At 40.2% G+C, this 87,199-nt stretch carries 80 protein-coding genes, 9 tRNA genes, 2 rRNA genes, 3 pseudogenes and 1 riboswitch (2 of these 95 running past the window's edge); of the genes and pseudogenes, 34 read left to right on the plus strand and 60 right to left on the minus strand.

Translation table 11 applies throughout. The features are described from left to right. From ACT3S9_RS11375 to ACT3S9_RS11400, 6 genes are all read right to left on the minus strand, one after another. Nucleotides 1-10, minus strand: partial view of a sodium:solute symporter gene (locus tag ACT3S9_RS11375; protein WP_441834834.1) — the start only. Its footprint begins 1,583 nt before the window's first position; the window shows 10 of its 1,593 coding nt (coding positions 1-10); the start codon lies at nucleotides 8-10; its stop codon lies beyond the left edge, outside the window. A gap of 110 nt (nucleotides 11-120) precedes the next feature. Further along, nucleotides 121-876: a L,D-transpeptidase family protein gene (locus ACT3S9_RS11380; protein WP_441834833.1), complete on the minus strand. Its 756-nt coding sequence runs from the start codon at nucleotides 874-876 to the stop codon at nucleotides 121-123. After that, complete coding sequence (locus ACT3S9_RS11385; protein ID WP_441834832.1) at nucleotides 873-1,985, minus strand: dipeptide epimerase; 1,113 nt, start codon at nucleotides 1,983-1,985, stop codon at nucleotides 873-875. Before ACT3S9_RS11385 ends, ACT3S9_RS11380 begins: the two co-directional genes overlap by 4 nt. Nucleotides 1,986-1,994: 9 nt before the next feature. Next, a complete protein-coding gene (locus tag ACT3S9_RS11390) occupies nucleotides 1,995-3,377 on the minus strand; it encodes an NlpC/P60 family protein (protein ID WP_441834831.1) in 1,383 nt (460 codons plus the stop codon). Nucleotides 3,378-3,612: 235 nt separating this feature from the next. After that, complete coding sequence (locus ACT3S9_RS11395) at nucleotides 3,613-3,750, minus strand: hypothetical protein (RefSeq protein WP_441834830.1); 138 nt, start codon at nucleotides 3,748-3,750, stop codon at nucleotides 3,613-3,615. 149 nt (nucleotides 3,751-3,899) lie between these two features. After that, nucleotides 3,900-4,031 carry a hypothetical protein gene (locus tag ACT3S9_RS11400; protein WP_444750948.1) on the minus strand — a complete coding sequence of 44 codons (132 nt, stop codon included), beginning with the start codon at nucleotides 4,029-4,031 and terminating at the stop codon, nucleotides 3,900-3,902. A 493-nt stretch (nucleotides 4,032-4,524) separates the two neighbouring features. Here ACT3S9_RS11400 and ACT3S9_RS11405 point away from each other — a divergent pair, with 493 nt between their 5' ends. Continuing rightward, on the plus strand, nucleotides 4,525-6,546 hold the full coding sequence (locus ACT3S9_RS11405; protein ID WP_441834828.1) for a TonB-dependent receptor: 2,022 nt from the start codon (nucleotides 4,525-4,527) through the stop codon (nucleotides 6,544-6,546). 477 nt (nucleotides 6,547-7,023) lie between these two features. Here the strand turns inward: ACT3S9_RS11405 and ACT3S9_RS11410 are convergent. The 4 genes from ACT3S9_RS11410 to ACT3S9_RS11425 all read right to left on the minus strand — a co-directional run bounded on the left by ACT3S9_RS11410 (nucleotide 7,024) and on the right by ACT3S9_RS11425 (nucleotide 7,514). After that, nucleotides 7,024-7,100, minus strand: a tRNA-Arg gene (locus tag ACT3S9_RS11410). A gap of 87 nt (nucleotides 7,101-7,187) precedes the next feature. Continuing rightward, nucleotides 7,188-7,264, minus strand: a tRNA-Arg gene (locus ACT3S9_RS11415). A 43-nt stretch (nucleotides 7,265-7,307) separates the two neighbouring features. Beyond that, nucleotides 7,308-7,384: transfer RNA gene (locus ACT3S9_RS11420), tRNA-Arg, on the minus strand. Nucleotides 7,385-7,421: 37 nt separating this feature from the next. Beyond that, nucleotides 7,422-7,514: transfer RNA gene (locus ACT3S9_RS11425), tRNA-Ser, on the minus strand. 35 nt (nucleotides 7,515-7,549) lie between these two features. Between ACT3S9_RS11425 and ACT3S9_RS11430 the strand changes: the two genes are divergently transcribed. Continuing rightward, nucleotides 7,550-7,861 (plus strand): hypothetical protein, encoded by a 312-nt coding sequence (locus tag ACT3S9_RS11430; protein WP_441835623.1) that lies wholly within the window; start codon nucleotides 7,550-7,552, stop codon nucleotides 7,859-7,861. A gap of 57 nt (nucleotides 7,862-7,918) precedes the next feature. Here the strand turns inward: ACT3S9_RS11430 and lysS are convergent, their stop codons facing one another. The 5 genes from lysS to xerD form a co-directional block, all read right to left on the minus strand. Then, on the minus strand, nucleotides 7,919-9,454 hold the full coding sequence (gene lysS, locus ACT3S9_RS11435) for a lysine--tRNA ligase (RefSeq protein WP_441835613.1): 1,536 nt from the start codon (nucleotides 9,452-9,454) through the stop codon (nucleotides 7,919-7,921). A 25-nt stretch (nucleotides 9,455-9,479) separates the two neighbouring features. Continuing rightward, nucleotides 9,480-10,578 (minus strand): peptide chain release factor 2 gene (prfB, locus tag ACT3S9_RS11440; protein WP_441835614.1). Its coding sequence is split into 2 segments (ribosomal slippage): nucleotides 9,480-10,502 and nucleotides 10,504-10,578, totalling 1,098 coding nucleotides; the frame shifts between segments, so codons are not numbered across the junction. A gap of 174 nt (nucleotides 10,579-10,752) precedes the next feature. Further along, nucleotides 10,753-12,474 carry a single-stranded-DNA-specific exonuclease RecJ gene (gene recJ, locus ACT3S9_RS11445; protein ID WP_441835615.1) on the minus strand — a complete coding sequence of 574 codons (1,722 nt, stop codon included), beginning with the start codon at nucleotides 12,472-12,474 and terminating at the stop codon, nucleotides 10,753-10,755. Nucleotides 12,475-12,546: 72 nt separating this feature from the next. Further along, entirely contained in the window at nucleotides 12,547-13,275 is a 729-nt protein-coding gene (dsbC, locus tag ACT3S9_RS11450) for a bifunctional protein-disulfide isomerase/oxidoreductase DsbC (RefSeq protein WP_441835616.1), read from the minus strand. A 61-nt stretch (nucleotides 13,276-13,336) separates the two neighbouring features. Continuing rightward, nucleotides 13,337-14,263: a site-specific tyrosine recombinase XerD gene (gene xerD, locus ACT3S9_RS11455; RefSeq protein WP_441835617.1), complete on the minus strand. Its 927-nt coding sequence runs from the start codon at nucleotides 14,261-14,263 to the stop codon at nucleotides 13,337-13,339. Nucleotides 14,264-14,355: 92 nt separating this feature from the next. Here xerD and fldB point away from each other — a divergent pair, with 92 nt between their 5' ends. Beyond that, complete coding sequence (gene fldB / locus ACT3S9_RS11460) at nucleotides 14,356-14,877, plus strand: flavodoxin FldB (RefSeq protein WP_441835622.1); 522 nt, start codon at nucleotides 14,356-14,358, stop codon at nucleotides 14,875-14,877. Nucleotides 14,878-14,919: 42 nt separating this feature from the next. Here the strand turns inward: fldB and ACT3S9_RS11465 are convergent, their stop codons facing one another. From ACT3S9_RS11465 to ACT3S9_RS11505, 9 genes are all read right to left on the minus strand, one after another. Beyond that, nucleotides 14,920-15,387: a DUF2147 domain-containing protein gene (locus ACT3S9_RS11465; protein WP_441835618.1), complete on the minus strand. Its 468-nt coding sequence runs from the start codon at nucleotides 15,385-15,387 to the stop codon at nucleotides 14,920-14,922. Between the two features lie 82 nt (nucleotides 15,388-15,469). Beyond that, a complete protein-coding gene (locus tag ACT3S9_RS11470) occupies nucleotides 15,470-18,553 on the minus strand; it encodes an efflux RND transporter permease subunit (RefSeq protein ID WP_441835619.1) in 3,084 nt (1,027 codons plus the stop codon). Then, nucleotides 18,550-19,854, minus strand: coding sequence for an efflux RND transporter periplasmic adaptor subunit (locus tag ACT3S9_RS11475; RefSeq protein WP_441835620.1), 1,305 nt, complete (start codon nucleotides 19,852-19,854; stop codon nucleotides 18,550-18,552). The genes ACT3S9_RS11470 and ACT3S9_RS11475 overlap by 4 nt, the downstream gene beginning before the upstream one ends. After that, on the minus strand, nucleotides 19,851-21,254 hold the full coding sequence (locus ACT3S9_RS11480) for a TolC family protein (RefSeq protein ID WP_441835621.1): 1,404 nt from the start codon (nucleotides 21,252-21,254) through the stop codon (nucleotides 19,851-19,853). The genes ACT3S9_RS11475 and ACT3S9_RS11480 overlap by 4 nt, the downstream gene beginning before the upstream one ends. 273 nt (nucleotides 21,255-21,527) lie before the next feature. Next, nucleotides 21,528-21,603, minus strand: a tRNA-Thr gene (locus ACT3S9_RS11485). Nucleotides 21,604-21,664: 61 nt separating this feature from the next. Continuing rightward, nucleotides 21,665-21,740 (minus strand) — tRNA-Phe (locus ACT3S9_RS11490). Nucleotides 21,741-21,793: 53 nt separating this feature from the next. Beyond that, nucleotides 21,794-21,869, minus strand: a tRNA-Phe gene (locus ACT3S9_RS11495). A gap of 53 nt (nucleotides 21,870-21,922) precedes the next feature. Continuing rightward, nucleotides 21,923-21,998, minus strand: a tRNA-Phe gene (locus ACT3S9_RS11500). A 53-nt stretch (nucleotides 21,999-22,051) separates the two neighbouring features. Then, nucleotides 22,052-22,127: transfer RNA gene (locus tag ACT3S9_RS11505), tRNA-Thr, on the minus strand. 385 nt (nucleotides 22,128-22,512) lie between these two features. Between ACT3S9_RS11505 and ACT3S9_RS11510 the strand changes: the two are divergent. From ACT3S9_RS11510 to ACT3S9_RS11525, 4 genes and pseudogenes are all read left to right on the plus strand, one after another. Beyond that, nucleotides 22,513-24,606 (plus strand): annotated as a pseudogene (locus tag ACT3S9_RS11510) (ATP-binding protein); the annotation flags it as partial. Nucleotides 24,607-24,686: 80 nt separating this feature from the next. Beyond that, nucleotides 24,687-25,823, plus strand: a complete 1,137-nt coding sequence (locus ACT3S9_RS11515; protein WP_008466968.1) for an ISAs1 family transposase — start codon at nucleotides 24,687-24,689, stop codon at nucleotides 25,821-25,823. Nucleotides 25,824-25,827: 4 nt separating this feature from the next. Further along, nucleotides 25,828-26,529, plus strand: a pseudogene (locus ACT3S9_RS11520) (response regulator); the annotation flags it as partial. Between the two features lie 92 nt (nucleotides 26,530-26,621). Next, entirely contained in the window at nucleotides 26,622-27,506 is an 885-nt protein-coding gene (locus ACT3S9_RS11525; RefSeq protein WP_444750949.1) for an IS982 family transposase, read from the plus strand. An 80-nt stretch (nucleotides 27,507-27,586) separates the two neighbouring features. Here ACT3S9_RS11525 and ACT3S9_RS11530 read toward each other — a convergent pair whose 3' ends face one another. Next, nucleotides 27,587-27,859, minus strand: a complete 273-nt coding sequence (locus ACT3S9_RS11530) for an oxidative damage protection protein (RefSeq protein ID WP_441834616.1) — start codon at nucleotides 27,857-27,859, stop codon at nucleotides 27,587-27,589. Nucleotides 27,860-27,920: 61 nt separating this feature from the next. Then, nucleotides 27,921-28,970, minus strand: a complete 1,050-nt coding sequence (mutY, locus tag ACT3S9_RS11535; protein ID WP_441834615.1) for an A/G-specific adenine glycosylase — start codon at nucleotides 28,968-28,970, stop codon at nucleotides 27,921-27,923. Between the two features lie 302 nt (nucleotides 28,971-29,272). Between mutY and trmB the strand changes: the two genes are divergently transcribed. The 4 genes from trmB (at nucleotide 29,273) to arcA (ending at nucleotide 32,875) form a co-directional block, all read left to right on the plus strand. Then, entirely contained in the window at nucleotides 29,273-29,998 is a 726-nt protein-coding gene (trmB, locus tag ACT3S9_RS11540) for a tRNA (guanosine(46)-N7)-methyltransferase TrmB (protein ID WP_441834614.1), read from the plus strand. A gap of 45 nt (nucleotides 29,999-30,043) precedes the next feature. After that, nucleotides 30,044-31,075 (plus strand): methyltransferase, encoded by a 1,032-nt coding sequence (locus tag ACT3S9_RS11545; protein ID WP_441834613.1) that lies wholly within the window; start codon nucleotides 30,044-30,046, stop codon nucleotides 31,073-31,075. A 168-nt stretch (nucleotides 31,076-31,243) separates the two neighbouring features. Further along, nucleotides 31,244-31,501 (plus strand): hypothetical protein, encoded by a 258-nt coding sequence (locus ACT3S9_RS11550; RefSeq protein WP_441834612.1) that lies wholly within the window; start codon nucleotides 31,244-31,246, stop codon nucleotides 31,499-31,501. Between the two features lie 657 nt (nucleotides 31,502-32,158). Further along, entirely contained in the window at nucleotides 32,159-32,875 is a 717-nt protein-coding gene (gene arcA / locus ACT3S9_RS11555; protein ID WP_441834611.1) for a two-component system response regulator ArcA, read from the plus strand. 18 nt (nucleotides 32,876-32,893) lie between these two features. On the opposite strand, the gene arcB is transcribed toward arcA, so the two are convergent. Further along, the gene (gene arcB / locus ACT3S9_RS11560; RefSeq protein ID WP_441834610.1) at nucleotides 32,894-35,218 is read right to left on the minus strand and encodes an aerobic respiration two-component sensor histidine kinase ArcB; all 2,325 of its coding nucleotides are present in this window, start codon (nucleotides 35,216-35,218) and stop codon (nucleotides 32,894-32,896) included. 255 nt (nucleotides 35,219-35,473) lie between these two features. Here arcB and folE2 point away from each other — a divergent pair, with 255 nt between their 5' ends. From folE2 to mtnN, 3 genes and pseudogenes are all read left to right on the plus strand, one after another. Next, complete coding sequence (gene folE2, locus ACT3S9_RS11565; RefSeq protein ID WP_441834609.1) at nucleotides 35,474-36,394, plus strand: GTP cyclohydrolase FolE2; 921 nt, start codon at nucleotides 35,474-35,476, stop codon at nucleotides 36,392-36,394. Between the two features lie 206 nt (nucleotides 36,395-36,600). Beyond that, nucleotides 36,601-36,678 (plus strand): annotated as a pseudogene (locus tag ACT3S9_RS11570) (DUF2726 domain-containing protein); the annotation flags it as partial. Between the two features lie 103 nt (nucleotides 36,679-36,781). After that, a complete protein-coding gene (gene mtnN / locus ACT3S9_RS11575; RefSeq protein ID WP_441834608.1) occupies nucleotides 36,782-37,489 on the plus strand; it encodes a 5'-methylthioadenosine/S-adenosylhomocysteine nucleosidase in 708 nt (235 codons plus the stop codon). A gap of 700 nt (nucleotides 37,490-38,189) precedes the next feature. Here the strand turns inward: mtnN and tyrS are convergent. Further along, the gene (gene tyrS, locus ACT3S9_RS11580; protein WP_441834607.1) at nucleotides 38,190-39,389 is read right to left on the minus strand and encodes a tyrosine--tRNA ligase; all 1,200 of its coding nucleotides are present in this window, start codon (nucleotides 39,387-39,389) and stop codon (nucleotides 38,190-38,192) included. A gap of 149 nt (nucleotides 39,390-39,538) precedes the next feature. Between tyrS and ACT3S9_RS11585 the strand changes: the two genes are divergently transcribed. Beyond that, nucleotides 39,539-40,852, plus strand: a complete 1,314-nt coding sequence (locus ACT3S9_RS11585; protein WP_441834606.1) for a peptidoglycan DD-metalloendopeptidase family protein — start codon at nucleotides 39,539-39,541, stop codon at nucleotides 40,850-40,852. Between the two features lie 803 nt (nucleotides 40,853-41,655). Here ACT3S9_RS11585 and ACT3S9_RS11590 read toward each other — a convergent pair. From ACT3S9_RS11590 to ACT3S9_RS11600, 3 genes are read right to left on the minus strand one after another with little or no spacing between them, the layout of a single operon-like run. Next, nucleotides 41,656-42,786 carry a sodium ion-translocating decarboxylase subunit beta gene (locus ACT3S9_RS11590; protein ID WP_441834605.1) on the minus strand — a complete coding sequence of 377 codons (1,131 nt, stop codon included), beginning with the start codon at nucleotides 42,784-42,786 and terminating at the stop codon, nucleotides 41,656-41,658. A gap of 11 nt (nucleotides 42,787-42,797) precedes the next feature. Further along, the gene (gene oadA, locus ACT3S9_RS11595; protein ID WP_441834604.1) at nucleotides 42,798-44,576 is read right to left on the minus strand and encodes a sodium-extruding oxaloacetate decarboxylase subunit alpha; all 1,779 of its coding nucleotides are present in this window, start codon (nucleotides 44,574-44,576) and stop codon (nucleotides 42,798-42,800) included. 16 nt (nucleotides 44,577-44,592) lie between these two features. Then, a complete protein-coding gene (locus ACT3S9_RS11600; RefSeq protein WP_441834603.1) occupies nucleotides 44,593-44,832 on the minus strand; it encodes an OadG family protein in 240 nt (79 codons plus the stop codon). A 535-nt stretch (nucleotides 44,833-45,367) separates the two neighbouring features. Between ACT3S9_RS11600 and ACT3S9_RS11605 the strand changes: the two genes are divergently transcribed. Continuing rightward, nucleotides 45,368-45,538, plus strand: a complete 171-nt coding sequence (locus ACT3S9_RS11605) for a DUF1328 domain-containing protein (protein WP_069188181.1) — start codon at nucleotides 45,368-45,370, stop codon at nucleotides 45,536-45,538. 49 nt (nucleotides 45,539-45,587) lie between these two features. Next, on the plus strand, nucleotides 45,588-45,779 hold the full coding sequence (locus ACT3S9_RS11610; RefSeq protein WP_441834602.1) for a hypothetical protein: 192 nt from the start codon (nucleotides 45,588-45,590) through the stop codon (nucleotides 45,777-45,779). 79 nt (nucleotides 45,780-45,858) lie between these two features. Here the strand turns inward: ACT3S9_RS11610 and pdxJ are convergent, their stop codons facing one another. The 10 genes from pdxJ to rpoE all read right to left on the minus strand — a co-directional run bounded on the left by pdxJ (nucleotide 45,859) and on the right by rpoE (nucleotide 54,342). Beyond that, complete coding sequence (gene pdxJ, locus ACT3S9_RS11615) at nucleotides 45,859-46,590, minus strand: pyridoxine 5'-phosphate synthase (protein ID WP_441834601.1); 732 nt, start codon at nucleotides 46,588-46,590, stop codon at nucleotides 45,859-45,861. A gap of 19 nt (nucleotides 46,591-46,609) precedes the next feature. Then, entirely contained in the window at nucleotides 46,610-47,299 is a 690-nt protein-coding gene (recO, locus tag ACT3S9_RS11620; protein WP_441834600.1) for a DNA repair protein RecO, read from the minus strand. Nucleotides 47,300-47,316: 17 nt separating this feature from the next. Next, the gene (era, locus tag ACT3S9_RS11625; RefSeq protein WP_441834599.1) at nucleotides 47,317-48,249 is read right to left on the minus strand and encodes a GTPase Era; all 933 of its coding nucleotides are present in this window, start codon (nucleotides 48,247-48,249) and stop codon (nucleotides 47,317-47,319) included. Further along, complete coding sequence (rnc, locus tag ACT3S9_RS11630) at nucleotides 48,239-48,916, minus strand: ribonuclease III (protein WP_441834598.1); 678 nt, start codon at nucleotides 48,914-48,916, stop codon at nucleotides 48,239-48,241. The genes era and rnc overlap by 11 nt, the downstream gene beginning before the upstream one ends. Nucleotides 48,917-48,918: 2 nt before the next feature. Then, nucleotides 48,919-49,854 (minus strand): signal peptidase I, encoded by a 936-nt coding sequence (gene lepB, locus ACT3S9_RS11635; RefSeq protein WP_441834597.1) that lies wholly within the window; start codon nucleotides 49,852-49,854, stop codon nucleotides 48,919-48,921. A gap of 25 nt (nucleotides 49,855-49,879) precedes the next feature. Then, a complete protein-coding gene (gene lepA, locus ACT3S9_RS11640) occupies nucleotides 49,880-51,667 on the minus strand; it encodes a translation elongation factor 4 (RefSeq protein WP_444750950.1) in 1,788 nt (595 codons plus the stop codon). A gap of 67 nt (nucleotides 51,668-51,734) precedes the next feature. Beyond that, nucleotides 51,735-52,184: a SoxR reducing system RseC family protein gene (locus ACT3S9_RS11645; RefSeq protein ID WP_441834595.1), complete on the minus strand. Its 450-nt coding sequence runs from the start codon at nucleotides 52,182-52,184 to the stop codon at nucleotides 51,735-51,737. A 5-nt stretch (nucleotides 52,185-52,189) separates the two neighbouring features. Then, nucleotides 52,190-53,143 (minus strand): MucB/RseB C-terminal domain-containing protein, encoded by a 954-nt coding sequence (locus tag ACT3S9_RS11650; RefSeq protein WP_441834594.1) that lies wholly within the window; start codon nucleotides 53,141-53,143, stop codon nucleotides 52,190-52,192. Between the two features lie 4 nt (nucleotides 53,144-53,147). Further along, on the minus strand, nucleotides 53,148-53,759 hold the full coding sequence (locus tag ACT3S9_RS11655) for a sigma-E factor negative regulatory protein (RefSeq protein ID WP_441834593.1): 612 nt from the start codon (nucleotides 53,757-53,759) through the stop codon (nucleotides 53,148-53,150). 1 nt (nucleotide 53,760) lies between these two features. Next, the gene (rpoE, locus tag ACT3S9_RS11660) at nucleotides 53,761-54,342 is read right to left on the minus strand and encodes an RNA polymerase sigma factor RpoE (RefSeq protein ID WP_441834592.1); all 582 of its coding nucleotides are present in this window, start codon (nucleotides 54,340-54,342) and stop codon (nucleotides 53,761-53,763) included. Between the two features lie 233 nt (nucleotides 54,343-54,575). On the opposite strand from rpoE, the gene nadB reads away from it, so the two are divergent. Continuing rightward, on the plus strand, nucleotides 54,576-56,195 hold the full coding sequence (nadB, locus tag ACT3S9_RS11665) for an L-aspartate oxidase (protein WP_441834591.1): 1,620 nt from the start codon (nucleotides 54,576-54,578) through the stop codon (nucleotides 56,193-56,195). 43 nt (nucleotides 56,196-56,238) lie between these two features. On the opposite strand, the gene ACT3S9_RS11670 is transcribed toward nadB, so the two are convergent. Both ACT3S9_RS11670 and ACT3S9_RS11675 read right to left on the minus strand, forming a co-directional pair. Next, nucleotides 56,239-56,637: a hypothetical protein gene (locus ACT3S9_RS11670; protein ID WP_441834590.1), complete on the minus strand. Its 399-nt coding sequence runs from the start codon at nucleotides 56,635-56,637 to the stop codon at nucleotides 56,239-56,241. Next, nucleotides 56,630-56,881 (minus strand): FAD assembly factor SdhE, encoded by a 252-nt coding sequence (locus tag ACT3S9_RS11675; RefSeq protein WP_441834589.1) that lies wholly within the window; start codon nucleotides 56,879-56,881, stop codon nucleotides 56,630-56,632. The genes ACT3S9_RS11670 and ACT3S9_RS11675 overlap by 8 nt, the downstream gene beginning before the upstream one ends. Before the next feature lie 167 nt (nucleotides 56,882-57,048). On the opposite strand from ACT3S9_RS11675, the gene ygfZ reads away from it, so the two are divergent. Both ygfZ and ACT3S9_RS11685 read left to right on the plus strand, forming a co-directional pair. After that, entirely contained in the window at nucleotides 57,049-57,957 is a 909-nt protein-coding gene (gene ygfZ / locus ACT3S9_RS11680) for a CAF17-like 4Fe-4S cluster assembly/insertion protein YgfZ (protein ID WP_441834588.1), read from the plus strand. A 12-nt stretch (nucleotides 57,958-57,969) separates the two neighbouring features. Beyond that, nucleotides 57,970-58,455: an FKBP-type peptidyl-prolyl cis-trans isomerase gene (locus tag ACT3S9_RS11685; RefSeq protein ID WP_441834587.1), complete on the plus strand. Its 486-nt coding sequence runs from the start codon at nucleotides 57,970-57,972 to the stop codon at nucleotides 58,453-58,455. Nucleotides 58,456-58,504: 49 nt separating this feature from the next. Here the strand turns inward: ACT3S9_RS11685 and ACT3S9_RS11690 are convergent, their stop codons facing one another. Next, complete coding sequence (locus ACT3S9_RS11690) at nucleotides 58,505-58,987, minus strand: hypothetical protein (protein ID WP_441834586.1); 483 nt, start codon at nucleotides 58,985-58,987, stop codon at nucleotides 58,505-58,507. Between the two features lie 335 nt (nucleotides 58,988-59,322). On the opposite strand from ACT3S9_RS11690, the gene ACT3S9_RS11695 reads away from it, so the two are divergent. After that, nucleotides 59,323-60,408, plus strand: a complete 1,086-nt coding sequence (locus ACT3S9_RS11695) for an IS110 family transposase (protein WP_444750951.1) — start codon at nucleotides 59,323-59,325, stop codon at nucleotides 60,406-60,408. 163 nt (nucleotides 60,409-60,571) lie between these two features. On the opposite strand, the gene ACT3S9_RS11700 is transcribed toward ACT3S9_RS11695, so the two are convergent. Further along, nucleotides 60,572-61,354: a DUF481 domain-containing protein gene (locus ACT3S9_RS11700; RefSeq protein ID WP_441835221.1), complete on the minus strand. Its 783-nt coding sequence runs from the start codon at nucleotides 61,352-61,354 to the stop codon at nucleotides 60,572-60,574. 88 nt (nucleotides 61,355-61,442) lie between these two features. Next, nucleotides 61,443-61,763, minus strand: a complete 321-nt coding sequence (locus ACT3S9_RS11705) for an HI1450 family dsDNA-mimic protein (protein WP_441835220.1) — start codon at nucleotides 61,761-61,763, stop codon at nucleotides 61,443-61,445. 225 nt (nucleotides 61,764-61,988) lie between these two features. On the opposite strand from ACT3S9_RS11705, the gene ACT3S9_RS11710 reads away from it, so the two are divergent. From ACT3S9_RS11710 to ACT3S9_RS11750, 9 genes are all read left to right on the plus strand, one after another. Next, a complete protein-coding gene (locus ACT3S9_RS11710) occupies nucleotides 61,989-62,957 on the plus strand; it encodes an IS30 family transposase (protein ID WP_086959932.1) in 969 nt (322 codons plus the stop codon). A gap of 508 nt (nucleotides 62,958-63,465) precedes the next feature. Further along, nucleotides 63,466-64,257, plus strand: coding sequence for a crotonase/enoyl-CoA hydratase family protein (locus ACT3S9_RS11715; RefSeq protein ID WP_441835219.1), 792 nt, complete (start codon nucleotides 63,466-63,468; stop codon nucleotides 64,255-64,257). A gap of 2 nt (nucleotides 64,258-64,259) precedes the next feature. Then, on the plus strand, nucleotides 64,260-64,613 hold the full coding sequence (locus tag ACT3S9_RS11720; RefSeq protein WP_441835218.1) for a CidA/LrgA family protein: 354 nt from the start codon (nucleotides 64,260-64,262) through the stop codon (nucleotides 64,611-64,613). Continuing rightward, nucleotides 64,606-65,316 carry an LrgB family protein gene (locus ACT3S9_RS11725; protein WP_441835217.1) on the plus strand — a complete coding sequence of 237 codons (711 nt, stop codon included), beginning with the start codon at nucleotides 64,606-64,608 and terminating at the stop codon, nucleotides 65,314-65,316. Before ACT3S9_RS11720 ends, ACT3S9_RS11725 begins: the two co-directional genes overlap by 8 nt. A 42-nt stretch (nucleotides 65,317-65,358) precedes the next feature. Next, nucleotides 65,359-66,195, plus strand: a complete 837-nt coding sequence (locus ACT3S9_RS11730) for a mechanosensitive ion channel family protein (RefSeq protein WP_441835216.1) — start codon at nucleotides 65,359-65,361, stop codon at nucleotides 66,193-66,195. 44 nt (nucleotides 66,196-66,239) lie between these two features. Further along, complete coding sequence (locus ACT3S9_RS11735; protein WP_441835215.1) at nucleotides 66,240-67,340, plus strand: hypothetical protein; 1,101 nt, start codon at nucleotides 66,240-66,242, stop codon at nucleotides 67,338-67,340. Continuing rightward, entirely contained in the window at nucleotides 67,337-67,591 is a 255-nt protein-coding gene (locus ACT3S9_RS11740; protein WP_444750952.1) for a hypothetical protein, read from the plus strand. The genes ACT3S9_RS11735 and ACT3S9_RS11740 overlap by 4 nt, the downstream gene beginning before the upstream one ends. Before the next feature lie 73 nt (nucleotides 67,592-67,664). Then, nucleotides 67,665-68,633: an IS30 family transposase gene (locus ACT3S9_RS11745; RefSeq protein ID WP_086959932.1), complete on the plus strand. Its 969-nt coding sequence runs from the start codon at nucleotides 67,665-67,667 to the stop codon at nucleotides 68,631-68,633. Between the two features lie 75 nt (nucleotides 68,634-68,708). Next, complete coding sequence (locus ACT3S9_RS11750; RefSeq protein WP_441835213.1) at nucleotides 68,709-69,125, plus strand: hypothetical protein; 417 nt, start codon at nucleotides 68,709-68,711, stop codon at nucleotides 69,123-69,125. Nucleotides 69,126-69,132: 7 nt separating this feature from the next. Here the strand turns inward: ACT3S9_RS11750 and ACT3S9_RS11755 are convergent, their stop codons facing one another. Further along, the gene (locus ACT3S9_RS11755) at nucleotides 69,133-69,837 is read right to left on the minus strand and encodes a tRNA1(Val) (adenine(37)-N6)-methyltransferase (RefSeq protein ID WP_441835212.1); all 705 of its coding nucleotides are present in this window, start codon (nucleotides 69,835-69,837) and stop codon (nucleotides 69,133-69,135) included. Nucleotides 69,838-69,913: 76 nt separating this feature from the next. On the opposite strand from ACT3S9_RS11755, the gene srmB reads away from it, so the two are divergent. Continuing rightward, nucleotides 69,914-71,146: an ATP-dependent RNA helicase SrmB gene (srmB, locus tag ACT3S9_RS11760; RefSeq protein WP_064666361.1), complete on the plus strand. Its 1,233-nt coding sequence runs from the start codon at nucleotides 69,914-69,916 to the stop codon at nucleotides 71,144-71,146. 355 nt (nucleotides 71,147-71,501) lie between these two features. Beyond that, nucleotides 71,502-71,825, plus strand: a complete 324-nt coding sequence (locus ACT3S9_RS11765) for a BON domain-containing protein (protein ID WP_441835211.1) — start codon at nucleotides 71,502-71,504, stop codon at nucleotides 71,823-71,825. A 184-nt stretch (nucleotides 71,826-72,009) separates the two neighbouring features. On the opposite strand, the gene ACT3S9_RS11770 is transcribed toward ACT3S9_RS11765, so the two are convergent. The 5 genes from ACT3S9_RS11770 to yaaA all read right to left on the minus strand — a co-directional run bounded on the left by ACT3S9_RS11770 (nucleotide 72,010) and on the right by yaaA (nucleotide 77,005). Next, nucleotides 72,010-74,010, minus strand: a complete 2,001-nt coding sequence (locus tag ACT3S9_RS11770; protein WP_441835210.1) for an alpha-amylase — start codon at nucleotides 74,008-74,010, stop codon at nucleotides 72,010-72,012. Nucleotides 74,011-74,216: 206 nt separating this feature from the next. Beyond that, nucleotides 74,217-74,411 carry a DUF1289 domain-containing protein gene (locus ACT3S9_RS11775; RefSeq protein WP_192542595.1) on the minus strand — a complete coding sequence of 65 codons (195 nt, stop codon included), beginning with the start codon at nucleotides 74,409-74,411 and terminating at the stop codon, nucleotides 74,217-74,219. A 101-nt stretch (nucleotides 74,412-74,512) separates the two neighbouring features. Next, complete coding sequence (locus ACT3S9_RS11780; protein ID WP_192542594.1) at nucleotides 74,513-74,992, minus strand: DUF2059 domain-containing protein; 480 nt, start codon at nucleotides 74,990-74,992, stop codon at nucleotides 74,513-74,515. A gap of 209 nt (nucleotides 74,993-75,201) precedes the next feature. After that, entirely contained in the window at nucleotides 75,202-76,116 is a 915-nt protein-coding gene (locus tag ACT3S9_RS11785; protein WP_192542593.1) for a mechanosensitive ion channel family protein, read from the minus strand. Between the two features lie 109 nt (nucleotides 76,117-76,225). Further along, a complete protein-coding gene (gene yaaA, locus ACT3S9_RS11790) occupies nucleotides 76,226-77,005 on the minus strand; it encodes a peroxide stress protein YaaA (protein WP_441835209.1) in 780 nt (259 codons plus the stop codon). A gap of 251 nt (nucleotides 77,006-77,256) precedes the next feature. Here yaaA and tal point away from each other — a divergent pair, with 251 nt between their 5' ends. Beyond that, complete coding sequence (tal, locus tag ACT3S9_RS11795) at nucleotides 77,257-78,207, plus strand: transaldolase (RefSeq protein ID WP_064666355.1); 951 nt, start codon at nucleotides 77,257-77,259, stop codon at nucleotides 78,205-78,207. A gap of 196 nt (nucleotides 78,208-78,403) precedes the next feature. Next, entirely contained in the window at nucleotides 78,404-78,592 is a 189-nt protein-coding gene (locus ACT3S9_RS11800; protein WP_441835208.1) for a DUF3545 family protein, read from the plus strand. A 98-nt stretch (nucleotides 78,593-78,690) separates the two neighbouring features. Here the strand turns inward: ACT3S9_RS11800 and ung are convergent, their stop codons facing one another. From ung to ACT3S9_RS11840, 8 genes are all read right to left on the minus strand, one after another. Next, on the minus strand, nucleotides 78,691-79,353 hold the full coding sequence (gene ung, locus ACT3S9_RS11805) for a uracil-DNA glycosylase (RefSeq protein ID WP_441835207.1): 663 nt from the start codon (nucleotides 79,351-79,353) through the stop codon (nucleotides 78,691-78,693). After that, the gene (locus ACT3S9_RS11810; protein ID WP_441835206.1) at nucleotides 79,346-80,200 is read right to left on the minus strand and encodes a cobalamin-binding protein; all 855 of its coding nucleotides are present in this window, start codon (nucleotides 80,198-80,200) and stop codon (nucleotides 79,346-79,348) included. Before ACT3S9_RS11810 ends, ung begins: the two co-directional genes overlap by 8 nt. Beyond that, the gene (gene cobO, locus ACT3S9_RS11815; RefSeq protein ID WP_441835205.1) at nucleotides 80,200-80,799 is read right to left on the minus strand and encodes a cob(I)yrinic acid a,c-diamide adenosyltransferase; all 600 of its coding nucleotides are present in this window, start codon (nucleotides 80,797-80,799) and stop codon (nucleotides 80,200-80,202) included. Before cobO ends, ACT3S9_RS11810 begins: the two co-directional genes overlap by 1 nt. Beyond that, entirely contained in the window at nucleotides 80,792-82,285 is a 1,494-nt protein-coding gene (locus ACT3S9_RS11820; protein ID WP_441835204.1) for a cobyric acid synthase, read from the minus strand. The genes cobO and ACT3S9_RS11820 overlap by 8 nt, the downstream gene beginning before the upstream one ends. 80 nt (nucleotides 82,286-82,365) lie before the next feature. Further along, entirely contained in the window at nucleotides 82,366-83,385 is a 1,020-nt protein-coding gene (locus tag ACT3S9_RS11825; protein ID WP_441835203.1) for a FecCD family ABC transporter permease, read from the minus strand. Beyond that, a complete protein-coding gene (locus ACT3S9_RS11830; protein ID WP_441835202.1) occupies nucleotides 83,369-84,190 on the minus strand; it encodes an ABC transporter ATP-binding protein in 822 nt (273 codons plus the stop codon). The genes ACT3S9_RS11825 and ACT3S9_RS11830 overlap by 17 nt, the downstream gene beginning before the upstream one ends. Nucleotides 84,191-84,271: 81 nt before the next feature. Then, a riboswitch (cobalamin riboswitch) is annotated at nucleotides 84,272-84,410 on the minus strand. Nucleotides 84,411-84,739: 329 nt separating this feature from the next. Continuing rightward, nucleotides 84,740-84,854, minus strand: a 5S ribosomal RNA gene (rrf, locus tag ACT3S9_RS11835). A 142-nt stretch (nucleotides 84,855-84,996) separates the two neighbouring features. Continuing rightward, nucleotides 84,997-87,199 (minus strand): 23S ribosomal RNA (locus ACT3S9_RS11840); it runs 684 nt beyond the window's last position.

Below are 87,199 nucleotides of genomic sequence, written 5' to 3' on the forward strand. Positions count from 1 at the left end.
GTACGCTCATTATTTATCCTAATAGAGAATCGCTAAAGGAATATATTATTCCATTAAAACAACAAAAAGAAAACTGTTATATTTTTTAATTTTAAAACAGTTATATTAATAAGGCGCTACCTAAAGTCTAGGTAGCTGCCAAGTGGTTTGTTTTTGCTGATATTGACTTTTCGTTAGGCTAACTAATAACGGTTTTTTAGCTTCATCTAACCAAGCTAGTAGTGCGTCCATATTTTTCTCATCCATTGCAGTGCAACCAGCGGTTGGCTTAGATTCAGCACGCCATAAGTGCATAAAAATACAACTGCCGGCGCCATTTATATTTTCGCTATTGTGCTTAACCACAATACCTTTCTTATAAAGATTGTCTTGGCTATAAATATCACGGCGCATCCATTCAGACGAACCTTCTACGGCTTTTTCACCAACGACTGATTTATCAACTAATTGGTTATAAAATGGCGAGCCTTGAACATCAATACAATAGTCATCGGCGCTCATACCTTGGTAAGTCATGTTAGTTTGTAATGAGTCTAAATAACCAAAGGCTGTACCAAGCTCAAAAATACCCGCTGGCGCTTTACCGTCGCCTTCTTGTTTTTGCTGGCCTATTTGCTTAGGATGTAAACCAATACCCCACGCTAACCCCGTGCGTCCAAGTACTACTTGGTGTGCATCTCCAAGCTGTTGCCAGCTATTATTCTTAAGTTCAAAACGATACAACGTGCCGTCAATGGCTTCGTTGTCTTTTGCGACCACCACCACTAACTGTTTATGGCTATTATCAATAACAGCTGTTTTAGCTGATATGTCATCATTTGTAGCACTACAACCTACAACCGCAAAGGTCGTGATTATTGCAAGCGTCTTTTTCATAAAGGCCATACTCCATCGTCAATTGCGATTAAACCATCAATATGGCTTATACCAAGCCCAGGGGCATCACTTAAGGTGATATCTGGGCCATTAAATACCACGCCACCTTGTACTGGATCGTACTTGCCAAGGGCTGGACCGTCTAAATCTATTTTATTAATTTGCTGTGCTTTTGCTGAAGCTAAATGCGCGGCACCCGCAACAGCAATACTACCTTCAAGCATGCAGCCAATCATACAATCAGCTTGATACTGTGCGGTTATATTCGCAATTTCTATAGCGCGACTTAAACCGCCTGTTTTCATCACTTTAATATTAATAATATCAACCGCATTTTGTTCTAACAGCTGAATAACTTGATTAGGCGAAAAAGCACTCTCATCAGCCATAATTGGCGTATTTACTCGTTCAGTAATATACTTTAAGCCTTTAAAATCATCACTTTTCACAGGTTGCTCAACAAGCTCAAGCTGCACATTTTGATTTTCAAGTTGCTGTAAGGCAAATACCGTTTCTTTTGCTTGCCAGCCTTGATTAACATCAAGGCGTATTTGCGTTTTATTACCAAAGCCTTGGTAAATTTTTGCTACTCGCTCAATATCTTGCTGTAAATTATTGCCGATTTTCACTTTAAGAATGTCAAAACCTTGCTCAACTGCAAGTTGACAGTCTGCGAGCATTTTATCAATATTATCGACACTAATAGTAATGTCGGTGCGTAAATTTTTCGCGCCGCCACCTAGTAACTTATAAAGTGGCGCATTATAAAGTTTGCCCCATAAGTCATAAACTGCCAGTTCAAGAGCCGCTTTAGCACTCGTGTTACCTACTACGGTTGACTGGATAATTTGGCATAATTGACTAAGGTTCTCTACTTCCATACCTAGCAGCTTAGGCGCAATAAATTGCTTAATAACCCCAATCATACCTTGGTGCGTATCGCCGGTGATCACCGGCGTTGATGCCGCAGAGCCATAGCCAACTTCACCGTGGTCAGTTTCTATAATAACGACTAAGTCTTCAATAAAACTTACTTCACGTAACGCTGTTTTGAAAGGCGTTACTAATGGCACTTTTAATTTAGCAAAGCGAACTGCAGTAATTTTCATAATCAGGCCTTAGCGAATACGTTTAATGTTGTAAGTACGGTCGAGGTAGCTCGTTTTTTGCGATAGACGCAGTGGCAACAACGGCGTTACAGACACTCCGTTTAGCGAGCTTGAATAAAAGCTACCATCGGCTTTATTGTAGCCAAGTCCTTTTACATCATGGATAACGTAAGGCTGACCGTCTTGCTCACCTAAATACATCATTACGTGGCCGGGGATATAAATTAAGTCACCCACTTGCATGGTATCTATCACTTCACGCTTTTGCTGCTCGGTGCTTTGCTTGTCAAAACGATGGTTTATACCATATTCACCGCCTCCCTGCTGGCCTGAATTACGCGGCATTAATAAACCAAAACTTTTATAAACTTCGCCTACAAAACCAGTACAGTCACGACCGTTGTAATCGTGCCCCCAACCATAACGCTCACCTAAAAACTTAAAGCCTTGCTTAACTAAGTTTTCTTGAGTATAAGGCAGGTATCCTTTACTTACATCGCTGCTGCGACTAATGAGCGCTGGTTTTATCTCAAGCTGCCCTTTAGCGTTACGGGTAGGTAATTGCACCACGTAGTTAGCATAGGTATTTTGACCATTTAATAAGTTTGGCACTTTATCTGCGGGCATTAACGGTAAACGTACTCCCATATCAAGTTGCACTTGCGATACTGTTTTATCATCGGGTACATAAGCAGTATAGACTTTTGCACCAGTGACCAGTAAGAAGTTATCGTCTTCTTTAAAATCTTTGATGGTGGCTTTATCGCTATAAGCAACGTCTTGTTCAGGCACCCAAGCTAAGTAATTATAAGCGCGAACTAATAGCCATTTTTTATCTGCGCTTTGGTGTAACACCGCCATGGTATCGCCTGGGAATAAACCACTTTCTTGAAAGCGATCTAAATCTTCATCAAGACCACTATTGAGCACGCGATCCATTGTTGGAAAAGTACGCAGTTCGGTGCGTTTAACGGCAACAGCAAATTTAACTGGGTTGTTATCAGCGACCTCGTCTACATTAAGGTTTGCAGTATATTTAGCAAAGTCTTTGTCTGTTAATTGTTTGCCGTTAGGGTAAAAACGAGTACTTTTTGGCACTGAACTTATACTAAAAATTTTCTCTTTTAATTTAGCGCCCGATAATGACGTAACATAGTCAAGCGGATCAACAATATGTTTGTTGTCACTAATTAGCTTTTCATTAAAACCACTAATTTGCGCTTGGCTCATAATTGCCTTAGCACTTACTTTTTCGGTTAACCAGTGTTCACTATTAAGTTGAGATTGCTGAACACCAATAACATCAGACTGCCACTGTCCGGCGCTCACATTTGTAGAAGCGCAGACCATACTTGCTAATGAAATAGAGAGGGCAATAAAAGAATATCGCATAAAAGAGTTCCTCGTTAATTTTAATGCTTGTTGTTTGTTGCTTATCAGTTCTTGCTAGTTAAGTCGTACTAACAATTTAATTTAGTAAATGCTTGTTGAAGTTAGCCTGCATTAGCATACCCGCAGCCGACAAGTTTTGCTCAGTGGCTCGGTACTGTATTTGCACCGCCGGTGTAAACTCGTGTCCACCTTGGATATTTGGTAAATAAATAGTGCCCGTATTACCATCTTTGTTTTAGAGCGAGTTTTCACTTGGCCCCCAACCTATTTTTTGCCATACGCGCCGCTTACCGTCAGTCAACGAATCAAGCACTTGCTTTTCAAAGCGCATATCATTTAGCGCAAGGGCCTTTGCTAGTGCATTAGTGTTCATCTGGCTGTCCCTTGCATCATGCCACCCTCTTGATGATTATCCGTATGGTCAGTGCCATTAAACAGTACATCAATATCACTGGCGTGCAAGTATAGATGACCTGTAAGCGACTCACGTTGATGACTCGCTAACTGCTTTAATCTGTCACCTTAGAATAACCCAGTTAAATACTTACGCCCTACTTCATTTAGAAAATAACTGACAATAGCATTAGAGTTACCATCCGCTCGGCCAAATACTTCATAACTATTAATGCTAGAAACCAAGCCAGCAATTAGCATTGTGCCTGTTAACACACTTTACCTATCGGAATATCACAATGTTACCAGTAAGCACCTATACGCTGCTGCCAATTTAAGCCGACTATAATCAACTTCACTCGCTGTTTTATACTTCCCAACAACTTTATTATTAGCTACTTGGTGATCTGCAAGTGATAAATTATTCACATTACTGGATAACACAGGAGCTGCCAACATCACTTGCTTATAAAAGTTTGTGACTTCAACTATTTATCTTCTACTTTTTCAGTATCTACACTTTAACAACTACTTCCTAGTAACACACTGCTTAATACTGCAAGTACGGAGATAAATTTAGTTTATAATGACAACACAATTAAAATTCCTCGCCCTTTTAAATCTTGGAATATTTTATTTAAAATAACACATTCTACATATAGAGCAAATTTTTTGCATCTAAATCACTCAATGACTCGTATTAACAATTATGCTATCTATGTAAAATTAATAATATTAATATAAGGATGTGATAATGCGAAGTTTCTTAATAATATCGGGGTGCTTATTCAGCTCCAGCGCAGCATTGGCCAATATAGAAAAGGTGACCGTATATGGTCATCGAACTGGTTTGATAGGTGATGCCATCAGTGCATCAAGCGGTATTATCGGCCAAGGTGAAATTGAAGAGCGTCCGATGTTACGTAGCTCTGAGATGTTAGAGCTGATACCCGGTATGGCCGTAACTCAACACAGTGGTTCAGGTAAGGCGAACCAATATTTTATTCGCGGTTTTAACCTTGATCACGGCACTGACTTTGCTACCAGTATTGATGGTATGCCAATCAATATGCGCAGCCATGGCCATGGACACGGTCAAGGCTACACAGATTTAAACTTCATCATTCCCGAAGCAATCTCCACAATTAACTACCAAAAAGGCGCGTATGATGCCAACCAAGGGGATTTTTCAACAGCGGGTAGTGCCGAATTCCACTTAATAGACAGCCTTACTCATCAGCAAGTTAATTTAGCTGTTGGTGAAGATGGTTACCGCCGTGCTGTAATGCTCGGCAGTGCAAGCGTTGGTGAAGGTAAGTTGATTGGTGCCGCTGAGTGGCATGGTTACGATGGACCTTGGCAAGATATAAACGAAGATGTAGATAAAAAAAATGCCATGTTACGTTATGTAGGTAGTGCCCTTGGTGGTGACTTATCAATTACAGCTCTTGCTTATGACAATAGCTGGAATTCGGCCGATCAAATTCCACAAAGAGCTGTAGATCAAGATATTATTACTGAACTTGGTTCATTAGATAAAACCGTCGGCGGTAGCTCTAGCCGTTATAGTCTATCTGCAAACTGGCAAGGCCAACACGTAAAAGCCAGTGCCTATGTTATTGATTATGACATGGACTTATACTCTAATTTTTCTTATTTTTTAAATGATCCCGTTAATGGCGACCAATTTAGACAACGCGACAGTCGAACTATTTCAGGCGGTGAACTGAGCTATCAGTTTGCCCAGCAGCAGTGGATTGTGCCAGTGCAAAATACTGCCGGTGTAGAAATTCGCCGAGACGATATTGATCAAGTTGGCTTATATAATACACAAGCGCGCATGCTACTAAGTACGGTAAGAGAAGACGCTATCGTTGAAACCAGTTATTCTGCTTTTTGGCAATCTCAACTCACACTCAGTGAACGCTTAGAGGCAACCGTCGGCGTACGTTACGATTATTTTGATGCCGATGTTAATAGTAATAATACACTTAACTCCGGCAACGCCGATGATGACTTAGTCAGCTTTAAAGGTAGCTTAAATTACACCTTTACAGATAACTTAGCCGCTTACGCTAACTGGGGTCAGTCGTTCCACTCGAATGACGCACGCGGCGCAACCATTACGCAAGATCCTGTCAGTTTAGATGTGGCTGAAAAAGTTGACTTACTAGTACAAAGTAATGGCGCTGAATTAGGCTTACGCTACTTTGACCAAAATAAATTTAATATATCTGCGGCCTTATGGTGGCTCACATTGGACTCGGAGTTACTGTTTGTAGGTGATGCTGGTAACACCGAAGCGAGTGACGCATCAGAACGTTACGGTCTTGAGCTAAGCGCTTACTATTGGCTAAGTGACACGCTAAGCCTAGATGCTGAGGCCTCATTTACCCATTCACGATTAGATATCACAGATGAAAACGACCGTATAGAAGGTGCCGTGCCCGTAGTTGCAAGTACCGGCGTAAATTGGCATATCACCGAGCAATGGCAAAGTTCATTACGCGTACGCCACATAGGTAAACGCACACTGACTGATGATGGCGAGCAACGCTCAGAGCCCTTAACGGTAGTAAATGGCTTAGTTAGCTATCAACAAACACACTGGAAGGTCGGTTTAGAGTTGTTAAACATGTTTGATAGTAACGATCACGATATTGACTACTATTATGCATCTCGTTTAACGGGTGAGCCAAGCGAAGGCGTTGAAGATAATCATTTTCACCCTATCGAGCCACGTACTATTAGACTCAACTTAAGCTTACTTTTCTAACTATGATTTTATAAAGACTTGAATCAAAATAATCCTGAGCCGTATGTTTATACCCCTCGTATAAATATACGGCTCAGGAGTTTAGTCATCGACTATCTCAAACTTATATTTCTGTTTTGGTTGCTCTCACCTTTTCGATTTAACGAATAAAGCTACCTGGTAATTCACGCCATAGCACAAACAGTTTATTTTTTATTAGTGGTTTACTATTTGGTTTAAGCGTAGGATTTTAATCAATAGGTTATCGTTTCAACGCTGACGTGTCTCGCTGGGTGTAATTTACTCAGCAAAGTGCTACTTACCATACTGCCATTCGAGACATTTAGCGCAATCTTGACCGAGGAAATCCGCTTTGGTTATATTACCTTAGTGGCAAGTAATGGATTTTCGTGGCTACAGCCAGCTCTTAAAAAATAGACGTTAATAAATTTTAGGCATAAAAAAACCGACTTAATGTCGGTTACTTTAAATAGAAAGTGGTGGGCGCAGGAGGATTCGAACCTCCGACCGCCTGGTTCGTAGCCAGGTACTCTATCCAGCTGAGCTATGCGCCCACATTCTATTTAATTTTAATGTCTTAACAGACATTCTACTATAAATAACTCGCTTTACTTATTTATACTCTAAGAAGGAGTCAAAAGTGGTGGGCGCAGGAGGATTCGAACCTCCGACCGCCTGGTTCGTAGCCAGGTACTCTATCCAGCTGAGCTATGCGCCCACTTTTTATTTCTTATTTATACTCTAAACGAGTTTGTAAAGGATGGTGGGCGCAGGAGGATTCGAACCTCCGACCGCCTGGTTCGTAGCCAGGTACTCTATCCAGCTGAGCTATGCGCCCATTCTTTACTTTACAAGACAACCATTTATAAAATAAATGGCGGAGAAGGAGGGATTCGAACCCTCGATAGAGCTACAAACCCTATACTCCCTTAGCAGGGGAGCGCCTTCGGCCACTCGGCCACCTCTCCGTCTTGTGGGGCGTATAATAAAGATTTCAGAAAATATGTCAAACACTTTTGTTGTTAAAAGTGTTTGTCTGGTTACAGAATACACATTACAGCTAAAAAAACATCATTCATGTACAGCAATCACACAAATTCCTGCTTTTTTAGTGATTGTTCCATACCGAGTATCGACACTAAATGCTCATCACACTGAGCTAATTATTGATCTTGATAACCCAGTTGTTGAAACTCAACTATACAAGCTCGGTAATAAGCTTGACGCTCTTGCTCAGTTATACCTTCATTTGATAAAAACTCTAAAGACTGAGATAGCAGTATCAAATAACAGCCCCCGTATTGAGTTAAGATAATTTAGATATAAAAACGCCGCTATAAAGCGGCGTTTAATTATTGTATAAAAAGTAGTATTAGTCAGCTTGTGGACGCATATGCGGGAACAAGATCACATCTTTAATTGTTGGTGAATCAGTAAATAGCATTACTAGGCGGTCAATACCAATACCTTCACCCGCAGTAGGAGGTAAGCCGTACTCAAGTGCGCGTATATAGTCTTCGTCGTAATGCATTGCCTCAATATCACCTGCGTCTTTCTCTTCTACTTGGCGAGTAAAGCGCTCAGCTTGATCTTGTGCATCGTTAAGCTCAGAGAAGCCATTAGCAAGTTCACGACCACCAACAAAAAACTCAAAACGGTCAGTAATAAATGGGTTGTCATCGTTACGACGTGCAAGTGGCGACACTTCCCACGGGTAGCCTGTTATAAATGTAGGTTGGATAAGCATGTGCTCAGCCGTCTCTTCAAATATTTCACATAAGAACTTACCTGGGCCCCATACACAATTTTCAGGAATCTTAACGTGCACTTGTTTAGCATACGCTTTTAATTCGTCAAAGTGATTTTCTGGGTCGTTGAATACGGCCGCGTCAAATTCAGGGTTATATTTTAAGATAGCGTCAGCCATACTTAAACGTGTAAACGGTTGGCCAAAGTCGTACTCTACTGAATCAATTACTTCGCCATTTTCGTCTTTTGTTGTATTAACAACAATTGGGCTGCCCAATACGTTAGTTGCAACAGTACGTAGCATGTCTTCGGTGATATTCATCAGGTCAATGTAATCAGCGTATGCTTGGTAGAACTCAATCATAGTGAATTCTGGGTTGTGACGCGTTGATAACCCTTCATTGCGGAAGTTACGGTTAATTTCAAATACGCGGTCAAAGCCACCTACCACTAAACGCTTTAAGTAAAGCTCAGGCGCTATACGTAGGTACATGTCAATATCAAGTGCGTTATGGTGAGTCACAAACGGGCGCGCCGTTGCGCCACCTGGGATCACTTGTAGCATTGGCGTTTCTACTTCCATAAAGTCACGCTCAGATAAAAAGCGACGAATGCCTTCAACCACTTGTGAACGAATACGGAATGTTTCGCGCGTTGCTTCGTTAGTTATCAAATCAACGTAGCGTTGGCGGTACTTAGTTTCTTGATCAGATAAGCCATGAAACTTCTCTGGTAATGGCCGTAGTGACTTAGTAAGTAGTTCATACTCAGTCATCTCTACGTATAAATCACCTTTACCTGATTTATTAAGTGCGCCTTTTACACCAATAATATCGCCAATATCTAGTTGACCATATTTTGCTTTCAAGTCTTTTTGCACATCTTTAGATGCATAAGCTTGTACGCGACCTTTCATGTCTTGAATTGCCATAAAAGGACCACGCTTAGCAAGAATACGTCCAGCAATTGATACAACATGCTGAAGTTCCACTAGTTCTTCTTTGCTCTTATCACCAAACTCAGCTTGCAAGTCAGTCGTAAAATGTTCACGACGGAATTGGTTTGGATGACCGTTGGCTGGGCAATTTTCGCGGATTGCGTCTAATTTGCCACGACGCTCAGCGATTAACTTGTTTTCGTCTTGGATTTGATCAGTCATTTTTAGCTCTTTTTTAGCTTGGTGGTTAGAGACCAGATTTTAAGCTGGCTTCAATAAATTTATCTAAGTTACCGTCAAGTACCGATTGGGTATTGCGGTTTTCAACGCCGGTGCGTAAGTCTTTAACGCGTGCATCATCAAGTACGTAAGAACGAATTTGACTCCCCCAACCGATGTCAGACTTGGCATCTTCTTGGGTTTGCTTCTCAGCATTTTGCTGCTGTACCTCAAGCTCAAATAATTTTGCTTTTAGCTGCTTCATCGCTTGGGCTTTATTTTTATGCTGTGAACGCTCGTTCTGACACTGCACCACAGTATTGGTGGGCACATGAGTAATACGAACCGCTGACTCGGTGGTATTTACGTGCTGGCCACCCGCGCCTGATGCACGGTATACGTCGATGCGTAAATCTGACGGGTTTATGTCAATTTCAATATTATCATCAACTTCAGGATAAACGAATGCAGAAGCAAAAGAAGTATGGCGACGACCACTTGAGTCAAACGGGCTTTTTCGTACTAAACGATGCACACCCGTTTCGGTACGCAACCAGCCGTAAGCGTATTCACCAATAAAGCGCACTGTTGCCCCTTTAATACCTGCAACATCACCATCGGTTGCTTCTACCAGCTCAACTTTAAGGCCTTTTGCTTCACCCCAGCGTAAATACATACGTAGCAGCATGTTACACCAGTCTTGTGCTTCTGTACCGCCGGAACCTGATTGTAAATCAAGATAAGCATCGTTTGAGTCATGAGGTCCTGAGAACATTCGGCGAAACTCTAAGCCTTCAAGTTGTTCGTTTAAATCACTTAGCTCACTTTGAGTCTCATTAAAGGTATCGATATCTTCTGCTTCTATAGCAAGCTCAAGTAAACCTTCAACGTCATCAGTACCTGCAACAAGATTATCGATTGTTTCTACAACTGCCTCTAATGCGGATTTTTCACGGCCAAGAGCTTGTGCGCGTTCTGGCTCACTCCATACGGCTGAATCTTCTAGTTCGGCGTTAACTTCTTCTAAGCGCTCTTGTTTATGAGCGTAGTCAAAGGTACCCCCGAAGTAGCTCAGTACGTTCGCGAATTTCCTTGATTTGATTAATCACAGGATTCACTTCAAACATCTACGTTACTCCAAAATAGCCTATTTATTCGTTTATTTATTCGGTAAGTACCCAATAAATTTCTTTAATAATAACTTTATTATCTTTAAATATTACCTTTAGATAATAAAATGCCCGATTTTAACAAAAAACCGCGCGCTTTATTAGTATTTTATACACTCAACAGTGATATTTTTAAGAGCTCTTTTGCAGTTCACGTACAATTAGCTGCAACGTAAACTTCCCTCTAAATTCATTTATATCGAGCTGATAAGCCACATGCGCAAAGCGCACTTCGATATCTGGCCACGCTTTTATATCAACGCCAAATGCAATGGCATCAACTAGACGTCCAGACTGATGCTTAAGAATCAGTTTTAAATGCTTTTCACCTACAATACGCTGCTGAATAACTTCAAAAGTATGTTCAAACACCGGCTCTGGAAATTGCTGTCCCCACGGGCCAGCTTGTTTGAGTAAATTAGCAAACTCCATGCTAAAGCAATCATTGGGAAGTTCACCATCGCTGAGCAAAATACATAGCTTATGTTCTTCACTCAATTGCTCGCTTACAGCGCGTTCAAATTCACGCTTAAACTCACTAAAGTGTTGCTCATTAATGCTCAACCCTGCGGCCATAGCGTGGCCACCAAATTTACTAATTAAATGCGGATGTACCGTATTTAATCGCTCAAGTAAGTCGCGCATGTGTAACCCTTCAATTGAACGACATGAGCCTTTAACTTCACCGTTATCACCACCTGCAAAAATAACCGTGGGCCGATGGTATTTTTCTTTTAAACGTCCAGCTAAAATACCAATAACACCTTGATGCCAATCATCTTGATATAAGCAAACTGCATCGGGCAAAGAGTCAGCTGAAAATGCTAAACGGTCAAGTACCGCTTGCGCCTCTGTTTGCATACCCTGCTCTATTGCACGGCGCTCAACATTTAGGCTATCAAGCTCTCCTGCAATGCGCCTTGCTTGGTTTATATCTGTTGCCAGTAAACAGGCTATACCTAAACTCATGTCGTCTAGCCGCCCCGCTGCATTTAACCGTGGCGCTAATGAAAAGCCAAAATCACTGGCACTTAATCGCGATGCATTACGGTTAGCTACCTCAATTAACGCTGTTATGCCAGGGCGGGTTTTACCACTTCGAATTCGAGCTAAGCCTTGGTGTACTAATGTACGATTATTAGCATCCAGCGCCACTACATCAGCCACAGTACCAAGAGCAACTATATCAAGCAGTTCAGCTAAATTCGGGGCTGGTTTTTCACTAAAGTAACCTAAATCACGCAGTGCACTTCGAAGAGCGATTAATAAATAAAATGCGACCCCGACCCCCGCAATTGATTTTGATGGAAACGCGCAGTCATACCGGTTTGGATTTACTATGGCATCTGCGTTTGGCAGTTGCTCGCCTTGTAAGTGATGATCGGTAACCAACACTTTAATACCCGCGGATTTTACAATATCAATACCCGCAACGCACGAAATGCCGTTATCAACGGTGATCACTAAATCAGGCGCTATAGTAACAATTTGCTTAGCTAATGCAGGGCTTAAACCATACCCTAAACTAAACCTGTCCGGGATCAGATAATCTATATGAGTAAAGCCAAACATACTCAGACCTTGCATCAATGTTGCGGTGCTGGTTGCACCATCTGCATCAAAGTCTCCAACAATCAATATATTACTTTGTGATTGTAATGCTGCTAATAATAACGTTGTTGCTTTATCCATATCTTTAAAAAGCTTAAAGTCATGTAAGGTGGCGGCGCTATTATCCAGCTCATCAGCATGGTTTACTTGGCGAGTAGCATAAATCTGTTTTATAACCGGATGTAAATACTCAGGTAAGTGAGAATCATCAACGTATGGACGAGCTTGAATCAATTTTTCCATGCTGGGGTAATGTACTTTTAAGTTATTAAAAACAAAAAAAGGCCTTGCGGCCTTTTTATACGCTTTATAAAGTTATGAAGGTTTATTAGCTTCAAGCGCAGCAACTAATGCTGCAGCCGGTTGGTATCCTGGGATCATAGTGCCATCTTCTAAAATAATCGCGGGAGTGCCACTAATTCCAAAACTCTGCCCTAGCTGATAATGTTCAGCCACCGGCGCATGACAACCTGCAATGACTTTAGTATCAGCACCTGACTTGGCTTCAGTAAGCGCTTCTTGCTGATCTTTAGCACACCACACATTCATTAAATCAGCATAACCCGAACCTTGTAATCCACCTCGAGGAAAAGCCAAATACTTAACGGTAACGCCCGCATCAAGTAAATCGTCTAATTCACGGTGTAATTTTCGGCAGTAACCGCAACTAATATCTGTAAATACGGTGATACTGTGTTTTTCGTTTTTAGCTTTATACACAATCATTGAATCTTCGTAATCAGCTAGGCCTTCTTGACGCACACCATTTAATGCTTGTTCAGTAAGGTTGTTACGATTATTCAAATCAATCAATGTGCCTTGCATTAAGTATTGGCCATCTGGGCTTGCATAAAGCACGCCTTTATCGGTGATCAATTCTTTCAACCCCGCCACTGGACTTGGATTAACTTGCTTTACAGTTACACCCAACTCTGCAAATTTGGTACTAATTGCCTCACTTATATCAGAAGCTGCATTAATACCATTGGCAAACACACTTAAACTGGTACCTAACATAGCACCGGCTAACACTAACTTTTTCATAAATTTCTCTTATATCCTGCTATTTTTTAACTACTGAGACCGCTCAAGTCAGAAAAATTCTTTAAGCGCGCGGATGATGTTGCTGATGTACTGATTTTAATCGTTCATTAGCCACATGGGTATAAATTTGTGTGGTCGATAAGTCGCTATGCCCTAACATCATCTGTACGACTCGAAGGTCAGCACCATGATTAAGTAAATGTGTTGCAAACGCATGACGCAATGTATGCGGCGATAAAGGCGATTCCACTTGTGCCAAAATAGCATAGTGTTTAATACGATGCCAAAAGGTTTGTCGGGTCATACCGACGCCCCGCTTAGAGGGAAACACAAAATCTGTTGCATGCTTTATCATTTCTGCGCGGCCGGTTTTTAAAAACAGTTCAAGCCAATGCATAGACTCTTCGCCAAGGGGGACCAAACGCTCTTTATTACCTTTACCTTTAACAAATACCACACCTTGGCGCAGGTTTATTTGTTCCATCCTAAGCCCTACAAGCTCACTGACACGCAAACCTGTGGCATAAAGAAGCTCTAACATCGCTTTGTCGCGCAGTCCCATAGGCTCTTGTGTATTGGGAGCATTTAATAATGCCTCGACCTCACTCTCTGAGAGTGTTTTAGGTAAAGACTGTCCTGCTTTTGGCTGAGCAATATTAATCATCGGCGAGTCTATTAGTTGCTTCTGACGAATAAAATACTGATAAAAGCGCTTTAAAGCGCTCATACTTCGTGCAGTACTGCGCGGCTTTAGGCCTAGATCAACCCGGTAAGCTAGGTAGCTTTGTATATCTTGCGCTTTGGCACTGAGTAAATCTTTTTTAATAAACTGACTGAATTTATCTAAATCACTACGGTATGCTGATAGTGTGTTATCACTAACATGTTGCTCTAAATACAGGTTATCTAAAAAACTTTCTAAATATTGTTCATTGCTCACATGTATAATCTGCGCAGGTTCATCTAGGTCTTGGGGTAACGTTGCCACTGGCACTCTCATCTTTTTCAAGGTATCAATTAATAATACCTTACGGTAAACTTAAGCCTATCATATCAGGCAAATACACAGTGATAAATACGATGCAGATTGGTTTATTTTATGGTTCTACCACTTGTTATACAGAAATAGCGGCAGAAAAAATCCGCGATATTATTGGCTCTGATGTTGTGAGCCTTCATAATATCAAAGATGAGCCATTAAAAAATGCAGAGCAGTTCGATTTTATTATCTTTGGCATCTCTACTTGGGACTTTGGTGAACTCCAAGAAGATTGGGAATCTATTTGGGATGATATTAAAGACGTAAACTTAAATGGCAAAACAATTGCGCTTTTTGGCATGGGCGACCAACAAGGATACGGTCAATGGTTTCAAGATGCTTTAGGCATTTTGCATGATGAAATAAAAGATCAGCAATTTACTTTATTAGGTTTATGGCCTAATGATTCAAGTTATGAGTTTGAAGCCTCAAAAGCATTAACTGCCGACTCCCAACATTTCGTTGGCCTAGCACTTGATGAAGATAGTCAATATGAGTTGAGTGATGAGCGTATTGCAACATGGGTTGAACAAGTCATGACTGAATACAGTGATAGCTTGTAATTAAGCCATTAGGCGCTTTTAATAGCGCCTAATGCTAGTTAGCTATTCAATGCGTTGCCAATATTGGTTGCGATAAAAAAACACAATATATCCACGTACTTCTAAGGTACTTCCCTCGTTTTGTGGTGTTAAGCGCACGGTGTAAGTTTTGCCGTTGTTAGGATCTAGAATTTCCCCATCTTGCCAATGACCATCGCCATTATCAACAACACCATTAATAATGGTCATACCTAAAATGGCTTTATCTTTTTTTGCACCTTCACACTCACTGCATACAGCACTTTGTTTATCAGGGTTAAGAATCTTTTCAATGGTTCCAAACAATTTTCCGTCTTGCTCTATTATTCGAACATATGACTTAGCTTCGCTAGTTTCTTCATCAATCGTTTTCCAAAGCCCAACTGGGCTCATGTTAGCAAACACTGATGAGCTACTAAGTAACAGCCAAGCAAATGCTACTTTTAATATATAAAGCGATTTTTGATTGGTGTGTGTTGTCGTTGTTTTCATAAATATTTAGCACCTAAAATTAAATGGCAATAAACCCAAGTAAGATAAATTTCACTTGGGTTTATTGCCATTTAAGAAAAGTTTATTTGCCCTGCCCATATATCTTTTCTACTAGTAGATAATTAACCGGGATTAATAATAAAGTAATAAATGTAGCGAAAATAATACCAAAGCCTAAGCTTACAGCCATAGGAATTAAGAACTGAGCTTGTGTGGCTTTTTCAAATAGTAACGGCATCAAGCCAATAAACGTGGTGATACTGGTTAACATAACAGGGCGGAAACGAGATGCGCCCGCAGCTTTTACCGCTTCAAGTAAATCTGCACCTTCACTGCGCTTTTTATTTATAAAATCAACCAGTACAAGTGAGTCATTAACCACCACACCTATTAATGCTAGCATCCCGAGTAAGCTCATTATAGTTAACTCCATCCCCATCACCCAATGCCCCATTACCGCACCAATCATGCCAAATGGGATAACACTCATAACAATAATTGGTTGTAAGTATGACTTAAGTGGAATGGCTAAAAGAGCATAAATAATAAAAAATACAAATAACAACGCCCACGCTAATGAACCAAACGACTCTCTTTGCTCTCGAGCTTCACCTTCTAATGAATAAGTGACCCCAGGATACTGCTGAACTAACTCATCTAAATAAGCACCTAAGTCCGCTTGGAGTATTGTCATGTTGGTGTTTGCTTTTTCGATATCTGCCGTGACATTTAAAGTACGAAACCTATCAATACGCTTAATAGTAGACGGACTCTGTCCGGGAACTAGCGTGGCAATGTGCGATAATGGCACAACCCCGCCATCTGGCGTATTAATTAAAATATCTTTAAGATCAGCCACCGAACGACGCTCTTCAATAGGTAAGCGCACCATTACTCGTACATCATCTCGTCCACGTTGAATACGCTGCGCCTGTGAACCATAAAAAGAGCTACGAACTTGCTGAGTAACATCAACTCGGTTCAAGCCAAGTGCTAAACCTTGCTCAGTCAGCTCTATTTGCAACTCTTCTTTACCATCAGACATACTATCAGCGATATCAAATACAGTAGGATAAGTCGTTAAACGGGCCTTAACATGCTCTGCGACCTCTTGTAATGTCGAAATAGAACTGGCCGACAATCGTACATCTATTGGGTCTGAACTGCGGCCAATTTCAGCTCTAAAAGTTAAGCTTTCAGCACCAGGAATGACCCCAATCAAATCACGTAACTCGCTAGAAAGCTCTCGCGAGCCAATATCTGTATCGCGCTCTTCAGCAGGGGTAATTTCAACCCGGATACTCCCCGAGTTTGATACTCCACCACGGCCACCGGTACTGGCTAAAATATTTTCTATTATGCTTTCACCTGTATCGGGATCACGGTACTTTTCCTCTAAAACACGGGCTTTTTCGGCCATATCAATTACATACTTATTGGTTACCTCAAAAGGCGTTCCCGTTGGTAAGGTTAAACTCACCCGTATTGTTTCACTTGGGATACGCGGGAAGAAAATAAACTTAGTCCAGCCACTAGTGATCATCGTTAAAATAATTAAAAATATGCCAATAAATAAACTTACTGTGGCCATTTTATGGCGTAAAGCTAAACTGAGTAATGGTTGATAATATTTTAAAATGGCGTGCTCAAAACCATCCGCAAAACGTTGTTGGAATTTTTCAAGCTTTGACGGCTCAGCTTTTTGATTACGTAGTTTTATATACTTTAAGTGCGCCGGTAATACAAATTTTGATTCAATCAACGAAAATAACAGTACCGGAATAACGACCACCGGAATTTGTGCAAATAATGCCCCCCGGTTACCTTCTATAAAGGCTAAAGGTAAAAATGCTGCAACCGTGGTTAAAACACCAAATGTAACGGGAGTCGCAACTTCTTGTGTCCCACGAATTGCGGCTTGTTCACCCGACTCTGCGGTCTTTAAATGCGTGTAAACATTTTCCCCGGTGACAATGGCGTCATCTACCACAATCCCCAGTACCAAAATAAAGCCAAACAAGCTCATAATATTTAACGTAACACCAAATAATGGCATCGCTAAAAACGCACCCATAAATGAAACAGGAATACCTATAAATACCCAAAACGCGATGGCTGGTCTTAAAAACAGGGTTAATAAAGCAAGAACTAAAATTCCCCCCTGCATGGCATTGGTGGTCAGTGTTGCGATTCTGCTTTTTACTACTTCAGAATTGTCATCCCAATAACTAAGCTCAAATCCTTGAGGTAAACTTGCTTGTTGCTCATGAATATACTCTTTAACTTTATCGGCTACCGTAATCGCACTTTGCGGACCAATACGATAAACATCTAAAAAAGCCGCTTGCTTACCATTAAATCGAGTACGTACTGGTGTTTCTTCAAAATCATCGCTAATATTAGCAATATCGCCAAGGCGAATTATGGTCCCGTCACTTTGGCGCTTAACAACTATTTGAGCAAACTCATCTTTACGGTACGCTTGCCCTTTAGAGCGAATAAGGACATCGCCTCCATCCGTTTTTAAGTTACCTGCCGAAATATCAGAGCTTGATTTTCCAATAGCACTAGAGATATCACTTAATGATAAGCTATATTGACGCAACACATCCTGACTCACTTCAATGGCTATTTCGTAATCACGTACACCACTGAGTTCAATTTGGGTAACATCATCTAAGCGTAATAAATCATCACGAACATGCTCGGCATATTCTAGGGTTTCTTTTTCACCATAATCACTGGCAACAGTAACGGCGATTACTTCACGGGTACGTTCGGCTAAAGCAACTACAGGGTTTTCAGCATCAGCCGGAAAGGTATTAATAGCATCGACTCGGCTTTTTATATCAGCCAGCAGCTCTCTAGGGTCGTAGCCACTTTCCACTTCAATTATCACCGAGGCTGCACCTTCAGAAGAACTACTTGAAATCTCTTTTATGCCCTCAAGATCTTGTACCGCCTCTTCAATTCGAATGCTCACACCTTGCTCTACATCTTCAGGTGTTGAACCAGGTAAAGAAACACTCACACTAATTCGGTCTACCTCAAATGAAGGAAAAACTTCAAGTGGTATCTGTGTACTCAAGCTAAACAACCCTGAAAGCACAATGCTGATCAGCAATAAATTTGCTGCAACATGGTTTTTTGTAAACCAAGCAATCATTGCTTATCTCCCTTTGGTTTTTTATTCTCACGGTGCTTTTTCATCAGCTCTTCTACAGTAATACCCTGCTCTTTTGCCATTGCTTCAAGTTGTTCTCGTGAAGGCTTTTTACGTGGAGGTCTATCAGCTTCAGAGTCTGACTCACCTAATACTTTAACTTTTGTTCCAGAGCTTACTTGTCCAAGTGGTGTTAGAACTAGCTTATCATTGGCTGCTAAACCTTCGGCAACAATCCCTTGTGCTGCATTTTGCCATGCCAGTTTTACATTCTTACGTTTAAGGATCCCTTGTTCCACAATATATACATAGGTACCTTGGTAAATAGCACTGTTAGGGATTATTAAAGCGTTTTCTACACGCTTTGCTGTAATTTTAGCTTTAATATATTGACCAATTTTAATTGGGTACTGATTTGTATCTGTCGCTTTGTATGGGTCGTTAATTTGTGCAACAACATAAAGCTGCTGAGCACCTTCATCAATAGCGCCTTCTGTTCTTATTATTTTACCTAACCATTTTTGCTCACCGACTAAGTCAGAGCTAAACTCTACTAACGAGCCATTGTTATCAGCTGTTGCATCACGATATTGCTCAGGTAAATTCATAAAAGGTAAATCTTTATTTTTAATTGGTAGGCGTATCTCAACACTATCAACGGCATAGATAATCGCTAATTCGGTATTGTCAGTAACAACTTGCCCTAAATCCACACTGCGGCTTAAAACACGGCCCGCGTATGGGGCAACAATTTTTGTTCGCTCTAAGTCTAACTCTGCTTTTTCTAATAGTGCTTGAGCTGATAATACCTCAGCTTGCGCTGCAGCTAACTGTGGTTCACGCAAAACTAAATTACTGGCTTGCTCACCATTACCCAAGCGTTCCCAGTCAACGATTGCTTGACGACCACGGGCCTGTTCTTCTTGCAAACCTTGCTTAGCAGTTAATAGCGCGGCTTGAGCTGCTTTTACTTCTGCACGATGGTCTCTATCGTCAAGCTGTAACAACACATCGCCTTTTTTAAAAAAACCACCCTCACGAAATTGTTCACTTACCTCAATAATTTGTCCTGACGCTTGGGATGCCAACGCACTTTGCGTTCGTGGCTTAACAGTACCAAAGCTATCTATCATGACTTGATAAAGAACCGGCTCTAATTTTTTAACAGCAACACTAATTTGTGCTTTTGGGGCACCACCAAAACGGCTCGTCTCTGGTGGATTTTGTTTAATAAAAAATATAATCAATGCTGTGGCAATTATGATTACACACGGAATAAGTATCTTTTTAGTTTTATTATTCATAGTGTTGACTCTGCATCTTGTGGCTGTGAAAAATCGCCACCAAGGGCAATGTGTAAATTAATACGGTTTATTATTAATTGGTTTTTTATTTCAATAACTGAACTTTGCGCATCGAAGGAACGATCTTGTGCATCCAGTACCGTGGTATAGGTGACTAAACCACTTTGATATTGCTCAAACGACAATTGCTCCGCGGCTAAGGCGTTGGCTTGTGCTTCAAGTGTAGCTTGATAACGTTCTTTTAAGGACTCTTCTCGTGTTATTGCAGTTTCAACATCATTAAAGGCATCATAAAGACTTTCTAAATAAGCTTGTTCCTGGCTTTTAACCAGTAAGCGTGCCGATTCTTCATTTGCAGCTAAGCGACCACCATCTATCAATGGCATTGATATCCTACCAATCAATGACCAAGCAAGACTTGAAGGTGAAAATAAGTCGCTCACTCTATCTGTATTATCGCCTAACTCTGCGCTGAGATTTAAACTGGGAAATCGTTGCTTGTGGGCATACGCAAGCCCTGCATCTGTACTTAATAGCTGATACCAACTTGCTTTTAAGCTTGGTTTGCGGGTCACTAGTTCAGAAGGAAGGCCTAAAGGGATCGATTTGTCTAACAAAGGTAAATCGGCGTTTACTATTAATGCACCTTCAGGGTAGCCCCCTGCAAGTCGTTCTAAGGTTCGCGTTGCTTGGGTAAGTACCGCCTTTTGAGCCGCAATACTTGAGCGCTGAGTATTAAGTTCGTTACGCGTAAGATAAACGTCTAACGCTTCGTTTAAGCCCTGACGATAACCGGCTTCTATTATTGCTAGGTTTTGCTCAGCAATTTCGGCGCGCTGTTGATACAATTTAAGTAATTTATTTGCGGTAATGACATCAAACCAAGCACTAACCACGTCAGCAACAAGTTGTTGTTTAGCCTGCTCGAAACTTGCTTGCTCAGCCAAATACACTAAATTAGCTTGTCGCTCAGCATCGGATAACTTGCCCCATAAATCAATTTCATAGCCCAACTCTATACCAACAGAGCTTGCATTACCGTAACTTACAGGACGGTTATCTTTACTTCGGCTTGTATCAGCGGATAAATCCAGACTAGGCCAAAGTGCAGCACCAGTAGCAACTAATTCTTGGCGTTTTATTTCAACACTATAGCTTTGTTGTAACAGCTGTTGATTATTTTTTAACGCCTTATCAACTAATGCAGTAACTTGTGGATTATTAATCTGCTGGAGCCAGTTATCTTCAACTTTACCTACTTGAGTCTGAGCAATTTGTTGCCAGTTAGCAGGTGTATTTTCAAGATTTTGGTCACGTTGCTGAGAGTTGATCCCACTACTACACGCACTCAGTAAAAGTGTACTTGAAATAAAGAAGCACAGCTTACTATAGGAAACCATATAAGAACCTGAAAGACATAAATTTATGATTGTAATTCAAGCAGTAAAAATAACTTAACTCAACTGAATTTACATAACATTACATTGCCAATGAAAAATATTTTCTCTCGACTTTAGTCGGTCTTAGAGTGGGGAGATTATTGAATTACACAATAAAAAAAGCCTCGCAAATGCGAGGCTTTAAATATATTTCTGTCAACTAATTAAGTCGAACATATAACTTTAATATGTTACTTATCACAATTAGTTACTCTTCTTAGCTATATAAACAAATGGTGCCGACTAACCGAGTCGAACGGTTGACCTACTGATTACAAGTCAGTTGCTCTACCAGCTGAGCTAAGTCGGCACACTAAACTGTGTGCATTTAAGGCACTTCACCAATTTTAAAATTGATGACTTCTAATAAATGGTGCCTCGACCCGGAATCGAACCAGGGACACGAGGATTTTCAATCCTCTGCTCTACCGACTGAGCTATCGAGGCACATTAAACTGTGCAAGTTAACTGTAACAAACTTACATTTAACTTTAAATAAATGGTGCCTCGACCCGGAATCGAACCAGGGACACGAGGATTTTCAATCCTCTGCTCTACCGACTGAGCTATCGAGGCACATTAAACTGTGCAAGTTAACTGTAACAAACTTACATTTAACTTTAAATAAATGGTGCCTCGACCCGGAATCGAACCAGGGACACGAGGATTTTCAATCCTCTGCTCTACCGACTGAGCTATCGAGGCACATTAAACTGTGCAAGTTAACTGTAACAAACTTACATTTAACTTTAAATAAATGGTGCCGACTAACCGAGTCGAACGGTTGACCTACTGATTACAAGTCAGTTGCTCTACCAGCTGAGCTAAGTCGGCACACTAAACTGTGTGCTAAGGCACGCGTATTAATGTATAAATTGCTTAATTTAATACACTAACACTGAATAAATTTGTCCATATGCAAAGTCGGGTACCGGCTAAGCTATCTGGGCGTGCGGCGTATTAAACGGGTTTTGCCCCTGCAAGTCAACTTTTTTTTAATCGCCCACAACTGTTTGCACAGTTTTCCACCAACTCGGTTAAAGTTTTATACAGTTTGATTATTTATACCACAATTTAGCCTGCTTTCATGTAGATAACAAGTACACTGTGTCTGCTTTGAACACAAAAACGTAGTGAATTATTTCGTGTAAGTGGTAGGATTGATTTAATAATCAAATAACAATTTGTCTTAGAACATTAATTAATCGGATAACAGTCAATGTCGAGTAAATTTGCATCTCCTGTAAAAGGCTTGCTACCGCTATTTTTAGTTATAAATATAGCGATAACCTCACTCGCTATCATTGCTTATTCCTTTTACCCAACTAAGAACACTATAGCTCAGCCAAAGAAAACACCAATTCAACTTCAAAAATTAGTAAAGCAGCTCGACGGCCCTTTAGTTAAGTCGCTCACTCAAGACGGTCAGAACAATACTAAACAAATTCTTGAGTTGGCTTTAATGTTTGATGAGAATATCAGTTACCACCTTTATAGATACTCTTTAAGTGATAAAACCGAACTACTCTTTAGTAATGCTGATGAAGAAGTTGCAGCTTCAAAAATTGATCAAGCACTAAATAACAACACACAAATTCATCATGTACTTCGTTTGAACGACCAACCTGTTGGAGAGTTAATTGTAAGTCAAACGCACGCTCCCATAACACAAGAAACAACAAGTAACTCTGCTATTCTTAGCTATATTATTGCTGGTGCTGCTTTGATGTGCTTAATTTTATTAGCACTGCCCTTTAATGCTTTCATTAATACTCGAACGCGTGAATCAAGTAATCTGCTCGCCTCACAACTTGCTAACATTACAGCAGCTGGCGACTACTCAAAAAGTGTCGATGAACGCCTTGATATTGGCTTAGAAATAGTCGCTAAAAACATTAATCAATTATTGAATAAAATTAAAGCCGCTGATGATAGTAATAATGCAGCGCAGCACGATTTACAAACGCTGCAAAGTAACTTAGAAAACGAAGTACAAAACCGTACAATGGAGCTTGAAAGAGCCACTTCACGCGCTGAACAAGCCAGCGAAGCTAAAACGACCTTTTTAGCGACCATGAGCCATGAAATCCGCACTCCTATGAATGGCGTGATTGGCACCATTGATTTATTACGCCAAACAGAGCTCACTGGTGCACAACACAGACTCAGCACAATTATAAGAGAGTCGGCGTTTTCATTATTAGGCATACTCGATGATATTTTAGATTTTTCTAAAATTGAGGCCGGTAAACTCAACATTGATCCTACTCCTTTTTCAGTATCCGATACCGTTGAAGAGGTAGCTCGCGTACTTTCATCAATTGCAAAAAAACGCCAACTAGAACTTGAACTTGCTATCGCTCCTGATATTCCAGTGAATTTAATTGGTGACACTGTACGAGTACGCCAAGTACTTTATAACTTATGCAGTAACGCTATAAAATTTACCAGTACGGATGAGAATCGCCGAGGCCATGTTCGTATCAGTGTTGAAGTAGCACAAAATACAGCCGATCATTTTACGCTTCGCTTTGCAGTAACCGATAACGGTAAAGGTATGAGCCAAAAGCAGCTAGGAGAAATATTTAACCCATTTATTCAAGCTGAAGGAGCTATTACCCGCGAATATGGGGGGACAGGGCTTGGGCTTTCTATCTGTAAGAGTTTAACTGAGTTAATGCTTGGCTCAATCACCGTTAGCAGTGACATTGGCATTGGTAGTGAGTTTATTGTTGAATTGCCTTTTAGCACTGAAAACGCCATTAAATACGCACACAAAAACACCCTAAAAAACCATCGCGTTGTTATTGTCACAAATGATGAAGAACGTAGAAACCTACTAATGCGCTACCTTTCCTTTATGGGAGCAAAAAAAATCGTAGTGCAAAACGCAACTCAAGCGCAAGCACATCAAGATAACAAAGAGATTATCTGGGTCCTAGATGGTATTGACGAAATAGACGAAGTAAACGCACTTTTAAGACAGTTACTGTACACATTAGAAGATAATCAACAGCAGGCGATAGTGTTGAGCACTTTAAATGAGGCCGGCATTAATCATAAGAACATTTTTTACCTCAATGCCTCACCACTATGCAAGTCTAATTTCATGATGTCATTGCTAGTTGCAGCGGGACTCCACACGCCAAAAGAAATAAAACCCGTACGTAGCTTAAATAACTTTTTAAGTGTTGAGCAAGCGCGCAAAGAAAACAAATTAATTTTATTAGTTGAAGATAACTTATTAAATCAGCAGGTCCTAACCGATCAACTTCATTTACTAGGCTATGGTGTTGAAGTTGCTGAAAACGGCACGGCAAGATCATTATAAATTGAACTTATAGAGCAAGTAGTGATCAGATCAAGGCATAATAATTACTTGGTCGCATAAATATGAGCACTACTTTTCTGAAACATTTTAATTCAATTACAGATCCTCGCATTGAACGTTGTAAAAAGCATGAACTTATCGATATTCTTCTCCTTGCTATTAGCGCTGTACTCTCTGGTGCAGAAGGATGGGAAGATATTGAAGACTTTGGGCACCTAAAGCTTGATTGGTTAAAAAAATACGGCACGTTCAACGCAGGAATTCCAAAACATGACACGATTGCTCGCGTCATGTGTCGGTTAAAAGCAAATGAAATAGAAAGGGCATTTCAATCTTGGATATCATCACTGATTGAAACTACAGGTGCAGATATCATCGCTATCGATGGCAAAACCGCACGGCGTTCATTTACCACAAAAGACAGAAAAAGTGCCTTACACACGGTCAGTGCATGGAGTTGCCAACACCAGTTAGTGCTTGGGCAGACGGCTGTTGATAATAAAACAAATGAAATCACCGCAATACCAGAATTACTCACCCTGCTCGATATTGAAAACAGTATCATTACGTTAGATGCGATGGGATGCCAACAAGAAATAGCAAAACAAATCATCCAACAAAAAGCAGATTATATTCTTGCACTTAAAGGTAATCATTCAGGCATGCAAAAGGAACTAGAAGCGTGGTGGCACAAGTGCGAGCGTGAAAGGTTAACTAAGCATAATTGTGATGAACATACCGAAATAAGCTCAGGACATGGGCGTGTTGAAACACGTACATGCCAGCAGTTACTTATAGATAAAAGCTGGCTAGGCAAGGATTATCGTTGGCCTGGCTTAACGAGTATTATTAAGGTCAGGGCTGAAGTTCATGATAAGTCGGCAGGGTCGGATACCACTGAAACACGCTGGTATATAAGTTCATTAGACTTAAATGCAGCGCAAGCACTCAATGCAGTACGCAGTCACTGGCAGGTTGAAAGCATGCATTGGATGCTTGATATGAACTTCAGAGAAGATGAATCGAGAATACGCAAACTTCAAGGGCCATTAATGTTTAATGTAATGCGAAAGATAGCCATGGCGCTTTTTAAACAAGATGCATCTAAGTCAGCAAGTATGGCGAGGAAAAAGAAAATGGCAGGGCTAGACGATGATTACCGCTCAACCCTGTTAGAGTCTGGGATTAAAATGCGCTAGCCGTGCTGAAAACGGTGAGCAAGGCTTACAGATGTGGAAAAATGGCCATTATCCATTAATATTAACTGATTTACACATGCCTAAAATGTCAGGTTACGACATGATAGAAAAAATTCGCGACCAAGCAGCATTACTCGACGTCGACGCTATAAACGCTCAGCCCTATGTAATTGCAATTACAGCCAATGCGTTAAAAGGTGAAAAAGAAAACTGCTTAAATGCCGGTATTAATGACTTTATCACCAAACCTGTTGAGCTTAATAAACTCGAAGAAAAGCTTGATAAATGGAGTAATAAAGATGCGACCACACCACCCGCTTTTCAGTCAGTCAAAGCAAAGACACCTATTAACTTAGAAGTACTTGCAACCTATATTCAAGGAGATGAAGCCAAGCAGATCCGTTTCTTTAAAATGTACTTAGAGCAAAGTAATGATTTAACCAAAGAAATAAATACCGGCGTTATAGCTTCAGATAACCAAAAAATTACTGATGCCTGTCATCAATTAAAGTCGATCTCTAAAACAATAGGTGCTGAAAAGGTTGCTGAACTTGCTGCAGAGTTTGAAAAGCACTGTAAAGCTGAATGTTTAACCAGTGATGAGCTTATTGAGCACCGCGATAGCCTTGAAATTGAATACTCAAAAGTAGCGCAATACCTAAAAGAGCAGGTGAAAAAAGCACCTGTGGAAGATGAACTTTTTTAAGTAACCTGAATCTCGTTTAAGAAATTGAACTAAATGCCTGTTCCGAGATCCGATCTTTCGACCAAGAACGATTGGATAGACAAGGAACAGGTATGATTAAATTAGTTGAATTGTTTTGCGATTTCGATGATTTTTGCAAAGTATTTATACCTCAATGGGAACAACAATTACTCGAAGATGGTACCCAAAAACGTCAGCGAGCAGGACGTATGACGACCAGTGAAATTATGACTATTGTCATCAGTTTCCATATGTCGCATCACCGTGATTTTAAAAATTACTATCTTGGTTATGTTTCACTTATGTACAAAAGTGAATTTCCTAACTTGCTCAGTTATACCCGATTTTTAGCCGTTATGCCGAGGGTACTTGTGCCGATGTGCGCCTATTTCACTTCGCTTAAAGGAAAGCCTACAGGTGTTGAATTCATTGATTCTACATGTATTAAGGTATGCCATAACATTCGTATACCCAGGCACAAAACCTTTGATGGAATAGCCCAGCGAGGCAAAGGAACAATGGGTTGGTTTTATGGCTTCAAGTTGCATTTAATTGTTAATCATCACGGTGAAATTGTTGCTGCAAAGGTGACAACAGGTAATGTGCATGATACACAGCCAGTGCGTGAATTAGCGAGCTGTCTGACGGATAAATTATATGGTGACAAAGGGTATTTAAGTAAAGCTTTAGAAGCCGATTTACTCGATAAAGGGGTAAAGCTCATTACGACGGTTCGCAAAAACATGAAGGCAAAAGCGATGTCACTATGGGATAGAGCGATGCTTTCAAAGCGCTTTATAATTGAAACAATTAATGACCAACTCAAGAATATATCCTTCATTGAACATTCGAGACATCGGAGTATGAACGGCTTTATGTTAAATTTAGTCGCTGGATTGGTGGCTTATTGCTTGAAAGAAAATAAACCACACCTTAATTTAACTGATGTAGAGCGCAATGCATTAGTTATCGCTTAAGCAGATCTCAGGTTAAGTAAAGAAATCTACACATATTAAAAAAGGGCTGAACAGCCCTTTTTTTACTATATTTATGCCTATTAGCTTTCTGGTGGCTTGTAACCTTCAATTTCAACATCTTTGCCTTCAAACAAAAAGCCAACCATTTGCTCTTCTAAAAACGTGCGATGTTCTGGATCCATCATATTTAGATGCTTTTCGTTGATCAGCATCGTTTGCTTATGTTGCCATTGGCTCCACGCTTCTTTTGAAATATTGTTAAAAACCTTTTCACCAAGCTCACCTGGGTAAAGTTGAAAACCAAGTCCTTCAGCTTCTTTTTGTAACTTTTGACAAAATACTGTACGTGCCATAATTGCTCTCTTCGCTTTTATTAATAAGGGCCCAATACTTATCAAACCCCAACTGAAATGATTAAGCTAATGTAGTAACTAGCTTTTTAGTTGGCGCTGCAAGACCAACCTCGACTGACCCAGCTAAAGGATACCAAATTAATTGCCGATCATTAACCATATCTGGCATTTTAGCCAAAATTAACATATGTGGGTTAATCGTCAGCTCAAAGTGTGAAAATACATGACTGAATGGCTTCAGTGGTTTACTTTCTAAAGGTAAGTTATGTTGAGCTATAAAGGTTTGCATCTGCGTTAACTCTTGAAATTCAAAAAAGCCGAACAGCCCCCCCCAAATACCTGAGCTCGGGCGCTTTTCCATCAATACTTTGTCATCAGACTGAATTATTAACTGATGACATGACTTTTTGGGCACTGCTTTTTTAGGCTTAGAATGTGGAAACTGTTTAACTACGTCCGCTTTAAATGCGCCGCAGCGCAAATTTAAAGGGCACGCACTGCAATCAAAACGACTGCGTGAGCAAACGCTTGCGCCCAAGTCCATCATTGCTTGATTAAATTCAGTAACATTTTCTTTTGGTGTTAACTGCTCGGATAATTGCCATAAAGTGTTTTCAACTTTTTTAACCCCGTACCAACCTTCAACCATAAAAAATCGTGCGAGTACCCGTTTAACATTACCATCTAAAATAGGGTGATGTTGGCCCAATGAAAGCGATAATATCGCTCCTGCAGTGGAGCGCCCGATTCCCGGTAAAGCCATAACTTGTTCAAGCGTGGTCGGAAACTTACCTTGATAGTCATCACGCACTATTTTGGCGCTTTTATGTAAGTTACGAGCCCGCGCATAGTAGCCAAGTCCTGTCCAATGGTGCAATACTTGATCTTCTGGCGCATTTGCAAGCGCCTCAATATCAGGAAAGCTTTGCATAAAACGTTGAAAGTAAGGAATAACCGTAGCTACTTGGGTTTGCTGTAGCATAACCTCCGAAACCCACACTTTATAAGGGGTTTTATTTAATTGCCACGGCAAGGTTTTCCGGCCATTGATGTGATACCAATCAACAACTTGGCTGGCAAACCAAGAGGCTTCATGCTGATTTAAATTCAAAATAGTGACTTTTATTACTCGACCTTAATATAGCGCTTAGTGTATACCTAAACTACCTTAAGGTGCGAGCGTCGTTAGAATTAAAAATGATTTAGGTAAAGCGTTGATTGCAAGTAATGGTTATTCCACTGTTGCAAAGTAACGCCTTGAAATTAAGTCTCTGTTAAACACCGAGTTCTACATCTTGAGGTGGTTTGGATATAATGGCGTGAATAAAAAGGTCAAGCTCTTGTGATCTCCCCCCCTGTCAGGGATAATACGCCACCATTTTTACTAATAGTTTCTATGTCAGGCCAACCATTATGAGTGAATCAAGTAAATCTAACCTTGAGCAAGCACAGCAAGAAGGTAAATATATCCGTACCATTCGCAGTTTTGTAAAACGCGAAGGTCGTTTAACCAAAGGCCAAGCGGCGGGTATCGAAAAGTGCTGGTCAACTATGGGGCTTGAACACAAAAACGGCCTACTTGACTTACAACAAGTGTTTGGCAACGATAACGACATAGTGATGGAAATCGGCTTTGGGATGGGTAAATCCTTGGTTGAAATGGCCAAAAACTCCCCACATTTAAACTTTATTGGTATTGAAGTTCATCGCCCAGGGGTAGGTGCATGTTTAATGGATGCCGATGAAGCGGGTGTAACTAATTTACGAGTATTTGAACACGATGCAGTTGAAATTCTAGCCGATTGTATTGCCGATAATAGCTTAACAACTATGCAGTTATTTTTTCCTGACCCATGGCATAAAAAGCGTCACCATAAACGCCGTATTGTGCAACCTGCCTTTGTTGAAAAACTACGTAGTAAACTAAAAATTGGCGGTGTATTTCACATGGCTACTGATTGGGAAAATTACGCCGAGCATATGCTTGAAGTTATGCAAGCAGCTGAAAATTTCAAAAATCAGTCAGCTGATAATGATTATGTGCCACGTCCAGATTTACGCCCATTGACTAAATTTGAACAACGCGGCCATCGCTTAGGTCACGGTGTTTGGGATTTAATGTTCGAACGTACTAAGTAGCCTGATCACCGGGTAATAAATTAACGATTAAAGGTAAAACCAACAATGAGCAAATTAACTAACCCTAGCCTCCTTTTACTGCGAAATAGCGAAGTCCTGGAAGGCAAGTCGATTTTGGTGGTCAATTTTGCTCAAGATGGCTTTTTAGCTGAGCTAAAAGAGCTTAACCCAAACAGCAGTATCACCGCTTTTAGTTATAACCATGCCAATGGTGAATACGCTAAGCGCTTTAGCAATATCAACACCGTTGTAAGTCATCAGATAGAAGATCAGCAATACGACTTAGTTGTTTACTATTACCCTAAAGCCAAACCTGAAGCATTAATGACTCTTGATAATATTCGTAGTGTAATTAGCGAAGGTGCTCAGTTACTGGTGGTTGGTGATAATAAAAGTGGTGTTAAATCAATTGAAAAACAATTCAAAGCCCGCGCTGAATTTAGCAATAAAATAGATAGCGCTAAACACTGTGCACTTTATGCATTTTCTGGTATTACTAAGCTTACTGCATTTACTATTAGTGATTACCACAAACCTTTTACGGTCGATATAGCTGACTTAAGCTTCCCTGCAATAAGTATCCCAGGGGTATTTAACCACGGCGAACTAGACGCAGGGACTAAAATGTTGCTTGAAAACGCGCCTAGCATCAAACAAGGTAATGTACTTGATTTTGGCTGCGGTGCAGGGTTAATTGCCACTTTTTTAGGTCTTAAAAACCCAAAACTTACCTTTAGCTGTAGTGATGTAAGCGCGCTTGCAGCGTACGCTACAACACAAACTCTGGCAGTCAATAACATTAATGGTAAAGCCGTTTTAAGTGATGGCTTACAAAATATTACCGGCACATTCGATCTTATTATTAGTAACCCGCCATTTCATACCGGCATTGCCACTGACTACACTGTTGCTGAGAAATTTTTATCTGGAGCAAAAACACATTTAACAAAAAGTGGCATATTAACCATCGTAGCTAACTGCTTTTTAAAATATCCACCCCTTCTAGAAGACCAGTTTGGGGCATATCGTACTGTATTTAAAAATAATAAATTTGCAGTTTATAGTAATAAGAATTGATATTTATTTGATAGTCAAAACAAAGTGATTAGATTTAACTTTTCCAATCATTTTTAACCCTCTTTGCTAGACTTAACAAATTATAGAATAAATACAATCAGGTCATTACATTCAATGCCCAAACAGATAAGACATACCAGTATAAAAAAGTAGCTGTTCAGTGCTGTAATGCTGGTAACCGCGTTATGTTTATCTTTGCCTTTTTCAATTTCAACCTATTTACATGTACCTGAGAAAAAGCAATTTATCGTCAATAAGTTCACCATTCTCGCACAAATAGTTTCATTTAACGCTCAAGAAACTGTACTTTTTGATGATAGAAAAACCAAAGATGAACGCCTAAAGTTATTCGAAACAACTTCGTTGGTTAAAGGTATTCATATTTATGCACTTAATGATGTGACTAAAAAACCGTGTTTTTACTAATTTTTAATTTTAATTTCTGAAAAACGCCATCAGTATGAAATTGTTAGGTGCTCTTTTGTTTTATTTGTAGATTTTCGGCCAATGTTAAAGCATCTTCACAAGTTCGTTCTACCTTTTTAAACCAGATGGATAGAGCGATAGAATTTCCGAGTACACACTCTCCACGCCAAGTTCGTTGTTCTTCTATGACTTACAACAAGGTATAAGAATACATTTAGTTAATAATAATGCGTTAACACCCAATAGATTTCCCTATTAAGTTAAATAAATTAATACAAAACAATCAATTTTTGAACTTTATCGCTTTTGTGATATCACATACATTGATGAAAGGTTAGAAGATGATATAATTCTTATTTGGACTGATACAATTATTCTTAATACATTAACCAAAGGTGAAAGTATTAGTTTTTTAGAAAAGGCGGTACCGCCTCTTTAGTCCAAAAAGGAAATAGAATCTGTCTGTATATCAATAAAAAGCAGTTGTTACAGCGAAACTTTAAAGTTCAATCGCGGTCACTGGCTGTTTCAAAGTTTCATCCAAATTGATTTTACTTGTTAACAATTGGATATACTCCTATAATCTCTAGTATTCGGTTTTATGATACAATACCGAATTAATTGTAAATAATATATTCCGAAAAAGGTTAATTAATAATGCAAACGCCAGTCATTCTGATTGTAGAGGATGAAGACGTAACTCGACTCAACCTCGTTAGTTTATTTGAAGCTGAAGGTTATAAAGTTATAGAAGCCATAGATGGCGATGACATGCATGACAAGCTTACAAATAACGATGATGTGAATCTTGTAGTTATGGATATCAACCTACCAGGCAAAAACGGGCTTATTTTAGCGCGTGAATTACGTCAAAAGCGTAATGTCGGACTTATTTTCTTAACGGGTCGTGATAACGATGTTGATCGTATTTTGGGCCTTGAAATTGGAGCAGACGACTATATCACTAAGCCGTTCAATCCTCGTGAATTGACCATTCGTGCACGTAACTTGATTACGCGTACAGCTCTTGGTGGTGAAGAGGCGAGTTTAGAAACCAATGGTGTTATTACCTTTAATGGTTGGGAACTTGATGAAAATAGCCGTTGTTTAACCTCGCCAAATGGTGATGCTAAACGTTTACCTAAAGGTGAATATCGCGCGCTTCGTTTAATGCTTGATTCACCAGGGCGTATTTTTAGCCGAGAACAGTTAATTAAGCATATGACAGGCCGCGAGTTACGTGCTAATGACCGAACTGTTGATGTGACTATTCGTCGTATTCGTAAGCATTTTGAAAGCGACAACAGCACTTCAGAGCTGATCAGTACTATTCATGGTGAAGGTTACCGTTTTATTGGTAAAATCGACAGCTGATAGTAATACACTAAGCAGCTAATCACTTAGCTGCTGCAAAAATAAATGAAGGGCATCTTGTCCCTCATTTATTTTATCTGCCAATACATCCAACCATAATTGTAATTCCTCATCACTTTGCTCAAGCGCGCCGTGTTCCATCTTTTTAGCATGTAACTGAACGTCATTTAAGCCTACAGAACCTGCAGCCCCTTTTAACTTATGAGCAACCGACTTGTATTGCTCTCGATCATTTTTCTCAAGAGATTCTGACATCTCTGTTTGATATTGTGGGTTAAGCTTAGCAAACAGTTCACTACTTCGTTCAAATACCACGACCCCCATAGAACTTACAAAATCTTCAATTGTTTCAACATCAAGTAGTGACATATTAATATGTTCAAGGGCTGACTTGTCGAGTTTAACTACATCCTTTTCACACTTAGGCTCTTGTTTTATTTGGAAAAGCTCTGCCAGTATTTTATCTAACTTCATAGTATTAATAGGCTTAGCCAGTGCTCCCTGAGTTGAAATACCTTCAAGCTCCTCTTCTGCGTTACGCACATTTGCCGTAAGCGCCACAATAGGCAAATTATCAAAATGATCATCATCACGGATTTGCCGTGCGACTTCATCGCCATTAATATCCGGCAACTGCATGTCCAATAGAATAAGGTCTAAATCATCCTCGGTATAGACAAATGATAAAGCATCTTCACCGGTTTCAGCCCATATAACCTCGTGACCACGTTGCTCTAATAAGTTGGTAGCAATTTCTGCGTTCAATGGTACATCTTCAACAAGTAAAATATTTAAACTACGTCCGGCATAAGATTGCTTTGTCGGTGCAATACATAAACTTAATGGGATTTCGACGACAAAACAGCTCCCCTCTCCTTCCGTACTGCTTACATGAATATGCCCATGCATAGCACTAACAAGTGCTTTAGTAACTGCTAAACCAATTCCTGACCCAATAGCATTAGTGCCTTTAATATCGGGGGCTTTGTAGTACATATCAAAAATACGATGTAACTGTTTTTGCGGTATACCTTGACCCGTGTCGTGTACACTCATCACTAACCAAGGACCATCTGCGCGATCTTCACGGCGACATTCAAGTTCCACTTTACCTTTTTGAGTGAACTTAACCGCGTTATTAATAAGGTTCCAAACTACTTGGCGCAAGCGGGTCGGATCTAATTGTGCATAAACATCGAGCATGCCTTTACGCTTAATTTCAAACTCTAAGCTTTTTTGTTCAGCTATAAGCCCCGCAAAGTTTACTACATCATTAATAAAATCAGACACATTAATTGAGTCAGTCATAATATCGAGCTGCTCACGATCAATTTTATCTAAATCAATAATATCATTAAATATATTTCCCAGAGTCTCGGCGCTTGAAAAAACTGTGTTACACCAACTACGTTGTTCCTTATCAAGCTCTGTATCCAGTAACATTCGTGTCAAGCCAACAATACCATTAAGTGGTGTACGTAACTCATGACTTAAAGTCGCGATAAATTTACCTTTATCTTTGTAGGCTGTTTCTAAGGCTTGAGCCGCTTCTTTACGGCTGGTGATATCACGTCCAAACGCTAATAACCCAATGTAATCGCCGTTGTCATTAATAAAAGGGAGTTTACGCATTTCAAACCAACGGGTTTCGTTACCCACTGGATATTCAACATCCAAAGTTATTGCTTGGTGCTTTTGCTCAACGACCTCATCTGTTCTTAGTACCTCAGGTAAAAAGCGGCTTGGGTAAATTTGCTCAGCGGTTTTGCCAATCAGCTCTTGGCTTGATTTATCCATGACTTCTTCAAACATTTTATTACAGCCAGCAAAAACGCCATTATTATCGCGGTAATAAAATAAATCTGGGGATGAATCGACAATAGAACGCAGTAACATCCCCTGCTGTGCCAGCTCTTGTTGCGTTTTCTTACGTTCAGCTATTTCTTTTCGTAACTCTTCGATAGCGCGGTGTTTGGCGTGAAAAGCCATTTTACGCTCATCAATCTCAACATTTAAGCGATTTATATTATCTTTTAAGGTTTGATTTAAAAGTTTTTCTTGTTTGGTAGCGGTGTCTAAATAAGCAAAGGAGGCGTCAAGCTGGCGTACAGAATTAATCAACAAACTAATAAGTAAAGGTGAGACAACAGCGGTAAAAAACATCACCGCAAGCACATCCAAAAACATCACTTCACCAACCGCTACATAATAAAACATACTGGTCAGTATCAGGGATACCACTAACAATAACCCATAGCACAGTGCCGCGGTTTTAAACTCACCAATTTTAGAGATAGAGCTAGAAAGAATACGAGCCCAAGGGCTCAAAGAAAAATCGATCATATATTACGTTTGTCTCTTCGCTTATTACTTGCGTTACTAGTATGTAGTTAAATAACCTGGGTTCAGGTTAAGTATATAAAACTTCAGCTCGTTGCGCAGCGACGAAAACCATTAACCCTTAAATTAGTTTACCATTTTTACATTAACAGTTTTCATGTTGTGCGATGAAAACATAAAATTTTCATCTTCAATCCACTTTTTCTTTATTTCGTGTAAAATACGCCGCCTTAGATTCACTAATAAATGAGTATAGCCATGCAAACTACAATGCCAGATATAGCAGATACAGCTGCCGCCTTACAAACAGGGTCATTAGATTGGGTTGGTATGGGTGAAATTGAACTGCCCTTTATTTTTGAATCGGCAGAATTGACACCTGTAACAGTTAACGCTAAAGCCCGCGCTTTTGTAAATTTACACAAAGAAGACGCGAAAGGCATTCATATGTCTCGACTTTACTTAGCCCTAGATAGGTTATCAACCGAGCAACAAGTTAACCCGCAAACAGTTGCGCAAGCTCTCGATACTTTTATTACCAGCCATGAGGGATTAAGTGATAAAGCATTAATTGAGTTTAAGTTTGAGCTACCACTTAGACGCAAGTCGCTATTAAGCGGTAAAGCTGGCTGGAAAAGCTACCCAATTACGCTAGCGGCTAAAGTTGACCGCGGCCAACTTAGTTTTGAACTTAGTGTTGACGTAACTTATTCATCAACCTGCCCTTGCTCTGCCGCTCTTGCTCGCCAGCTTATTCAAAACGCTTTTAACGAGCAGTTTCAAACCTCAGAAGTAAGCCAACACGCTGTACTTGAATGGCTTGGCACCACACAAGGTATCGTCGCCACTCCGCATTCACAACGCTCTATAGCTAATGTTAAAGTCAAACTTAGTAACACGATTAACAAATTTGACGTATTGAGTTTAATCAATAATTTAGAGCAAGAGTTAAAAACACCTGTTCAAGCAGCAGTGAAGCGTGAAGATGAACAAGAATTCGCACGTTTAAATGGCCAAAACCTTATGTTTTGTGAAGATGCCGCTCGAAAAATTAAAGCCCTACTAGATGCTAGTAGTTATGCCGATTACTGGTTGCAAATCAATCATTACGAATCATTACATGCCCACGATGCAGTCGCGATTGTAGTAAAAGGTATTGACGGCGGTTATCAGGCATAACAACGATAATAATATATACGGTGCTTTAACATACGACAGAAGATTTAAACACACAAATTGCTCGAGTAAATCAGTGTCAATTTGTTGTCGTGGAGTTACCGTATGGAATTCCTTTTATTATCAATTTTAGCGTTAGTTTTTTGAAGCCTCTGTTGTTGCGTCGAAGTTTACTGATGATGGTAGACCCCTGCCCCCCACGATCTGTGCGTACTAAAGCAAGTAAACCAGCAGTATTATCCCCTTCTCAAGCAAAGGCTCACTCTACGGCACTCGCTGAAATATAAAAGCGTAAATAACATTTTAAAATGCGAGTTTAAACTCGCATTTTTGTTTTTTATTACTAACTTTGGGTATAATCTAGATATTCAATTCGAGGAATCTAAAACTATGAATGTTGGTATTATTGGCGCCATGGAGCCAGAAGTTAAAATTTTACGTGAAGCAATGCAAAACCCAGTAACGTTGACTAAAGCAGGCTTTACATTTTATACAGGTTCACTTGCTGGTAACACCGTTACTTTAGTGCAATCTGGAATTGGCAAAGTCGCCTCTGCAATCGCCACTACTTTATTAATCGATAACTTTAGCCCTGATTGTGTTATTAATACAGGTTCTGCCGGTGGTTTTTCTTCCTCTTTAAGCGTGGGTGATGTGGTTATTTCATCCGAGGTTCGCCATCATGATGTTGATGTAACGGCTTTTGGTTATGATATTGGCCAAGTTCCACAAATGCCTGCAGGCTTTGCTGCGCACCCCAAGTTAATTGAAGCTGCTGAGCAAAGTATTTCAGAGATCAGTGATATAAAAACCCTTATTGGTTTAATTTGTACCGGCGACTCATTTATGTGTGACGCAGCTCGTATTGATAAAGCCCGAGCAGATTTCCCGTCAATGCTTGCCGTTGAAATGGAAGGTGCTGCAATAGCACAAGCATGTTACGCACTTGAAACGCCATTTGTAGTTATTCGTTCAATGTCAGATATTGCCGGTAAAGACTCTCCACAATCATTTGAAGAGTATTTAGAAGCCGCCTCTATAAACTCATCGAAAATGGTCGTTGCCTTACTTGAAAAACTGATCTCGGTCAGTTTATAAAAAGTTAATGCGGTTGTTCAAAACCATTTGGACTTTATCGTATTTATTGCTGCGCTCTTAGCTGAGCGCTATTAACCTTATCTTATTGATATTAATCGAATAAATTAATACATTTCTAAAGGTGATTTATGCTGCCTTTGCCAAGCATATTACTTATTACTCGGCGCTATTATCTAATTAAACTCTTTGCTAATGCCTTGAAAACACCAGTATGAAAAGGAAACCCACTCGCATAGCACGGCTCCTTAAACAAAAAACCACAGCCAAAGAGTTATTAAAACCACTTAAAATAATACTATTTATTATAGAGTTTATACCGCTTCGGCTAGTAACTCTGACTATTCTGGCAGAACAGCCACTAAACAAAGTATTCGTTATATAAAGCATCACGGACGGCATTTTTATCAAACCAATAGTGGCTGGCTATTAAGCGGATGTTCTGCATCTTTAGCTATTCAATTGGGGGGTTGCTGTTTATAAGAGAACCTAATACCATACAATGCGCGTTGGCACTGGTAGTGCTGCCAAATATTGATGATATTCCTAAAGCATTTTCTCTCATACAACAAGCTAAGAGTTTTGGCTCTTGACCCATTGTGAGTATCGAGCTGGCTTTTATCCTAATTAACTATCTTTAACTTGCACTAAACATAAAAAAACCAGCCGAAGCTAGTTTTTAGCTGAATTATAACTCGGCTTATTATGCCACGGTTACTTTTGCAAACCTACGCTTACCCACTTGATAAATATCAGAGCTACCTTTAGCTATTTCTAATTTGGTATCTGTTATTTTTATCTCACCGTTGAGCTTTACAGCGCCTTGTTTAATCATTCGCATGGCTTCTGAGGTACTTGCCACAAGGTTAGCCTCTTTCAAAAGGTTAGTAATGAAGATTGTTTCTTCCTCAATAGTTACCGTCAGTTCAGGGACTTCATCTGGTAAAGCATTTTTTTGAAAGCGCTTAATAAAATCCTGATGAGCATTTTCTGCATCTTGCTCACTATGAAAACGAGTAATTATTTCTTTAGCAAGTTGAATCTTAATGTCACGTGGATTAGTGCCTTGCTCAACACGCTGTTTAAGTTCAGCCATTTCTTCAATCGATAAAGCACTAAGTAACTCATAATAACGCCACATTAATACGTCACTAATTGACATTATTTTGCCAAACATCTCGTTAGGTGTATCAGTAATGCCAATATAGTTGCCTAACGACTTAGACATTTTTTGAACGCCGTCAGTACCTTCTAATAAAGGCATCATTAGAACGGTTTGAGGCTTTTGGCCTTCATCTTTTTGTAATTCACGACCCATTAATAAATTAAAACGTTGATCCGTACCACCAAGTTCAACATCAGACTCCAGTGCCACAGAATCCCAACCTTGTACTAGTGGGTATAAAAACTCGTGTATAGCTATTGATTGGTTGCCAGCATAGCGCTTTTTAAAATCATCGCGCTCAAGCATACGAGCAACCGTTTGACGAGCAGCTAATTTGATCATACCAGCCGCGCCTAGTTGCTCCATCCACGTTGAGTTAAATGCAACCGTAGTTTTGCTTGGATCAAGTATTTTAAAAATTTGCTGTTTATAGGTTTCAGCATTAGCTAAAACGTCATCTCTTGTTAGTGGCTTACGGGTTACATTTTTACCCGTTGGATCACCAATCATTCCCGTGAAGTCACCAATTAGGAAAATCACTTCATGACCTAAGTCCTGGAAGGTTTTCATTTTATTGATAAGAACAGTGTGGCCTAAGTGTAAATCTGGGGCTGTTGGATCGAAACCGGCCTTAATTTTAAGCTTTTTACCAGACTTTAGCTTTTCGACTAATTCGTCTTCAATTAATATTTGTTCTGCACCGCGTTTAATCTCTGCTAGAGCGGTTTGTAAATCCACTGTTTATTACTCCAAAAAATTCAGCTACAGGGTAATTCTAGCGTATATTAACGTCAGTTTAAATCCACAAAACACTGGTATTAACGCTTTATTAAGTATATCCTGCAATATTAGTACTTAATTATCTTGACAGCAGGAAAAGGCACGTTATGGTTCACGTGGTGCACAAGCTCCCTAAAAAACACAAATTGCTTATTCTTGGGTTGGTTTCTGCTATTATCGGCTTAACCTTTCTTCCTTCAGAAAAAGCCACCGCTTCAAAAGACAATAGTGCAGATGCACTAGAAATTGGTAAACGCTACGAGTTACAGGTTAAACTTGATGACAACGAAAAGCTAACTGAGCTAAATTCAGATAAAGCCGCAAAAAAGTTACCCGAATATGACCTTGTCGATTTTAAGGTTAAGAACGGGGATAATCTAGCTCTTATTTTTAAGCGTGCCGGGTTTTCTGCAGGTGACGTTTATAAGCTAGTTAATACTAATGCAGAAACGCGTAAGTTAACTAAAATCCATCCAGGTGAAACACTTAGCTTTGCAACTGCAGATGATGGCTCACTTGCACAATTACGTTATGTAATCTCAAAAACCGATACCTTATTTATTACCTTAAATGAAGAAGGTAATTATGACACTTCAATAGACAGTAAAGAAATCGAAACCCTTAGCAAATCTGCAGGTGGTGAAATTTCAAATAGCTTTTGGACATCAGGTATTGCCGCGGGGTTATCTGAGCGCCAAATTATGAACTTTGCTGATATCTTCGGTTGGGATGTAGATTTTGCTAATGATATTCGTAAAGGCGATAAGTTTGGCCTTATTTACGAATCACACTATGTAGATGGTGAATTCATTGGCACCGGTAAAATTATTGCAGCTGAATTTATTAGTCAAGATCGACGTTTTACTGCAATTCGCCATAGCGATGGACGCTTCTACACCCCTGAAGGGCGCAGTATGAAAAAAGCATTTTTACGAGCGCCAGTTAGCTTTAAATATATTAGCTCAAGCTTTAATCCTAAACGTTTACACCCAGTTACAGGCTTAGTTCGCCCACACCGTGGTATTGACTTTGCTGCACGTACAGGCACGCCAGTTGTAGCATCAGGTAACGGCAAAGTTATTAAAGCCGGCTACAGTAAGTATAATGGTAACTATATATTTATTAGACATGGCTCTAAGTATGTCACTAAGTATTTACATTTAAACAAAAAAATGGTTAAAACAGGCGCGCGTGTTAAACAAGGTCAAAAAATTGGCACCGTAGGCTCTACTGGCCGTGTAACAGGTGCCCACTTACATTATGAGTTTTTAGTAAACGGAGTACATCGCAATCCAAAAACGGTTGACCTACCTAAATCTGAACCACTTCCGCGTGAAGAATTAGCTAAATTTAAACCAATTGCAGATACATTCTTAGCGCAACTAGAACGCAACCGTGAGTTACAACTAGCTCTAAAATAAATAAAGTGTCGCTAATAAAACTTAAAAAGCCGTTACAGCTATTACTGTAACGGCTTTTTAATACCTAAGAGTCTATACCGGAGTCTATGCTGTAATGATTCACTCTTCGGCATCAATACACGTATCACGCCTTATGTAAAAACCAGCCCGCTCAATAATTTCACTGATTGAAGCGTAGCCACTAAGCCCGACTTGAATTAAAGTAACTGGGGCCATAATATGCAGATAATGACCGTTAATATCATCCCAATAACTTTTAAGCTCAGTGGTAAAATCAAACCTCTGCTACTTTAACTAATGCCACTTGTGCTAATTTTACGCCCAACTGCAACTTGATCTAATTTGAGCCCATCAAACTTACCATGTCAGCTCACACCGAGAAATAATGTGAGTTACATATTGTTCAGAGCTCATCTCACGAACTAACTTTTAGAAATCACGATATCATTAAAGTTGCCTTATATAACTACCTTACAAGAGATATAAAAGCGTTAATTTAAGAGTATATAAATCAATTGTACAACTAGGGAGATCATCACTAATGGCCAAATATATTTAGCGTACTTAGTGGCGCTATCTAAGCCTAATTTTGATTGGTACTTCTCTAATAAAGGCACGAGAATAATTAACGCAATAAAAAGTGAAATTAATATCACAAATATATTCATACTATCCTCTAAGTTATTAAGCTATCAATTTATTTATAATTTGAGTATACCTAAACGACAGACAAAAAAAAGCGCAGTAATCACTGCGCTAAAAGGTTGGAAGTAATCGTTTCATACTTCATTTAGTTTATAAACTTAACCAACCAATGCCAGTAATATACCAGCGGCTACAGCACTACCAAGTACACCGGCAACATTGGGGCCCATTGCATGCATAAGTAAAAAGTTATGCGGATTGCTTTCAAGACCCACCTTATTAACTACACGCGCAGCCATAGGTACTGCTGATACACCTGCTGCCCCAAGGAGTGGGTTAACGGGCGTTTTAGATATTTTATTTAAGCCTTTTGCCATAAATACACCTGAAGCTGTACCAATTGAAAATGCCAGTGCACCGAGCAATAAAATACCAATAGTTTCAACAGTTAAAAACTTATCTGCTGCAAGCTTTGAACCTACCGCTAAACCTAAAAATATAGTGGTGACATTAATAATTTCATTTTGTGCACTGTTACTTAGCCGATCAACAACGCCAGACTCGCGCATTAAATTACCTAAACAGAACATACCTACTAGTGGGGTAGCCGCGGGTAAAAACAATATAGTTAAACTAAGCACCATCAGCGGGAAGAAGATCTTCTCTTTTTTGGATACAGCGCGTAACTGCGGCATCTGAATTTGACGTTCTTCTGGTTTCGTTAGCGCACGCATAATTGGCGGTTGGATAATAGGCACCAATGCCATATATGAATAAGCTGCAACGGCGATTGCGCCAAGTAGATCAGGGGCAAGTTTAGAGGCTAAGAAGATTGCTGTAGGCCCATCTGCCCCACCAATGATAGCGATAGCGGAAGCATCTTGTAAACTAAACTCAAAACCAGGCACATAATTTAATAGTATTGCGCCAAATAAGGTAGCAAAAATACCAAACTGCGCCGCAGCGCCTAGCAATAGCATACGAGGGTTAGCTATAAGCGCACTAAAGTCTGTCAGTGCCCCAACGCCCATAAATATAAGTAATGGGAATACACCAGTATCAATACCTATATGATAAACGTAATACAGTAGACCACCGGGGTCGGATAAACCGGCCACCGGGATATTTGTTAGTATTGCGCCAAAACCAATAGGTACCAATAATAAAGGTTCAAAGTTTTTAGCGATGGCTAAAAATAACAATAAACAGCCAACTGCAATCATAACAAGTGCAGGAAAAGTAAGGTTTGCGATGCCTGTGGCGTTCCAGAGGCTTAATACTCCATCCATCCTCTGTACTCCTACGCTAATGTGATCATGGCATCACCCGTAGATACTGAATCGCCTTCAGTAACGAGTATTTCTGAAATTGTGCCTGCATGGGTCGCACGTATTTCGGTTTCCATTTTCATAGCTTCCATGATGACAACCACTTCACCTTCTTCAACAGCCTGACCTGCTTTTACTTTTATTTTGAAGATATTACCAGCAAGTGGTGCATTTAGCGTTTCAGACGAAGCTACTGACGCTGATTGTGGAATAAGCTCGCTGTCTTTAAGCGTTACTTCTTTAAGCTCACCGCCTTGTGCAACGACAACGTCATAAACCTTGCCATCAACCTTAACGCTGTACTGTTCAGCAGTAACGGTTTTATCAGACGACTCGTTCGCTGGCTTTTCTGATTTAGCCGATTCAGCGCTAGGCACTGGCTCAAATGCATCAGGGTTATTGCGGTTTTTAAGGAATTTAAGGCCAATTTGCGGGAATAATGCATAAGTTAATACATCATCAATTTTTTCATCGCTAAGTTCAATACCTTGCTCCTGTGCTTCTTTTTCAAGCTCAGTTTGCAGGGTTTCAAGCTCTGGCACTATCTTATCAGCAGGGCGACAAGTAATTGCCTCTTCCCCTTCTAGTACGCGCTCTTGTAGTTCTTTATTCATTGGCGCAGGGGTTGCACCATATTCGCCTTTTAATACACCGGCAGTTTCTTTAGTAATCGTTTTATAACGCTCACCAGTTAATACATTTAATACTGCTTGCGTACCCACTATTTGCGAGGTCGGTGTAACCAATGGTAAAAAGCCTAGATCTTCACGAACACGTGGGATCTCAAGCAATACTTGGTCAAGCTTATCGCCAGCACCTTGCTCTTTAAGCTGGCTTTCCATGTTAGTTAACATGCCACCAGGCACTTGTGCGAGTAGAATACGACCATCAACGCCCTTTAAACTACCTTCAAAAGCGGCGTACTTTTTACGAACATCACGAAAATACGCTGCAATTTCTTCAAGCTGATTTAAGTCAAGTTCCGTATCGCGCTCAGTGCCTTCAACTATCGATACAATGGTTTCAGTAGCACTGTGGCCATAAGTCATACTCATTGACGAAATTGCAGTATCAAGCATGTCAATTCCTGCATCTATCGCTTTTTGATAAGTAGCAGTACTTAGCCCTGTTGTTGCATGGCACTGCATTGCAATTGGAATCGATACGGTTTCTTTTAAGCCTTTAATTAACTGCTCACAATCATAAGGTTTTAATAACCCCGCCATATCCTTAATACAAATAGAATGACAGCCTAGCTCTTCAAGCTCTTTTGCAAGCTTTAACCACATGTCTAACGTATGTACTGGACTTACAGTGTATGAAATGGTTCCTTGTGCATGCGCGCCAACTTTAACAGCCGCTTTAATGGCGGTTTCAAGGTTGCGTACATCGTTCATCGCATCAAAAATACGAAATACGTCAACGCCATTTTTATGGGCGCGCTCAACAAACTTTTCTACTACATCATCAGCATAATGACGATAGCCTAATAAGTTTTGACCACGCAACAACATTTGCTGCTTGGTATTTGGCATTGCGGCTTTTAAAGAACGAATGCGCTGCCAAGGATCTTCACCTAAATAACGAATACATGAATCAAAAGTAGCTCCGCCCCATGATTCTATTGACCAATAACCTGCGTCATCCAGTTTACTCGCAATTGGTAACATGTCATCAAGGCGCATACGTGTAGCCAGCAATGATTGGTGTGCGTCACGTAGTACAAGCTCTGTCAGTTTTAATTTAGCCATGAATTACCTCTTAGAATTATTGTTTGTTATTGTATTGAGCAATGGCCGCACTGATCGCAGCAACATGTTCACTAGGAACACCCTTTGCTTGAATTGACGCCTTTCGAGCAAGCGGCGCAACGGGATTTTCAAACCGCGCAGCTATTTTGGACATAAGTGAAATAGCCCAAATTAAAAACGAAAGAAAAAGAAATACTCCCACCATGCCTGTCAGCATTAAACTTGCCGCGGTAGTAAGTAAAGCACCTACATCCATCTTGCTCCCCTTGATAACTCAACCGAACAATTAAATAAAAATCCGATTATACTTAATATTTATGCACTAATCATAACAAAGCTCTATTTATTGTCTAGCACTTTGTCAAATGGTATAACCAATTACTACTAAAGTAACATATCAATATTTAACTTAATACTGTTGATAACAATGAAAACCGATAGGACTTAAACGATAAAAGCACTCGATATAGATAATAATTATAAAAGCGAAAAAACATGTGAGATTTAGCGCTTTAAAATAATGGCACTATAAAGAAAGTTAACTTAACATGAAATTGGTCTTACCAAGAATAAAATAGATATTATACGCTTATTTACGTATAAAACTCTCTGCGCCATAACTTACATTAATGGTATGAATAAGTTACATGACAAGTCGTAAAAATTACGTAACACTCAAATATACCCAGCTTGGAAAATAAATTAAAACAATAAAAATCAACAACTTAAAAAGTGGCACGTAACTCGCTTATCAATGATACGAACGATTTAGATGAACCAAGGAGAATACAATGTTACGCTGGACAATTACGTTTCTAGTTATTGCGTTAATCGCTGCAGTGTTAGGTTTTGGTGGTATCGCTGGTGCTGCTGCAGGAATAGCAAAAATAATCTTTTTTATATTTTTAGTACTATTAGTTATTTCATTAGTTTCTGGTGCCTTACGAGGAAAAAAACCCTAGATACTAATTAACTTATTAATCTTTTTAACCTTCGACAAGGAATTACATTATGAAATCATCAACAATTAAAGCAGGTGTTATCGCATTATTCGCAAGTTTTTTTATTATGGGTTGTGAAGATAACCATGCTGAGGATGCCGGAGAGCGCATTGATGAAGCTGTAACAGACGTGCAAAATGGTGTTGAAGACGCCTGTGAAGAAGCTAAAGAAGGCATGAATGCTGAAGAAACGAATTGCTAATAGCAATTTAGTTTAAAATTAAAAAAGCGACCCAATTGGGTCGCTTTTTTGTTATTAATTAAACCTATCTTATACTTAATTAAAGTCTTGCTTCAAGCATAAGGCGTTTCATATCGCGCACGGCTTTGTCTAAACCATCAATGGCTGCGCGAGCAATAATTGCATGGCCAATATTTAGTTCATATATTTCGGGCATTGCGGCAATCGGTTTTACATTGTGATAATGCAGTCCGTGGCCTGCATTGACGACTAAGCCAATACTAGCAGCATACTCTACACCTTGGCGGATATGTTCAAGCTCTTTTTGTGTGTCAGCATCATTTTGTGCATCCGCATAAGCGCCAGTATGAATTTCAACATAAGGGGCATTACACACTTTTGCGGCATCTAACTGGGCTTTATCTGCATCAATAAATAATGACACTTTAATGCCCTCATTGCTAAGCCTGGTAGTAGCTGCTTTTATTTTATCAAGATTTCCTGCCACATCTAAACCACCTTCAGTGGTAAGCTCTTCTCGCTTTTCAGGCACTAGGCAAACATATTCAGGCTGTATTTCAAGAGCAATATCAATCATCTCATCGGTTACCGCAATTTCAAGATTCATACGAGTTTGAATAGTTTTAGCCATAACATACACATCACGATCTTGAATATGACGTCTGTCTTCACGTAAATGAATAGTGATACCGTCCGCCCCCGCATGCTCTGCCACACTTGCAGCGTGTGCAGGATCAGGGTAACTAGTGCCGCGAGCTTGGCGTAAAGTAGCAATATGATCAACGTTTACACCTAAAAGAATGTCTTTCATGTTTTTACCTGTTTTTAAATTATTTAATAAAAAGCTCACGGCTTTTCAATGGCTTACTACCTAATAATGGTTTCATTAAGTAACGGCTTAGTTGTTTAGCAACGTGTAATACATCGTCTTGACGAAAATCATGTTGTGAAATAGCAATGAGTTGCAAACCTGTAAAACCGCTAACGGCTTTATCATTTTGTGCAATAAAACCCTGCTCTTCAAAATAGCGATAAAGCTTATCTTGATGGATTTTTTCACCTTCAGCATCATAGTCAAAATCAACTCCATAACCTAATAATTCAAGCAACTGAAATTCATACGAACGTAATATCGCCTGAGGCTCTTTTTCAATGCTTAACTTAGTTAAATGTTGTTGATATAAATTAAATGCCTGCTCTATAGGCTCATTAATTGGCACTATGCGATTTGTTAGCTCATTGAGGTAAAAGCCGCAATAAAGCTTATCGCCTGTAAGCTTCGGGGAGACGCCATGAAGCTCAAACCGATTAATATACTTTAGCTCATACTTACCGCTGTAATGGATTAATAGTGCTTGAAAAGGTTGTAGTTGAGCTTTATGTTTAGTGGCTTTGCGGCCGCTAATGCGTGCTAGCATTCTAAGCTGGCCAACACCTTCTACCAACACATCTAGCATTACTTGTGAATCACTATAAGGACGTCGGTGTAATAAATATGCTGTGTAGAAGTCGCTATCCATAGAGGTGATTAAAGAGGCTAATCTTCACCATAACCTAAACTACGTAAAGCACGCTCGTCGTCAGCCCAACCAGATTTAACTTTTACCCAAAGCTCTAAAAACACTTTATTATCGAGCATTTCTTCAAGATCTTTACGAGCTTCACGGCCAATAACTTTTAGCTTTTCGCCTTTGTTACCAATCACCATACGCTTTTGCGTTTCACGCTCAACTAAAATAAGGCCATTGATGCGCCATACACCGTTGTCTTGCCATTTAAATTGTTCAATTTCAACGGTCACTGAATAAGGAAGTTCTTCACCCATAAAGCGCATTAGCTTTTCACGAATAACCTCAGCAGCCATAAAACGCATTGATCGGTCGGTAACATAATCTTCGGGGAAGTAAAACTCACAAAGCGGTAAACGCTTAGTTACTTCGTCTTTAATTAGACTTAAGTTTTTACCTTGCGTTGCTGATACAGGCATGATGCCGATAAAATCAAACTTATCGCTCAACCATTTCATATGCGGCAGTACTAAGTCACGATCTTTTACCAGATCGATCTTATTCATCACAAGTAAAACCGGCTTACCGCTTCTCTGAACTTTGTTAAGCACCATCTCGTCGTCAGCATTCCAGTGCGTGCCTTCAACTACAAAAATAATCAGTTCAACATCCCCAATAGAGCTTGATGCGGCACGATTCATTAAACGGTTAATTGCGCGCTTTTCTTCAACATGAAGGCCCGGTGTATCAACATACACCGCTTGATGTTTACCTTCGGTATGAATACCCATGATACGGTGACGTGTAGTTTGTGGTTTACGCGAGGTAATACTTACTTTTTGCTCAATAATTTCATTAAGCAGCGTTGATTTACCTACATTCGGTCTACCAACAATAGCAATCATGCCACAGTAAGTGTCTAATTCTTCAGTTTTAGACTGGATCAGGGTATCAAGATTCATGTTTAAATAACTTTAATGCTTTTTCAGCCGCTTTTTGCTCTGCTTTACGGCGTGAGCTGCCAACTGAGATAATACTATCCATACCGTCAACTATACATTCAACCGTGAACGTTTGATTATGAGCCTGCCCTTTTGTGTCAACAACAGTATAACCAGGCAATGATAATTTGCGTGCCTGTAAATACTCTTGTAGTAAGGTTTTAGGATCTTTTTGATTAAGCCCTGGAGAAATAGCATCTAAACGAGACTCATACCATGCTAATATCAAATCACCACAGCTATCTATATCTGAATCTAAGAACACCGCGCCTATAATTGCTTCTACAGCATCAGCAAGGGTTGATTCGCGTCTAAAGCCACCACTTTTAAGCTCACCCGGACCTAAGCGTAAATAATCACCTAGTCCAAACTCTAAGCCAAATTCAGCTAAAGTTTGCCCGCGCACAAGGGTTGAGCGCATACGGCTTAAGTCACCTTCACGTGCCTTTGGGAACTTGCTATACAGTGCGTTGGCAATGACAAAGCTTAAAATTGAATCACCTAAAAACTCTAAGCGTTCATTATGTTGGCCTTTATGGCTACGATGCGTCATTGCCTGCTCAAGTAAGGCTTGATCAGCGAATGTATAACCTATTTTTTTATATAACTCTGTTACGTTTTTTTTCATCGTTACTGAATATTACCTAGGCGCTCAAAACGAACACCAGTTGGAACCCATCCGGGTAAAATGTTCTCTGGGCCATTTTCAAATTCAAAACTCATCCATATAAAGACGGCTTTACCCACTAAGTTTTCTTTTGGTACAAAACCCCAAAAACGACTATCTTGACTGTTGTCGCGGTTATCACCCATCATAAAGTAATGATCTGCCGGTACTACCCACTCATCAGATGGAGTTCCTGGCTGCTGATAGTAACGCCCTTTTAATTCGAGCGCTTCTGGGTTAATTAAAATATCATGTTGTACTGCGGCTAAATTTTCATTTAAACGCACTAAATCCATTGAGCCTTGCTTAAATTCATCACGATTGATAATTTCCATATCAACCTTATTATACTCATTACATAAAAGTTCGCCCTGTTGGGTTTCGCCTTGACTGCAATTTGGTTGAATATAAAGACGCTTATTACGATAAACAATTTTATCACCAGGTAAACCAATTGCGCGCTTAATGTAATCAACCCTATCATCAAGCGGATATTTAAATACCACAATGTCACCACGTTCTGGCTCACTCACATCAGCTAACTGAGAACGCCAAACAGGATCTTTAATTCCATAAGCATATTTTTGCACTAAAATAAAATCACCCACTAATAAAGTAGGCATCATAGAACCCGATGGGATTTGAAACGGTTCAAAGATAAATGAGCGAAAAATAGTGATCGCTGCAATCATTGGAAAAATAGATTTTGCCGTTTCAGTTATGCTCGGTTCTGGAGCAACTAATGCTGCAGCCTCTTCACTTAGCTCCCCACCAGCTGAACCTTTCGCAAGGGCTAAGCGCTGCTGTCTTTTGGGCGCATAAATAAAATGATCAATTAACCAAATTAAACCAGAGCCTAACGTTAACAGCACTAAAAAAACTGAAAAGTAACCCGCCATGCATTAATTCCTTACTATCGTTTATTTACTTACCTACTTTAAGGATAGCTAAGAATGCATCTTGTGGTATTTCGACGTTACCAAGCTGCTTCATTCGCTTTTTACCTTCTTTTTGCTTTTGTAATAATTTCTTTTTACGACTGACATCACCACCATAACATTTTGCGATAACGTTTTTACGTAACTGTTTAACCGTTGTACGAGCAATAACATTCGGACCAATCGCGGCCTGAATTGCAATATCAAACATTTGACGTGGGATCAGTTCTTTTAATGCATCAGCTAATAAGCGCCCACGTGATTGTGAAAGATCACGATGTACAATAATCGCTAGCGCATCAACACGTTCACCGTTAATTAAAATATCAACTCGGACCATATCTGACTCTTGAAAGCGCTTAAAGTTATAATCAAGAGAAGCAAAGCCACGACTGGTTGATTTTAACTTATCAAAAAAGTCCATCACCACTTCAGCCATTGGTATCTCGTAGGTCACTGCTACTTGCTTTCCATGATAGGTCATCTTAGTTTGCATACCGCGCTTTTCAACACACAGCATAATAACATTACCTAAGTATTCTTGCGGCACTAATATATTTGCTTCAACAATAGGCTCACGAATTGAGATAATATCATTAACGGGAGGCAAATCTGACGGGTTATCAACCTGGCTAATTCCTTCTTTAGTTTCTACCTCATAGATAACCGTTGGTGCAGTTGTGATAAGGTCAATATCGTACTCACGTTCAAGACGTTCTTGAATAATCTCCATGTGTAGCATGCCTAAAAAGCCACAACGAAAACCAAAACCAAGTGCAGTTGAATTTTCTGGTTCGAAAAATAAAGATGCGTCATTCAGACTTAATTTGTTCAATGCATCACGGAACGATTCATAATCATCTGATGAAATTGGGAACATACCAGCATAAACTTGTGGTTTAATTTTTTGAAAACCCGGTAAACGCTCAGGAGCTGAGTTTTTAGCTAGAGTGATTGTATCACCAACAGGTGCGCCATGAATTTCTTTAATACCAGCAATAACAAAACCAACTTCACCAGTGCTTAATACATCTGTGTTAGTTTGTTTAGGAGTGAAAATCCCCACTTTATCAGTAAGGTGAACCTGCTGATTCGACATAATTTTTATTTTATCGCCAGTGCGTAATTCACCGTGCTTAATACGCACCAACGAAACAACGCCTTGATATGGGTCAAACCATGAATCAATGATCAATGCTTGCAGAGGTTTATCTTTATCGCCTATTGGTGGTGGGATATCGCGTACGATCATTTCCAATACTTCCTCGATACCAACACCTGTTTTAGCACTACAGCGCACAGCATCTAAAGCATCAATACCAATAATATCTTCGATTTCTTCAGCAGCACGAAGTGGTTCAGCTTGCGGTAAATCTATTTTATTAAGTACCGGAATAACCTCTAAATCCATTTCAATAGCGGTGTAACAGTTAGCTAGTGTCTGCGCCTCAACACCTTGTCCAGCATCAACAACCAGTAAGGCGCCTTCACAAGCTGCTAAAGAACGTGATACTTCATAAGTAAAATCAACGTGTCCTGGTGTATCGATAAAGTTAAGCTGGTAGGTTTCACCATCACTTGCTTTATAATTTAGAGTTACACTTTGTGCCTTGATGGTAATACCGCGCTCACGCTCAATATCCATCGAATCCAACACTTGTTGCTGCATTTCACGGTCTGTTAAACCACCACACACTCGGATCAAGCGGTCAGAGAGTGTCGATTTACCATGGTCGATATGGGCTATGATCGAAAAATTACGGATATGCTTCATAAACTGGATTCTAAACTTCTTTTAGTGGACTAAGTGTATAAGACGGTAATTTTACATTTAATTGGCCTCAATCTCCATCTATTTGCGTTAAAGGAATGCTGATTGGATGAATTTTTATTATTTTAATCTCATGTTGTATGCTCTTAACTCGGGTTTTAGCCAGCATATAGCCTACAAAGCCGCCCATTATTGCGGCTATAATTTGCCACAACTCAGGCAGTGAAAAAACTCCTGCTGTTATCAATGCAAAACCCAGACTAAACAATAATGGCAGCATATAAACTGCAAAAGCGTGTTTTACAACATGGCTATCATCAAGCGCTAAGGTAACTTTTTGGCCAATTTCTAGTGGAGCATCAAACTTATAGGGAAAGGTTTTCTTCGCAGTGCCAAACAATTTACTAAATACTTGCGAGCCACAACGGCCATTACAGCCTTCGCATGCTTGCTTTTGTTCGGCTTCTAAATAAGCTGTGGTGTCATTAATAGACGCCACAGTAAGGGTTTGTTCAATCATAGTGGTTAGAGGGGTCTAGCAACTGATTCAGCTATCGCCTTTGCTGTGGAGGAAGGGATATTGCCCACCACTGAAACATCGAAACCTCCGCCGTTGTGTACATACACTGTTGTTGCGCCTGACGATAGTGACCCGCTTGGTCGACTTCCTGGAAGTGGTCTTTGAACAAACACAGAAATTTCAACTAAACCATCTGAATATAAATAGTAGTCAGTTAGTTCGTTATTTAAATCAAGTTTATGACGATCTGACTTTAATAAATTAAAACCTTTAGGTATCCAGCCTATTTGCCAATTATTTAGTGCACTTTCGGTTTGAGTTTCTTCGGCATTAAGTGGCAATGGTGTTGGGAAATTACGATTCAGCATTTCTAACAACATCGGGGCAGGCTCTTCTGTAACACTAATTTGGGTAAGCTGAAGCTGCTCAAGCATTTCACCTTGGTGATTTACATACGCTGATTTAAGTAATAATGATGATTCTGTATCAAGCCATAGCCAATAATTAAATTTATGTTCATCTTTAGATTCAATGCGAATTAATTGCGCACCACGACCTGCTATGCGCCCTTTCCCGCCCAACACAAAATCATAGTTAGCACTTAAGCGCTCTATGTTTTTAAATAAAACTTCAGGAATAGGCCCTGCAATTGAGTCGGTATTAATTGAGTACGGTTCAGATTGTGGCTCAAAATAAGTAACTTGGCTGTTCACTCGCACCATTTCCAAGCCTGCACCGTTAAGTAAACTTAAATGCTCTAATTCGGTGGTATCTTGTTTTGCATGTAACCAACGATAAGGTTCCATCGCTTTGCCTTTGACGACCACGAATGAGGCATCAAAATTGCGATTGTGAACCGCATCAGCCATTTTCAGTAACAGCGCTTTGGCTGTATTATCATCGTTGGCTATTGCAGGTGCAATAAGTACCAACGACAGAATAAAAGTAATAACTTTCATTTAATTAGTTTTTTTCCTCGTCACTATGCGACTCAGTGTGAGCTTTTTCAAGTGAATACGCAACTCGGGCTTGGCGTTGATGCTCAAGTACCAATGCACCAATACGTTGCTGTTGTAATTCTCGAAGGCCTTTATCAGCATTATCAAGCGCTGGCTCTGATGAATAACTAACTGGCGACGCAACACCGGTTACCGGCGTTGTTTGCAGCATCGGAATTCCGCTTTCAGTGCCATTTTCGCCCTGTGGCAACGTTTGGATACCCACAATAGCAAACATCGCTACACTTGCTGCAATAGCAAACTGTGCCAAAGGCTTGCGCCATTTAAATGCAACAACGTTGTTTGAACTTTTAGTTGTTTGCTGCTCGCGGCTTTCATTTTTAGAAAAATCAGCATACACAGGCTCTTTTGTCACCGCCTCAGCAACCACATCTGAAATATCCAGAGTAAAAGAGTTTTTTTCCTGTTCGGCACGCATTACATCCCCAACAAGCGCAAAGCGGCCAAAGGTTTCAACCTCTTGTGCGGTAATTTGCTCGTCGGTTAACTGCTGTTCGCCGTCAAGTAACGCGGATAGCTGTTCATTATCCAACTTGTTAACGTGTGCTTTTGTCATACTAAGACTCGCCTATTAATGGGTTAATTTTGTTATCAATTGCTTCACGGGCCCTAAAAATACGCGAACGTACAGTCCCGACTGGGCAATCCATCACCACCGCTATTTCTTCATAGCTCATCCCTTCAATTTCTCGAAGCGTGATTGCGGTTTTAAGATCTTCAGGCAAACTGTCAATGGTACTAAAAATCACTTTGCGAATTTCATCACTTAATAACAAACTCTCCGGAGAAGAATTAGAACGAAGTGCATCAGCACCATCGTAAAATTCAGCATCATCAGCGTCTACATCATTTGCTGGCGGCTTGCGGCCCTGAGCCACTAAGTAATTTTTAGCACAATTAACGGCGATACGGTATAACCAAGTATAAAAGGCGCTGTCACCACGAAAGTTTGGAAGCGCACGATACGCTTTAATAAAAGCTTCTTGTGCTACATCTGCAACATCACCTTGGTTAGACACATAACGTGAAATCAGCCCGGCAATCTTGTTTTGATACTTCTTAACTAATAGGTTGAAGGCGTTTTTATCTCCTTGCTGGACCCTTTTTACTAGCGCTAAATCCAAATCCTGCTCGCTCATTCGAGCCGGTACTCCTATGTCTGATTATTGCTTGTTATTCATATCTTAGCCATTATTTACAAATACTCTGACTACGAGATGAATAAAAAGTTCTGTTTAATATTATTTTTTTGTAAAATAATCACTAAGCGACGAATTAAAATAACTAATAGTATGATGGTAAATATGATACAACTAACCCATCACGATAATATTTTTGCTCTTTGAGCATTGTAACCGCAAAGACCATATACATGAACCAAAATAAACACCACACTACAGATGTAGCTATCATAGGTAGCGGCGCAGCAGGTCTATCATTAGCACTCTCATTAGCTAACCACTGTAACGTGACGGTGATCAGCAAAGGCGTATTAACTGAAGGTTCCACTCTTTATGCTCAAGGCGGAATTGCCGCTGTGTTCGATAAAAAAAATGATAGCATAGAATCCCATGTACAAGACACCCTTGATGCCGGTGCCGGTTTATGTGACCGAGATGCCGTTCATTACACTGCAAGTAGCGCCAAACGATGTTTAAAATGGTTAATAGAACAAGGCGTGCCTTTTGATATGGAGTTTGACAGCAAAGGTAAAGAACGCTTTCATCTAACTCGCGAAGGCGGCCATAGCCATAGACGTATATTACACGCTGCAGATGCAACAGGTCGTGCAGTACAAACCACTTTAATTAGCCAAGTTCAGGCTCATAAAAACATTACTTTATTAGAGCTATATAATGCCATTGATTTAATTGGCGATAAAAAGCTCGATAAAACAGGAAAACATGTCCACGGTATTTATATGTGGAACTTGGCTGAAAAGCGAGTAGAAACTATAGCGGCTAAATTTATTGCTTTAGCCACTGGCGGTGCTAGTAAAGTCTATTTATATACCTCTAACCCTGATGTATCTAGTGGCGATGGTATCGCTATGGCATGGCGTGCTGGATGCCGAGTGGCTAATATGGAATTTAATCAATTTCATCCAACCAGCCTTTATCACCCCGAATTACAAAACTTTTTAATAACCGAAGCAATGCGCGGAGAAGGGGCTTATTTAAAACGCCCTGATGGCACGCGGTTTATGCAAGACTTTGACCAGCGAGGTGAACTTGCTCCGCGAGATATCGTCGCCCGCGCCATCGACTTTGAAATGAAACGCTTAGGTGCAAATTGCGTGTATTTAGACATCAGTCACAAAGATAAAGACTTTATTATTGAGCACTTCCCGACTATTTACGCTAAATGTTTAAGTGTAGGGTTGGATATTTCCAAAGATCCTATCCCTGTAGTACCAGCAGCACACTACACCTGCGGTGGCGTGATGACTGACTTTAACGGTAAAACAGACCTTGATAACCTGTATGCAGTGGGTGAAGTTGCTTACACAGGGCTGCATGGTGCAAACCGTATGGCAAGTAATTCACTGTTAGAATGCATTGTGTTTGCCCACGCTGCAGCGAAAGATATTTTAAGCAAGCTCGACTCAGCCCCAGAATTATTAGCGCTTCCACAATGGGATGAAAGCCGTGTAACTAACTCAGACGAAGAAATCGTAATAACCCATAACTGGCACGAGCTAAGGTTGTTTATGTGGGATTACGTGGGTATTGTCCGCTCAACTAAGCGCCTTGAACGCGCTTTACACAGGGTAGAACTGTTACAGCGTGAAATACATGATTATTACGCAAACTTTCGGGTGACTAATAACTTACTTGAGCTACGTAATTTAGTACAAGTTGCAGAGCTTATCATTCGCTGTGCACTAGAACGAAAAGAAAGCCGAGGCTTACACTACACTATCGATTACCCGAAGCTAAATGACAACGCTATACCAACTATTTTAATACCTTATAGTCACGATGAAGCGTAATAATCCTAGAAGCTAACGCGACTAGAAGCGGTCACTACAAAAATTAACAAGCATTTAAAATTGCTCGCCTTAGGCGAGCGAGGCTTTGTTCATCAATACTATTTACCGTTAATACAAGCCATTGGCGCCTACTTACCCCTTGTACACACAAATAAATATTGTCACCAATAATACATGTTTTAGGGCTGATATTTCCGTTTATCTTGGTCGTGGCATTTGTAAAGTTAATGGCTTGCTGTTCTAGCAGAACGATGCCATCGAGCGGTTGCAAAGATTGTACTTTTTGAATAATAAAATAAGCACTAAAGCTGATACTTATAAGAGCAGTAAGTTGTGCAGTTAAGGTGTGTAAAAATAGCAGGCATAACAATACAAAAGTAACCGCAGCGACCACTATAGGTTTGTGGCCACTGACATTATTGTTTACGGTAAACCTATACACGGACTCGGTCTAAAATAAGCATCACCATTTCTTTAAGCTCTGGATCTTTACATTCTTTATGACCCATAAACCATGCAAACAGATCTGGATCATCACCTTCAAGTAAACGTTGAAATACGGCTTGTTGAGAGGGGGATAGCGAATCAAATGCCTCTTCTACAAAGGGCATAAATAAAACATCAAGCTCTAACATACCACGGCGACAAGCCCAACGAATACGCTGTTTACTATGCAATTCAGTCATTTTTCACCTCTTCTATAATTGTCCGCAGTTTAGCAAATTGCACCCAAATAAACATCAATTAATGAACAGCAGATAAGCAAATAAGGGAAAATATTCGCTTATCTGTACCCGCTAGTATAACTACGTTATTATAGCGCTCTATTTTTTTATCGTAGAAGAAGGTTTTTATGTCGAGTGTTTTTGCATGTCCTTTATCAGATCAACTAATTGAAGTTTCTGGTACCGATAAACTGGCTTATTTACATGGTCAGATCACCCAAGATATAAACAAACTAACCAACGATAACTTTTTGTGGGCAGGACACTGCAGCTCCAAAGGTAAGCTGTGGGGAGTATTTAAATTATTCTCCTACAAAAGCAATTATTACTTAGTGGGTTCAGAGTCTGAAGCAGCGCAAAGCATAAACGAGCTTAAAAAGTACGCAGTATTTTCTAAAGTCGAGATCAAGGCATCTGATCTAAAACTGATAGGTCTATTAGGCGATGACTTAGCTCCTACACTCGCTGAGTTAGGTATCGACTTTACCGAACAAGATGCGATTGACTTTACTCTTGGCAAAGCACTTAAGTTAAGCGACTCTCGCGTATTACTCATACTTGATAAAGACGCTTCACTTCCTGACAGTATTCCAATCCTAGACACTGATTCGAAATGGCAGCAGCAATCGATAATCGCTGGCGAGCCACAACTTAACAGTGACGCTATTGGCGAATACGTACCACAAATGGTTAACCTTCATGCTATTAACGGCATTAGTTTTCGTAAAGGCTGTTATACCGGCCAAGAAACTGTTGCTAGAATGAAATACCTAGGTAAAAATAAACGCGCTATGTTTATCGTCAAAACGACCACCGACAAGCCGCTCGATAACCTTGATTTAGAAGTGCAACGAGGTGAAAACTGGCGTCGCGCCGGAAAGTTAATCTCACAATCTTTTGATGAACAAAGCAACACTCTTTTTGGTTTAACCGTGTTACCAAACGATAGTGATCCTTCGCAATCACTTCGCGCAAAACACGCGCCTGAGGTCGTATTTTCAATCGTACCTCTTCCCTACTCTCTTGAAGACGAATAAATAGGAATGACTATGAAAGTAGCAGCAAATAAAGTGGTAAAAATGCATTATTCAGTAATGGATAATAATGACAACACCATTGATAACTCATTTGGTGGTGAGCCACTTACTCTTATCGTTGGCACGGGTTACTTGATCCAAGGCCTAGAAAGCGCGCTGCTAGATAAAGAAGCGGGCGATAAATTTAGTGCCAGCATTGAGCCTAAAGACGGCTACGGCGAACGTCATGATGAACTTATGCAAGCAGTGCCTAAGTCTTTGTTTGAAGGCATGGAAATTGAAGTAGGTATGCAATTTAAAGCATCTACTGACGATGGCGATCAGTCAGTTATGATCATTGAAATTCAAGACGAAAACGTTATAGTTGATGGTAATCACCCACTATCGGGCATTACCTTAAATTTTGATGTGGAAATTTTAGAGGTGCGTGATGCAACCGAAGAAGAGCTTGCTCATGGCCATGTACATACCGAAGAAAGCTGTGATCACGAACATTAAAAACAGCTAAGTTTACCAACATAAAAAAAAGCGCCAATGGCGCTTTTTTTTATGTTGGTTTTTTTTCAACGTCTTGTGCTGTTAGGTCTGGCTTTGCTGAGGTCTGCTTTGCTATTTTACCTTCAAGTGCAGCGATTAAACCTTGTTGATCATTAGTTCCTAAACGATATTGTGTCCCATCATTTAAAGTTAACTGTACTGCACTAAAACCTGACACGCTATATACCCAACCATCATGGGTAATTCGTAGACCAATACCATGTCGATACGAGTTTTGCACTGCTTTAGCTTCAATTATATCACTTAGCTGCAAGGTTTTTCCCACTACGCCTGGACCAAACGCCCAGCTAATGGTTTGTCTATCGACACGAATTGTTAGGCCATGAAAGAAAAATGCTACCAGTGCTAATATGCCAGTAAAAACCATTAAAGGTTTATCAGCGCCAATCAAGTTCCAAGCTAACGCGACAAAGCCGCCAATCCAGCCCAGTACCACAAAAATAAAAAGGGCATATTGTTTATGTTGATACATTACTTTTCTCTTTTATATTAGGCTCTGCTGACCTTTCAAGGTTGAATTTTCAGCAATTTATTTAGTATTTGGTCAAGGCAGCGTCTATGTGGTTTGGTTATTACCCATAAATAGGCGATAAAGTAGGATCAATACCAAGCAGGGGCAGCCTAAGAACGATTTATTCTTTGATACTCAGTTTTTAATTAGCCCACAAGATTACAAACCTTGCGCCGCGATTAAACCGTCCTTAGTTTGAACGAATTTAAATTCGCAAAGGTCAACAGATGTATGGACTCCCACTTCCATCAGAAGTAACGTAATAAGTGTCCAAACTTTTACTAAGGAGCCCATACATGTTGAATTGTAATGTGATAGCGATTGATTTAGCAAAAAATTTATTTCAAGTTTGCAAAACGCAAAGCAATGGCAAAGTTATTTATAACAAAACAATAAGCAGAGCCAAGCTTAAAGAGTTATTAATTAAAGAAAAGCAATCTTTAGTTGCTATGGAGTCATGTGGCGGAACGCATTATTGGGCGCAATTTGCTAAACAGGCAGGGCACCAGATCAAAGCGATTAACGCGCGACAGGTAAAAGCGTTTCGTCAAGGGCAGAAAACCGATGCAAATGATGCGCTGGCTATTTCAGTTGCAGCGAGACAGCCTCATATAAAAGGAAGTCGTTTACTTTCAGTGCAAGAGCAATGCTTACAAGGCATTGAATGTATGCGTGATTTATTAGTCAAAGAAAAAGTCAGTTTAGGTAATCAACTAAGAGCTTTATTGTTAGAGTTTGGTTACCCAATTGCTCAAGGGGATACGAAGTTGACCCAAGCGATACCTGAGATATTAGAAGATGCTGAAAACAGCCTAACAGGCGCTTTTCGCTTCACAATTAACCGAGTTTATCAGCGTTTTACTGAGGCGATTGAAGAGGTGAAGCTGATTGAAAAGCAATTGCATGAAGTAATTAAAGAAGATCAAACCTGTATACGTTTGCAAGCATTAGAAGGCGTGGGACCTGTCTGTGCAATACTGATTAAAATAGCACTAGGTAATATAACCCATTTTAAAAATGGTCGAGAAGCTGCGGCCTGCTTTGGTCTAACACCAGTACAGCATAGTAGCGGGGGAAAACAAAATATAGGCTCGATATCTAAAGTAGTAGGAAATAAGAAGCTGCGTAGTGCTTTGTATAAAGGCGCATTAGCTGTTGTTTCACAACTAGAAAAAAGAGAAGTTCGTAGCCAAAAAGATATATGGTTAAAAGCATTAAGTGTACGTCGAGGCAAAAAAGTAGCCGCTATAGCGTTAGCAAATAAAACAATCAGAACGGCTTTTGCAATGCAAAAGCATAACAAGTCTTTAAGCCACAATTACTTGTGGCTTAAAGACTTGTCAGAAAGATCGATTGAAATAGGTAAGACCGACCTTCAATAGACTGTTAGGGTCTGAAGTTTGAAAAACTGCTCAACAGAAAAGTCATGAAGGTGCGAATACATTTGAGGCCAGGGGTAGCTCCTCAATTTGAGCCCGTATATAAGCTAGCATCTAATTTATTTCAATTTTATTTTTGACATTAATAGGGAGTCCATATAAGACCCTAGAAACTATAAACCATTGTTGCACTGAGTTCAGAGTCATACTTTAATCGGTCGTCTTCTGGTTTAGAATTGTATCGGTATAAATACGCAAATTTTAACGACACCGCTCCCATAACTTGACTTATTAATGCGGTCTCAGATTTTAGCAGAGAGTTGAGCCCTGACAGCGACTGTTCAATACTAATGTCTTGATTAAAGCGAGTGCGTGTTGACACCGTACGCTCCCATTGCAAGGCAAGTCGCATTAAGTAACCTGTTTTAGTGTCATCCTCACTGCTAATATCTGACTCAGTGTCAGCTACTGAACGATATACGCCAGGACCAATATCAAAATCGACTTTATTTTTTACGCCTTGATAGAGTCTATTGCCGTAACCTGTTGCAATAGTTGACTTAAACTCCAAGCCACTAAATTGATCTTCTTCATAGTCACCATAGATAAACAATGAGGCATTTTTAATCCCTACTTTATAGTTACCCTGAGCCGAGAGAAAAATACGGTTTGCAGAAACGTCGTCACTACCCGTCTCTGAATTCTTGTCTCGTCTATAAAGGGTATCTATTTTGAATTGATTTCGCCATTCTTTAAGATCTTGATAAAGGTTACCTTTAAACTTAAAGCTAGTAGATTTGGTATTGCCACTACTAACGATAAATCCAAATTCGGTATCACCATAAAGCATTTCACCTTCATGAAGTTTATGTATTTCCTCGTCAGAGAGTTGACCATATTCGTTGAAATCTTCAAATGGATCGACAGCAAAACACCTAATGCTAAACATTAAGCATAATAGTAATCCAACTGAATAAATCTTCACTCTATTGCGCATCAACTAAACTTATCAAAAACGAAAAAATACTTCATGATATTTATTCACTATCTTTCCATAGAATATGGCAAAACGGTGCATCTTTGTCACGACTAATTAAAATTTTAGCAAAAAGTATATCTTGATTATCAAATTCTAAGCCTACCAACACTTGTAAAAAATTCTCAGACTCTATTTCGAGGGCTACAAAGTCTTGCCATTGTTCGTCAGGTTCACCCTCTTCAATAAAACCAAGCTCCTCGCGATGCTGATTAAAGTCTTCAACATCTTGCTCAGTAAGGTTATCGGGTGCTAACTCTAAAAAAATATCGTACGCTTGATGCGTAACTTCTTCTTCGCTGTATAACCGCGGACCTGACATAACCAACAACCTCTATACATCTAATGCCTACATCATACCAAACCTGGACAAATTTTTGCCAAAAAAAGTCAGATTTTCCTGACTTTTTTATAAATAACGAGTTTTTATTCTTTATAAGTCATACCTTTTATTTTTCACCTAAATTCGGATAATAAGTGCAATTTCTCAGATTAGATGGCCAGCTGTTATAATTCGGCCATTTTCTCGCCAAAGGAAATTGCTTTAATGAAATATAAACAGCTGACACAAGAAGAAAGATACCAGATTTACGCGTTAATAAAAGCAGGAAATAACCAAAAGCAGATAGCTGAAGAACTAACTCGTTCACCGTCATCTATTTCTAGAGAGCTAAAACGCAATAAAGGACTTAAAGGCTATCGGCCTAACCAAGCCAATAACTTTGCTGAACAAAGACGTAAGTCATCTTTCAAAGCAAGTAAGTTAACAGAGGACGTCACTCACTGGATTAATAAATTGTTGCATGACGGACTTTCCCCTGAGCAAGTGGCAGGCCGCTTAGCTTTAGAGAAACAGGTCGTTTTACATCATGAAACAATTTATCAATATATTTACAGAGACAAGGCTCGTGGTGGCAAGCTACATAAGACACTCACTCGTGCATGTAAAAAGTATAAAAAACGCTATGGAAGCTATGATAAACGTGGACAGATAGTTAATCGAGTCAGCATTGATGAACGCCCAAGTATTGTGGATTCAAAGTCTAGGATTGGTGATTGGGAGGGCGATACAGTGATAGGTAAAGGGCGTAAAAATGCGCTTGTCACAATGGTTGAACGTAAAACGTTATATACAGTCGTTCACAGAATTGAAAGCAAGCATGCGAAAATAACAGCCGATGCGCTGATCACGTGTATGACACCATATAAAGGTAAGGTTATTACCGTGACGTTAGATAATGGAAAAGAGTTTGCTCACCATGAGCATGTTGCACAAAAATTAGAAGCTGATGTGTATTTCGCTCATCCCTATTCATCATGGGAGCGGGGCATAAATGAGAATACCAACGGCTTACTTAGACGCTTCTTCCCCAAGGGAACTGACTTTATGGCGCTAAGTGAAGCAGAGATACAGGCGGCAGTTGATAAGCTCAACCATCGGCCAAGAAAAACAAGAGGGTATAAAACCCCTCATGAATTATTTACGGGGCAATCAGAAGTTCTGGTGGCTGCATAATGATTGCACTTAATACTTGAATTCAAGTCATGTACTGCTTATACTAATTTACAAAATAGTGGCCGCGAACATTTAGATAACACAGTAACACCCAATCACATCCAATTACCCGCACCAGCCTAACTTGCGCATAGGTGTTATTTTCCATATCAATAATAATACCTTAGGTCCTGTGGTGTAATTACACTTGCTTTCAACGTTCAATCAGCTCACCTAATGCAGGTGTTTTTAGTTTTATTTCTTAATTTACTTTGGTACGCATTATAAACTCACAGTAATTTCCCTCTTTTTGAGTAACCACAGTAAACACTGAGATAGGAAGAGCTGCTTGCGTTACTTTTATTGCACCTAAACAGCCCGAAAAAGTAGTAACTATTATGGCTGTAACGCCCACCCCCTTTTAAATAGCCACAAATTATGTGGTAGCACATTCATATAACTCGCTTTACATCAATTTAATTAACTCGTAAGCTCAAAATTAACTGTTTAGAGAGGCTGACATGATTACATGATTGAATTTGATGTAAAAGGTAGTGTTGCGAGTGTCACGCTATCTCGTAAAAATAAGCAAAATGCCCTCAACTTCTTGATGTTTAAACAACTTGAAGCAGCCATAACAACCATTAAAAAGAATAAAAAGATTCGCGTGGTGGTGCTCAAAGGCGATGGCGAACATTTTTGTTCAGGCCTTGATATCTCTTGTGTAATGAAATCGCCTTCACAAATACTTAAGCTATTATTTAAGTGGTTGCCGGGAAACCGAAATTTAGCGCAGCAAGTGGTGCTTGGCTGGCAATCGTTAAGCATTCCCGTGATTGCTATTATTAACGGAAATTGTTTCGGTGGTGGCTTACAAATCGCGTTAGGTGCAGATTACAGAATTGCTCATACCCAAGCAAAGCTTGCAATAATGGAAGCTCGCTGGGGTCTTTGCCCTGACATGGGAGCAAATGTAGTATTACCCGGCTTAGTAAAAAAAGATCAAGCATTATGGCTTTCCTCAAGCGCCGAGCCTATCAGTGCCATAGAAGCTAAAAAGCTCGGGCTGATTACCGAAATAAGTGAACAGCCTGAAAAAACCTGCCAACTATTAATTGATAATTTACTTACTCGCTCACCCGATGCCCTTGGGGCAATTAAACGTGTTACCCAAGCCAGCTATTATAAAAATGAAAGATCTATTTTAGCTAAGGAAACATGGAGCCAAATTAGGTTATTACTCAACCCAAATACACGTAAGGCAATTAATAAAATGAAAGGCGATAATAATGTGATTTTTAATAACTCTAAACGTTGGTAATAATGCTTAAATATATTCTCAGCAGTATTATTATTTTAAGCTGCTTAGCGCTGGCTAAAATAATTATGCACTTTATTGGCGGCAATTTTCCGGCACCTATTTTAGCGATGCTTTTTTTATTAGCGCTGTTACTTATAGGAATAATTAAAGAACATCAAGTTGCTCCTTGCGCCTCACCTCTTTTAAACTTTATGCCGTTATTTTTCATTCCAGCTGGCGTTGGGTTTATTGAGCACTTGGATATAATTAATGCTCACTGGTCATTTCTAATTTCTGTGGTTATCTTGGTACCGCTAACCAGCGTGTTGCTCGTTGCCTCCATCATAAGTAGATTCAAAGGCAAACATAATGAATAATATACTTTGGTGGTTAACACCTATTTTATGTGCATTATTGTTTATACTGCTACGAATAATAAATAGCAAAACAAGTAATAGCTTTTTAAAGGTGTTCACTAATCCTGTATTTTTAAGTATCACCTTAATTGCGTTCATATTATTGAGCTTCGATCTACCCTACACGCAATTTAATCAGCATAGTGAATTACTGCGCTGGCTACTTGAGCCAGCCATTGTGGCACTCGCTTTACCGTTATATCAGCAATTTAAGCAAGTACGTAGCCAATTTTCACTCATGTTCGTTTGCTGTAGCCTTGGAGTGATCAACGCGACCTTTATCGCAGTACTGTTAAGCGCGTTATTTTCAGTACCTTCAGAATTAGCAGCCTCTACCGCGGCGCTTTCGGTAACAACTCCGATTACCCTACTCGTTACGGATGCACTTGGTGGCATACCCTCATTAGGCGCAGCTATGGTTATTTTTATTGGTTTATTGGGAGCTTTATTTGGCACTTTACTTTTAAAGGCCGTGGGAATATTTAATCACCAAGCACAAGGTGTGGCTATTGGTACAGCTTGTCATGCTATTGGTACTGCGGCTGTACTTAGTGAGCATCCTCGAATTGGCGCGTTTGCCTCCGTTGCAATGGCCCTATGTGCCCTACTTAGCGCTCTTATTGTACCTTTGCTCTATCCTATTATAAGACAAGCTCTGTTATAGTTAATGTGTTAGCTAAAACTAGATTTACGTAAAGGATAAGTAATGATCAGCTCCGAACTTCAACAAGTTGAAAAGTATTACACCATGGTCAGCGAGTACTTAGTGGAGTACAGCATGCAATTGGTTGGTGCTGTACTAATATTAATCTTTGGCTTGTGGGTTTCGCAAAAAGTAGCAAAGGTTGTTACCAAGTTAATGCAGCGACACAATATTGATATAACTTTAACCAATTTTATTAGTAATGTGGTTAAAGTACTATTTATTATTATGTTCATTATTATCGCACTGGGTAAAATTGGTATCAGCGTTACTCCGTTTGTAGCGGCAATTGGTGCAGCATCACTTGGAGCAGGCTTAGCTTTACAAGGGATGCTGTCAAACTATGGAGCAGGCCTGGCGATTATTGCAACTCGCCCTTTTATTGTTGGCGATACCATTGAAGTTAAAGGCGTAAGCGGTCAGGTAAAAACAATTGAGCTGGGTTATACTATTTTAATCAACGAAGAAAAAGTCGAGATCACTATCCCCAACAAACACATTGTTGGAGAAATATTGCACAACTCATTTAGCTACTCATTGGTTAAAGGAGAAATAGATATTGCGTATAGTGCCAACCCCGATGAAGCAATTAAACTTATCAATCAAGTGCTCATCGAGCATGAACTGGTTGCCACTAAACCGAGTTCACAAGTGGGCATTGAACGCTTTGCTGATAGAGGGGTCACTATTAGCTATCGCTATTGGGCACCAACGACTAAAATAATCGAAACTACACTCGCAATAAACGGCGGTGTATACGCATCAATTCAAGCCGCAGAGATTCAAATCCCATTTCCACAACGAGTGGTTACGTTAAATAAGCCTGAGCCATCGGATTAATTAAAATGCAATCAATTAAGCCTTATAGCTATTGCAAATACTTAATGCTAATACTTCTTGTAACACTATGTTGGCTACCACAATTTAATTTATACATAATTGATTTTATTGATCAAACTTTACTACAGTCATCATTAGTATACGCCTCAGCCCGTGGCGTTAATGGGGCTATTTCGCTATTACAATCGGCAGAAGTCGGTATTGGCATTGCTAGTATAGAACCAGCACAACTACTCGATCCGGTTAATGACTTAGCTGAATATATAGCAGGCGTTATGCGTTTTGCTATTGGTTCGTTGTTTATTCAGCGCATCCTTTACACAGTGTCGTCAGGGCTGTTATTTAATATTACCTTTAGTGTAGGTGCTGTGGTTTATATTGCTTGTGACTACCGAGGTTATTTAAAAAACATCAACAGCAGACTACTTACTAGTTTGATTATATTAAGGTTTTTAGTGCCTGCTATCATACTTGCTACAGGACTTGCTAGCCATGCGTTTTTAGATAAAGAAATTGATAGCCAAAATAGTAGCGTAGAAGATAAAGTGGCCGTAATACAAGCGAGTGCAAGCTCAACGTCAGCACTTTCAGCGCAAGTAAAAGCCAAGATTAATAGTCAAAAGCAAACCCTGCTTGATGAAGTTGAGCTGTTAAATACACAAATAATGCAACTAACAAACCGAGTTAAGAGCAACCAACGCGATATAACTAATTTAACTGAAAAGATTGATGCAATTCAAACGACGCGCACCCTAACCGAAAAACTAACCCTAACTGAGCTTGATGAAGCAAAACCATTAATAATTAAACAGCAAGATTTAAAAAGACAGCAGAGTAATTTGAACAATCAACTGGCAAAACTAGGTATGGAAAAAGCAGCGTTAATGCGCGAGCTCGCAGACTATAACGATCAATTATCGGGTAATAGCAACAGTAATATCAGCCGAATTATAGATGCAGTTACTTCCGGTATTAATAATATGCTTGAGTCAGTTGAAAACTTATTTATGGACTTTCTTAATCTAGTCGCGCTGCTATCCCTCAAGCTATTACTTATTCCATTGCTATTTTTGTACTTATTTAAAAAAGTTTTTGGTGTTATTTGGCGCACAACCCCACCTTCATCAAATAGCTCAGTTGCATGATAGAAATAGCCCATTTAATCGATAAAATTCCTATTGGTTACAGCGAGGTTTTATACAGCGGTGCGCGCTACAGTCTAACTCGTCAGGTATTCAATCAAGGTCAATCTGATAAAATATTTGCCAAAGAGCTTGCTGGTAATGACTTTATCAGCCTCAACTTCTATCGTCTTAAAAATTCAGTGCAATTAAAACCCTGCGAAATGCCAAGCGAAAAAGTTATTCACTTTTTAAAGCATCCTAAATTCGGATAATAAGTGCAATTTCTCAGATTAGATGGCCAGCTGTTATAATTCGGCCATTTTCTCGCCAAAGGAAATTGCTTTAATGAAATATAAACAGCTGACACAAGAAGAAAGATACCAGATTTACGCGTTAATAAAAGCAGGAAATAACCAAAAGCAGATAGCTGAAGAACTAACTCGTTCACCGTCATCTATTTCTAGAGAGCTAAAACGCAATAAAGGACTTAAAGGCTATCGGCCTAACCAAGCCAATAACTTTGCTGAACAAAGACGTAAGTCATCTTTCAAAGCAAGTAAGTTAACAGAGGACGTCACTCACTGGATTAATAAATTGTTGCATGACGGACTTTCCCCTGAGCAAGTGGCAGGCCGCTTAGCTTTAGAGAAACAGGTCGTTTTACATCATGAAACAATTTATCAATATATTTACAGAGACAAGGCTCGTGGTGGCAAGCTACATAAGACACTCACTCGTGCATGTAAAAAGTATAAAAAACGCTATGGAAGCTATGATAAACGTGGACAGATAGTTAATCGAGTCAGCATTGATGAACGCCCAAGTATTGTGGATTCAAAGTCTAGGATTGGTGATTGGGAGGGCGATACAGTGATAGGTAAAGGGCGTAAAAATGCGCTTGTCACAATGGTTGAACGTAAAACGTTATATACAGTCGTTCACAGAATTGAAAGCAAGCATGCGAAAATAACAGCCGATGCGCTGATCACGTGTATGACACCATATAAAGGTAAGGTTATTACCGTGACGTTAGATAATGGAAAAGAGTTTGCTCACCATGAGCATGTTGCACAAAAATTAGAAGCTGATGTGTATTTCGCTCATCCCTATTCATCATGGGAGCGGGGCATAAATGAGAATACCAACGGCTTACTTAGACGCTTCTTCCCCAAGGGAACTGACTTTATGGCGCTAAGTGAAGCAGAGATACAGGCGGCAGTTGATAAGCTCAACCATCGGCCAAGAAAAACAAGAGGGTATAAAACCCCTCATGAATTATTTACGGGGCAATCAGAAGTTCTGGTGGCTGCATAATGATTGCACTTAATACTTGAATTCAAGCATTATAAAACGCTATCTAATTAATAAAAAACAAGAGCAATATAAATTATGTCTAACTTCACATTAATTACTGGTGATATGATTGAATTTAAACAGGGGAAAATAAATCCGCTAAAAAGTGCAGGCACAATAAGCACAGAGCCCCATCAACAGCTATTTTTTATCCCAAATCAAGCTGAGCCACTTATCAAAAGTGGTAAGTTACATGCAAACTTATTTAATCTAACGCAGTTAACATTGGCATGCTGTGATGATAATAAAAAAGATGTTATTCCAGTGCTCATCAAGCATCAAGGCACATTGCAAGACTATGTTGGCTTAACCGTTAAACAGCAGTTTAAAATTATTAATTATATCAGTGCTGATTTATCCAAAGTGACCTTAACCACCCTACTACCACAACTTATTAACGACCCAAAACTTGTGCAAATTCAGCTTGATGAAGTAAAACAACTTTGCTCCTAGTTTTTATTCAGCCGCGCATTTTTAAATAAAAGTCACGACATAATTTAGTGTAGTCTTGGCTGTACTCATTCATCTCATTGTAAATACAAAGTGCTGATTCAACACAATCCAATTGCGCATACCCTAAGGTCATTAAACTGCGCGTTGCGCTTTTTTTTAATGTTGTTTTTACTTTGCAGCGCCGCTGTAAATACACTTGAGACTGCTTTGCTATAGCAATAAACTCCTCAGCTTCTTTACAGGGTAAAATCACATGAAGCCGCGATTTGTTATGGCTTAATCGCTTAAATGCTTCGAGCAACTCAGTAAAGCTTAATTCATCAGTATGTCTTGCCAAGTTTCGGGCTCGATTATCACCTTTCAAACTATGGTTAAAATAAGGTGGATTGCTGATGATTACATCATAAGGTTGGCCGCTTTGGTAATCTTGTATAGTACCTTCAAAAAGCGTTATATCTGGCCATGGACTTTGAGCTATATTGTTTTTAGCATCTACAGCCGCGCCATGGTCAATTTCAACAGCATCAATTAGTAAGCTCGGTTTTCGCTGCTTACACATTAGCGCTAATAACCCAGTGCCACTGCCAATATCAAGTAAGCGCTGAGCATCACTTAAATCAGCCCATGCCCCGAGTAAAATACCGTCAGTTGATACTTTCATGGCTGTACGTGTTTGGTTAACTTTAAACTGCTTAAAAACAAAGCCTGACATTTTTTCACCTTTTCATTCACCAACTGGCGGATAGCGCGTATAATTAACGGCAATTGTCCTCTATTTTTGACACTCTATGCAATTTTCTGATTTTGATATTGATAACAAGCTACTACAAGCCGTCGCTAAAATGGGTTATGAAACCCCTACCAGCATTCAACAACAAGCAATTCCTGAAGCGCTACAAGGGCGTGACATTTTAGCCTCTGCACCAACAGGTACTGGTAAAACAGCGGCATTTTTGATCCCAGCGATTCAATACTTACTTGATTTTCCGCGTCGTGAACCTGGTTTTGCCCGCGTGTTAATAATGACACCAACGCGCGAGTTAGCTTATCAAATTCATGAACAGTGTGAACTACTTGCCAAAGGCACTCACCTTAAAATAGGCGTAGTAACTGGCGGTATTAACTACGGTACGCACAAAGAAATTTTTGAAAAAAATAACGACATTTTAATTGCCACGCCAGGGCGATTAATGGAATACCTAGAAACCGAAAACTTCCACGCTGAAAATGTCGAAATGCTTATTTTAGACGAAGCCGACCGCATGCTAGACATGGGCTTTCGTAAAGAAATGATGCGCATTTGTGAAGAAGCTAAAAACCGTCGCCAATGCTTTTTGTTCTCAGCCACTCTTGAAGGTGACAGTGTTGAACGTTTTGCAGAACAAATCTTAAATGACCCTGCACTGCTTGAAGCGGAGTCATCACGTAAAGAAAAAGCTAAAATTCACCAGTGGATCCATTTGGCTGATGACTACCATCATAAACTGGAATTACTGGTTAATACCCTGAATGGCCCAGATGTTAGCAAAGCGATTGTGTTTGTAAAAACCCGTGAGCGCCTTGAAACCTTAATTGGTGAGTTAACTAACAACGGTGTTAAAGCTGCATGGCTGCGTGGTGAAATGCCGCAAGACAAGCGCATGAAAGCGATGGAAAACTTCCATTCTGGTCGTACTAAAATTTTAGTCGCAACCGATGTTGCCGCCCGTGGTATTGATGTTGCAGACATCAGCCATGTAATTAACTTTGATATGCCGCGCACCGCAGATGTGTATGTGCATCGTATTGGCCGTACTGGCCGCGCCGGTAAAAAAGGCATCGCGATTTCATTAGTGGAAGCCCACGATATTGCAATTGTTGCCAAAGTTGAGCGTTACACTGAGCAAAAGCTGAAACGTCGTGTTATCAAAGGTCTTGAGCCACAACATAAAGAAGCTAAATTACCGATCAAAAAGCTTAAAGATCCGGCTAAAATAAAAGCCCGTAAAAAAGCAAAAACGAAAGTCAAAAAGAAAAAATAACAGTAATTAACCTAAATTCTGGATAATTAACAAAGCCGAGCAACTACCTAAGCTCGGCTTTTTAGTTTTTGTGCTGCCTTTTACTAATAACTTTTAAACCTTTCATACCAGCCAATTCATTGAGATACCTCTGATAAGCTTCACAACAGCCCCAATCTTAGTAATCGACTGTGACTCCGAAGCAGCAGATTACATAGCACCTTACTTTTTTACCCAGTGGAATGTAAAAAATTCTCAGCTGCATGTTTTTATAAAATTAATAACTTTTAATTTCAATAAGTTGTTATTGGAACAGTTTTTGAGAGAGTAGGATTACTATTTACTAAGCAAATACAATAAACGTTGTGAGGGAAACATGAACCGCTTTAAATTAACCATATCTTTGGTATCACTTTGCTGTGTATTTTTACTCGCCTGTGCAACACAAGTCAGTGCAACCACCAGCACAATTATGATCAGTAGCGTTTCCCCTCAACCAACGCTACAGCAAACACTTGTTAATAAACTGCGCAGCAATCCAAACCTCAACTTATCACAACTGCAAGTCCACGTTGATGGCAACAAAGTAGCCTTATACGGCCAAGCAGAAACCGGCTTTGAACGCGCGTTGGCACAAAAATTTTTAGAAAATACTCAAGGTGTGGCAATTATTGAAAATAAAATGCAGATAAGGGATTAGGAAATTAGGTTAGAGGCGCTAGGCTAAAGATTGTAGAATTAAAGCACTAAAGCAACTGATTTACTAATAGTTCAACTAAGGTGTATTAAAACACAAAAAAGCTAATCTCCAGAACATGACTTACAAAGTAAAATCCCAGCTAAACGCATACTTATGGTTTAGCTGGGGTGTTCCTGTAATAAAATTAGAAGTTGCGTATTTCTACAGTTGAATTACTAAACTCGAACTTATTAATTTTGCCGCATTGAGCAACATGATTAGTGCTAACATAAGGGGTGTTTGCTTGCGCTATATCGCCCTCCCAGCCCTGACCATTTTTAATAAACGCTTTGACCTCAAACCAGCCATTAACCGCTTTGCTGCAATCCATATCAACATCGAGCAGCCAATAATGCTCTCCCCAAATATTTAGCGGTGTAACACCAAAGCCATCGTTAGCAACGGTTTTTTCTGCTCCCCAAGCTGCGGGCCAAATATTAGTGGTCCAATCGGTTGCCGTGCCTTGCGCTTCACTACTTTGGCCACTTTCAACACCGTACCAATCTAGGTAGTTGTCGTTCGCTTTCCAAGGACTGGTAGTGGCATTTTTTAAATTATTGTGGCGAATTGGCATCGCACATTCAAAATTACTTGTTTGGCAGTTACGCCCAAGGTTTGTGTTTGCATAAACATGGTCAATCCCGCCGCGGATAAACATATCTTGGCCACTTTGCGTTTGTGCGCTAATGAATACCACAGTGCGCTGCCAATCACTCTCAGGATTGGGGGGGGTTATTTTGGCATTTTTATGAATAGCCATTGCATCCCACGCTGCTACATTTAAGTTAATAGTGCCATTTGCATTAACCGTTATAACTTCACCAGTACAACTTGTTGCATCATTCGCTAATTCTCCCTTTAACACATTGCAGTACTGCCCTGGAGCCATATCTGTTTGTACTGTAGCATTAAGTGTTGAATCTTCTTTATTAATTGCAACATGGCCTGAACTTCCTCTACCAAACGCAATTTGGTTATGTGTATTATCCCACCAATTGGTTGTTGCCCAGTTATCTGTCGTGTTATTTCTAAAATCTACGCCACCGGCAATGTATGACCAACGATGTTCACATTTCCAATTACTTGCAAAGCATTCTAAGTTCCCATTGTTATGCACTGGCACGCTAGGGCCACCGGCATCTGTATCACCATGAAAGTCATAACTAGACATTACTTTTGGATAACCATACGGGTAAGCCAACATAAATACATTTGCTAAGTCGTACAAACGGCCATCGGCAAAGGTAATTACATTGCCAGCGCCACCATGACCACGTTGATTATCGTGATTATCTACAAATACCACAGCTGATGCACTTGGCATAAATCCCCAGCCTTCACCAAAATTACTTAACCATGCAAGCGAGCCATTTCTAAAGGTATTGCCAAGCTCTGTGCTGTATTTAAACTCAGTGACTAAACCAGTGGCTAAGTATTCTGAAGCTGTTACTGCTTCGCCACCTTGATCTATCACTTCTTGAAACACTACTGGCGAACCATTTATTTTCGCCATTAAACTTTGAATATCGCTGGCAGCAACGTGTTTAGCTGCATCAAACCGAAATCCCTTAACACCAATGGCTTGTAATTCATTAATGTAAGCCGCTAATGTGTTTTGAACATACGTTGCAGCTGTGTCTAAGTCGGCCAAGCCGACTAGCTCACAGTTTTGTACTCGGTAACGATCGTTTCCATAATCAGAGTCATTAATAGTGCAACTAGCATGAAAGTCTTGTGGGCTATAAATTGAGTATTGTTTATTACCATAGGTATTACCAGCGGTGCCTGTTCCACTGCCTGCCGCCATATGATTGATCAAGGTATCTACATAAATATCAACGCCAGCGGCATCACAACGATTAACCATATCAATAAACTGCTCACGGCTACCGCCTCGGCTTTGTAACAGGTAACTGACAGGTTGATAACGCGTCCACCATTGACTGCCAATGATATGCTCATTGGGTGGTGAGACCTGAACCGCGGCATAGCCTTTAGGTCCTAGGTATTGTTCACATTCTAGGGCGACATCTTGCCAATTCCATTCAAATAAATGGACGAATGTGGTGGGTGCTGCATTTGCAATCGATGCAGTACTTAGGCCAACGCTTAGCCCTATCGTGGTTGCTATTTTTTTAATTTTCATTGTGTTTTCCTTATGTTGTCATTTAGGTGCCTTTACATTTACAAGCGATTAACAATAGAATAGTTCTAACAGAATAAAAATTGAATACGTATGCAATCAAAATACAATTGATTACGTTATGAGAGTAAGTGGTGCTGCTTAAATCGTGCTAATTAGATTGAAGTTTGGAATCGCTTTTTCAGACTCAAAGATGTTCTACGCAGTGGTTATTTTTGCTTAGCGCTTTTGCGAATTTGGCATTCATTAAGGATCTGCTGTTTTTGCTCTAAAGTAGCACTATGCCACGCTAAAATGTCAGCGAGTGTTCTAAAGCAACCAAGACATATATCATTATTATCTAAACAGCAGTGGCGAATACATGGATTTTCGGGCTGTTCAGTACCCTGTGTTTGACTAGCCATTACTAAAGCCTGCTTTATTATCACTTACTAGACACTAGCGTGTGTTTGAAGCTGTGTCTAATAAGTGCTTAAAAAGCAGCCGCAATCACGACGGTAGTTTCTTACTTACCTTGATGCTTTGCTAAGAAAGGTTGTAGCCTTTCAAGCAGTAGAGCTTGTTTTAACTGACCTTCTTGCATACCAAGTTGTGCACCGATCTGCATTAGTTGCGGTGATTTAGCGAGAAATTTTTGCCCTGTAGGTGTTTCATAAAATGCGATTAACTCATTAATTTCTTTATCAGTAAAACTTTCTGAGTACACTGCAACCAATTTAGTTAAAATTGCTTGTTGGTCAAAGTCGTATTTAAACCAATCTCGATAAATATTTTTCAGCTCCTCTTTCGCCGCATCATCCAATTGTAACTGTGATGCCATTTGCTCAATGACTGGCAACATGGCTTCAAAACCGCCAGTCATCTGCTTATCCATGCCCATTACTGCAAACATTCTTTCAACTGAGCTTATTTGCTGCTCTTTTGCATAACTGGTGTTGGTTAATATTAATAATGATAGCGTGCACGTTGCGATGAGCTTTTTCATCGTAATTTCCTTATAGATTAATAAACGAGAATTTAGCAATCTTACCCTATTAGTGCTAACTGTCTTTAAAAAGTTGCAGTTAATTATCCATAAAGTTATTAAAGCCTTCATGATTATCTAACACCGTTATGTAAATCAGACCTATCAGCAGGTAACTTTTACCTGCTGATAGTTCACCACAGTTCAGGTTAGTTATTAAATAAAGCAGTCTATTGCTCTGTCTGCTGTTGTTTATCACTGATCATCGCATCGAGTTTTTCACCGCCTTTAATAGCAAAGTCAAGCGTGCGAATTGGGAATGGAATGCTAATATCAGCGTCATTAAGCGCCTGCTTAACGGCCACGATTGCTTTATGGCGGACCGTCATATAATCCGCCTCACCGGGGTATTTGATCCAAAACCACACCAGCAAATTGACACTGCTGTCGCCAAAACTGTCGGCATAAACGGCCGTTTCCTCTTGTTTAATGACAAAATCAAATTCATTAATTTTTTTAACGATCACTTCGGCTGCCTGCTCTGGATCATCTGCGTATGAAATTCCTACTGGCACTTCAATACGGCGCACACCTAAGGTGCTGTAATTACGTAATACATTGCGAAACAGTATTTTGTTAGGCACTAAAATTAATTGTCCATAGAAGTTCTCAACCAGCGTATTACGCAAATTTATTGACTTAACAGTACCAAATACATCATCGGTTTTAATCACATCGCCGGTTTTAAAAGGCTTGCGAATACCCATGGCAATACCTGCTATAAGGTTTTCGGTCATATCCTGAAAGGCAAAACCAATCGCTAGCCCCACAATACCGGCACCTGCAAGCAGTGAGGTTACTGTGCCTTTTAGCCCCATAAAATCGAGTGCGATAAATAAACCCACACACAGTATCAGCACCTTAAATATTGAGGCCATTAAATCAGCGATTTGTTTGGAATCCAAAGAGCGGCGCAATAAATTACGCATCATCGAACCTAAAAAACGCGCTAGGATGGAAAATACAATGGCAATCATCACTGCCACAATGAAGTTAGGGATATGGCTTATGACAACATCAAACCAACCACCGAGTTTTTCTTCTATTAATTTTTCAGCTTCACTGATAGAAGGTATTTTTAACATTATTAAACCCTGATTGTTCTACATATAGGATCAGGTTCGTGCAAAATCAGCGCCAAAACTAAAAAGCCATGCAATGCATGGCTTTTTAAGCGTTTAATGCTGGTAGAAATTAGTTTTGCTCATCACGCAAAAATACCGGCTCAAGCTCTTTTTGGCTTGCTTCACTGCTATAGTAGTAACCATCAACAGTAAACTTTTTTAAATCGCTTAATTGGGTAACTTTATTCTCAATAATGTAGCGAGCCATCAAGCCGCGGGCTTTTTTCGCGTAAAAGCTGATAATTTTATATTGACCATTTTTGCAGTCTTTAAAGTGCGGAGTAATGATTTGCGCGTTTAAGGTTTTTTTATCAACCGCTTTAAAATATTCGTTTGACGCTAGGTTAACTAAATATTTGCTATCTTGCTCTGCAAGTACAGTATTAAGTTTGTCTGCAATAATACTGCCCCAAAACTCATACAGGTTTTTACCACGACTATTATCGAGCTTTGTGCCCATTTCTAAGCGATACGCTTGCATTAAATCTAGTGGTTTTAATAACCCATACAAACCTGACAAAATACGTAAGTGGCTTTGTGCATAATCAAGTTGCCCAGCAGTTAAGCTGTTGGCATCTAAACCGCCATATACATCGCCATTAAAGGCCATCACAGCTTGTTTAGCGTTATCTGTTGTAAACGGCTGCGACCATTCACTAAAGCGCGCAGCATTAAGGCCTGCGAGCTTATCGCTAATTTTCATTAAACTGCTAATTTGTGCTGGTGTTAACTCGCGACATACAACCATTAACTCTTCGCTGTGTTCAAGTAACTCAGGTTGCGTGAATTTATCGGTACTTGCTTGGCTCTCGTAATCTAAATTTTTTGCAGGTGAAATAACAGTGATCATAGTTAGCTATTGACTTGGAAATTATTTAATGTCAATTTCAACATTAAATGGAACGAAAAGCACGTTTTGTTTATATCAATCTGCCAGCATTGATTGGTATGATACCTACCTTATTCGCATCGCAGATTAAGCAATGCACCTTCGTTCTTTACTGATACGGACATAAGACCTATAAAGCACTGTCACAGTGCTGCAGTATAAGGTAGTTACAGTAGATTTTTCTTTTAACTTGCTTGGAATGAGGAAAGCAAATGACTTCAGCTCTACAAAGGCTCAAACAACATTCATCTATCGTGGCTGACACTGGTGATATTGAAGCGATTAAAAAACACCAACCGGAAGATGCAACAACTAACCCTTCATTGCTCTTAAAAGCCAGCGAAATTGAAGCCTACAAGCCATATTTAGATAAAGCGTGGAGTTACGCTAAAGAAACCGAGCAAGACCCTGCTAAGCAATTAGAATTGGCCTGTGATTACTTTGCGGTATTACTAGGTAAAGAGATAAGCGAGATTGTACCTGGCTATATTTCTACCGAAGTTGATGCACGTTTATCGTTTGATACACAAGCAACAATCAATAAAGCCCATACCTTGTTAAGCCTGTACGAGAAAGAAGGCGTAAGCAAAGATAAAATCTTAATCAAGGTTGCTTCAACATGGGAAGGTATTAAAGCTGCTGAGCAACTAGAAAAAGAAGGCACTAAATGTAACTTAACCTTGCTATTTAGTGATGCCCAAGCCCGTGCTTGTGCCGATGCTAACGTATTTTTAATCTCACCATTTGTTGGCCGTATTTTAGATTGGCACGTAGCCAACGGTATGGAAAAACCAACCGATCCATTACAAGATCCTGGTGTGCAATCTGTACGCAGTATTTTTGAATTTTACAAACGCCATGATTATAAAACCGTGGTTATGGGCGCAAGCTTCCGAAATACCGGTGAAATCATTGCCTTAACTGGTTGTGACAAGCTAACGATCAGCCCTAACCTTTTAGAAGACTTAGGCAACCTTGAAGGTGCGCAAGAATACTTACTTGAAAGTGATATTGCTAAAGAGCCAAAACCAGCTCCTTTAACTGAAGCACAGTTCCGCTGGTTACATAACCAAGATGCGATGGCTACTGAAAAATTAGCCGAAGGTATCCGCTCATTTGCAGATGCACAAGAGCAACTAGAAGCACGCTTTAAAGCAATGTAACTGCTTTTTCAAGTTACATTGTTAAAATAGAAAACGTCGCAATTGCGGCGTTTTTTTATGTTTAAAAAAACAGTAAAGCTAATCCCTATTCACTAATTTATCATTTATCTGTAACATTAATGTCACTTTTTTATTCTATTTTAGCTTTGCCTGTGATATAGGTATTTTTGAGGTTCAAAATTCAATAGGAGAAGTTATGGATAGCCTAGACGATATTTTAGAGATATTAGAAGGTCCTAGTACAACAAGAAAAACCTCTCAGAAAAATAAAAAAAGAAAGTGGCGCGAAATAGAAGCTTTGAAAGACAAGCATCGTTTGCGCAAAGAACTACAGGAGCTCGACTACTTTACAGATAGTATTGCAGTTGATGAGTTAGATTTTTAACTAATCATGCAATACACCCTAACCAACTAAAAGGCCCTTTAATATTATTAAAGGGCCTTTTTAATACTAATTGCATGCACATGCATGAGTTGTTTGCATTAAACCTGCCAATCAATCGCGCTTTTTCCCTGCTCTATTAATAACTGATTAGTTTTTGAAAAGTGCTGACAGCCAAAAAAGCCACGATGAGCTGATAGCGGTGAGGGGTGTGGACCATTTAAAACAAGGTGACGTGAACTATCAATACTTTTACCTTTTTTTTGCGCATGTGCGCCCCATAAGATAAACACCACACCTTCACAATGCTGATTTATATGCGCAATTACCTCACTGGTAAACTGCTCCCAACCAAGGTGTTTGTGTGAATGTGCTTGGCCCTGTTCAACGGTTAGTACCGTGTTTAGTAAAAACACCCCTTGCTCTGCCCAGCGTTGTAAGTAACCATGCTCAGGGATGCTAAAGCCCGCAATATCAGTTGCCAGCTCTTTATAAATATTTTTAAGTGAAGGTGGTAATTTAGTTACTTCAGGTAATACTGAGAAACACAAGCCATGCGCTTGCCCTTCACCATGGTATGGGTCTTGTCCAAGTATGACCACTTTAATGTCACTCAGTGGTGTTGCATCAAATGCGCTAAACACTTGTGATGCTGGCGGGTATACAACAGCCCCTTCACTGCGTTTTTGCGCAACGATGTCAAGAGTCTCTTGCATGTAGGGTTTTGCACACTCAGTTTTTAAAAAGCTTTGCCAATTACTCATATAGCCTCCTTGAAACGGCGCGAGAGTCATCTATTTTAGTACACATATCATCCAGCCCTTCGAGCACACGTGTTGTAAAGCGGTGTAATACATCAGCATTAACACTAATAAACTGATTATGTTGTATAGCAGGCACTTCAGGCCATTGTGACCAATCAATCACGGCTTGCTGCTTTTGTGATTTTTCATCTGGTAAGATAATTACCTCAGGCTTTGCGACAACAACATTTTCAATGCTGATCTGCGGATAATCTGTGCGGCTATTTGCAAACACATTACGGCCTTGGCAAATGTCGATCAATTGATTGATCCAAGTATTTTTGCCAACCGTCATCATCGGCTCTGGCCATAGCTGATAAAATATCGCCACCTTACTTTTATCTTTATATTTGGCTTTAATTACAGCAATGTTATTTTCAAATTTAGTTGCGGCCTGCTCAGCTGATTGCTCGCGCCCGGTGAGTGCACCTAAGCGGCGCAGTTCATACGGGACTTTATCAACCTCACTGGCATCACTATATGAAACTTCAATACCAAAACTTTTAATACGCGCTAAATCTTCCGCTTTGCTACCCGTTTTCCATGCCAGAACCAGGTCCGGTTTAAGCGCTAATAGCTTTTCTAGTTGAATACCTTGATGACCGCCAATACGAGGGATATTATTAGCTGCTGCTGGAAAGTCTGAATATTCTACAGTACCTACGATTTGCTCACCGGCCCCTATTTCAAAAAGATTCTCAACAATATGTGGTGCCAGGGCGATGATTCTTAACTGCTGCTTGCTTGAAGCCAAAGCAAGGTTAATGCTTTGTATGGCGACGAACAGAATAAGGACAAGCCTAACCATTAGTAATCAAAGCCTATTTGTGCTTTGACACCGGCATCAAATGCGTGTTTAACATTACGCACTTCACTGACGGTATCAGCTAAATCAGTTAATTTACGGTGCGCGCCACGCCCTGTAATGATTAAAGACTGCATTGGCGGACGGTTAGCGATAACCTCCAGCGCTTCATCTAAATCAATGTAGCCGTAAGTGATCATATAAGTGATTTCATCAAGTAACACTAAGTTAATTGATTCATCGGCCAACATTCGTTTAGCTTCTTGCCAGGTAGTTTGCGCTGCAACCGTGTCTGATTCTTTATTTTGCGTCTCCCAAGTAAAACCAGTATTCATAATAGCAAACTCAACGCCTGCGCCTTGTAGCACATTACGCTCACCACACGGCCAAGTCCCCTTAATAAACTGACACACAGCGGCTTTCATGCCGTGGCCTACACAGCGTGTTACCGTGCCAAAACCTGAGGTTGATTTACCTTTACCATTGCCGGTAATAACCTGAAAAACACCTTTTTCTGTTTGTGCGGCAGCAATACGCTCATCAACTTTGCTTTTTACTTTTTGTTGGCGTTGTTGGTGCTTGTCGTTACTTATGTCACTCATGATCAACTCCCTCCCAGTTTTGATAAATTTGCGTTATTTTGTCTAAATCTAAATGCTCTTTGCACATATTCGCTAAGCGCGTTAATTGCTGTTCGCGATGTGTGTCTATGTCTATTAACTGAGTTATACCACTATTTGGCAATACCCAATCAAGTATTAATTGAGTGGCGCTACTGTTATCAAACAGGCCGTGTAAGTAAGTGCCTGCTATATTATTATCATCAGATATAAAGCCATCATGTGCTACATTATGCGGATGCTCAGTAAACTTTAAAAAAGGCTGTTCAAGTGCAGGACCTTGGCTGCTGCCCGCATGTATCTCATAGCCTTTAACACTTGCCTTTTTAGTGTTTAAGTAAATAACACCCGAGGCTTGAGTCAATACTTTTTGCACACCTAGTTGTGTTTTAAGCTGTGCAAGTGCTAAACCTTTAGCGTGTTTTTGGCTAGATTCAACACCTGTTAAATCAAAAATATCCGTACCTAACATTTGTAAACCACCGCAAATCCCCAATACTTTGCCACCATAACGAAGGTGGCGTTTTATTTGGCTCTCCCACCCTTCATTTTTTAAAAAAGCCAAATCACTAATGACATTTTTACTGCCTGGAATAATAATTAAATCAACATCTGGGATTACTTGGGTATGACGAATATAGTTAATATCAATATAAGGGTTTAATCGCAGGGCATCAAAATCTGTATGGTTGCTAATATGTGGCAAAAGTAACACCGCTATTTTTACTTTCCCTTGGTTCACTTGATTATCAACCACGAGAGCATCTTCAGCATCGAGTGCTAAATCATGTAAATACGGTAATACGCCAAGTACAGGTTTACCAGTATATTCCTCTAACCAATCAAGGCCGCTTTGTAGCAAACTTAAATCGCCTCGAAAACGGTTGATCACAAAACCTTGCACCCGGGCTTGCTCTGACTCGCTTAAAAGTGCCAATGTGCCAATTAAATGCGCAAAAACACCGCCTTTATCAATATCAGCTATAATGATTACAGGACAATCAACTGCTTCAGCGTAACCCATATTGGCGATATCACCTGCGCGTAGGTTTATCTCAGCAGGGCTGCCCGCGCCTTCAACTACTAATAGCTCAAACTCTTCACTTAAACGTTGTTGTGAGACAAGCACCGCATTCATCGCTACTTGTTTATAGTTATGATAAGCGTCTGCTTCCATGTTACTAATCGCTTTACCATGAATAATCACTTGTGCACCAGTATCGCTATTCGGCTTGAGTAAAACAGGGTTAAAATCAATCCTCGGCGCGACTTTAGCGGCTATTGCTTGTAGTGCCTGCGCTCGACTAATCTCACCGCCATCTTCTGTTACAGCACTATTGAGCGCCATATTTTGCGGTTTAAACGGCGCTACTTTAATACCTTGATCTACAAATACCCGACAAAGCGCTGCAACTAAGGTACTTTTACCCGCATCAGATGTCGTGCCTTGGATCATAATCGTTTTCATAGTCATCTTATTTTAGAATATCAGCGTAACTCAACTAATAGTATTGCTATAATTAAGGCTAAGCTTTGAAAGTTGTATCATTAACACCTTCGTTTTTTAAAACACAGTAAAGATAGAAAGAATACACTACCTATCGCCGAGGTGATCACACCAATAGGTAACTCTTGGTTATTCATGATACTGCGTGAGAGCACATCAACCCAAACCATAAAAGTACCGCCAACAAAGGCCGTCATAGCAAGCCCAGTTACCGTACCTTGAGAGACAAAAAAGCGTACAATATGGGGGATCATCAAACCAACAAAACCAATACCACCACATAAAGCCACTAATACAGCGGTGATCAACGAGCTTAAAATCAACATTAATAATCTAAACCGCTGAACTGGAATGCCGAGTGTTGCCGCACTTTCATCGCCAAGTAACATAGCATTAAGTTGACGCCTAAAGCCCATCATCAAAGCAGTGCAACTGAGTATTACCAAAGCAGGTAGCCACAATGAGTGCCACTGCGCACGAGAAAAACTGCCAAGACTCCAAAATAAAATAGCAGTGATCGCTTGCGGATCGCTAAAATAAAGCAATAAGCTGGTAAATGCGCTGAACAAAAATGATAGCGCGACGCCCGCCAGCAACATAGTTTCAACTTGCCCTGAGCCTTTACGCCCAGCAATAACAACTAATAAAACCATTGCTAGCATACTGCCAACAAATGCAGCTAGTGACATTGAAAAACCTGCACTAATGCCAGTTAACGTTATAAAACACACCACACCAAATGAGGCACCTGAAGAAATACCAAATAAATACGGATCGGCAAGTGGGTTACGTGTCACTGTTTGCAGGATAAGCCCTGCAATTGCTAAACCAGATCCCGCTAAGAATGCTAATAATGTGCGAGGCATACGTAGCTGCCAAATAATTCGCTCAATAAAAGGTTCGCTTCCTTGCCCAAACCACTGACCGAACCATTGCCCAACAACACTGTTATAAACATCAATAAACTTACTAGGCGCGGCACCAAAATTTAAAGCAGCAAAAATACTCAATACACTTAACGTTATGGTTAAAATAAGACTGAACTTATTTTTTAGCTGCATCACGCTCTCCAATTTGATAACCGTAAAAGTAAGTTATATGTGGAATGGTCTTATCACGGCTTTGCGGATGAGTTGATACTTTTGCGCATACACCAAAAACCTCACTAAGCATTTTCTCAGTAATAACCTCTTGAGGTTTGCCTGCTGCAACTATTTCTCCTTGATTTATAACAAGGAGTTCGTCACAAAGACTAGCGGCTAAATTTAAATCGTGGAATGAAGCAAGTACGGTAACATTTAAAGACTTTGCCAGCTCCATTAACTGTATTTGATATTTCACGTCAAGATGGCTGGTCGGCTCATCCATGATCAGAAGTTGTGGCCTTTGCACTATCGCACGGGCTATCAGCGCACGTTGTTTTTCCCCACCTGAAAGCGAATCAAATACTTGATTACTATGCTCAGTTAAATCAACTTGTGCAATTGCTTGCTGAATAAGTTTTTTATCATCATTTGTTGTGCCACTAAAAAGGCGTTTGTGTGGCGTTAGGCCAAGGCTTACCACATCAAAAAGAGAAAGGTTAAATTGTGAAGGCGTTTCTTGTAAAACAACAGCAACCTGCTTAGCATAATCATCTGAATTAAGTTGCCAAATATCATGCCCTGAAAGTCGTACATCGCCTTTACTGGGCTTACAATAGCGATAAATACAGCGAAGTAAACTTGATTTTCCAGCCCCATTTGGTCCCAGTAAACCAATAAACTTACCGTGATCTACTGATAAGTTTATACTTTTAAGAACTTCTGTATCAGCAACAGCCCACGATAGCTCATTCACTGTTATTAGCGGTGTGTTTATCTGCAATGTATGTCTCTGCTCGAAGCGTAAAACCCATACAGTAAACACCAGTACAAAGACTTGCGTATAAAGTGAGTTTACCCGCTCATTGATGAAATAAAGGTGTTTAGTATCTGACTTACAGTATGAACTGTTTACAGTTGCGGGAACAGCTAAGGATTTTCACCTCATTCCTAAACACTCGTCTATTATGAGCAGGTTAGTAAATATTTCAATTAATATTTAAAGTAGAATTTATGAGGTTCTTTTTTGAAGGGGGAATATGAGGCACTGAAGTATTCTTGGTGTTCTTTTCACTTTCCCGTGGACGTAAAAAGCCCGACGCTTTCGAATTGGGCTTTCTTTAATTTGAAGCCGGGTAATGCGTAGTGCCGACACCGGTAGAGAGTCGCATAACAAATACGACACTGTCTTTGCAAGGGCTCGCCCAGAGCGGCTGTGTTTCACTACTGAGTTCGCTACGGGGTCCTGGATTGGGGTATTGGCTTGGTGTTTTTACTTTACTCCAGACGTAAAAAAGCCCGACTCAATGAGCCGGGCTTTCTACAATTTGAAGCCTGGTAATGTCCTACTTTCGCATAACAAATGCTACACTATCATCGGCGCTGTTTCGTTTCACTACTGAGTTCGGCATGGAGTCAGGTGGGTCCAAAACGCTATTGTCACCAAGCAAATTTGGGCGTTAATTCGTATCACTACAAACTAACTGAATTTGGAAATTCTGATAATATTTTTTAAGTCTTTCTGCGTAATATCTACTTTAGTCATATTAACTTCTGTCAAACTGTCACACAAAACGCGTTTGGCGTTGTATGGTTAAGCCTCACGGGTAATTAGTACAAGTTAGCTTAACATGTCACCATGCTTCCACATCTTGCCTATCAACGTTGTAGTCTTCAACGGCCCTTCAGAGACTTTAAAAGTCTAGTGAGAAATCATCTCGAGGCCTGCTTCGCGCTTAGATGCTTTCAGCGCTTATCAGTTCCGAACGTAGCTACCGGGCAATGCCATTGGCATGACAACCCGAACACCAGCGGTTCGTTCACTCCGGTCCTCTCGTACTAGGAGCAACCCCTCTCAATTCTCAAACGCCCACGGCAGATAGGGACCGAACTGTCTCACGACGTTCTAAACCCAGCTCGCGTACCACTTTAAATGGCGAACAGCCATACCCTTGGGACCGACTTCAGCCCCAGGATGTGATGAGCCGACATCGAGGTGCCAAACACCGCCGTCGATATGAACTCTTGGGCGGTATCAGCCTGTTATCCCCGGAGTACCTTTTATCCGTTGAGCGATGGCCCTTCCATTCAGAACCACCGGATCACTATGACCTACTTTCGTACCTGCTCGACGTGTCTGTCTCGCAGTTAAGCTGGCTTCTACCATTACACTAACCGTACGATGTCCGACCGTACTTAGCCAACCTTCGTGCTCCTCCGTTACTCTTTAGGAGGAGACCGCCCCAGTCAAACTACCCACCAGACACTGTCCGTAATCCCGATTCAGGGACCGACGTTAGAACATCAAAACTACAAGGGTGGTATTTCAAGGACGACTCCAACAAAACTAGCGTCTCATCTTCTAAGTCTCCCACCTATCCTACACATGTAGGTTCAATGTTCAGTGCCAAGCTGTAGTAAAGGTTCACGGGGTCTTTCCGTCTAGCCGCGGGTACACAGCATCTTCACTGCGATTTCAATTTCACTGAGTCTCGGGTGGAGACAGCGTGGCCATGGTTACACCATTCGTGCAGGTCGGAACTTACCCGACAAGGAATTTCGCTACCTTAGGACCGTTATAGTTACGGCCGCCGTTTACCGGGGCTTCGATCAAGAGCTTCTCCCTAAGGATAACCCCATCAATTAACCTTCCGGCACCGGGCAGGTGTCACACCGTATACGTCATCTTGCGATTTTGCACAGTGCTGTGTTTTTAATAAACAGTCCCAGCCACCTGGTCACTGCGGCTCCAATTAGCTCAGGGAGTAAATCCCGTCACCCATCGGAGCGTACCTTCTCCCGAAGTTACGGTACGATTTTGCCTAGTTCCTTCACCCGAGTTCTCTCAAGCGCCTTAGTATTCTCTACCTGACCACCTGTGTCGGTTTGGGGTACGATTCGGTATAATCTGAAGCTTAGAGGCTTTTCCTGGAAGTATGGCATCAACAACTTCACCACCTTAGTGGCTCGTCTCGTGTCTCAGTCTAACAGTAACCCGGATTTACCTAAGTCACTAACCTACTCACTTTCACATGGACAACCATCGCCATGCTTGCTTAGCCTGCTCCGTCCCCCCATCGCAATTATACCAAGTACGGAAATATTAATCCGTTTCCCATCGACTACGCCTTTCGGCCTCGCCTTAGGAGTCGACTTACCCTACCCTGATTAACATGGGATAGGAACCCTTGGTCTTCCGGCGTGCGGGTTTTTCACCCGCATTATCGTTACTCATGTCAGCATTCGCACTTCTGATACGTCCAGCATGCCTCCCGGCACACCTTCAACCGCTTACAGAACGCTCCCCTACCACTCATCCTAAGATGAATCCGCAGCTTCGGTGCATAGTTTAGCCCCGTTACATCTTCCGCGCAGACCGACTCGACCAGTGAGCTATTACGCTTTCTTTAAAGGATGGCTGCTTCTAAGCCAACCTCCTGGCTGTCTGTGCCTTTCCACATCGTTTCCCACTTAACTATGACTTTGGGACCTTAGCTGGCGGTCTGGGTTGTTTCCCTCTTCACGACGGACGTTAGCACCCGCCGTGTGTCTCCCGGATAGTACTTTACGGTATTCGGAGTTTGCAAAGGGTTGGTAAGTCGGGATGACCCCCTAGCCTTAACAGTGCTCTACCCCCGTAAGTATTCGTCCGAGGCTCTACCTAAATAGATTTCGGGGAGAACCAGCTATCTCCCGGTTTGATTAGCCTTTCACTCCTAACCACAGGTCATCCCCTAACTTTTCAACGTTAGTGGGTTCGGTCCTCCAATTGATGTTACTCAATCTTCAACCT

Source organism: Pseudoalteromonas sp. AOP31-A2-14 (assembly GCF_052378035.1).
Classification (GTDB): domain Bacteria; phylum Pseudomonadota; class Gammaproteobacteria; order Enterobacterales; family Alteromonadaceae; genus Pseudoalteromonas.

What these genes read in the sequence shown, in the direction of transcription:
- arcA (WP_441834611.1), top strand. Translation starts at nt 32,159, where the DNA reads ATGCAAACGCCAGTCATTCTGATTGTAGAGGATGAAGACGTAACTCGA.
- ACT3S9_RS11800 (WP_441835208.1), top strand. Translation starts at nt 78,404, where the DNA reads ATGGATAGCCTAGACGATATTTTAGAGATATTAGAAGGTCCTAGTACA.
- ACT3S9_RS11810 (WP_441835206.1), bottom strand. Translation starts at nt 80,200, where the DNA reads ATGGTTAGGCTTGTCCTTATTCTGTTCGTCGCCATACAAAGCATTAAC.
- ACT3S9_RS11470 (WP_441835619.1), bottom strand. Translation starts at nt 18,553, where the DNA reads ATGATTGCTTGGTTTACAAAAAACCATGTTGCAGCAAATTTATTGCTG.
- lepA (WP_444750950.1), bottom strand. Translation starts at nt 51,667, where the DNA reads ATGAAGCATATCCGTAATTTTTCGATCATAGCCCATATCGACCATGGT.
- ACT3S9_RS11695 (WP_444750951.1), top strand. Translation starts at nt 59,323, where the DNA reads ATGTTGAATTGTAATGTGATAGCGATTGATTTAGCAAAAAATTTATTT.
- ACT3S9_RS11655 (WP_441834593.1), bottom strand. Translation starts at nt 53,759, where the DNA reads ATGACAAAAGCACACGTTAACAAGTTGGATAATGAACAGCTATCCGCG.
- cobO (WP_441835205.1), bottom strand. Translation starts at nt 80,799, where the DNA reads ATGAGTGACATAAGTAACGACAAGCACCAACAACGCCAACAAAAAGTA.
- recO (WP_441834600.1), bottom strand. Translation starts at nt 47,299, where the DNA reads ATGGATAGCGACTTCTACACAGCATATTTATTACACCGACGTCCTTAT.
- ACT3S9_RS11475 (WP_441835620.1), bottom strand. Translation starts at nt 19,854, where the DNA reads ATGAATAATAAAACTAAAAAGATACTTATTCCGTGTGTAATCATAATT.
- nadB (WP_441834591.1), top strand. Translation starts at nt 54,576, where the DNA reads ATGAACCAAAATAAACACCACACTACAGATGTAGCTATCATAGGTAGC.
- ACT3S9_RS11755 (WP_441835212.1), bottom strand. Translation starts at nt 69,837, where the DNA reads ATGTCAGGCTTTGTTTTTAAGCAGTTTAAAGTTAACCAAACACGTACA.
- rnc (WP_441834598.1), bottom strand. Translation starts at nt 48,916, where the DNA reads ATGAAAAAAAACGTAACAGAGTTATATAAAAAAATAGGTTATACATTC.
- fldB (WP_441835622.1), top strand. Translation starts at nt 14,356, where the DNA reads ATGCAGATTGGTTTATTTTATGGTTCTACCACTTGTTATACAGAAATA.
- ACT3S9_RS11780 (WP_192542594.1), bottom strand. Translation starts at nt 74,992, where the DNA reads ATGAAAAAGCTCATCGCAACGTGCACGCTATCATTATTAATATTAACC.
- ACT3S9_RS11605 (WP_069188181.1), top strand. Translation starts at nt 45,368, where the DNA reads ATGTTACGCTGGACAATTACGTTTCTAGTTATTGCGTTAATCGCTGCA.
- ACT3S9_RS11700 (WP_441835221.1), bottom strand. Translation starts at nt 61,354, where the DNA reads ATGTTTAGCATTAGGTGTTTTGCTGTCGATCCATTTGAAGATTTCAAC.
- ACT3S9_RS11395 (WP_441834830.1), bottom strand. Translation starts at nt 3,750, where the DNA reads ATGAACACTAATGCACTAGCAAAGGCCCTTGCGCTAAATGATATGCGC.
- ACT3S9_RS11380 (WP_441834833.1), bottom strand. Translation starts at nt 876, where the DNA reads ATGAAAAAGACGCTTGCAATAATCACGACCTTTGCGGTTGTAGGTTGT.
- ACT3S9_RS11610 (WP_441834602.1), top strand. Translation starts at nt 45,588, where the DNA reads ATGAAATCATCAACAATTAAAGCAGGTGTTATCGCATTATTCGCAAGT.
- ACT3S9_RS11745 (WP_086959932.1), top strand. Translation starts at nt 67,665, where the DNA reads ATGAAATATAAACAGCTGACACAAGAAGAAAGATACCAGATTTACGCG.
- ACT3S9_RS11770 (WP_441835210.1), bottom strand. Translation starts at nt 74,010, where the DNA reads ATGAAAATTAAAAAAATAGCAACCACGATAGGGCTAAGCGTTGGCCTA.
- ACT3S9_RS11545 (WP_441834613.1), top strand. Translation starts at nt 30,044, where the DNA reads ATGAGCAAATTAACTAACCCTAGCCTCCTTTTACTGCGAAATAGCGAA.
- ACT3S9_RS11710 (WP_086959932.1), top strand. Translation starts at nt 61,989, where the DNA reads ATGAAATATAAACAGCTGACACAAGAAGAAAGATACCAGATTTACGCG.
- ACT3S9_RS11600 (WP_441834603.1), bottom strand. Translation starts at nt 44,832, where the DNA reads ATGGATGTAGGTGCTTTACTTACTACCGCGGCAAGTTTAATGCTGACA.
- ACT3S9_RS11405 (WP_441834828.1), top strand. Translation starts at nt 4,525, where the DNA reads ATGCGAAGTTTCTTAATAATATCGGGGTGCTTATTCAGCTCCAGCGCA.
- oadA (WP_441834604.1), bottom strand. Translation starts at nt 44,576, where the DNA reads ATGGCTAAATTAAAACTGACAGAGCTTGTACTACGTGACGCACACCAA.
- folE2 (WP_441834609.1), top strand. Translation starts at nt 35,474, where the DNA reads ATGCAAACTACAATGCCAGATATAGCAGATACAGCTGCCGCCTTACAA.
- recJ (WP_441835615.1), bottom strand. Translation starts at nt 12,474, where the DNA reads ATGGAAAAATTGATTCAAGCTCGTCCATACGTTGATGATTCTCACTTA.
- ACT3S9_RS11525 (WP_444750949.1), top strand. Translation starts at nt 26,622, where the DNA reads ATGATTAAATTAGTTGAATTGTTTTGCGATTTCGATGATTTTTGCAAA.
- mtnN (WP_441834608.1), top strand. Translation starts at nt 36,782, where the DNA reads ATGAATGTTGGTATTATTGGCGCCATGGAGCCAGAAGTTAAAATTTTA.
- yaaA (WP_441835209.1), bottom strand. Translation starts at nt 77,005, where the DNA reads ATGATCACTGTTATTTCACCTGCAAAAAATTTAGATTACGAGAGCCAA.
- ACT3S9_RS11820 (WP_441835204.1), bottom strand. Translation starts at nt 82,285, where the DNA reads ATGAAAACGATTATGATCCAAGGCACGACATCTGATGCGGGTAAAAGT.
- ACT3S9_RS11550 (WP_441834612.1), top strand. Translation starts at nt 31,244, where the DNA reads ATGCTGGTAACCGCGTTATGTTTATCTTTGCCTTTTTCAATTTCAACC.
- ACT3S9_RS11480 (WP_441835621.1), bottom strand. Translation starts at nt 21,254, where the DNA reads ATGGTTTCCTATAGTAAGCTGTGCTTCTTTATTTCAAGTACACTTTTA.
- ACT3S9_RS11735 (WP_441835215.1), top strand. Translation starts at nt 66,240, where the DNA reads ATGCTAATACTTCTTGTAACACTATGTTGGCTACCACAATTTAATTTA.
- lepB (WP_441834597.1), bottom strand. Translation starts at nt 49,854, where the DNA reads ATGGCGGGTTACTTTTCAGTTTTTTTAGTGCTGTTAACGTTAGGCTCT.
- arcB (WP_441834610.1), bottom strand. Translation starts at nt 35,218, where the DNA reads ATGATCGATTTTTCTTTGAGCCCTTGGGCTCGTATTCTTTCTAGCTCT.
- tal (WP_064666355.1), top strand. Translation starts at nt 77,257, where the DNA reads ATGACTTCAGCTCTACAAAGGCTCAAACAACATTCATCTATCGTGGCT.
- ACT3S9_RS11690 (WP_441834586.1), bottom strand. Translation starts at nt 58,987, where the DNA reads ATGTATCAACATAAACAATATGCCCTTTTTATTTTTGTGGTACTGGGC.
- ACT3S9_RS11750 (WP_441835213.1), top strand. Translation starts at nt 68,709, where the DNA reads ATGTCTAACTTCACATTAATTACTGGTGATATGATTGAATTTAAACAG.
- ACT3S9_RS11685 (WP_441834587.1), top strand. Translation starts at nt 57,970, where the DNA reads ATGAAAGTAGCAGCAAATAAAGTGGTAAAAATGCATTATTCAGTAATG.
- ACT3S9_RS11590 (WP_441834605.1), bottom strand. Translation starts at nt 42,786, where the DNA reads ATGGATGGAGTATTAAGCCTCTGGAACGCCACAGGCATCGCAAACCTT.
- ACT3S9_RS11585 (WP_441834606.1), top strand. Translation starts at nt 39,539, where the DNA reads ATGGTTCACGTGGTGCACAAGCTCCCTAAAAAACACAAATTGCTTATT.
- ACT3S9_RS11385 (WP_441834832.1), bottom strand. Translation starts at nt 1,985, where the DNA reads ATGAAAATTACTGCAGTTCGCTTTGCTAAATTAAAAGTGCCATTAGTA.
- ACT3S9_RS11775 (WP_192542595.1), bottom strand. Translation starts at nt 74,411, where the DNA reads ATGGCTAGTCAAACACAGGGTACTGAACAGCCCGAAAATCCATGTATT.
- ung (WP_441835207.1), bottom strand. Translation starts at nt 79,353, where the DNA reads ATGAGTAATTGGCAAAGCTTTTTAAAAACTGAGTGTGCAAAACCCTAC.
- era (WP_441834599.1), bottom strand. Translation starts at nt 48,249, where the DNA reads ATGAATCTTGATACCCTGATCCAGTCTAAAACTGAAGAATTAGACACT.
- trmB (WP_441834614.1), top strand. Translation starts at nt 29,273, where the DNA reads ATGAGTGAATCAAGTAAATCTAACCTTGAGCAAGCACAGCAAGAAGGT.
- ACT3S9_RS11400 (WP_444750948.1), bottom strand. Translation starts at nt 4,031, where the DNA reads ATGCTAATTGCTGGCTTGGTTTCTAGCATTAATAGTTATGAAGTATTT.
- lysS (WP_441835613.1), bottom strand. Translation starts at nt 9,454, where the DNA reads ATGACTGATCAAATCCAAGACGAAAACAAGTTAATCGCTGAGCGTCGT.
- ACT3S9_RS11730 (WP_441835216.1), top strand. Translation starts at nt 65,359, where the DNA reads ATGATCAGCTCCGAACTTCAACAAGTTGAAAAGTATTACACCATGGTC.
- ACT3S9_RS11720 (WP_441835218.1), top strand. Translation starts at nt 64,260, where the DNA reads ATGCTTAAATATATTCTCAGCAGTATTATTATTTTAAGCTGCTTAGCG.
- dsbC (WP_441835616.1), bottom strand. Translation starts at nt 13,275, where the DNA reads ATGAAAAAGTTAGTGTTAGCCGGTGCTATGTTAGGTACCAGTTTAAGT.
- ACT3S9_RS11530 (WP_441834616.1), bottom strand. Translation starts at nt 27,859, where the DNA reads ATGGCACGTACAGTATTTTGTCAAAAGTTACAAAAAGAAGCTGAAGGA.
- ACT3S9_RS11650 (WP_441834594.1), bottom strand. Translation starts at nt 53,143, where the DNA reads ATGAAAGTTATTACTTTTATTCTGTCGTTGGTACTTATTGCACCTGCA.
- rpoE (WP_441834592.1), bottom strand. Translation starts at nt 54,342, where the DNA reads ATGAGCGAGCAGGATTTGGATTTAGCGCTAGTAAAAAGGGTCCAGCAA.
- pdxJ (WP_441834601.1), bottom strand. Translation starts at nt 46,590, where the DNA reads ATGAAAGACATTCTTTTAGGTGTAAACGTTGATCATATTGCTACTTTA.
- ACT3S9_RS11725 (WP_441835217.1), top strand. Translation starts at nt 64,606, where the DNA reads ATGAATAATATACTTTGGTGGTTAACACCTATTTTATGTGCATTATTG.
- ACT3S9_RS11740 (WP_444750952.1), top strand. Translation starts at nt 67,337, where the DNA reads ATGATAGAAATAGCCCATTTAATCGATAAAATTCCTATTGGTTACAGC.
- ACT3S9_RS11765 (WP_441835211.1), top strand. Translation starts at nt 71,502, where the DNA reads ATGAACCGCTTTAAATTAACCATATCTTTGGTATCACTTTGCTGTGTA.
- ACT3S9_RS11715 (WP_441835219.1), top strand. Translation starts at nt 63,466, where the DNA reads ATGATTGAATTTGATGTAAAAGGTAGTGTTGCGAGTGTCACGCTATCT.
- ACT3S9_RS11675 (WP_441834589.1), bottom strand. Translation starts at nt 56,881, where the DNA reads ATGACTGAATTGCATAGTAAACAGCGTATTCGTTGGGCTTGTCGCCGT.
- ACT3S9_RS11515 (WP_008466968.1), top strand. Translation starts at nt 24,687, where the DNA reads ATGAGCACTACTTTTCTGAAACATTTTAATTCAATTACAGATCCTCGC.
- srmB (WP_064666361.1), top strand. Translation starts at nt 69,914, where the DNA reads ATGCAATTTTCTGATTTTGATATTGATAACAAGCTACTACAAGCCGTC.
- ACT3S9_RS11645 (WP_441834595.1), bottom strand. Translation starts at nt 52,184, where the DNA reads ATGATTGAACAAACCCTTACTGTGGCGTCTATTAATGACACCACAGCT.
- ACT3S9_RS11465 (WP_441835618.1), bottom strand. Translation starts at nt 15,387, where the DNA reads ATGAAAACAACGACAACACACACCAATCAAAAATCGCTTTATATATTA.
- ACT3S9_RS11825 (WP_441835203.1), bottom strand. Translation starts at nt 83,385, where the DNA reads ATGCAGCTAAAAAATAAGTTCAGTCTTATTTTAACCATAACGTTAAGT.
- ACT3S9_RS11785 (WP_192542593.1), bottom strand. Translation starts at nt 76,116, where the DNA reads ATGTTAAAAATACCTTCTATCAGTGAAGCTGAAAAATTAATAGAAGAA.
- ygfZ (WP_441834588.1), top strand. Translation starts at nt 57,049, where the DNA reads ATGTCGAGTGTTTTTGCATGTCCTTTATCAGATCAACTAATTGAAGTT.
- ACT3S9_RS11705 (WP_441835220.1), bottom strand. Translation starts at nt 61,763, where the DNA reads ATGTCAGGTCCGCGGTTATACAGCGAAGAAGAAGTTACGCATCAAGCG.
- ACT3S9_RS11430 (WP_441835623.1), top strand. Translation starts at nt 7,550, where the DNA reads ATGTCAAACACTTTTGTTGTTAAAAGTGTTTGTCTGGTTACAGAATAC.
- ACT3S9_RS11390 (WP_441834831.1), bottom strand. Translation starts at nt 3,377, where the DNA reads ATGCGATATTCTTTTATTGCCCTCTCTATTTCATTAGCAAGTATGGTC.